This is a genomic window from Bacteroides acidifaciens, from assembly GCF_024623065.1.
Classification (GTDB): domain Bacteria; phylum Bacteroidota; class Bacteroidia; order Bacteroidales; family Bacteroidaceae; genus Bacteroides; species Bacteroides acidifaciens.
Genome location: NZ_JANJZR010000006.1, coordinates 1 through 115,343, shown reverse-complemented (window position 1 = coordinate 115,343; position 115,343 = coordinate 1). Strand labels below are relative to the sequence as shown.

The following is a 115,343-nucleotide window of genomic DNA, read 5'->3' as shown; positions in this document are numbered from 1 at the left end:
GCACTCCAACCCTGGTCGTAGTTTTCCAGCCAGTACATATACTTCGTATGTCCGCTGTCGGAATAATCAAAGGTAGAGAAGTCTATCAGAAATGAGTTCTGAAAATATTTCAAAGTGATTTCATCCGAATAGGCAAGTGACTGCTTCAACGGGGAATCTTCCATTTGCGGATTCATCTGGGTTCCGTTGACATACAAGTCGGTGAAGACTACCGGAGAGAAAGTCTCGCTGTCCTGTATCTTTTCGGGGTCGATGACAATCAGACCGTAGTTTGTCCCAAACAACAACTTTCCGTCTTCGCGCATACAGGCACTATTCTCGCTGTACACATTCCCCAAGGTATAGGAAGAGAAGAAATAATTCTCGAAAGAACGGTTAGCCGGATTAAACTTGGAGATACCGTACTCGGTAGCCACCCAGATATTTCCGTTCTTGTCTCCGAGAATAGATTGAATCACATCGTTGACCAGTCCTTCGGAAGTGCCGTAATGCTCATACTTCAAAGAATTGTAATTATCCTGCGGCTCACAGAGATTCAGTCCCGAACCGGATGTGCCAATCCACATACGTCCTTTCGTATCCCGGTAGATGCACTTGATTTCGTTACTGCAAAACTTACCGTTCGTGTAGCTGAACAGGTGATAATTATCAGAATCGGCAATCAATGAATCGGGATGAAAGATGCATATGCCCTCGCTGGTTCCTACCCAGACCATCCCGTTCTCGTCTTCCTCTATCACACGCACCATTCGCATTCCGAATGTCTGCTGGAAGAAATGACGGAATTTATATTTGCCGTCCGGCGTAGGTTCCGCCAGTTCAAGCCCGCCGCCGAATGTCCCTATCCACATACGTTCTTTGCGGTCGCGGTAAATCGCAAAGACATTATTGTCGGACAAAGCCGTGAGGTCGGAAGGATTATTACAATACCAGGTGTCCCCTACTTTCAGTCCGTTTCCACGGGTTCCCGTCCACATTCGTCCCTGCCCGTCTTCGGCAATGGCGTAAATATTGGAATGGAAATATTGATTGTTCATCTTCGAGCGGAGATTGGAATCGAAGGTGTAAAGCCCCCCTTTACGTGTACCGACACAGATATCACCGTTCGACATTTTAGTGAGCATACGGATGGTGTTCGAACGGTCGAACAAATCACGGGATTCGGGATAGATGCGGGAAGTTCCTTCATTCAAGACAGAAATGCGGGATAAGCCCGAATACTCGGAAGCTACCCAGATACCGCCGGCACGGTCTTCCATGACATAGAGCAGGAAGTCCGAACTGATATGGCTTTGGTCATTTATATTTGCCACAAAGTGCTCCAGTTTGTCTTCGGCGGTATTATAGGCGAAAAGACCGTTTCCGTAGGTCGAAATCCAGATAATTCCGCGGGAGTCATGGACGATGTGATAACGTTCGAAGTCGATGTAGCTTATCTTGTCCTGCGGAATCAACTGAAAGTCTTTGATTTCTCCCGTTTCGGCAAGTACATAGGTAAGGTGTCCCGTATGGTTGTATATCCAATAGTCGCCGTGATTGTCACGTATCAGTTCGCCTTTCTTGATGTCCATGCGGGAATCCGCCTGAATGTCACCGGTGTTGAAATCGTACGTATATACTCCGGTGGTAGTCAGAATGACCCATTTATCCTTTAGCAGGAAGTTGCCGGTGGGCGAAGTCTTTCCTGCTACAACAGCAAGAGAACCTTGTTTCTGCATCTTTTGGGTGGCAGACTGATAAAGGTAGATGTCCCCGTCGGAAGTCAGGAAATACATATCATCTTTGTAAGCCAGAGAAGAAGTGAAATGTATTAGACGGTCTTCTATCCGGTATTGTCCGTTGGTGACAGAGACTAGGCCGCATTGCGTTCCAATCCAAATGCGACCGCCGGCATCCTCATTAACAAATTTCACCCTGTTGTCCGGCAGATTACCACGTTCGGTTCTGAATACGGTAGAGGTCATTCCGCCATCCGGTTGATGGTTCATTTGACGGCAGCCGTTTCCCGAATGGTGCAGCCACACATCTCCGTTGGCGGCTACAAATACCTTCGAATAGTTCTGTCTCGACTCGCCACACCCGGTATAATCAATAAAACGGGCACGTTGCAAATCGTAACAGCTATATAATTCCGGTGTGGTGGAAATCCACAGGAAACCGTCTTTGTCTTCGGTCAGGTCATAAATCCGGTTGTCAGCCAAAGAAACCATGTCTCCGGCTTCCGGACGGAAGGTAAGGAAAGAGTTGCCATCATAACGGCTTAACCCGTTCAAGGTAGCCAGCCACAGGAAGCCTTTGCTATCCTGATAGATGTAGCGGACAGAGTTATTAGGAAGACCGTCACTGGTTCTCATTTGTGTGGAACGGAGTTCTATTGCACCATAAGCATTCAGCACAAAACAAACGAAAAAGAGGAAGACTGAAAAGTGTCTTTGCGTCATATAGATTCCAAGATTAATAATAAATGTTGGACAAAAATAATCAAGATAGTTGGAATAAGAAAGAAACACTCCATTAAAATAACATGAGGAGAATGCTTGTATTTCCTACCAAGCATTCCCCAGCACTATCAATTCAACCTAATTACCGGAAATATCAATCCATATGAAACACTTCCGGCAAAGGGATGGATATCGGCGAATTGTCCGGATTCACTTCCATGATGTCCGCCATATAATCCCACCATTTCTGCACAATCTCCGTATTGCCCAAATCCTGTGAACCGGCATCTCCTTCCGTCTTTTGGAAGGCGAAAAGGATATTCGTTTCCTTGTCCCAGTAAATGGAATAGTCCGACACGCCATTCTTTGAAAGCAACGCTTTCAGTTCGGGCCAGATGGCGGCATGTCTCTTTTCATATTCGGCTTCGCAGCCGGGTTTCAAATACATCTTAAATGCTTCTCGTTTCATGGTTTCAATCTATTTAAAGTTAATCACTTAGTGTCTTCCATATCGACGGCGAAGATAGGAGCCGTCGTCTTTTGTTTTACTTGATAATATTGAACGGCGCTGTCGTTCATCTGCGGATACTGGTTCTTCAGCAGGCGAATCATTTCCGCACCCGCCCAAAGCACCGGGCCGTATCCGTGCGCCGCATACACATTGACCGGACGGTAATAATAAAAAGCAGGGTCGAAAGCCATTCCCGTACCGACGCAAGTACCTTCCACCTGACCTTCCGCATTGATTTTCCCGGCCACGGCATGCCAGCCCAGATGAGCGACAGGACCATAAGCGATTGCATCAATCCAGCCTTTATTAATGGCGTGCGCCAGGCAGTAGACATAAATTGCGGTAGCGGAAGTTTCAAGATACGAATCGTTGCGGTCGAGTAATTGATGCCAAAGCCCTTCTCCACTCTGCAAGGCTGTCACGCCACGCACATGAGCACGGAAGTAGTCCATTACTTTCGCACGTTGGGGATAGTTTTCCGGCAATACGTCGAGCAGTTCGCAGGCTGTCAACATCGCCCAACCGTTGGCACGTGCCCAGCAGAAAGCAGGATGGTCGGTGCTGCTTTCCACCCAACCATGGCGATACAGTCCTTTTTCGGGAATAAACATACGGTCGGCAAATTGCAGGAATTGCCTTACTGCTTCTGCCAAATATTTCTCCTTTTGAGCCTTATCATAACAGCTCATCTGTGCTACTGCGGGGATTCCCATAAACATATCATCCAGCCAGAGCGTATTGTGCTGTGGGCGATTACGGGCAAAAGTTCCGTCCGCCAGACGGTATTCCTTGTTTATGATAAAGTCGAAATAGTTGTCAATCAAGCCGTCCACAGGAAGCGAGCCGTCTTTCAGGCGGACTTTTATCATAGCTGCGCATACCGCTCCCGCATCATCCAGTGCATGAGGAGTAAGGATTTGCAGCAGTTGGGGGTCGGTTGTCCCTTTCTCTTGGTACACTCGTTTGAAATGCGGCGCTACTTCCGCCAGAAAGCGGAAACGGTTCTGTACATAGTTCATATAACGCTGGTCATCGGTAGCTTCGGTTGCCGCTATCAAGGCGGAATAGGTCACTCCCCATTCATAGCTTGCCAGACGGAAAGCACCGCGTTCCAGTTGCGCCTCCTCTCCCATGGCGGTATAATCGGTTATCTGTTTTCCTGTGTTCTTGTCTACTACACGGGCGGGAGTCTCCTTGTCTATATAGGCAAACACACGGTCTACGTCTTTCTTCACCTGTTCTGGAGTCAAGTTACCGTAAGTACCTTGATAGGCGGGTTGCAGCAAATGCAAAGGTGTATTTGAGTCATTTACTACCGTTTTCTTTTTCTGCGCACTGACAGGCAAGGCTATCAGTAATGAAGCAATGGCTATGATACGAATATTCATATTTTATTTTTTAGGTATTTTACATCCTCTGAATACGGTGCCCTTTAATTCGGGACCGAAGTAGAATCCAGGTTGTGTGGGCTGGTTATAAGCGACGTTTTGTGTCGCAATGCTGATACGGTACACCGGGTCTTCCAAGAAAGTATGGAAACGGTAGTCAGTGGGAATAGTAGAAACGTAAAGTCTCAAAGCTGTGTTATCGGCTGTACGTAGCAGTACTTCTTCACGCCAGTCGCCGATGATGTCCCCTTGCAGGCAAGGAGTCGCTTTCGTTCCGTTATTGGAGAGGGCGCCCTCGAAAATGGCGATGCGTTCGCAGATTCCTTTCTCCCAGTTGTATTTGCTCACGATGTTCTTGTCCAGCAATTCACGCAATAAATCACCGTCCCACCAGACAGCCATATTGCAAGACAATCCTCTCACCCGTTCCTTTACAACTTCGCCTTTTACGCTTCTGATTCCGCCGGAAGCTAAAGACCACATTTCAACACCCGGATAAGTAGGATCAATATCGGCCGCCATGCAACGTCCGACATCGGTATTGCTCTTTATTTGAAACAAGACTTCTCCGGTTGCCGCATCCCTGTATGTACTTCCGTCCCGTTTGTTCTCGTGGCAGTCCCACACTTGCAGGCCTTTGCGGGAAGGGTCGAAATGAGTCAGGTGAATAGCGTCTCCATGTCCCATTTTGGTAGAATAAAGTCCTTTTCCGTTATGGTCGATAGCACATGAACCATAGATGATTTCATCGCATCCGTCACCGTCCACATCACCTACCCGCAAGTTATGATTCCCCTGTCCGGCATAGTCTTCGCATCCTGGATTATTGCTGTCGAATACCCAACGTTGTTTCAGGTCTTTCCCGTCCCAGTCGAAAGCAACCAATACAGTACGGGTATAATAGCCGCGACACATCACGACGCTTGGATGAATTCCGTCCAGATAGGCCACACAGGCAAGGAAACGGTCACTTCGGTTTGCACGGTCATCTCCCCAGTCCATCAGGTTACCACGTTCGGGGATATAGTCAATGGTGTGTAGTGCTTCTCCTGTAAGACCGGAGAATACGGTTAAATATTCTTTCCCCTTCAAAATACGTCCCTGATTGACAAGCCTGTTTCTTTTCTTATCAAAAGTGCCCGCTTCGCGATAATCCGCGTCGGGATTCCCTATCATTTTCCCTTTTCCGTCCATTGTTCCGTCTCCGGTTTTCATCACCACTTCCGCACGACCGTCGCCATCCAGGTCATAGACCATAAATTGAGTATAATGCGCTCCGGCACGTACATTCTTTCCCAAGTCGATACGCCACAGATGCTTTCCGTCCAGTTTATAGCAATCAAAGATTACAGGCCCCGTATAGCCGTCATGCGAATTATCGTGCGCATTGCTCGGATCCCATTTCAGAATAATCTCATATTCGCCGTCACCGTCCACATCACCGATACTTGCGTCATTCGGAGCATAAAAATAGCTTTGTCCCGACGGAGTTGTTCCGTCTTCCGGACGATTCAACGGGATATTCAGATAACCCGCCGGAGCATTTGCCGGCAGTTGGTAAGTGCTTTCGGTCTTTCCTTTGATGGCTTTGACAGTATAGAGGGCAGGCTCCGTCCCTGCATAAGTATCCTGAAAGAAAGTGGCGTCTTTCACCGGGTGCTTATTTATCTTTTCACCATTCCTATATATATCAAATGATTCATTCATCGGGTCGGAAGAGAGATAGCGCCAGGAAACGGCTACCGTAGAAGGATTCTCACGAATGGCAATCACGCCACGTCCCAAATGTTCACATTTCAACTTCGTAAAGTCATAGTTCGGCTGGGCTACTAAAGAAGCAGTCATCAGGAACAGACTAAAAAAGACAGTTATGTACTTCATAGTTTTATCATTTATCAAATTACCACACAAAAGTAAGGAACGCAGGGGATTGATAAAATAGAATATCGTACAGATATATGTAGAAATATACTTTTAAAGCAGATTTCAGGCACTTTGTGAACAAATTTAAAGTTATATGCACAAAAATCCATTGATAAAGAAAAGAACGTCCCTTACCTTTGCGATTGAAATTTATTATAAACAGTGAACTAATAAAACAGAATTATTACACCATGAAGAAATCACTACTCTCATTTTTTACAGTAACACTTCTTTTCTGTCTGATGCCCGTACATCCGGTCGCAGCACAAGAGTTGCCTGCACAAGAGGAAACGTTAAAGACTATTATAAAGGTAAACGACTACTTTATGAAAAAGTATGCCGATTATACCATTCCCAGTTTCTACGGTCGCGTACGTCCCAGCAATATCTGGACACGGGGCGTCTATTACGAAGGACTGATGTCCTTATACGGCATTTACCCGCGCGAAGATTATTACCGCTATGCCTATGACTGGGCGGACTTCCACAAATGGGGAATGCGCAACGGTAACACCACCCGTAACGCGGACGACCACTGCTGCGGACAAACTTATATCGACCTGTATAATATATGTCCGTCCGACCCGAACATGATTCGGAATATCAAGGCGAGCATCGACATGGTGGTGAACACTCCGCAAGTAAACGACTGGTGGTGGATTGACGCCGTACAAATGGCAATGCCTATCTTCGCCAAGTTCGGCAAAATGACCGGAGAGCAGAAATACTACGACAAGATGTGGGACATGTATCATTATACACGCAGCCAGCATGACGAGACGGGTATGTTCAACTCCAAAGACGGTCTGTGGTGGCGCGACCAGGATTTCAATCCGCCGTATAAGGAGCCGAATGGCGAAGATTGTTACTGGAGCCGAGGAAACGGCTGGGTATATGCCGCCTTGGTACGTGTGCTGGATGAAATCCCTGCTGACGAGAAACACCGTCAGGATTATATCAACGATTTTCTGACCATGAGCAAGGCATTGAAGAAATGCCAGCGTGAAGACGGTTTCTGGAATGTCAGCCTTCATGACCCTACGAACTTCGGCGGGAAAGAGACTTCCGGAACGGCACTGTTTGTCTACGGAATGGTTTGGGGAGTCCGCAACGGACTGCTCGACCGCAAGGAGTATCTTCCGGTTGCTTTAAAGGCATGGAATGCAATGGTAAAAGATGCTGTTCATCCGAACGGATTCCTGGGATATGTACAGGGCACGGGTAAGGAGCCTAAAGACGGGCAGCCTGTTACATACAAGAGTGTGCCCGACTTTGAAGATTACGGGGTAGGTTGTTTCCTGCTTGCCGGGACGGAGATTTACAAATTGAGATAAAGAGAGTTTTCAATAAGGTTAAGAATAATCATCCATTAAGTTCAAGTAGAGGTTAGTTTGTAGTTAGTCCCCTCACTGACAGGTGTCGAACAGGTCAGTGAGGGATTTCAAAGAAAACAGAAAATGAAAAACAAGTTGTTCCAATATGCATGCGGACTGATAGTCATCGCATGCAGCCTGCAAATGCAGGCACAGAATAAGGTCACTGCTCCCATGAAAGATGTCAACCAAGTGATTGACAATACGCTGGACAGCCTGAACAAAGCACGTACATCAAGACCGGAAGCGGGTTCGAGCCGCAAAGGCAATAACCCTGTATTGTTTTTGGTGGGAAACTCCACCATGCGCACCGGAACCTTAGGAAACGGCAATAACGGACAATGGGGCTGGGGCTATTATGCAGCTGATTATTTCGACTCTAACCGGATTACGGTAGAGAATCATGCGTTGGGCGGAACCAGTAGCCGTACTTTCTATAACCGTTTATGGCCAGATGTAATCAAAGGAGTCCGCCCGGGAGACTGGGTTATCATCGAATTGGGGCACAATGACAACGGCCCATACGACAGCGGACGTGCCCGTGCTTCCATTCCCGGAATTGGCAACGACACGCTGAACGTGACAATTAAAGAAACCGGAGTAAAAGAAACCGTATATACTTACGGCGAATATATGCGCCGTTTTATCCGCGACGTGAAAGCGAAAGGCGCCCATCCTATCCTGTTCTCGCTCACTCCACGCAATGCTTGGGAAGATAAAGACAGCACTATCGTCACACGTGTCAACAAAACTTTCGGATTGTGGGCAAAGCAGGTGGCAGAAGAACAGCATGTTCCTTTTATTGATTTGAATGATATCACTGCCCGCAAGTTCGAGAAGTTCGGCAAGGAGAAAGTGAAATATATGTTTTATATCGACCGTATCCACACTAGTGCTTTCGGTGCCAAAGTCAATGCCGAGTCTGCTGCGGATGGAATACGTGCATATGAAGGACTGGAATTGGCCAATTATCTGAAGCCTGTTGAACAGGACACTGTGACAGGTTCCAGCCGTAAGGAAGGACGCCCGGTATTGTTCACTATCGGCGACAGCACGGTCAGAAATGAGGATAAAGACAAGAACGGTATGTGGGGATGGGGAAGCGTGATAGCTGACGAGTTCAACCTGAATAAGATTTCCGTAGAAAATCGTGCAATGGCAGGACGTAGTGCACGTACATATTTGGATGAGGGCCGTTGGGATAAGGTATATAATGCCTTGCAACCGGGAGATTTCGTACTTATACAGTTCGGTCACAACGATGCAGGAGATATAAACAAAGGGAAAGCCCGTGCCGAACTACGTGGTTCGGGAGATGAAAGCAAGGTCTTTCTTATGGAAAAGACAGGAAAATACCAAGTTGTTTATACTTTCGGCTGGTATCTCCGTAAGTTTATCAGGGACGTTCAGGAAAAAGGGGCGACTCCCATTGTGTTGAGCCACACTCCACGCAACAAATGGAAAGACGGAAAGATAGAACGCAACACTGAATCTTTCGGCAAATGGACACGCGAAGCTGCCGAAGCCACCGGAGCTTACTTTATCGACCTGAACAAAATCAGTGCTGATAAACTTGAAAAGAAGGGTGTGAAGAAAGCTGCGACTTACTACAACCACGACCATACACATACTTCTCTGAAAGGAGCGCACATGAACGCGAAAAGTATTGCGGAAGGGCTGAAAAAGACAGATTGTCCGTTGAAGGAATATTTGAAGTAAGCAGCATAATATAAGGAAGGCTACGCTACTTATCACTCAATCTATTAATAGAAAAGTTGCTCTTACCCCTTTGCAAACTTCTATTGGGTTAATCCTAAAGTTTTGTTTGCCTAAGAATAAACTATAAACGCAAGTTCCGTTTTTATAAATGCAAGCTTTGTTTTTATAATCAAAGGCTTCATTTATAAAAACGGAACTTGCGTTTATAGTTTGCAATAAGTTAATTGCAAGTTTGATAGTAAGGGAAAGGAAGTTTACCTTTAATGCATAAAAACTTTTCTATTAATAGATTGGGGGACAGCTAGTACTACTTTGTACGAAAACAAATAGCCACCTTTCCATAATACAACCACAAATCATTGATTTATTCCACAGAATAGATTAACTTTGCCTATACAAATTAAAAGCCTGTCAATATGAGTCAAGTGAAAGGAATACCATACGGAATATCCGACTTCAACCGGATGCGGAACGAAAACTTCTATTTCGTCGATAAGACCATGTATTTGCCCCTTATCGAGGAAATGCCCAGTTATCTTTTCCTTATTCGTCCGAGACGTTTCGGAAAAAGCCTGTTCCTAAGCATGATGCGTACTTATTACGACATAGCACAGAAAGATAACTTCGACAAGTATTTCGGTGATTTATGGATAGGAAGTCATCCGACTAAAGGACGTAACAATTACCAAGTCCTTTTCTTCGACTTCTCAAAAGCAGGCTGTTCTCTGCCGGGAGCAGACTTAATGAGCAGCTTTAATGAATATTGCAGTATCATCATCAACCAGTTTGCCCATGCATATGCATCTTATTATGATGAAGATTTTAAGTCAACAGTAGAAAGTATTGAAAGCGCTAAAGCAAAATTATCGTATATCGAAGTAAAGGCCAAAGAAAAAGGCTATCCCCTCTATCTGATAATCGACGAATATGATAACTTCACCAATGTCATATTGAGCGAACACGGGCAAAAAATGTTCCATGACCTGACTCATGCCAGTGGCTTCTATCGTGAATACTTCAAGCAGTTCAAAGGTATGTTCGACCGGATTTTCCTAATGGGAGTCAGCCCTATCACATTGGATGATTTGTCTAGCGGGTATAATATTGACTGGAATATATCGACTGATTCCCGTTTTAATGCCATGATGGGATTTGATGAAACTGAAGTACGTGAAATGCTCCGTTATTACCAACAGAATGGAAAATTGGTCGGTGATATAGAAGAGATGATTACAGAAATGAAACCGTGGTATGACAATTATTGTTTCGCCAGAACGTCTTTGGACAACGACCGTGTGTTTAATTGCGATATGACTTTATACTATTTACGTAACCAAATTGATTTTCACCTTCCGCCCGAAAACATGGTAGACAAGAATATCCGTACGGATTACAGTAAACTGAAAATGCTGGCACGCATTGACCACGACAACACTCATGAGGGAAGCCGCATGAGCACTATCGAAGAAATAGCGGCAAAAGGTGAAATACTGGTAGACTTGCATACCTCATTCCCGTCAGAGAAGATAGCAGATATTGAGAACTTCCGAAGCCTACTCTATTATTATGGCTTACTCACCATGTGCGGAACCCGTGGCGACCGTCTGAAAATGTGCATACCTAACAATTGTGTACGCGAGCAGTACCTTGGATTCTTACGCGACTACTATCAACAGGCCCATACTCTGAATCTTTCACATCTGAAAGACCTGATAGATGATTTCGCCTTCGACGGTCATTGGAAACCATTCTTCGAAACCATCGCCTGCGCCTATCGGGAGAACTCTTCCATACGTGACGCAATAGAAGGGGAAAGAAATCTGCAAGGTTTCCTGAAAGCCTATCTTGCCATTGCTTCCTATTATCTCGTACAACCGGAACTGGAAATGAACTATGGTTATTGTGACTTCTTCCTGTTGCCGGATAAAATACGTTATTCCGATATAAAACACAGTTATATCCTGGAACTGAAATACGCTACACGTACGGCTACCGATGCCGAGCTTGAAAACCAGGTAGAAGAAGGAAGACAACAACTGTTACAATACAGTAAGGATAAAGTTGTGAAGAAACTAGCTACCGGAACGACACTTCACCTATTATTAATTCAGTTCCAAGGTTGGGATATGGTGAAATGTGAAGAAACAAACGCTTCCGCTATTCATCCTTCGGAATAACCTCCTGCATATAAATAGCATCCAAGCTCCAAAGAGCAGCATCATTCGTGCTGATGCTCGTACATTCATCTAATGGAGACGGTACTTCCGGCGGAAGTATGGTAGTGATGCGGAAAGGCGGTGCAGGTGTATGTTCCAACCGGGTAAACAAATCTTTCCAGGCTTCTTCAGCCATTTGGGTATTACGCAAGTGGTAAGCTGCGTAAGCCATCAGGCGGGAAACACGAAAACGGCTATGGCTAAGTTCCCATGCTTTCTTCTTGTAACGTGCAGCATGGTCAAGCCAGGCGTCTTTCCATTCGGGTATATCAATCATACGCATCATTTCATTGGCTATCTCAAATCCGCCCATGATCGTCATCAAATGGTTGGTTGTTTCCAATTTGGGGTCACATTCGGTTGTGATGATCCCTGTTGACGGATCAAATCCTAGAGCTTTGGGACCAGTAAAAAGGCGGTTAGGCAGGGCGGCAATGCTTTTCATTCCGGCTTTTATTTTATCACGATAAGCAGTGTTACCTGTGCGCTCCCATTCTGTCATCCAATTACCGGCATAAGCCAGCCAGTCGGGACCGATACGCAAACGGGCGGGAGCGGTACAAGGATATTCACTGCGAGGTTGGGCCAGGCGCATAGGGTCCAGTTCATAGAGTTTGTGGTCGGCATCCTTCACTTCAGTCATTAAATCACCGCAACGTTCGTCCGTAGTAAGGTAATAGTAGAAACGGTTCCAGGCGGCCTGGCTGATTCGCGCTTCTTTTGCTCCGCATCCCCAATGACTTACATTATGCCGACTGCCTAATCCGGCATTGGGGCCGATATGGTAGACATCCACTTCGCCTGTATGACGCGTCATAGCTTCTGCCATACGCCAGATATCCATACGCCCGGTACGCAGGAAATTATACCATAGCCACATATTAGAAGCCAGTTCCGTATTGTCCCAGGCAAATCCTCCGACATCGTAACGCCAGGTATGACGAACGGGGTCATAAGCGTGCATTACATCACCATAATTCCAGAAACCGTACCACTTGTTTTGTTCGATTGCTTTCTGATAGAAGTCAATATAAGCATCCAAGCGGTCTTCTACACGAGTACGGAATGGAGTAGTACGGTCAGGGAGACTCCATATCCCGAAAGCTTGGCGGGCATGAAGATAATTCGGGGTTGGCATTAACAGACTAGGGCTAGAAAATTGTTTGGCATAATCAGCAAAAGCCTTTTTCCCGGTATAACCACTTTGTGGGATCAGTGTAAACGTAGTGGTACGGGCAATACCGTATGGCGTGCTCATGCCTTCCTGCACATCTTCATAGCTGGCATTCAGGTCATGAGCTATACGATCATAATGCCGCAAATCCATAGGCTCGGACTCTGGGCTCCACAACCAGGCGGTAAGGGTAGCTACCGGGGTTCGTGCGTCTGAGATTTCAATAGAAGAGGGATAAGACTGCCAAAAGTCATGCATACAAAGTCCTAATCCTCCGGTAATATCTCCGACAAAAGTATATCCATCGCTACGTGTGCCGGAAAAGGTTCCTATCCAGGGATTATCGTTATTGGCACGTTTACGAATGGAGAAAGCATCGGCAGTGAGTTGAGACAGACGGTAATCATTCCATGAAGCCCAGTTATCGAGCAGAGAGCGGTTCTTTTCATCGAAAGATTCATAAGGCGGAATACGTTTGCCTTCCATTTGCTGCTCTTGCAGGGAGTATTCATCTGTTGGCTTCTGTTGTGCATCCTTCTTTTTATTACTGTTTTTCTTATTATCTGTCTTATTTAAATTATCTGCCTTATTTAAAGTGAGTATGCGACGCCCTACCAATGGTTGTACCGGCTCGCTCCACACTCCTCCATCTGCACACGAGAAAGCAATATGACGATTATACAAAGCTTCACGCATAGGAACGTCGAAACGGATACCCAAACTACGAATGAAATCTTTCTCCTGATCTCCGTCATAGACGAAACTATGTACCATTTTGATCTGTTCACTGCCACCATAAAAATAAAGACGTACCACAAAAGGAAGCCACTCACGGTTATTCTTCCTATTCCGATGTATCCCTTCCAACTTTACAAGTGCCCGTACAGCGCCCAGACGTTCTATGGTTACTGATTTTATTTCCCCTATGTAATGAGTAAAAGATATTTGAGATGTATTTTCTTGAATCGGCTCGCTTTGAGTATTACAAATCAGACGCGCTTTCTCTCCTACTTTAGTTCCTTTATATAACAGGCTATCAATCAGGGAATCTCCGCGTCGGGGAATAAATACGGAAATTAGCCCTGTTTCAATTTGAATATTTTCAGGCGTTTCAGTGATTGCAATAGAAGCATTAGGCTGTTTATTGATAGTTTTTGCTTTCCGGGGGGCTTTTTCTAATGTCAGTCTTTCTGTTCCGGCAGGAATAACTCCGGCAACTCCGCTCCATTTCACGGAACCATCCGGCCAGTAAGCCAATGGCCAAGTATCTACCGGAATCTCTTGATTTCTATCTGTTTTTAGTCGCAATGAAGTTTCAGGAAATAGGTAGCCTTCATCAAAAGGAACTCCGAAACTTACAGCTTTGTCTTGTTCAGGCGTATTGCCGATCCAATGTAAAGGAACAGTAGACGTTTGGGATGGCAAACATTCGTAGCGGAAGTTTGTAATACGGGTACGGGATAAGGTGGTGCGAAAGCCGAACCATCCTTCAGTCAGAGGTTCGGCATCGCGGAAGTCCACCAGTCTCTTGCCGTCTATGTAATAACTAACCCTATTATTTTCATTTGTTATCTTAATGTGATACCAGTGATTCGCTTTTAGCAAATGTTCGGTATCTGTATATTCTTTCAGTATGGCAGGGCGTACTTTGGGATCTGTGATTCCTGCTTCATTGCCGTCATAACGACGGAAGCGTGTAGTAGAGTTATAATTTCCACCATATCCCATGTAATAGAGTTGCAAAGAATAACAATTCAGAAAGATTCCGCTACGCCACTTCTCACGTTTCCATATATTATCAGGATGTTTTGGGTCCGAAGCCATCCAAAAGCAATTCAGGTCACTCAAACGGTCTCCTTCTTTTTCTACAACTACACATGCATCATATTCAATGGTTACCCGTCCGCTCATCTTTTCTTTCCTCCATAAGGTAAGACCTTTAGGAGACAGTATTTCAGCGGTATCACCCTGAAATGTCACTTTATAATCCGGTGATTCCGACTCTACCTTCCAATATTTATGAAACTGACGGGCGTTGAGGCCGGAAACTTTATTGTTTTGTGCGTTTGTTCCTAAAGTAATGAAGAGGAACAAAAGGATAAAGAGTTTTTTCATATATACATATATTTGCTATCTCACCTTACAAAAGTAGGGAGAGACGATCAATTAAGAAATAGAATATTATCCATATATATGGTGATTCGTTCAAATATGAAAAGAAAGAACAACCCGATACTGTAACCGGCTTGTTCTTTCTTTATAAACTTATACTAAAATAGAATAAGACTTTTCTTATTCTTTCGGTTCTTCCGTTTCGGATGACTTCAAGGTTTCGGCACCTACATAATAACCAAGGTTAGTTCCCTGATTATATCCCATGTTCTGCATAGCTTGCGACATATCGTATGTATGGTCTGTCATCAGATGCGGAAGACGATGAGTAGTAGGATGATTGGTAGAAAAGATATAAATGGATTTACCATCTTCCGACCCCATAATCACCTCTTCACGATAATCTCCCAAGAAGTCGCCATAATAACAAGGATTGTATTTGGTTCCATGATTTCCTTGATTACTGCCATAGCCGACACTAAAATTCACCAAACGCTGGCGGTTTAACAATGAGTTCTGTTTATAACTCAACACCAATGCACGGTCAAACATCTCGCGTGTTCCTTCTCCCGACCAATAAATAGCTACGTTATAACATACACCGCCACCTATACCTGTCGGATAATTCGTATTGACCACCTGCCCTGTGCTACAAGAATACATACCAGACTGAACGGACGACCAATACTCAAATCCCGGACTATCCGGATCGACATCTGCCACAATACAACGTCCGACATCACCATTCATTCCGGGTGCATGTCCATTTATCAACGATCCATCTTTGGCATCAATCACCTGGCATCCATATCCGTGTCCCATATTCGCATACGTTTCCTGTTCTTCAAACGAAGCCACAATCTGCAACCCCGGACGGTCTTGGATAAATTTACCAACATGCAGAATGTCACCGTGTCCATTGCCCGAACACCATAGTTCACCGCCATCATCATCAATAGCCGCCGAACCGTATAAGATTTCGTCCTTGCCATCCCCATCCAAATCCGCCACACGGAAAGCATGTGAACACATTGCCAACCATTCGGCTGAATGCTCGGCTGTATCAAACTTCCAACGTGTTTCCAATTGATTGCCTTTCAAATCGAGCGCCCATACCTGCCAATTCTTATAAATACCGCGACTGATAATCAAACTTGGATTACTCTTTCTTACACCGGTTGCCTCATCCGGGATGCCATCAAGATAGGCAACACCGATAAAGAAACGGTCCATACGGTTGCCATAATCATCTCCCCAATAATCTATCCAATATTTAGCACGGCTTCTTTTAGAGCCCTCACCTCCTCTGGGGATATTATCTATACGAGTAATTTCACGTCCATCCAATCCTCTACAGATAGATACATATTCAGGTCCTTCCAACACCAGCCCGCAAATAGTGGGTAAAGCAGCACCGGAATACCATCCCTTACCACCTTCCTCACGACAACGATAGTCGTTCACGAATCCATTTGCACCAAGAATCGTTTTGCCATCACCAAACTTCGTACCCTCCGACGAACGGAAAGCAATCTCACACCGGCCGTCTCCGTCAAAGTCGTACAAAATGTATGAAGTATAGTGAGAACCGGAACGGATATTAATGCCCATATCTATCTGCCATAAAAACGAACCATCCATTCTATAAGCTTCCAACAAAGTCGTCCCATTCTTCCATTCCCCTTGGTTCGCGCCGTCGTATGGCTCTCTCTTCACCACAATCTCCAACTCACCGTCACCATCCAAATCACCTACCTGAATGTCATCCGGTGAATAAGTCAAAGAAGCGTCAGGTACATTCACATTCAGTCGGATCTCACGATAGAACTTCCTTGCCATATCTGATGTAAAAGTGTACTCGCAAAGAGTCTCCGTTTGGTTGGCCAACGTAACACGATAGGTATTGGACTTATCCTTATCAATATTCTCATCAGACCATGAAGTTGCATTCGTTATAGGAGCCTCGTTCAATTTCACTTCAGCTCCGCCATCTTCCGACTTATAAATGTCAAAAGCCACATTTGCCGGATCTGTCTTTAATAACCGCCAACTAATCAACGCAGATGAAATGCCTGTTGTCGCATTAACGTCCTTTTCCCAAATGGGATCATAACTCACCCACATTGCCCGATTGCCTGTAACCACTTCAACCGGCGGCAAAGGCGGAAGTTCTTCCTCCACCACTGGTGGAACCACCGGCTCATCATCTGAACAAGCTCCTGCCATCAACAGACAAAAAGCCCATACCAACAGATTATATTTTTTCATATTTCCAATTCTTTAGTTTAATAATACATTCAAAAACTCCTCTTCCGTTCTTTTCGGACATCCGGGATTTACCATCCCGGATTTTGTTCCAAATTCGGATTCTTAGAACGTTCGCTCTGTGGAATAGGAAAGAAATACATCTTATCATCCCATATTCTATTCTTTGTCTTACGTTCATAAGTATAAGTACCATCACCATTTTTGGTGATTTTCATTTCAACAATGTTTTTGAAATGCTTGTCAGCCTCTTTCCAACGACGCACATCCCAGAAACGATGCCCCTCAAATGCTAATTCAACCATACGTTCATTCTGATATTTTTTCCAGAAAGCATCGTTAGTCATATTGGTTGGAAAGCCCGGCATTTCAGCACGAGTACGGACAATCTTAATGGCATCCACTGCCGAAGTCGTAAACTCGCTATCCGTCTTATCCGGACCGCCTAGATATTTATATACAGCTTCCGCATAATTCAAATAAAACTCTCCAAAACGGAATGTAATCCATGAATGATAGGTCTTTGAAGCTGTACCGGCACGCAAGTCTACTGCCGTCTGACAATACTTTTTCAAATAATAACCTGTCGGAGTACCGCCACTCAACGGTTCCGCATTTAACCCACCCTGATAGGTTTGCAGAGGAACAGTATTCCAGTTTGGCCACTTTTCATCTCCATTCTTGGCAATAGTCAGCCCAAACCTTTTATCGCGACCTTCGTAATAAGGTTTCGTAGGATCGTAATCCTCCATTTCATCCGGACGCAAACCGGTTGCCTGCATCTCATAAGCATCCACCAAAGTCTGCGTCGGACAGTTGCCACCTTTGCAATTTTCCAATCCTATCGGGAAATTGTATCCTTCGAACGAATTGGTGGTAGTAGTGGCACGACGACAGAAAATTAATTCACTAGTAGCATCATTATAGCTATCCTTACTCCAAAGCATGTCATAATCACTTACCAGCAACTTCGGTTTGGTCGCAAACCCGTCATTATCATCCAATAATTCTTTATTTGCTTTAGCTGCACGATACCAAAGTGCTTTATCATCGGAAGGATTGAATAAAGGACTTGCAGCATACAAAGCTGCACGAGCCTTCAACGCCAACACAGTCTTACGATTAGCACGCCCCGTTTCTGCCGGACTGCTAGGCAATGCCATATCTCCCAGTTTACTGTAATCAACCACAATCTTATCCTTGATATCGTCACATTCTGATATAATATAATCAAAGATTTCCTGAGCCGGTCTGCGTGACAACGTATTCGATTCTTCCGCTGTCATCACATGGTCGCTGAAAGGTACATCTCCATATTGCCGCACCAAATTAAAATAAAAATACGCACGAAGAAAACGCACCTCATACTGGTAATTGTTATATCGGAACATTTGCTGGGCATAATCACTATTCAAAGCAAGTTCGGGAAATGTGAGTCCGGTAAACTTCTCCAAATACAGATTGCAATTGGCTATTCCTTCATAACAAGATGTCCACATACTTCCTTTGGCATTCGACGGACTCCAAGAACCATTGTAGAAATCTTCTATCTGGTTTCCTGAATAAGCATATTCAGACTCATCCGTAGCAGAACCCAAAATAGCTCCGCTATAATTTCCAAAGTCCACATCCATGGCCAAATAGATATTTGTTATCAGCCCTCCCACATTACCGAAGTTGAGCTTCACAAAATCCTCATCATAATTATTGTACTCATGATATTCCATTTTATCTGAGCAGGAACCGAGTGTGATTGCACACATCATTCCGTAGATAATGTTTTTCAGTTTCATTCTTTCGCTTTGTTTTTATCATTAAAAACCAATCGTAACGCCGACCACCACACTCTTATTCAGCGGAGTCGCTGCACCATAACATTCGGGGTCCGCCACGTCAATATGGTCAGCACAGAACAAGTCTATCCCTCTCACATACAACTTGGCACTTCCCAACACTTTTGTCTTCTTCATCAGTTCTTTCGGGAACTTGTAATACACCTCCGCATTACGCAACTTCAAGAAAGAACGGTCTGCCAACCAAACCGTATTGGTCTGGTAATTATTGGCATTGCTCTGAGAGCTCAAACGGGGATATTTAGCATTCAAGTTCTCCGGCGTCCAACGATTCTCATAATAATGATTAGAAATCGTCGTATTGTTTATCAACGGCCAAAACATACTCTTGGTATTCAACACAGCAGAATAATTGCCCGTTCCCTGGAACATAACATCTACTCCAAGCCCCTTCCATTCGGCTCCCAAATGGAAAGAATAATAAATTTCCGGTGCCGCCGTACTATAACCTATCGCTGTCTTATCATTAGCATCTATGACACCATCGTTATTTACATCCTTATACTTTATATCTCCAGGGACAACTGTGTTAAACTTGTGTGGAAGACTGTTCTTTATGTCATCTTCGTCTTTGAAGAATCCTTCGGCTATCATACCGTACACTTGGTTCAGCCTATGACCGGTCTCTATCAGATTATCATACACACGCGGTTCTTCCAATTGCTCTTTAATTTCATTCTTGTTCCAAGCAAAATTACCACCCACGTTAAACAGCATATCTCCCCAACGTTTGGTGTAATTAAGCCCGATTTCCATACCGTAGCTATCCACAATTCCGGCATTCTCGAACGGAGCATCCATACCCAACACATCTGTATATTTTCCTTCGGAAGATACCCAAATGTCTTTCCGGCGCTGATAATAACCTTCTGCTGTCAAATCCAAACCACCGAACAGGGTAGCATCTATACCTGCATTGTATTTATAAGCTTTTTCGTGAGTGGAATTAATGGTTGCCAGACGACCGATAATCGTACTTCCAAATTCGGAGTCGTAACTACTGTTGAACTTATACTGCGTACCGGTAGTCGTATAAATCTGATCCCAATAATCATATACAGTATCCTTACCGTCTATTGGCAGATAATCGGCATTTATCACACCAAACGACGCCCGTAACTTCAGGAAATTCACCCAAGACATATCTTTCAGCCACTTCTCTTCCGAAAGCACCCAAGCGGCAGAGATTGTAGGAGAAAAAGCCCACTTATGTCCCGGTGCCAACAAGCTGGAGACCGATCCGACCAATGCCAAATCTACATAATACCGGTTGCAGAATCCAACATGATTAAACCATGACACATTCTGACGGTAGATCGTCGTATTCAGTCCATACGAATCACGATATTCGTAATCCCATTTCAGTTGTGAATAAACATCCCATTTCCTGAATGAACGGTTGTAATCAATGCTTCCGGCAAAGTTAAACTGACGTGCCCAGTTGTTAATGCCTGCCTCTTTTCCCATTTCACTATCCTCACCTCCGGAAATAGTTGTGTAAAACGGTCCATTATTAGTCCAATTAGTAGAATAACCGGCATAAGTGTATGTCTTACTATGATCTTCCAGAATATTGGAATAATTATCATAAGCCAAACGAAAATTGGCTCCCAGTCCCTTCAACAAGCCGGACAAATCCTGCGACAACGTAAGATCTGCAAACAAGCTACGGGAGTGTCCCTTTGAATAAGCTGTTCCCTGCGATTGCGCTACAGGATTCAAGGTACCTGCCCAAGTCGTACTGCCTCCCCAACTGCCATTTTCCGCACGAACAGGAAAAGCGGCAGCAGGAATCGAATAAATCATATCCCATAAGTTAGCTGTTGCTCCAGGCATTCTGGATTCGGACAAAGTACCGAGAAGATTCAGTTTCAACTTAGTAGTAGCCGTCAAGTCTATATCCAGATTCGTGCGTAAATTGGCACGCGAATACATATTCTGTGTAGAATAACCTTCATTCATGTTTGCCTCTTTCACAAAACCTTTATCCGTCAATAAATTCGCCATGGTATAATAACGGAATTTGGCACCTCCACCACGAAACTCAATCGTATACTTATTAGAGACTCCCCGGTCTTTGAATGTTTCATCCACCCAATTCACATTCGGATATAAATAAGGGTACAAATGTTGAAGACTTCCGGGTTCTCTGCGGAAAGCCGCAATTTCGGCATCTGCATAACGAGGACTTAATTTTTCATACCCACGCGCTTCATTTACCGCCAACGCATAAGTGGCGGCATCTGCAAACTCCGGACGGCGAGATTGTGTGTTTACGATATGGTCATACGTAAATGTAATTTCTCTCGTGTTATATTTACCACGTTTCGTAGTAACCAAGATAGCACCGTTTACTCCCTTATATCCATACAACGCCACGGCTGCGGCATCTTTCAGGACAGACACGGATTCCACTTCATCCGGACTAACCAAACTCATATCCCGTTCCAAACCGTCTACCAACACTAAAGGTGTACTGCTCGACAAACTCTGCAACCCCCGTACATAAAAGGTAGGATTTGCCGTCAAACCGGTACTGGTGGCATTTTGCAAGGTGGCAAGTCCCAAGCCGTAACCAAACAACGCATTGGATATATTCTGGGAAGAACGTTTGACAAGTTCTTCGTTATCAGCCGTAGCAACAGCTGCCGTAGATTCATGACGATTGAATGTCCGGTTAGCTCCCACATCCACAGTATGTGCCGCATACCCCATCACGATTGTCATCGGTCCATCCTTCTTTACAACAACTGTAGCAGAGCCATTGTCAACAGAAACAACATTCAGACGTTGTCCCTTTTCGACTGCAATCTCAAATTTTCCATCCTTATCGGTTTCAACCCGCATCTCTGCCGCGCCACCTTCCACATTGACAGACGCTCCATAGACCGGTTTTCCCGATTTATCAACAACAATACCTGTAATGTTGCTGTCTGTGTTCTGTGCTCCTACCGGAATGCCCAAGCAGACCAGCAAAGCCAATATCAGAATCTTATTTTTTCTCATATAAATCAATATTCAACTATTGTTCTAATCTGTTTCGTTGTCTCACATTACCAACCCGGATTCTGAATCAATCCGTACCCTTTGTTAATTTCGGTCTGTGGGAATGGAGAAAGATACCATTTAGGTTCAAATCCATGTGTCCACCAACGACGCATCGGCTTAGATAATTCAAATCTTTGATAGTCAAAACGGATCGGTTGCAACGCTCCTTTGTTCTTATCTCCTTCATTCCATTTCGTATTCCCCTCCATACGATTGCCTGCCTCATCCAAACGATATGCCAGCAAACCATGCAAAGGCTTTTCAAAACGGTCGGCACGTTTATAACGAACAAGATCAAAATAACGGCTGTCTTCCAGCCCCAGTTCCCGAACACGTTCGCACAACAATTCTTCCAGCAGAGCATCTTTGTCGGAAAGCAAATCTTTATCCGTCACACAATCTGCCAAATCCTTCTTCAATCCTACACGAGCACGTACAATATTAATTTGGTCAATAGCTCCGCGATGATCGTTCTTTGCTTGAAGCAAGGCTTCTGCATAAGTCAGATAAATATCGGACAAGCGGAGATAAACCCATTGTGTATACTGACGTTGATATTCAGTTCCCAGATAATATTTCATATTTTTATAACCCGTCGCATAATTACCCGATTGAAGTTTTGCATTCTCTCCTTCGTCATATCCGCCTACCCACAGTTCGTATGGCAATCCGGACATTGTTCCTGCACTCCAATCCAGCATTTTCGGCAACCCGTTCACCATACAATGCTCATACAAGCGAGGATCACGAGTCAACACAATATCGGACAACATTTGTTCACCTGCCTTAAATGTTCCCGTCAGGAACATTTCATCCAGTTTACCTTCTTCTACTGTCTTATCCCAGTCGAAAGGCGTACCGTCGGCCCATGAGAACATCTCTACATATTCCTGTGTAGGCGGGTACTCGGTACGACAAAGCGCTTTTGACGGATCTGCCCAAGAATGCCACATATAGGTAGAGGAGTTAAAAGCATCTGACATATTGGTACGGACAGAGTGTAATATTTCCCTGCTGCCTTGACGGACATATCCCATACGATATGCTTGTCGATACTGCTCCGGTGTCTCTACAGACGCTTTATTCAAATCGTATCCTCCTTTGCTATCCAATTCCTTGAAGAAATCTTCACAAGCTTTCAAGCAATTGTCCCATAACTCCGGACGATACTCGCCATACCACACCAAATGTTGTTGTTCGGCTTCCGAGCTTCCTCCTGCATATCCCTGGTCAGCGTTAAATAATGGAGAAGCTGCGAACTGCCAGATTTTACATTTCAAGGCCATAGCACCAGCTTTTGTCCAATGCCCTGCTTTACTGGTAAGGTCTGCGTCGCTATAAGCCCATTCCAAAGCATTGGAATTGATAGCCTCATCCAACATCTTAATCATGTATTTCACCGTTTCTTCTACAGTGGAACGAGGTATTTCATACCCCGCCTCCGTTCCGGAAAACGAAGCATATAATAATGGAAGACCACCATAATGACGGAACATATCAAAATAGCGTGCAGCTATCAAACATTTAGCTTCCGCTACCAATCTCGCTTTTTCAGTTTCATCCATCCCCGGCACCCGGTCTATATTCTCCATAAAAAGCCAGCACCAACGTACCACTTCCCACACCATTTCACGGGTATATGGAAATATGTTGCCACGTATGTCGTAATTAGCGTTGAGAGTTCCTCCATAATACTGCTTATACACCGTTGCGTCACTGAAATAAAGCGCCCAACAATCAGTCAACGCATCTTTTTTCCCTACATAAGGGCTGGAAGAATCCGGAATATTACCATTGCTATCCGTATTATAAGGTAGACCATAATACTGCCTACTATAACAGGTATTCAAAAACTGACGTGCATATTCGGCATTATTAAACACCGTATCAATCGTAACATTTCCTCCCGGAGCCTTCTCCAAAAAAGAATTTCCGAATTTGATTTCGTCCACACATGAGGTGGAAACCAGAGAAACTGCCGTTCCCACCATCAAACCGATGAACCATTTATTTTGTAATTTCATTATATCTTTCCTTTTGCTGTTTTTAGAATCCTAATTTCAAACTCAATGTATAAGTCTTGGACAATGGATAAGAAGGAGCATTGGTAGCTCTTGCTTCCGGATCTCCCCATAAATAAGGAGTAATTGTCCACAGATTATATCCAGCGAATGACAACTGACAGGTATTCAGCCCAAGTTTTTTCATCAACGGAAAATGGAAGTTATATGCTACTTGAAGCGTTTTCAGACGCAAATACTTCGCATCTTTCTCATAAAGTGTAGAAGTAGCATAGTTATTCGTCGAATTCTCAATCGTAGCTCTCGGATATTCGGAAGATTGCGAAGGATTTTCCGGTGTCCATGTATGATCTAGATGGTAGGCCAACAATCCTCCTTGCTCTCTATTTGAAGTCGAATAGAAGGGCTGACGGAACACATCTGAAATCATACGGCTCACATTCCATGCACCTGTCCATTGAGTACTTACCTCCAGATTCTTCCAACTAAATCCCAAGTTAAGACCTGCCATATATTCCGGATCATCCGTAAAACCATAGTCATAACTTGCATCGTTCGCATCAATCTTCCGGTCACCGTTCAAGTCAACATATACCGCATCTCCATTTTGAAGAATATTTTCGTGTGTCGGGAACGGGCGGTTGAATGTCTGTTCATACAATGCCGGAGTATTTTCATCATAGAAACGCCAGAAAACAAATTGGCTACGAGAACCGATGCGATGACCTTTTTGATATTGATACAGGTTGTTTTGCGGAGCTTCTTTCTTTTCCAGAATCTTATTTTGGTTGTAAGACAAGTTAATACCTGCCCAATAACGGAAATTCTCACCAATCTTATCGTTCCACTTGAAAGAAAGTTCCCATCCCCAACTGTCCACGCTTCCTAAATTAGCGAATGGAGCAATAAATCCAAGCATTCCCGGAGCAGTTCCATCTCGCAAAAGAATGTCATTACGACGTTCTTTATAGTACTCGAAAGTCGTTTTCAAGCGGTCGTCAAAGAAATTGGCATCAATACCATAATTCTGTTTTAATGCTTTCTCCCATGTCACAGAAGGATTGTTCTTCGCCACTTCACGTGCTCCCAAAGCAACCGTACCGTAATCTACACCAAACGCATATCCCCAAGCATTTGCAGAAGAATTTGTTGTCACACGGTTTGCCAAGTCACTCAATCCCACATTATATGGGTCAGGAATATACATGAATCGGGAACCTCCAATTTTATCATTACCCACCAATCCAATACTGGCACGAAGCTTTAAGAAACTCACCACCGACTTCAACGGACGGAAGAAATCCTCCTCACTCATCACCCAACCGATTGAACCTGCCGGGAAATAAGAGAAACGCAAATCGGGCGCAAAGTTCTCAGATCCGTTATAACCCACATTAAACTCAGCCATATAACGGCTCTTCCAATCATACGTGGCACGTCCTACCACTCCGACATATCCACGAGGAATATCAGGATACTCTTTGGGATAATATTCCTTCTGTTGATTATATAGCAACAGAGCTGTCACTGTATGATCTCCAAAAGTCCGGTTATAATTAAAGCTGGCTTCCATATACCAATCACGCTTCTTGCCTGTAGAATATGAATACTTCACATCCGTATTCTCGCCAAACTTACGATAGGCAATACTTCCATCTTCCATCAATACGGGAGTATACGTGGCTACAGACCCTCCCGAACCTATTTTATTGACAGTAAAAGAACTGTTGTAAGAACCTTTTGCTTTAAAAGAAAGCCCTTTAGTCAGAAAATCCAGTTTTTGGTTCAAAACAACATCCACATTCAGTGCATTATTATTAGACTGGTTAAATCCATTACCATAATATCCCATTCCCGTAGTTCCGGTAAAAGGCAGCTGCAATCCATCGGAGAAAATCTCACTGGTTGCATTTACCAATTTCCCATCTATGATTCCAGGACTGGAAAAAGGAGTGGCATAATACATATTCTTGATCAGACCGGAAGATCCCTGACTGGTACGCGGCTGATCCGAATTATTCACATTACCACTGATATTTAATGATAAAGTAGTGGTTTTAGTGACATCCATATCCAGATTCGTACGATAATTAAACCGACGATATTGATAACTTAAATTATATGGAAGATTAAACTCACTAAAAAGTCCTCCTTGTGTATACGCACCCGCAGAAATGAAATAACGAACCCTGTCCGTTCCTCCCGAAATATTCAGATTGTGCTGACTCTGAAGCGTCGCGCTTTTCATTATATAATCCGCCCATTGTATGTCAGGAAAACGAATCGGGTCGGAACCATCCTTGAACTTCTGAATCACAGCATCGCTGAACATAGGAGATTTTTTATCACCGGTCATCATCTGATTATGGAATCGGGCATAATCATAAGAGCTAGCCTGTTCCACCATCTTGGTAGGCATCAGCACGGAAGCAGAAGTTGTAAATGAAATTTTCGCCTTTCCTTCTTTTCCTCGCTTAGTCGTAATCAGAATGACCCCATTGGCTCCACGGATACCAAATACAGCGGTTGCCGAAGCATCTTTTAAGATGGAGATAGATTCAATCTCATTCGGGTCGATATCGTTCATACTTTCACGGTCCACACCATCCACCTGAATCAATGGCGAAGCGTTCTCCCAAGTAGCTTTACCGCGAATCAAAATTTCAGCGGCATCCGCTCCCGGCTCACCGGAATATTGCACGGTGGTCAAACCGGTCATCTGACCTCCTAATACATTGGAAACAGAACCTACCGACACACGGGTCAGTTCCTCTCCTTTCACACTGGCAATAGCACCGGTCATGGTCACTTTCTTCTGCGTACCATACGCTACGACTTCCACTTCTTCAAGCGCAGTCACGTCTTCCACCAGAATGACTTTGATATCATTCTTCGCCACCACAGTCTTATCAGTATAACCGATAAAAGATATTTTCAGTTTTGTCCCGGGGCGTACATTTATTCTGAACACACCGTCAATGTCGGTAATCGTACCGTTGGTTGTCCCTTCCGCAAGCACACTTGCCCCAATTATAGGCTCTCCCTGGCTGTCAACGACTGTTCCTTTTATGGAGTTTTGCTGCTGCACAGTCTCAACAGCTGCCGAAACAGGCTGCAATCCCCATGCAGGTGCAAAAGTTGCCATTGTGAAGAACAAAGCGACAGGCAAAGTGGTCCCTTTTATAAAGTTTATCTTATTCATATATGTATATGTTCATGATATAAATATAGTTAACGAAGTTCTATGCATCGTTTTTAGTTAGAATGCAAGCATCATACGGAAATAACCGGCACGCGACCCACGTTCGCAAATAATATGGTATCTTCCGCCTCCCATGCCATGTGTCCATTGGTTGGCAGCAGAGCGTTGTGTACTACTCCAATAATGTCCACTATTCGTTCCATTATCAACAGAAGTCATGGCATCGCCATTCACATTTTTGAGACATGCATTAATAGCGCTCATATTACTTGCTACCCGCTCCCAACACATGATAGAAGGCAAATACCAAGGAGTCACCCCTGAAGGAACAGCCACTGTCTCACGGTAAGCCATGATATGCCGATAAGCCCAGTCGCAAGTAGAAGGACTTCCTTTTCCTTCATAACACATGGTAAGCAACTGTGTATTATTATATCCCATCAATGCAGGGAAAACCAAATGAGCATCATTCTTATTCGCATCTTTTTCGGTATTAGAAATCACAAACTTACCTGCCCATTCTTCGTCATTAGTAAACCAGTCGGAATAAGTACCTGCTTTACCTGTATGGAACATATGCAGATCGGTTTCTTCCACCAATGAATTTTTTAGAGATAATACAACTCCATGCGTACAAGAAGGAAAATCACGACGCAAGGCATCAACTTCTGCGGTATAAAGATCGGAATGAGTTACACTCGGTTCAGGGTTTCCCACATAACATACAATACCAATCACATTGTCCGGCAAATTGCTCTCATCTGTATCCACAGAAACAATCTTACCATCCGCACAGAAATAGTCTCCTACCTGCAACGTATGATTAATCTTACTTTTATCTTCTATAGTATACATCTTTGCCGTGCCCGATTCAAGAGTACCTTTCGCTTCATATTCCATCTCGTTTACTCCGGTATAAGTACCTTTCACCAAGAATTCCTTGTTAGGATTGACCAAGAAACGGTATGTATCGGTTGTTGCCTGATAATAAGGAGTTGCAGCAGCATTATTCAAGGTGAACGAACCGGCTGCTATCGGCATCAAATAATCATCTATACCACCATTGGTAAAACTGTATGTCAACTTAGGCATTTTCACCACCGCAAGTGCCATTTCATGTTTCATGTCAAAAGCAATCTGACCTTTCAAACGGTCGCCTTTCACAGTACCTGTACTTGTCATCAGGTCATACTTCGTATAGTTTCCTTCTCCCTGATCCGCTCCAATCGTCCATTTTTTGATGTATTCTTCAAAAGGATTTGTCACTGCGGTCGGATCAAAAATCACATTCTTATTATATGGATAATATGCATAGAATTTCATTCTTTCAAATTCCGAACCTTTATACTCAATGTCATCCCCTCCATCAGACAATACCCAAACACCATCTTCCATGGTGAACTGTCGGTTTCTGATTGCTTCTACCACCACATCTCCTTTGACGGCAAACACACCGATAGCATCTCCGTTTGAGAATCTGGTAGCATAACCCGATTCAACGGCACGTGTTTCACCTTTATCCATATCTGCGAAACCTTTGTCAGACACACTGATTTGAAATCCTTGCAAAGCGTCCGGATTATCTCCACCCAGTTCTTCATTTTGAGAACAAGAGGCAATCATAGCGGCACCGGCAAGGAAAAGCATTGATATATAATTATTTACTTTCATAAATTTCCTATTTTTATTCTTAGCTGTTTTTGTCTATATATAAATATGGTATAACCGATTATTTTCCGACAGGCTTGGAAGTAATTGTTTCTTCCGTAATATTCCAATCAGGATTTGTTATCTCAGTTCCTGTATTAGCCATTCCCGGATCAGAAGTAATCGGATCGTTGTCCTGATTGGTCCATCCTAGGATTTGTGTTTCCTCCGTAATATTCAACACATACTTATTATCGGTATATTTGTTTGCCTTGATAATATAATTGTAAGAATATCCCGGTTTCAATTCGGTCAGGTTCGCAAACTCGGCTTCATAAAGATAACCGTTCATACGTGCTTGGATGGTAACCTTTCCTTGAACTTTCTGTGGCAACAATATAGCTTGTATCGTATAATTGTCTTCTGCTCCTATTTTATCCCACACAATATCATCTTTTAATGAAACAGGTTCTTCGCTTACCGTTGTTTCTCCTGTATTGGGATTGAAAGTTCCCGTGTTTTTCAATCCGATAAGATAGCACGTGATATCATTCAATTCCACTCCTTCGCCTGCTTGGAATTCCAATTTAATGCGACTCATGATATGATTGAATGCTAATTTCACATTTGGATTCTGTGAAGTAGCTTTAGACTTTGCGAACAGAAAGTCAATTTTCGCACGGTCTTTTGCCGTTGCTTGAAATTCGCTGGTTGTAGAGACAGCTACCGCAGGTTGCTCCTCTCCGGATTTTCCCATAAATGGCGCATACGCCACTACATCATATTCATCAGAACCCAGCACCCAAATATCCTCAGCCACACCACCTTTGGCTGCAAAGCGGCTATCCCCTTCGTATAAATAATTAATGTTCACCTGATTGGTTCCACAAGTAATACCTACCGAGTCTTTTAACTCCCAGTTTGTTTCTGTAGCTCTCGTTACAAGTTCATTAGCTTCGTGATTATTAATTACTGCACTAAAAGAAACTTTTGCTCCGGGTTCACCGGCAAATTTGATATCTGTTTCTTTAATATCGTTACTACACCCTGCCAAAAGCAACAGAGCAACAGCAGCCGTTACATAGTTTTTTCTCATACCATGTTTTTTAAAGTTAAACATATGATTGTTGATTAGTAAAATCATGACAAGATTGGATGGATAGCAAACATATTCTTTCCTCGTCAGCAAGTAAAGAATACAAGATTGGTTTGTTGTTTTTCATACGCATAGTAATATCTTGTTAAGTTAAACAAATGTTAGATTCTCTTTTTATTAAATGCTTTTTCACAATTATAGCTGTGAAAAAGTGTTGCAAACATAAAGACTAAATTAAAATATAACAATGCAGAATCGTACAAATGCATGGAAAATACCGTCTTTTGCACGATATTCCATGCTACAAGCCGGATTTTTAATCTACGGCTGATGGTTATGAGCCTTTATGTTTCTATTTTATTGTATGGGAAATAGTAATTTATAAACCTAAAAATGATATGGCGAATTTTTCAATTGTAATTGTTCCGACTAAAAAATTATCAAATGGTAGACATCGAATAAGGATCGCAGTAGCACATCATTCGCAGACTAGATATATATCTACTCAGTTTACTTTGGATTCTGCCAGTCAGATAAAGAATGGTAGAGTTGTCAGACATGAGAATGCTGCGAATATGAATGCTTGTTTACGAAAACTGATAAACGAGTATGAGGAAATCGTTACATCAATCAGTTATTTACCTGCAATCTCATGCACTGAACTGATACGTATTATTAACTACGAACAGAAGAGAAAAGGAATAACTTTTCAATCTGTCGCAAAGGAGTATATGGATTTCATGAAAGGAGAAGAACGAGAAAAATCTTATAAACTTTATAAGATAGCTTCAGAAAGATTCATTAAGTATATGAAAGGGGATTTTCCTTTAATTCAGTTAACTCCTCTCCATATACAAGAATTTGCAAATGTTCTTCACGGAGAGAATTTGGCAGATACTACCGTCAGAATATACCTGACCTTGATAAAGGTAATATTGAATTATGCTACAAAAATGAATTATGTAACTTACTCTATCCATCCTTTCATTCTTTTTAAGATGCCTACAAGCAATGTGCGGGAACTCGATTTATCAATAGATGAACTAAAAAGAATGCGAGATGTGCATCTTTTTAAACCTTCCTTGTTGATAGTAAGAGATATTTTTATGCTTACCTATTATTTAGGTGGTATTAACTTGAGAGACTTATTGGCATATAATTTTAAGGATAAAGACTATATGCGCTATATACGTCATAAAACACGTAATAGTAAAAAAGGAGAGAATGAAACCGTATTTACTCTGCAACCTGAAGCTAAAGTAATTATAGATAAGTATCTGACAAAAGATGGTTATCTGAAATTCGGGAAGTATTCATCTTATAAACAGATATACAGTTTGATTTTCCGTCATATAGGCAAACTCTCAATACTCTCGGGAATAAAGAAGAAAGTTACCTATTATTCCGCCCGAAAAACCTTTGCACAACACGGATATAATTTAGGAATCCAGATTGAAAAGATTGAGTATTGCATAGGGCACAGTATGAAAAACAATCGTCCTATATTCAACTATATTAAAATCATGCAGGAACATGCTGATAAAGTATTTAGGGAGATATTAGACCAGCTATTGTAAAAGGTTACCTCATTGTTGCCTGAAAATAACTTTTTCGATTTCATATTTTCCTTATATACAGTGATTTCACTTCAAATCATGAATCTAACATTTGTTTAACTTAACAATTAAAGTATGAAAAGCAACAAAAAAGGTAATCACCTGTATGCCTGTAAGGATACTATCCGACGGCTATTTTTCTTCACTTTGTTCTCCCTTTTAATAGTTGGAGCCTATGCCCAGAATAAAACGGTCACAGGTACAGTTATTGACTTTACAGGAGAACCAGTTATCGGTGCCAGTGTATTGGTCAATGGCACAACCAATGGTACTATAACAGATTTGAATGGTAAATTTACCCTCTCTAATGTACCAGCTAAAGGTATGATAACAGTTACTTATATAGGATATAAGAAACAAGAAATTTCTGTCGCAGGAAATACCAATTTCAAGATTACGCTTCAAGAAGATTCGGAAACGTTGGATGAAGTAGTAGTTGTGGGCTATGGCGTTCAGAAAAAAAGCGATGTGACCGGTGCTATGGCGCGGGTTGGAGAAAAAGAACTGAAAGCAATGCCTGTAAAGAATGCCTTGGAAGGAATGCAAGGAAAAACAGCAGGTGTGGACATCACTTCCAGTCAACGCCCCGGTGAAGTAGGAAATATCAATATTCGCGGGCAACGCTCTATCAATGCCGAACAAGGGCCGTTGTATGTTGTTGACGGCATGGTTATTCAAAACGGCGGTATTGAGAATATCAACCCTTCCGATATTGAAGCTATTGATATTCTGAAAGATGCTTCGGCTACGGCTATCTATGGTTCGCGTGGTGCCAACGGTGTCATCCTTGTCACTACTAAAAAAGGGAAACAAGGAAAAGTTACCTTAAACTATTCCGGTACTGTCACCTTTGAAACATTGCATGACGTAACAGAAATGATGTCTGCATCCGAATGGTTGGACTATGCCCGTATAGCTAAATACAATGCAGGCTCCTATGCATCCGCCACTCCGACATACGAAACTGACAAAGCAGCCTTCGGCAGTGTAGCCGCTTCTTGGAAAAATATCGACCAGGCATGGTCAAACGGTAATTACGACCCTTCAAAAGTAGGTTCTTACGACTGGGCTTCCCACGGCAAGCAAACCGGAATTACTCATGAACATACATTAAGCGCATCCGGCGGTTCGGATAAGTTCCAAGGGTATGCTTCATTCGGCTATATGGATCAGAAAGGTACACAACCCGGTCAGGCTTATGAACGTTATACCTTAAAAACTTCATTTGACTCAAACCCGGTAGAATGGTTCAAAATGGGAACTTCCATCAACGCGTCCTACTCTACCCAGGACTACGGTTATAGTTTCTCTAAATCCGTAACCGGTTCCGGTGATTTCTACAGCGCATTGAGAAGCATGCTTCCATGGACAATGCCTTATGATGAAAACAATGAATACATCCGCAATCCGAATGGTGATGTCAATATCATCAATCCTATTCGTGAACTGGATTATAACACCAATCAACGGCGTACCTTCCGTGCATCAGCCAGCATGTATTCACAAATTGACTTCGGCAAAATATGGAAACCGTTGGAAGGCTTGTCCTACCGTATCCAGTTCGGTCCTGAATTTCAGTTCTATACATTGGGAATTGCCAACGCAGCCGACGGTATCAATGGCGACGGGAACAACGGCGCACAATATAAAAACGAACAGAAACGTGCATGGACATTAGATAACCTGATCTATTACAACAAGACATTAGGCCAGCATAATCTAGGGTTGACATTGATGCAATCCGCATCGGCTTACCATTACGAAATGGGAGATATGAGAGCTACCAATGTTGCGTCGGCAGATGAGTTGTGGTATAATATGAGTTCTGCCGGTACACTGAAAGCTTTTGGTACCGGTCTGACAGAGACTCAAATGGCATCTTATATGATTCGTTTGAACTATGGTTATAAAGACAAGTACTTATTAACAGCATCTATGCGTTGGGACGGTGCTTCTCAGTTGGCCGAAGGACACAAATGGGCGAGCTTCCCTTCTGCTGCCCTTGCATGGAGAATGGACCAGGAAGATTTCTTGAAAGATGTCAGCTGGCTTAATCAGTTGAAACTCCGTTTAGGTGTCGGTGTCACAGGTAATGCAGCTATCCAAGCCTATGCTACTAAAGGAGCAATCACCGGCCTATATTACAACTGGGGACAAAATGATTCTTCATTAGGTTATGTGCCTTCGGATCCATCACAGAAAACACCGGCTAAAATGGCGAACTCTACTTTAGGCTGGGAAAGAACGACCCAATACAATGTCGGTGTTGATTATGGCTTCTTTAACAACCGTCTCACCGGTAGCATTGACGCATACAAGACCAAGACGAACGATTTGCTGTTGGAAATGACTATTCCTTCATTGACCGGTTACGTTTCCACTTATTCGAATGTAGGTAAGACATCCGGTTGGGGTATCGACCTGCAAATAAACGCAATTCCGGTACAACTGAAAGATTTCTCATGGAGTACAACCCTGACATGGTCTATGGATAGAAACCGGATTGACCAGTTATCTAACGGCAGAACGGAAGATGTAAACAACAAATGGTTTGTAGGAGAAGAAATCGGTGTTTATTATGACTGGGTATATGACGGTATCTGGAAAACGGAAGAAGCCGAAGAAGCTGCCAAATACGGACGTAAGCCGGGACAAATCAAAGTGGAAGATTTGAATAATGACGATACGATAGATGCTAATGACGATAAAAAGGTGGTAGGTTATGTACGTCCTCGCTGGACAGGCGGTTGGAGCAATACCTTCAATTACAAGAACTTTGAACTATCTTTCTTCATTCTGTCACGCTGGGGATTCACCGTACCTCAAGGTGCTGTCACACTTGACGGCCGCTATATGCAACGCAAGGTTGATTACTGGGTAGCAGGAACAAATGAAAATGCAAGATACTACTCACCGGGCTCTAACGGTGAAGGAGCAGACACTTACAACAGTGCCATGAATTACCAGGACGGTTCGTATATCAAAGTGCGTAACATTTCATTAGGTTACAACTTTACTCCGCAACAATTGGGCAAACTGGGTATCAATAACCTGAAATTATATGTTCAGGCAATGAATCCATTCAATATCTATAAGGCATGTGATTTTCTGGATACCGATTTAGTGAACTATGACAACAATACCAGAACGTTCGGTTCACCCACTACTTTAAAGAGTTTTGTCATTGGTGTCAATATCGGATTCTAATAAACAATTAAAAGTAAGAACATTATGAAAATAAATAAAGTATTATTCGCAGCTATACTAACCAGCGTTATGAGCGGTTCGTTCACTTCGTGCAGCGAATCATTCCTTGACGAAGAATTAAAGACCCAATATAGTACCGACCGTTTCAAGACACAGGAAGGCCTTGATGAATTAGTGACCGGAGCTTATCAAAAGTTGAAATTCAAATTCAATTATATCTGGGGAATCCAATGTTATAACATGGGAGTAGACGAATTTACCGATGCTAACAATGTGATACCGGCATGGAATCATTACAGCCAGGACTTGAATTCTTCAGAAACTGCTGCTAACCAACCGATATGGGACAACTATTACGGATTGGTTGAACCCGCCAATATACTTCTCCAGAACTTGCCGCAGTATTACAATACAAGTTCGCCTACCTATAACACCCGTTTGGGAGAAGCCTATTTCCTCAGAGCTTATGCCTATTTCGAACTGGTGAAACAATTCGGTGGCGTACCCTTGAAACTGGAACCTTCTACAAGTGCGGAAACTTACTTCACACGTAACTCGGAAGAGGAAATATACACTCAGGTAATATCCGACTTTGGAGAAGCATACCGATTGCTGCCGAAACAAGGAGAATCTGTCGGACGTATCAATAAATACGCAGCCGCCCATTTCCTGGCAAAAGCACATCTGTTCCGTGCTTCCGAATTGTATAGCAGTTGGAACGGGAATTATGTATCTTCCGATTTGGACGCAGTTATCCAGTATGGTTCAGAAGTGGTAGCCGCACATCCACTGTGCGATGACTATGTGGAATTATGGGATTACCAGCAGCCGAACGGTGCAAACGAAAAAGTCAGCGAAGTAATCCTGGCTGCCCAATTCTCCAATGACGAAGCAACATGGGGACGTTTTGGAAACCAAATGCATCTTTATTATCCGTCTGTATATCAAGACCTCAGTGGTTGTAAACGTGACATTTCCGGCGGACGTGAGTTCTCGTATGTCAGTGCTACAGAATATACCATGCAAGTGTTCGACCGTGTCAACGACTCCCGTTTCTGGAAATCATTCATCACTTGTTATGGAGCCAACGAAACCAAAAGTGCCCCGGAATGGACAGACGAAGATATGCCATACGCTCCGGCAGGTGTCAACAAAGGTGAAAAACGTTTCAAAGGCGGTGAGCTAGGTCTAAAATACATCGTCAACAATCCGGGTGACAACCGATATGAAGCATATCCTAACGCTCCGGCATATACAGTATTGAAAGACGGAAAGATGTGTAACACATATACTTATGTACGTTATTTCAAAGGACAATCCCATAGCTGGAACCTAAATGAAAATGAAAAGACCGGCAACTATTACAATATTATCCCGCACAAGCGTTCGGTCGCTTTGTCTAAATTCCGTGACGGTTACCGTGTTTCCATCGCTTCACAATTTGGTACTCGTGACGCTATCATTGCCCGTTCGGCAGATGATGTGTTAATGGTTGCCGAGGCTTATATCCGCAAAGGTGAAGCCAATTATGACAAAGCAATCGAATGGATTAATAAGTTACGCAACCGTGCCGGCTATGCTGACAATGAAGACCGCAGCAAGAACGTAGACGGTGGACAATCCTATAAGAACAATCCTTTCTGTTCAGGAAAAGGTGGCGGTCACTCTGACGAAGGTGCCATCTATTGGGACAAAAACACATACTATGAATCCAATAATATGGAAGGTGCAGAAACTACGGCTTCAACCAAATCTGCAATGAAACTGAATAGCGTGGCAGACGTTTATAATTCTACAGTTGACACTCCTATTTATAATGAATTAGGTTGTACGTCCAATGCCGAAAAGATGATGTGTTTCTTATTAAACGAACGTACCCGCGAACTTTGTGGTGAATTGCAACGTTGGGAAGACTTGGCCCGTACCAAAACATTGGATGCCCGCTGGCATAAATTCAACGACGGTGCTACCCGGGGGATTGGCGAATTCAATCCAAGCAAACATTATTATCGTCCAATTCCACAGGCGTTCTTAGACGGTATCACCAATTCAAATGGTTCTGCATTAAACAATGAGGAAAAGAAAGCAATGCAGAATCCCGGATATTAATCTTAAATAGATATTGTCGATATTGCCACTTATGCTTCTTGAATAAGACTTTATAATCAAGAAGTATAAGTGGCAATTCTTTTGTTGATTTCTAATAAAAACAATAGCACCCTACAAATAGAATCTTCGTAAGATAAGTTCCACCAGTTTCACCTTATAGCTGAAACATCGATGAATAAGGAGATAGCGGGTGAAAGCGTAGGGGAAAACAGGTGAAGGCTTCCATTATCGCTTTCACCTTTTGAATTTATTTATACCGATTGCTGGACATATAGAGCCATCGTGATGGACATATATAACCACCGTGATGAATATATAGATGCAATACGGTGAGTATATAGATGTACCATTTCAAGTATTAATAGATGAGAGCCAAGGTGTTAACACCTGACGACTAGGCTATTAACATCTGACAGTTCATCTATTAATACCTGACAATGGATTTGCTATCAGCCTATTTTCATTAGCTATAATGATATCCGGATTAGCTATAATGATATTGGTTTTAGCTCAAAGGATATTTTGAAAAGACAAGGTGAAACCGATAATGTTCTGTTTCACCTGATTTCACCCCTCGCTTTCACCCGCTATAGCCTTATTCATCGGCATTTCAAGAATCAGGTGGAAGCGATGAATGGCAATAATCTTATAGATTAGAATTAGATGCTATTCTATATTCATATTGAAAAGACCAATACGCCTGCCGTAGGAATTTCCGGGGTTCCTATCAATACTTTACTGCCTTTCGGCAAATCGAAAGTATAAGGCCGGTCTGAATAGTTCAGAACAATTCCAAAGCCATTGCGGTATTCCATTGTCACGCCATAAGGCAAATCCATTACCGGGATATTTAGCTGTGCATATAGTTTTTTCAATATATCTTTTTCCAACACACCGTTGTGGCTGTCCACTCCAACATAAGTAATCGTTCCTTTTCCCAATTTACGGAAAGTCACAGCGGGGCTTCCTTCGTAAAATTCATTGGTATATGTCGCCCATACTTGTGCATCGGTCGGGGGATTCAGGATTTCTCCCCATGTATTCCAGGCATACTCTTTTCCGTTCATAACAACAGTGCCGGGATCTTCGGGAAGAAGCAAGTCATAGAAATTCATTTCGTTTCCGGTCAGCGGGGTAATCATAGAGCCGAAAGGGGCTTCCGGCAGACGACCATAACGGTCTTTCTGTGCCGTTCGACAGGTCAGGACGAGATTTCCGCCATTCTTCACATAAGCAGTCCATTTGTCTACCAGTTCTTTATCAGCTAATTGATAGGCCGGGGCGATAACGACCGGGTAATCGGATAAGTTCTTGGCTTCTGAAATAAAATCGACGGGGGCTCCGAATGATTTTAAGGTACGGTAATACTTTTCAATATGCGCAAAAGTATCCCAAGTCCGGTTTTGTTTCTGTCGCTCAATGCTCCAAGAGTTTTCAGGATTGAAAAGAATAGCTGTACGACGTGCCAGGTAATCAGCAGGCTTCGCCTCACGGGGAGCATAATGCTTACGAAGTTCACGAATCTCTTTTATAAAAGTTTCATACTCTTTTCCACCGGGGGTAACAGTCACTCCGTCTGTTCCCACTATTCCATAATGATATTGTTCTGTCCCATAGAGCGGTTGACGATAGCGGTAGGTACAGATAAAATCACTTCCGCCGGCAAAGACACTCCACAACCACAAGCGGACAGCTCCCGGAAGGGGCTGGGGATTGATACTGCCCCAGTTCACTTGTCCCGGTTGCAGTTCCATTACACCATACGTTCCCTGTATCGGACGGAAAAAATCATTCGCCCAAGCAATACGCAATGGATTACCAACACGATAGCCCCGACGACCGATTCCCTCATTATCTCCATATACCATGTAACGGGTATAACTTTGGAAATCCAACGCAGGACTACCACCAATATGTCCTTCATCATAATTCGGTATATAATTGGTTGTTACCCATTGGTTCTTTGCATATTTCTTGATTAGCAGGCATTGCTCATTCAGAAAATCATTGGTTTGCGTTGCTGCAAACCGACGGTAATCCAAAATCTGATGATGGTTCATAAACATCTGTACACGCTTGGGAAGCGTTATTTCATCAAAAGAAGAATAAGCCTCACTCCAAAAAGCAGTTCCCCATGCATTATTTAAAAGTTGAATGTCATTATTATATTTGGAACGAAGAAAATCACGGAAAGCAAGTTCCGCTTTCGGATTATAGTCAAACTGTACGGCAGGTTCGTTATCAAGTTGCCATCCGATAACACGAGGATCGTTACCATAGTGCTGCGCCAGTTTTTCAATCATCTTATAAGATAACTCTCTGTAAAGAGGAGAAGCAAATGAAGCATGCTGACGGGCTCCGTGATCAAGCACCGTTCCATCTTCATTCTTCAACAGAATTTCAGGATATTTCCGGCTCATCCATACAGGAGGAGTGGCAGTAGACGTACACATTATCACTTTCAAATCATATTTGGCAGCTAACGCTACGGCTCTGTCGAGCCAGGTAAAATCATAGCGTCCTTCTTCCGGCTCCAGTTGCGCCCACGCAAATTCGGCAAAATGAGTAAATTCAAATCCCAAGTCATGCATTTTCTTGAAGTCACGTTCCCACTGGCTTTCATTCCAGTGTTCAGGATAATAGTAGACGCCTGTCCGTGTCAGATCTTTGTCATTAAACCAGGAATTCTCTTTCAATGCTTCCACTACGGAAGCGTCTACCGCAAATGCCGTTCCATGACGAATGCCTCGCGGGAAAGAGACTTGGTCGGACACATCTTCCCATGTTTCGCCATGATCTAAAGAGCGAACGGCACCATAACGATGATCACGGTATTTATCGAAGTAAACATAAAGCGTATCACCGACAAAAAGAGGAGCAGGTCCTTCCGCCCAATACTTTCCTGTAATAGGCGCCGATACTTTGGCCGGGAATCCTTTTTCTATCTTTTTTGTACGCGTAACGCGCAAATTCTTTTCCGGCGGATTGGAGTTCTCATTCTTGACTATCATTATTAGGTCTCCCACCTTCGGATCTTTCACAATAGCAGCGTCAATCACACTGAAATCAGGGTTGAAGAACATCTTTGTCTTTGAGAAAGTGCGGAAATCCTTTGTTGTCACATAATAAATACGATGGTTCAATCCCTTCTCGCTTTCGCTGGTAGGTATTTCCTTGTGACGACCGGGGATGGTAGTTGCCCAAAAGATATAGTAAGTTTGCGAAGGCTCGTCATAAAAGAGTTCAGGTGCCCAACAATTATGGGCAGTCGGCTCATGCATCATCACCGGAATAGCCTGTTGTTCACTCCAATGAATCAAATCACGGGAAGAAGCATAACCGATAATCCGGTCGGTCCAACTGGAAGTCCAGACCATGTGGAAAGTTCCGTCCGGAGCCTGGCAAATACTCGGGTCACGCATCAATTTATCTTTACCGACGGAAGGTGTCAGATAAGAGCGTCCGCCATTCAAAGGCATCCAGTTCAACCCGTCATAACTATAAGCTAAATGCAATCCATCTTTACTGCCATTGATGAAATAAGAAAAGAGATAAGCAGTCTCACCGGCAAAGATTGTCATTACCGAGCAAAGACTTAGAGCCATCCAAACAACTACTTTTTTCATGTTTCCTTTTAAGATTAAAAAGTTTACCCCGCAAAGATAAGGTATCTCCCAACCTCCTCAAAAATAAAGAGCATGGATAATATTTCAAATCCATGTAGTTTTGTACACCACCCGCCCCATAAGTACATTTTGATACAATATTCTATGTATCTGTACATCTTTCTATTTACTAAACCCTTAAAAAGCTCTACTTTAGCGGCAGATTTTATAATAGAGATGAAAAACATATCAATTCTATATATCATGAAACAACTTTTAGTAAGTATTGCCATCGTATTTGCCTCTATACTGACCGCAACGGGGCAAAACCATTCTTTCAGTTTATCCGGTAAATGGAATTTCCAGATAGACCGGGAAGATATCGGCACCAAGGAACAATGGTTTAAAAAAAGCCTTGATGATCAGATTAATCTCCCCGGCTCCATGCCCGAAAAGCTGAAAGGAGATGAAGTAACCGCCCGCACCCGGTGGACCGGAAGCTTGTACGACAGCTCTTACTATTTCAATCCATACATGGAGAAATATAGAATAGAAGGGCAAGTGAAACTTCCCTTTTTCCTGACTCCCGACAAACATTACGTAGGGGTAGCCTGGTATCAAAAGAAAGTTACAATACCTTCCAACTGGAGAGGAGAAAGAATCACTCTTTTCCTGGAACGCCCGCACATCGAAACGACCGTATGGGTCAATCAACAGAAGCTCGGTATGCAGAACAGTCTTTGTGTTCCTCATGTGTATGATCTGACTTCGGCTGTTACTCCCGGCAAAACCTGCCTGATTACTATTCGCATCGACAACCGCATCAAAGAAATCAATGTAGGTCCCGACTCTCACAGCATCACCGACCAGACCCAAGGTAACTGGAACGGAATTGTAGGACGAATTGAATTACAGGCCACTCCTAAAGTTCATTTTGAAGACATCCAGATATACCCTGATTTACGCAATCAGAAAGCACTGGTACGCATGAACATACAGTCTGCCTCTTCCACCAAAGGAGATATTACACTTTCTGCCGAAAGTTTCAATGCGGACACTCAACACAAAGTAGCTCCTGTTCAGCAAAGCTTCCGTATCCGTCCGGGAGACAATGCGATAGAGATGGAGCTTCCTATGGGAAAAAATTTCCTCACATGGGATGAGTTCAATCCAGCACTGTATAAACTGACAGCAAAACTGACCAACGGTAAACAGGCCGACATCAAACAGGTACAATTTGGAATGCGCGATTTCAAGATAGAAGGAAAATGGTTCTACGTCAATGGTCGCAAAACAATGCTTCGCGGCACAGTGGAAAACTGTGATTTCCCATTGACCGGTTATGCCCCGATGGATGTAGCTTCCTGGGAGCGGGTGTTCCGCATTTGCCGCAACTATGGTTTGAATCACATGCGTTTTCATTCTTTCTGCCCACCGGAAGCTGCTTTTATCGCAGCCGATCTGGTCGGTTTCTATCTGCAACCGGAAGGTCCGAGTTGGCCGAATCACGGACCAAGACTGGGTAACGGACAGCCAATCGACAAATATCTGATGGACGAAACAATTGCCCTGACTAAAGAATACGGAAATTATGCATCTTACTGTATGCTGGCTTGTGGTAACGAACCTTCCGGACGCTGGGTGGCATGGGTGAGCAAGTTTGTCGATTATTGGAAAGCGACAGATCCACGTCGTGTATATACGGGAGCTTCTGTTGGAAACAGCTGGCAATGGCAACCTCACAATGAATACCATGTGAAAGCCGGAGCACGCGGTTTGAGTTGGGCAGGTGCACGACCGGAAAGTAAATCGGATTATCGTGCGAGGATAGACACCGTGAAACAACCGTATGTATCACATGAAACAGGTCAATGGTGCGTATTCCCGAACTTTAACGAAATCCGCAAATATACCGGAGTCAACAAGGCGAAGAACTTTGAGATATTCAGGGATATTCTGAATGATAACCACATGGGAAGCCAAAGTTATGATTTTATGATGGCGTCGGGCAAACTGCAGGCACTTTGTTATAAGCATGAGATTGAAAAAACATTGCGCACTCCCGATTATGCAGGTTTCCAATTGCTGGCTCTCAACGATTATTCGGGTCAGGGAACGGCATTGGTCGGCGTACTGGATGTATTTTTTGAAGAGAAAGGATATATCAACGCAGAACAATTCAGACGTTTTTGCAGCCCGACTGTGCCCTTAGCCCGTATTCCGAAGTTTGTATATACCAATGATGAAACATTCCATGCCGACATCGAAGTTTCCCACTTTGGTGCAGCCCCTCTGCAAGGAGCAAAAACCAGCTATACCATCAAAGACAAGTTCGGAAAGGTGTATGCCAAAGGAGCTGTCGGCACACAAACGATTCCTATTGGAAACCTTTGTGCACTAGGTAGTGTGGATATGAGCCTGAAGGGGATCGATACTCCGCAGAAACTTAATCTGGAAGTACGTATCGAGGGCAGCGATGCCGTCAATGACTGGGATTTCTGGGTATATCCTGCACAAGTGGAACTGACACAGGGTGAGGTATATACCACGGATACACTGGATGCCAAAGCTTTATCGGTATTGCAGGAAGGCGGCAACGTTTTGATTACGGCAGCTGGAAAGATTCAATACGGCAAAGAAGTCAAACAATACTTTACTCCGGTATTCTGGAATACTTCCTGGTTCAAAATGCGCCCGCCGCACACAACCGGTATTTTCCTGAATGAATATCATCCTCTTTTCCGTGAATTTCCTACGGAATTTCATAGTAACCTGCAATGGTGGGAATTATTGAATAAAGCCCAGGTGATGCAATTTACCGACTTCCCGGCAGAATTCCAGCCAACCGTTCAAAGCATCGATACCTGGTTCATCAGCCGGAAAATCGGAATGTTGTTTGAAGCAAACGTATTGAACGGTAAACTGATGATGACCAGTATGGATATCACTTCTCAACCGGAGAAACGAATCGTTGCCCGACAAATGCACAAAGCAATCCTGGATTATATGAATTCGGATGCTTTCCGCCCGTCAGCAACTATTACCCCGGAAGTGATACAAGCATTGTTCACCAAAGTAGCAGGAGATGTGAAATCTTATACCAAAGATTCACCGGACGAGCTCAAACCGAAAATTAACTAAAAAGGAAATTATCAGGCACGGATTACATAAATTAATATACATTCATATTACTTATAATGAAAACCACTATCATAGGCTTACTACTCTTGACTGCAATGACCGTCAATGCCCAAGAAAAAGTCCGAACCTACCAACTGTCGGACGCCCCCCGATATAGCGAGGAGACGGGATACGGATACGATCTCACCGCCACGCCCGAGAAAGGGAGTAAATCACCTTTCTTCTTCTCTGTCCGTGTTCCGGACGGAAATTACAAAGTTACCGTACGCCTGGGAAATAAAAAACAGGCAGGAGTGACCATCGTAAGAGGTGAGTCACGCCGGCTGTTTGTTGAAAACCTGCCAACTAAAAAAGGACAATTCGTAGACGAAACATTTATCATCAATAAGCGTAACCCTCGTATCTCCGAAAAAGAATATGTACGAATCAAACCCCGTGAGAAAGCGAAACTGAACTGGGATGATAAACTGACATTGGAATTTAATGGAGATGCACCTGTATGTCAAAGTATCCGTATCGAACCTGCCGATCCGTCGGTTATCACAGTCTTTCTGTGCGGTAACAGTACAGTAGTCGACCAGGACAACGAGCCTTGGGCTAGCTGGGGACAAATGATTCCTCATTTCTTCGGAACAGATGTTTGCATTGCCAATTATGCGGAATCCGGTGAATCGGCCAATACTTTTATCGGAGCAGGACGTTTGAAAAAAGCATTGAACCAGATGAAGAAAGGCGATTATCTCTTCATGGAGTTCGGACATAACGATCAGAAGCAGAAAGGTCCTGGAAAAGGAGCTTACTACTCTTTTATGACCAGTCTGAAAACCTTCATCGACGAAGCACGGGCACGTGGAGCACACCCCGTACTGGTTACTCCCACCCAACGCCGGAGCTTTGACGCGACCGGACATATCCGCGACACACACGAAGATTATCCGGAAGCTATGCGTTGGCTGGCCGCCAAAGAGAATGTGCCGTTGATTGACCTCAACGAAATGACTCGGACATTATATGAAGCGTTAGGCACGGAAACATCCAAACGCGCCTTCGTACACTATCCGGCAGGGACTTATCCCGGACAGACCAAGGCTTTTGAAGACAATACCCACTTTAACCCTTATGGCGCTTACCAGATAGCCCAGTGTGTGATTGAAGGTATGAAGAAAGCCGCACCCGAGTTAGCCAAACACTTGAAAATAGATCCGGCATACGACCCGGCACACCCGGATGACGTGAATACATTCCATTGGAACGAATCACCTTTCACAGAAATAGAGAAACCGGACGGAAATTAAAGAATCCCAATATTGACCTATATGAAAAGTAAAAACATCCTTCCCCTACTCGTTGCGGGGTCGTTTTTTATAGCATGTACTCCAGCCAAACAAGCAGGAAGCAACAGCTTCGAATGGGGGCAAGTACCGCAACAACCGGATTTGTCATGGGCTGACAGTGTAGGAAGCCGGCAAATGCCCGGAAACAGTCTTATCTTATCCGCCAACTCTTTTGGCGCAGTAGCAGACAGCACAGTGCTCAGCACGGAGGCTATCCAGAAAGCAATCGACAGTTGCTCCGTCTCCGGTGGAGGCACGGTCATCCTGCAACCGGGATATTATCAGACAGGAGCATTGTTTGTAAAAAGCGGTGTCAACCTGCAACTGGATAAAGGAGTGACTCTACTGGCTAGTCCTCACATTCATCATTATCCCGAATTCCGCTCGCGAATTGCAGGTATTGAAATGACATGGCCGTCAGCAGTGATCAACATTGTCAACGAAAAGAACGCTGCCGTCAGTGGAGAGGGAACGCTGGATTGTCGGGGCAAAGTATTCTGGGATAAATACTGGGAAATGCGGAAAGAATATGAAAAGAAAGGGTTGCGTTGGATTGTGGATTACGACTGTAAACGTGTACGGGGTATTCTCGTGGAACGCAGTTCGGACGTTACTCTTAAAGGATTCACCCTGATGCGGACAGGCTTTTGGGGATGCCAGGTTCTTTATTCCAATAACTGCACCATAGACGGACTGGTCATCAATAATAACTTGGGAGGACACGGCCCCAGTACGGATGGTATCGACATCGACTCGTCCACTAATATTCTGATTGAAAACTGCGACGTCGATTGCAATGATGATAATATTTGTATCAAATCGGGACGCGACGCAGACGGATTGCGTGTCAATCTCCCTACGAAGAATATAGTAATACGCAACTGTATAGCCCGCAAAGGTGCAGGTCTCATCACCTGTGGCAGCGAAACCTCCGGCAGCATACGGAATATATTGGGATACAACCTTCAAGCAGTCGGCACCTCGGCTGTACTACGGTTAAAGAGTGCCATGAACCGTGGAGGAACGGTCGAAAATATCTATATGACCGATGTAAAAGCAGAAAAAGTCCGCCACGTACTGGCTGCGGATCTGAACTGGAATCCCAGTTATAGTTACAGTGTATTACCTAAAGAGTATGAAGGGAAAGATATTCCGGAACATTGGAGAGTTATGCTGACTCCGGTAACACCACCCGAAAAAGGTTATCCACACTTTCGCAATGTGTATGTATCGAAGATCAAAGCAGAAAATGTAGATGAATTTATCTCTGCTTCCGGCTGGAATGACTCGTTGCGTCTGGAAAATTTCTATCTTTATGCCATCGAAGCGCAGACCCATAAACCGGGGAAAATCTGCTATACAAAAAACTTCAATTTGTCTGAAATAACATTGGATATGAAAGACAAAAAAGCTATTGAACTAAATGAAAATGAACAAAGTAATATCCACTTCAACTATGCTGAAACAACTCCTGACCACCGTACTGCTGGGAATCTTGCTCATTAATGTACAGGCACAATCCCTGACTCCGCCTGCCGGTACTTTCCGGCTGGGAATATCGAAGGGAAATGAAAGCCACTGGCTGAAGCCTAAAGAAAAAGTAGAAGGGATCCATTTCCAATGGAAAGCCCTGCCCGATAGCCGCGGCTTTATTCTCGAAGTAGCAGTCACCTCCTTGCAGCAGGCAGACAACTTATTCTGGAGTTTCGGAGACTGTCAGCCGGACATGGATATAAACGTGTTCAGTGTAGAAGGGCAAGCCTTCACCTGCTATTATGGTGAAAGTATGAAACTCCGCACCTTGCAGGCAGTCACTCCCACTGAAGATATCCGTTTGAGTAACGGCCGCCAGGACAAGACTCCCCTCTTGCTTTACGAATCGGGGAAACGAACAGATCGTCCGGTCCTCGTAGGGCGCTGCCCGCTCGCGGCAAACAGTAAACTTTATTTCTGTTTCTACGAGCAAAATGCACAAGCAGATTATAATTATTTTATGTTGCCGGATCTTTTTGCAAAGATTGATGAATCTAAACATAGTAAAAATGGTAACTAGTAGTATCTCCATTTAGCTTAAATCCATACAAAGATGAAAAGAATATATCTACTACTCAGCCTACTCGCCGGTTGCCTGTATATGCAGGCAGCAATCTATAACGTTAAGGACTTTGGAGCCAAAGCGGATGGAAAAACCATCGATTCTCCTGCTATTAATCGTGCAATTGAAGCAGCTGCAAAAGCCGGAGGAGGTACGGTTTACTTACCAGCCGGAGAATATGCCTGTTATTCTATCCGGTTAAAAAGTAACATTCATTTGTATCTGGAGCAAGGTACATGTATTCTTGCCGCCTTTCCCGGAAAAGAAGAAGGATATGATAGTGCCGAACCAAATGAACATAACAAATATCAGGATTTCGGACACAGCCACTGGAAGAATTCTTTAATTTGGGGAATCGGGCTGGAGAACATAACGATCAGTGGGCCCGGACTTATCTACGGTAAAGGGCTGACCCGCGAAGAAAGCCGTCTGCCGGGTGTAGGCAACAAGGCTATCAGCCTGAGGGAGTGTAGAAATGTGACTCTGAAAGATTTATCCATGCTGCATTGCGGACATTTCGCCCTGCTTGCCACAGGAGTAGATCATCTGACTATCTTGAATCTGAAAGTAGATACCAACCGGGATGGATTCGATATTGATTGTTGCCGGAATGTACGTATCAGCCAATGCACGGTGAACTCACCCTGGGATGATGCCATTGTATTGAAAGCATCCTACGGTTTAGGACGTTTCCAGGATACGGAAAATGTGACGATCAGTGATTGTTATGTAAGCGGTTATGATAAAGGAAGTGTATTGGATGGCACCTGGCAACTGGATGAGCCGCAAGCCCCCGATCATGGTTACCGCACCGGACGCATCAAACTGGGAACAGAAAGCAGCGGAGGCTTCCGTAATATTGCGATTACCAATTGTATCTTTGAGCATTGCAGGGGGCTGGCATTGGAAACCGTAGACGGAGGACATCTGGAAGATATTGTTATCAGCAATATCACGATGAGGAATATCGTCAATGCTCCTATCTTTCTAAGACTGGGCGCACGTATGCGCAGTCCGGAAAGTACGCCTGTAGGCACCATGAAACGTATCCTTATCAGCGACATCAACGTTTGGGATGCCGACAGCCGTTATGCCTCCATCATCAGCGGAGTGCCGGGTGCATGTATTGAGGACGTCACTTTTCGAAATATCCACCTCTATTATAAAGGAGGATATAGCGAAGAGGATGGCAAACGTATTCCGCCCGAACAGGAGAAAGTATATCCCGAACCCTGGATGTTCGGCACTATTCCCGCTAAAGGATTTTACGTCCGCCATGCACGGAACATCACTTTCGACGGTATCCGCTTCCATTTTGAACAACCGGACGGACGACCGCTTTTTGTAACTGATGACGCAGAAAACATAGAATACTATAACACACCGAAAGAATAATGAATAAAAGACAATGGATAGTTCTTTGCCTGCTCGCCACAGGTGGAGTAATGCAAGCACAACAATGGCCGGACACTCCGATGGAAGCACGTCCCGGAGCCAGATGGTGGTGGCTGGGAAGTGCCGTAGACGAAAAGAACCTGACATATAATCTGGAAGAATACGCACGTGCCGGTATGGGAGCGGTAGAAATTACTCCTATCTATGGCGTACAAGGCAATGACGCGAATGAAATTCAGTTCCTTTCTCCCCGCTGGATGGAAATACTTAAACATACACAAGCGGAAGGAAAACGTACGAGTATGGAGATTGATATGAATACCGGAACCGGATGGCCTTTTGGCGGACCTGAAGTCAGTATCGAAGAGGCGGCTACCAAGGCTATCTTCCAGACATACGAAATAGAGGGCGGCAAAGAGATTGAACAAGATATCAACGTGACTGACCCTAAACAACAGCCATATTCCGTATTAAGCCGGGTGATGGCATACGATGAGAAAGGCAAATGTATCAACCTGACTGCTCACGTAAAAAAAGACAAGCTGCAATGGAAAGCACCTGCCGGCAAATGGAAAGTGATCGTTCTTTACATCGGAAAGACACGGCAGAAAGTGAAACGGGCAGCTCCGGGAGGAGAAGGATATGTGATGAACCACCTGTCAAAGAAAGCTGTCAAGAACTATCTTTCCCGCTTTGACCGTGCATTCAAGAGTAGCAAGACAAGCTATCCGCATACTTTCTTCAACGATTCATACGAAGTTTATCAAGCAGACTGGACGGATGATTTTCTGGAACAGTTCGCTCGCAGACGGGGATATAAGCTGGAAGAGCATTTCCCTGAATTTCTGGATGAAAGCCGTCCGGAAGTCAGCAAACGTATCGTGTCCGATTACCGGGAGACGATTTCCGACTTGTTATTGGAAAACTTCACCTGTCAATGGACAGACTGGGCACACAAAAACGGTAGTATCACCCGCAACCAAGCACATGGTTCGCCCGGCAATCTGATTGATATTTACGCAGCCGTAGATATTCCCGAATGTGAAGGCTTCGGACTGTCGCAGTTCCATATCGAAGGATTGCGTCAGGATTCGCTGACCAAGAAGAATGATTCGGACCTGTCTATGCTGAAATATGCCTCCTCGGCAGCTCATATTGCAGGAAAAACGTATACTTCTTCCGAAACATTTACATGGCTGACGGAACATTTCCGCACTTCCCTGTCGCAATGCAAACCGGATATGGACTTGATGTTCGTTTCCGGTGTCAATCATATGTTCTTCCACGGGACGCCTTACTCTCCGAAAGAAGCCGAATGGCCCGGATGGCTGTTCTATGCGTCTATCAATATGAGCCCGACGAACAGTATTTGGCGTGACGCTCCTTCGTTCTTCAATTATATCACCCGTTGTCAGAGTTTTCTGCAAATGGGACGGCCGGATAATGATTTCCTGATTTATCTTCCGGTCTATGACATGTGGAGCGAGCAACCGGGACGATTGTTACTGTTCACCATCCACCACATGGATAAACTCGCTCCCAAATTTATCAATGCTATCCATCGTATTAATAACAGCGGATATGACGGGGATTATATCTCTGACAACTTCATCCGCAGCACCCGTTTCAAGGACGGACAGTTGGTTACATCGGGCGGAACGGGTTATAAAGCATTAGTAGTACCTGCCGCGCACTTGATGCCGAGTGATGTGCTGGCACATCTTTATGAACTGGCCAAGCAAGGAGCTACCATTGTATTCCTCGAAAACTATCCGACGGATGTACCGGGATATGGTCAGTTGGAACAGAAACGGAAAAGTTATCAACAGACTTTGAAGAATCTGCCTGCCGTATCGTTTTCAGAAACAACCGTCACTCCGATTGGGAAAGGTAAAATTATCACCGGAACGGATTATGCACGTACATTGGCCTGTTGCCATATCCCTGCGGAAGAAATGAAAACAAAATTCGGGTTGCAGACCATTCGGAGAGTCAATGACACAGGACATCATTACTTCATCTCTTCACTGCAGAACAAAGGAGTAGATGGCTGGATTACTTTAGGTACAAATGCCAAAACAGCCGCTCTCTTTAACCCCATGACCGGAGAATGTGGAGAAGCGAAAGTGCGTCAGGTAGACGGGAAGACACAAGTCTATCTGCAATTAAAATCGGGCGAGTCTATCATCCTGCAAACATACCGACAACCTTTACAAGCATCCAAGCCGTGGAAGTATGTAAAAGAACAACCCTTTAGTCTTTGCCTGGACCATGGCTGGAAATTGCACTTTGCTGAAAGTAAACCGGAGATTCAGGGTACATTTGATATAGACCGTCCATGTTCATGGACAAACATAGATCATCCGGCAGCCCAAACAAATATGGGAACCGGCGTGTATTCTTTGGATATTGAGTTGCCGGCTCTGAAAGCTGACAACTGGATTCTTGACTTGGGAGACGTACGCGAAAGTGCCCGTGTCCGAATCAACGGACAGGAAGCAGGCTGTGTATGGGCAGTGCCTTATCAGCTTAAGGTAGGGCAATTCCTGAAACCTGGAAAAAACCACATCGAGATAGAAGTCACTAACCTCCCTGCGAATCGGATCGCAGAATTGGACAGACAGGGAGTGCAGTGGCGCAAATTCAAGGAAATCAATATTGTAGATTTAAAATATCGTCCGGCTGATTATGGACATTGGGCTCCTATGCCTTCCGGTTTGAATAGTGAAGTACGGTTGATTCCGGTAGATTTTATACAAGAGTAAGTATCTATCCCCTTATTTGATTTCTGCTACACATAGAAAGTAAAGTTTCATGAGGCTGTCTAAAACCGACTTTTCAGACAGCCTCATGTCTTATTTAGTACATTACGGTATGTAGTGCAATCTTCTGTATACTTTTTAGTCTGTCCGGGTTGTTGTATCTCCACCCATAGCTGTACGTGCGGCTTCCTCAGCCGCACAGCCTCGGCATATTTCTCCGTACTGCGACGCAGCGCTGTCCTCCCATTCTCCAGCCTGGTCATACCGAGCGTGGCGGACAGTTCCGGCTCGTGCTCGTGCAGGTACTTGCGGAAAGTTTCCGGGTTCAGCCCGAATTCGGCGGCAACCGCTGCCGTAGAGAGTCCGCCCTCTTTCAGCCTCTTGATGGCGGGGGCGTACTTTTGGGCCGTGAACCTGAGGTAGCGTTTCGTAGCGGACAAGGGGATGCCCCACACCTGTCCCATCTGCGTGCAGCCGCGCCTTTCCAAGATCAGCTCTCTGTGCCATGTGCGCAGGTGTGACCTCATAATGATGTCCGAAACGGTGTAAGGCTTCCGGCGCGCTTCCAGTGTTGCGATATAGTTGTCCAAATCACCCTGTATCTGTCTGAGCTCCCGGTTTAACTTACCGACTTCTCTTTTACTGCGTACAGCTTTTTAAAATTTGAGCGGCAAAAATAATATTAAAAGTGACGACAGTCTGTTTTATGTTGAAACTGAAAAATATTTCAGATATTTACATACCTATATAATAATAACTACCCTTGCCACAAATAAGAAACAAGAAGTAGGAAAGATTGGTTCTGTCCATTTGGCTTTATTATCACATGTCATCATAGTCTAATCATTAACGCTTAATGAACTGCAATAAAGCCACCGTTCATTTTCATTATAACTAGCTGGCAATCAAAGATTATACTACTATAATCAATAGATTCTCAATAAGACATCTCTATCGTTTCACTCTAGTGAACAAGCTTATGCACTCTAGTGCACAAGTCTATTCACTCAAGTGCAACGGTCTGTTCACTAGAGTGGAATAATACCGATAAAGGCAGGAAAAAACAATAATACCAGTTGCGAAAGATATGTTATCTACCGACTTAACATACAAACTACGGTTATATTGCCTTCTACATATTAGTTTCTTGAAACAAAGACAAGCATAATATGCAGCATGAGAAATGCGAAATAGAGTATGAGAAATACCTTCTTTAAAGGCATTTTATAGCTATAAACTATGAGAAATGCATGTAAACATTTTAATTCTCATAGTCTATACATCTAATTATCAGCCAAATGCGATTCTTTATGAGAATATGAGAAAGATTTTGCGAAATCGTTTCTAGTATTGCCTTACACTTCTTCACATACCGGCATATCCATCCCTTTATACACTACCACAATCTTGTGCAATTTCGTAGTGCCAACAGCTCGTTTCACAGTCTCCGTTTCTGCATAGCGGTTAGCTTGTTCGATAGCTTCCTGCCGCAATTCATCCACACGGCTTTCAGAGTCCTTGTATTTTGCATACTTCAATTCTATAATATAACTATGCGTCATGTCGGAATAGATATCCAACAAGGGACATAGGAATATATCAACATAGCCTGCTTGCGTATCTTGCTCGGAGATAGGACGGTAAAAGCGGTTCTGCGCTGTCATGGCAAGGGTGAAGCCATGGACGAAAAATTCACCTTTCTGTTTGTCACGTTGGGAAGCGTAACGTTTCAGGCAGTCGGCAATGTAGCCGAAATAGGCTTTCCATTCGCCATCGTAAGCAAGTCGACTGGCAAGTTCGTTCTTCTCATAACTGCTGAAACTTAGATCTGCGTCATTGTATGTATTCAGCAGATAGGTATAGAGTTGTTCCTGAACCACTTGGTTAGGGATGGTCAGCTTGGTCTTTCCTTTATGTATTCCGCTGATAGTGAGCATACCGAAATAATAGAGCAAACTCACAAAGTTGTCCGGATTAGTGATGCTGACAGCAGGGAAGCCTTTCTTCAGTTCTCCTGTGATATAGCCTTGACTTACTAAAGTCTGGACGACAGAAGCATCATGTGCAAACTCCTTGTCCTTACGGATAAGCATACGCAATTTTTCATAATCGATACGGATATTATCTTCTACCATATCCCGTGGCGCCCTACCACTCATAATATAGTTCTTAACAAAATAGAGCACCATATTAGAGTTATACATCGTGGTATCACCGTAACATTCCTGCGCAAAACAATAGTTGTCATACCACGGCTTCATTATTCCTATCAGTTCATCTACAGTATGCTTGAAAGGACTGTTTGTTGAATAGTAAGTCAGCATTTCGCGCACTTCCTCTTCAGTGAACCCCATCATTTCGTTAAATTCGGATGTAAGTGAATAATTAGTACCGATATTGAACCCACTAGTCAAATCATCCATTGTTACAGGGCTTACGCCCGTTATGAAACAGCGTTTGATGCTGGAATAGGTTCCTGCCTTAATCTTATTGAAGAAGGCGCGGAGGTAACCTTCACCATGTGTTTCATTGGTATAGCGGTGCAAACTTTCGGGGTCGGCAAGTATGGCGTTGGTGAAATGGTCGTACTCATCAATAAACAGATAAATATCTCGACCGGCACGCTCACACTCATGATAAAGAAAGTCGAGCTGATTGACTGCCCCATCCTTTTCGTCCAGCCTTTCTTTGATACCTTGCGGCAGAAGGTCGGCATAGACTTCGCAGAAATAATCAAAACAGATTTGGCAATGTGCATCCAGTCCTTCACGGTAGTTACTCAGTTCGCCGACAATGCCGGAGAAATTGAGATAAAGCACCAGATAACTATTACGGTCACGCGTGGGATACTTACCTATATATAAGTCTCCGAAGAGTTCATCGAATTTGTCTTTAGTACGCACATCATAATAATGTTGTAGCACATTCAGCGTCAGGCTTTTGCCGAAACGTCGGGGGCGGATGAAGAAAAAGAAACGGTCTGCCTGTTCTATCAGAGGTATGAAATGGGTTTTGTCGACATAATAATAGTCTTCACGACGAATTAATGCGAAGTTCATCATACCATAGGGAATGCGCTTTCTATCCGGAAATAAATATTTTTCCATTACTTTATGCTTTAAAGAAATGAGTACTCTGTAAATGACAGAAACAAAGATAATCTCTTTCTGCCATTCTCACAAACAAAAGCACTTCCTTTTTGGGATACTCTTTCACAAAGGGAAGGATTATTCCTCACATGATTTGTTTTTATTCACCAGACACCCTCATTGAAAATCATTACTCATTTCAGTGAGAATCATTCCAATGTAATAATCCCATTCCAAAGGGTTACTCTAAACTTATTACTGCCTGCTCCAACTGCTTCAACGCACATTCCAACGTAGCACGCGGACAAGCAATATTCAACCGCATGAAGCCTTCGCCTTCCTTGCCAAATGTTGCTCCATCGTTCAATGCCAAATGAGCATCTTCTATGAAAAGGCGGTTCAGTTCTTCCTGATTTAGTCCTAATTCACGGCAATCCAAAAAGATAAGGTAGGAAGCTTGCGGACGAATCATCTTGATAGTAGGAATATGTTCTTTCAGATAGTTTTCGGTGAAGTCTACATTTTCCTTGATATAAGCAAGTACTTGTTCAAGCCATTCAGTACCATGACTGTAAGCAGCCGCCACACTAAGATACGCAAACAGATGCCCTTCATTGAATTCACTGGCTTCCATATATGTCTGGAAACGGTGACGAAGTTCGTCATTTTCAATGATTGCATAAGAACTCGCCAATCCCGGCATATTGAATGCTTTGCTCGGAGACATAAAGACGAGCGAATTCATCCGTGCTTTTTCCGAAATCAAAGCAAAAGTAGGATGTTTATAAGGAGGTAAGGTCAAGTCGGCATGAATCTCGTCCGAGATGATTAATGTACCGCTTTCATAACAGATATCAGCTATTTGAGAAAGTTCCTCTTTCGTCCATACACGTCCACCCGGGTTATGGGGATTACTTAAAATAAGCAGTTTGCAGCCCTGAATATCTTGGCGGAAACGGTCAAAATCAATATAATATTGTCCGTCTTTCAGCACTAACGAACTGAATACGACTTCACGCTCATTCTTCTGTGTTACCAAAAAGAAAGGATGATAAACAGGAGGCATGACCATTACTTTATCACCTTTCTGCGTAAAGCAGTGGATAGCAAAAGCCAATCCACGGACAATGCCGGGAGTGAATGTCAGCATCTCCTCACTTACTGTCCACCCGTGGCGTGCCTGTAACCAGTTGATTATGGATTCCGACCATTCTCTGCAGGCAAAAGTATATCCGAGCACTTCATGCTCCAGGCGTTTTTTCAAAGCGTCTATCACAAAAGGAGCCGTACGGAAATCCATATCAGCTACCCACATCGGAATCAAGTCGTTGCGTCCCCAACGGCTTTCCACTCCGTCCCATTTTACGGAATCTGTACCGTTACGGTTTATTATTTCATCAAAATTATAGTTCATACTGCATGATGTTTTTATGTTATGTGAGACAAAAGTAGTACATTTGTACTCAATTCAAAAAGGAATTTATGACGAAAGCACTATTTTTTGATATAGACGGAACGCTGGTCAGTTTTGAAACTCACCGCATCCCGACTTCTACCATTGAGGCACTGGAAGCCGCCCACGCTAAAGGAATGAAGATATTTATCGCTACCGGACGCCCGAAAACCATTATCAACAATCTTTCCGAATTGCAGGACCGGAATCTTATCGATGGATATATAACGATGAACGGAGCCTATTGCTTTGTCGGTGAACAGGTGATTTACAAAAGTGCCATACCACAGGAAGAAGTGAAAGCAATGGCAGCTTTTTGCGAGAAGAAAGGTGTTCCCTGCATTTTCGTAGAAGAACATCATATTTCTGTCTGCCAACCTGATGATATGGTGAAAAAAATATTCTACGATTTTCTGCATGTGGATGTCATTCCTACTATATCTTTTGAAGAGGCAACAGGCAAGGAAATTATACAGATGACTCCTTTTATCACGGAGGAAGAAGAAAAAGAAATCTGCCCATCCATCCCTACCTGCGAAATCGGACGCTGGTATCCTGCCTTTGCAGATATTACGGCAAAAGGAGACACCAAGCAGAAAGGAATAGATGAAATCATCCGTTACTTCGATATTAAACTGGAAGAAACGATGTCATTCGGAGACGGAGGAAACGACATCAGTATGCTTCGCCACGCAGCCATCGGGGTTGCTATGGGACAGGCTAAGGAAGACGTGAAAACCGCTGCCGATTACGTTACGGCTCCCATTGACGAGGACGGAATCAGCAAAGCGATGAAACATTTCGGAATCATTTAATTAATGTGCCGATTTACCAATGCGCCCAAAACTATTATCCCGCGATTTCATGACACAACGTATTGGCAATTAGCACATCAACAAATTTGCATATTATTATATGATGAGCGTAGACACTAACAACGCTGAGTTTCAGGATGCACTGAATCTGATTCAATATACCCGCCAGTCGGTCTTTCTGACAGGAAAAGCCGGTACGGGAAAATCTACATTCCTGCGTTATGTCTGCGAGCATACCAAGAAAAAGCATGTCGTACTTGCTCCGACGGGTATTGCCGCCATCAATGCCGGGGGAAGCACCATGCACAGTTTCTTTAAACTACCTTTCTATCCGCTATTGCCGGATGATCCTAATTTAAGCCTCCAACGTAGCCGTATTCATGAGTTCTTCAAATACACCAAGCCACATCGTAAGTTGCTGGAACAGATAGAACTGGTCATTATCGACGAAATCTCTATGGTACGGGCGGATATTATTGATGCCATCGACCGTATTTTGCGCGTATATTCCCATAACTTGCGTGAACCTTTCGGTGGAAAACAGTTGTTATTGGTAGGCGATGTCTTCCAATTGGAACCTGTCGTGAAGAACGATGAGCGGGAAATATTGAACCGATTCTATCCCACTCCCTACTTTTTCTCTGCCAGAGTGTTCGGACAAATAGACCTCGTCTCTATCGAACTTCAAAAAGTATATCGACAGACAGACCCTGTATTCGTCAATGTCCTTGACCATATCCGCACCAATACAGTCGGAGCTGCAGACCTGCAACTACTTAACACCCGCTACGGAAGCCTGATTGAAGAATCGGAAGCGGATATGTACATCACGCTTGCTACCCGAAGGGATACGGTAGATTCAATCAATGAAAAGAAACTGACCGAACTTCCGGGAGAACCGATTACTTTTGAAGGGGTTATCGAAGGAGATTTTCCGGAAAGCAGTCTGCCTACTTCACAAGAGCTTGTACTAAAGCCCGGTGCACAGATTATCTTTATCAAGAATGATTTCGACCGTCGTTGGGTAAACGGTACGATTGGTGTCATTGCCGGAATTGACGAGGAAGAAGAAACCATCTACGTCATCACCGACGATGGAAAAGAATGTGACGTAAAACTGGAATCATGGCGAAATATCCGCTACCACTATAACGAAAAAACAAAAGAAATAGAAGAAGAAGTATTAGGCAGCTTCACCCAATACCCCATCCGGTTAGCATGGGCCATCACTGTTCATAAAAGTCAGGGACTGACTTTCAGCCGGGTAGTCATCGACTTCACCGGCGGTGTATTTGCTGGAGGACAAGCATACGTAGCACTTAGCCGTTGTACCTCACTGGACGGCATCCAGCTCAAGAAACCGATTAACAGGGCAGATGTTTTCGTCCGTCCAGAGATTGTAAACTTTGCCGGACGCTTCAACAACCGCCAAGCCATCGACAAGGCACTGAAACAGGCACAAGCCGATGTGCAATATGCCGCAGCCGCACGTGCCTTCGACAAAGGGGATATGGAAGAGTGTCTGGAACAGTTTTTCCGTGCCATCCATTCCCGCTACGATATTGAGAAACCTGTTCCCCGTCGTTTGATCCGCCGTAAACTCGGCATTATCAATACACTGAAAGAACAGAACAAAAAACTCAAGGAACAGATGAAAGAACAGCAGGAACGTCTGCGCCAATACGCACACGAGTATCTGTTAATGGGAAACGAGTGTATCACTCAGGCACACGACGCACGTGCCGCCCTTGCCAACTATGACAAGGCACTCAGCCTCGACCCGAACTACATAGATGCCTGGATACGAAAAGGTATCACGCTCTTCAACAGCAAAGAGTACTTTGACGCGGAGAACTGCTTCAATACGGCTGTAAATCTTCATCCGGCAAACTTCAAAGCTGTCTACAACCGGGGGAAACTCCGACTAAAAACAGAAAATACAGAAGGCGCCATCGCCGACCTGGATAAAGCGACAAGCCTGAAACCGGAGCATGCCGGCGCACATGAACTTTTTGGAGATGCTCTGTTAAAAGCCGGAAAAGAAGTGGAAGCTGCGTTACAATGGAGAATTGCAGAAGAGTTGAGAAAGAAAAAAGAGAAATAATAAAACTAAGTTCTTAATCCTTATTAACTAGGAATTTATCAACCTTTTATCCCTGTTTATCAAAAAAAATTATTAGTTTTGCCCTCCATAACTTGTCAGACTCTTAAAATAGAAGTAAATGAAAAAAGGTTTGAAAATCGCAGCTATCACCGTAGGAGTAATTATCATTCTGATGCTCCTTCTTCCTTTTGCCTTCCAGGGTAAGATAGCCGATATCGTAAAGACAGAAGGCAACAAGATGCTCAACGCTCAATTTGACTTTAAGAAACTCAACATTAGCCTGTTCCGTAACTTCCCGCAGGCTTCTGTCACTCTCGAAGATTTCTGGCTGAAAGGTACAGGAGAATTCGCTAACGATACCCTTGTACAAGCCGGAGAAGTTACTGCCGCCATTAATCTATTCTCGCTTTTCGGAGATAGCGGCTATGATATTTCCAAAATCTTCATTGAAGACACCAAGCTGCACGCCATTGTATTGCCGGACGGGCAAGTCAATTGGGATATTATGAAACCGGACATGTCCGTGACCGACGAAACACCTGTTGCTGAGGAAGAAGAATCTTCTCCTTTCAAAGTCAAGCTGCAACGCTTTGTTATCAAAAACATGAATCTGGTCTATGATGACCAACAAGGAAAAATGTATGCTGATATCCGCGACTTCAATGCTATCTGCGCAGGAGACTTAGGAAGCGAACGTACTACCCTGAAACTGGAAGCGGAAACCAAATCACTCACCTACAAGATGAACGGGATTCCTTTTCTGGCAAACACCAATATCTCCGCAAAGATGGATGTAGATGCCGACCTTGCCAACAACAAATATACATTGAAGGATAATACGATTCGTCTTAACGCCATCCAAGCCGGCATCGACGGCTGGGTAGCCTTGAAAGACCCGGCTATCGACATGGACTTGAAACTTAATACGAATGATATCGGTTTCAAGGAAATTCTTTCGTTGATTCCTGCTATTTACGCCACAGAATTCTCCAGCCTGAAAACAGACGGAACTGCAACGCTTACCGCAACGGCCAAAGGTATCCTGCAAGGAGACACCGTTCCGGCATTCAATATTGACATGCAAGTCAAGAATGCCATGTTCCGCTATCCGGCTTTACCGGCAGGAGTAGATCAAATCAACATCAGTACTAACGTTCAGAATCCGGGTGGAAATATTGACCTGACTACCGTTGATATTAATCCGTTCAGCTTCCGTCTGGCTAACAATCCATTCAGTCTGACCGCCAACGTGAAAACTCCAATCAGCGACCCAGACTTTAAAGCCGAAGCAAAAGGTATTCTTAACTTGGGCATGATTAAGCAGGTATATCCGCTTGAAGAGATGGAGTTGAACGGCACCATTGATGCCGATATGCAAATGTCGGGACGCCTCTCATCTATCGAAAAAGAAGAATACGAACGTATACAAGCTTCGGGTACTATCGGACTGACGGGCATGAAACTCAAAATGAAAGATATGCCGGATGTAGAGATTAAAAAGTCTCTCTTCACCTTCACTCCGAAATACCTCCAGTTGAGTGAAACAACCGTCAACGTCGGAAAGAACGATATTACTGCCGACAGCCGGTTTGAAAACTACATCGGTTATGTATTGAAAGGTAGCACATTGAAAGGAAACCTGAATATCCGTTCCAACTACTTTAATCTGAACGACTTCATCACCGCTTCTGCCGATGAAGCCTCCACATCAGAAGCTGCGTCCACCGACTCTGTAGCTACAGCCGCCACAAGTATTGTTGAAGTTCCCCGTAACATCGACTTCCAAATGGACGCTAACCTGAAACAGGTGTTATTCGACAAGATGTCTTTCAATAATATGAATGGCAAACTTGTTGTAAAAGATGGCAAAGTGGATATGAAAAACCTTTCCATGAACACCATGGGTGGTAATGTAGTGATGAACGGCTATTACTCTACCGCGAACGTGAAGAAACCGGAACTGAAAGCCGGATTCAAGCTCTCCAATATCGGTTTCGCACAAGCTTACAAAGAACTGGATATGGTGCAGAAAATGGCTCCTATCTTCGAAAACCTGAAAGGTAATTTCTCCGGAAGCATCAATGTCCTGACAGATTTGGATGCAACCATGAGCCCCGTACTGAATACGATGCAGGGTGACGGTAGCCTTTCCACCCGCGACCTTAGTTTAAGCGGAGTAAAAGCAATCGACCAGATAGCCGATGCTGTGAAGCAACCCAGTCTGAAAGACATGAAAGTGAAAGACATGACATTGGATTTCACCATCAAAGACGGCCGCGTAGAAACCAAACCGTTTGATATCAAGATGGGAGACTACAACCTGAATCTTTCCGGCAGCACAGGACTCGATCAAACCATCGACTATTCCGGTAAAGTGAAACTGCCCGCATCCGTAGGCAATATCTCTAAGTTAATGACGCTTGATTTGAAAATCGGAGGTTCGTTCACCTCTCCGAAAGTCAGCGTAGATACTAAAAGCATGGCCAACCAGGCTGTTGAAGCCGTAGCCGATGAGGCTATCAGCAAACTCGGTCAGAAACTGGGTCTGGATTCTGCCGCTACTGCCAACAAAGACTCTATCAAGCAGAAAGTCACAGAGAAAGCTGCGGAAAAGGCACTGGATTTCTTGAAAAAGAAACTCAAATAAAAAGAGAAGACAATAACCATTTAACCCACTCGTCCCTCCTCCTTCTCCTTTGCGAGAAGGAAGGGATGAAGCTTTTAATATGTTACTGAAACTATATGATAAAAACAATAACCCGCAGGATTTACAACGAATCATCGATATCCTGAATGATGGCGGACTTATCATCTATCCTACCGATACGATGTACGCCATCGGCTGTCATGGTCTGAAGGAACGTGCCATAGAACGGATCTGCCGGATTAAAGAGATAGACCCTCGAAAAAACAATCTGTCTATCATCTGTTATGACTTAAGCAGTATCAGCGAATACGCAAAAGTAGACAATAACGTATTCAAACTGATGAAGCATAACCTTCCGGGACCATTTACCTTTATTTTGAACGGAACCAACCGGTTACCGAAAATCTTCCGCAACCGGAAAGAGGTAGGTATCCGTATGCCGGACAACAACATCATCCGTGAAATCGCACGCCTGCTGGACGCTCCCATTATGACCACCACACTGCCCCACGAAGAGCACGAGGACTTGGAATACATGACTGACCCCGAACTTATAGATGAAAAGTTCGGCGATATAGTAGACTTGGTCATTGACGGGGGAATCGGGGGAATAGAACCCTCGACAGTAGTAAAATGCACAGAGAACGAACCGGAAATCGTCCGACAAGGAAAAGGCTGGCTGGAAGAGAATTAATTCCGCTGACAGCTATCTCTAACATACAAAATGGGCTGCAATCAATTCAACACTGATGCAGCCCATTCTCTTTTTATAGAATCAATTTTATGCTTACTTAATCAAAGATTCCGGATCTAAATGAGCAGACTCGATATCCTTAAAGTAGCGGTAAGTGCCCACTTTCAATTCAACAGTAGCGGCATCGTCACAAACGATAATACCCTTTTCATGCATTTGCAATGCACTGATTGTCCACATCTGTGTGATAGCACCTTCTACTGCATGATACAAAGCACGAGCTTTGTTATGACCGTTTACAATAATCATCACTTCCTTTGCAGCAAGCACAGTACCCACCCCCACTGTCAATGAAGTCTTGGGAACTTTGTTGATGTCATTGTCAAAGAAACGTGAGTTGGCAATGATAGTATCCATTGTCAATGTTTTCTGACGAGTGCGTGAAGTCAATGAAGATCCCGGTTCGTTGAATGCGATATGTCCGTCAGGGCCGATACCACCCATAAACAAGTCGATACCACCGTAAGACTTGATCTTTTCTTCATAACGTGCACATTCAGCATCCAAGTCAGGAGCATTGCCATTCAGGATATTTGTATTCTCCGGTTTGATGTCGATATGGCTGAAAAAGTTATTCCACATAAAAGAATAGTAGCTTTCCGGATGTTCTTTCGGCAATCCTACATATTCGTCCATGTTGAATGTTACCACATTCTGGAAGGAAACGATACCTTTCTTATTCAAGTCAATCAACGCTTTGTACATACCCAGAGGAGAAGAACCTGTAGGGCAACCCAATACAAATGGTTTCTCAGGAGTCGGATTGGCAGCCTTTATTTTTGCAGCAACATAATGTGCAGCCCACTGAGATACGGACTGGTAGTCCGGTTGAATAATTAATCTCATAAGTCGATTGTTTTATAGGTTAGTAATAAATATATTATCTCATTCACAGTTTTAACGGTCTTTCTTCAAGCGTTCCGCCATGGCACGTGCCAGATTTTCGCATTGGGTATAGGTAATGTCCTTCATCGCCTGCTTCATCTCTACCGGGTCGCCTATCAATTCAAATTTGCTCTTTTCTGCAAATTCAGCCATACGCTTCACAGCAGCACCTGCCCATGTGAAAGAACCAAAATAGCCTAAATAGCGACCTTTCACCTCACGCAACAGAATCTTTGAAAGCAACGCTTCCACTTCCGGGAAAATCTGGTTGCTGTAAGTAGGAGAACCGATGATTAATCCCTTATAACGGAAAATATCCGCTATGATATAAGAAGGATGGCTCTTCGTCACATTGTGCATAACGATGTTCTTGACCCCTTGTGCCGAAAGTTCTGCCGCAATAGTCTCAGCCATTTGTTCCGTATTTCCATACATGCTTCCGTATGCGATAACTACGCCCTCGTCCGCATCATAACGGCTCAAACGGTCATAAATACCTATCACTTTGGCTATATTCTCCGTCCATACCGGACCATGGGTAGAACAAATAGCAGAAATAGGAAGTCCGCCGAGTTTCTGCAACGCTTTTTGCACAGGACTTCCATATTTACCAACGATATTTGAATAGTAGCGAACCATTTCTCCCCAATACTTATCTACGTTCATACGGGTATCCAGGAAACCGCCATCCAGCGTACCGAAACATCCGAATCCGTCACCGGAGAAAAGAATACCGTCCGTTTCATCAAAAGTCATCATCGTTTCCGGCCAATGTACCATCGGAGTCATATAAAAACGCAGCTTATGATGCCCCAAAGTTAAGAAATCACCTTCCTTTACCAGATACTGTTCACCGGTTACACCGTAGAAACCTTCAATCATACCGAATGTCTGCTTATTACCCACGATAATAATTTCCGGATAATGTTGTTTAATCAGTCGGATAGCTCCCGAATGATCCGGTTCCATATGATTTATAATCAAATAATTAATGGGACGTTCTCCAATCACTTGCTTGATCTTACGTAAGTAGATTTCAAAATAACAAATATCTACCGTATCCACCAATGCCACCATTTCATCGTCAATCAGATAAGAGTTATATGAAACTCCATAGGGCAATGGCCACATCCCTTCAAATCTGTGCTTGTTACGGTCATTCACTCCCACATAGTGGACATTTCCTTTAATTCTTGTTTTATGTTCCATTCTTTAAGTTACATTAAAAAGTCCCTGCTCACCACCCGATATTCCCCAAACAGATATTCATCAGGTAGTAAATTTATCGTCTGCAAAAATAATCCTTTTTTCCGAATCCTTGTACTTCTTGCCTTGATAAGCATCTCTTTCTTTCATTCTTTTTTGTAAACGCGCTACAAATTCATAATTTTTCAGCCCCCAGTCAGGAGCTATTAATAAATCTTTAGGAGATTGGGAGACAAAGCGCTCCACTACTATATCGGGACGAAGATGCTCTACATAGTCAATCACTAAATCAATATATTCATCCACTTCTGCAAACAAATGAAAATCAACAGGATTATCAACATATTCATGAGCCATGCGCGTGCCGCAAATCAGTTGCAGCTGATGAATTTTCAGAGTATTCAACGGCAGTTCCGAAAGTATTTCCGCCTGTCCCACCATCGTGTCATGTGTTTCTCCCGGAAGTCCGAGGATGACATGTCCGCCCGTCAAAATACCACAGGCGGCAGTCCGCCCGACCGCTTCTGCTGTATCCGCATAAGTATGCCCTCTATTTATTCGTCGCAGAGTCTTGTCACAAGCACTTTCTATTCCATATTCCACCATGAGAAAAGTATGCCTGTTCAACTCTTCCAAATAGTGCAATAAGCCTTCCGGCATACAATCCGGACGCGTTCCTATCACCAAACCTACGACATCTTTCACCTCTAGCGCCTCTTCATACTTACGTTTCAGTCCTTCCAATTCCGCATACGTATTGGTATAAGCCTGAAAATAAGCCAGATATTTCATATCCGGATATTTACGTGCAAAAAAGCATTTGCCTTCTTCCAGTTGGGTAGAGATGGATTTCTCCGTCCGGCAATAATCTGGGTTGAAAGTCTGGTTGTTGCAATAAGTACAGCCACCCCACCCTTTCGTTCCGTCCCGGTTGGGACAGGTAAACCCTGCATTCAATGAAATCTTTTGTACTTTGTAAGGAAAATACTTACGTAAGAAAGTAGGGAAATCATTATATAGAAAATGAGTCGGTATATCCATTCTGTTCATTCATTATTTAATTCACAAACATAAGAAAAATCAACGAAGTTAAAAAAGATACCCCAAAATATCTTCAATATATTAAAATAATCATAAAGGGCATAAGATAATTTAATAAATATAATGATTTAAAAATCCATTTAGTTAGCTTTGTTTCGATTTTAGGCATTGACGGGAGGATACTTGTGAAAGTCTTGTGCAATTTATTCCCCAATTATAATTTCATCTCACCATACCCCATGCAACTCTCGTCAATAAAATTATTCCCTTTGTATTCTTAACAAGAATATAAAGGGGATTTTTAGTTTAAGCAAATGTCGTTTATTTAAGTCCCAATAAAGTCCGGAGATAATAACGCCCGATATGATCAGGTTTGAAGAAAAACAGAATACCTGCTATAATCAAGGCGAAAGGCCAAACCATTGCCTGTGAATTCTACGGCAACTATAAAAGTCCACCTATCAAAAAATAGACACCTATAAAAAAAGTACGATTCCACCGATGAAATGACACCGAATCATAGAACAGATACCTATTATAATAAGAAGTGAATGCCAAGATACGATAATATCGAGAACCTCATTAATAATCCATCCCATATTGCGGGCAAACAACAAAATCCGATCCAATCCGAAATCCCGGATTCGTATATTCACCGCGCTTCATAACACAAATATTACCTTCCAAAGCCAATTCCTACACCTTGCAGCCAACTAAAAACAAAAAATACTAGGTGAAAAACAAATATTGCACATGGTTACATTCATATTATCATACTTTTGTAGCGATGAATAAACTCTCTTAAGAGAGATTAAAGACAATAAACAACAACCATTAATTTATAAACATGCAAAGTATGTCTAACAAAGTGAAAAACATGCGCTCCTTATTGCTAATACTATTTTCGGCAATATCGCTCAGCGTATCTGCGCAAACGATTACCGTAACAGGTAACGTGAAAGACACCAACGGAGAACCTATTATCGGAGCCTCTGTTGTAGAAAAAGGTAATACGGCCAATGGTACGATTACAGACTTAGATGGTAACTTTTCTATCAAGGTCGACGGAAAAAAGACGCTTGTGATTTCATATATTGGTATGAAAACACAAGAAATTGCTATTCAAGGAAGAAAATCTGTTAATGTAACCATGCAAGATGACTCACAAGCATTGGATGAAGTAGTTGTTATCGGCTATGGCACAGTTAACAAAAGAGACCTGACAGGTTCTGTAGCATCAGTAAATTCTAAAGATTTAGCAGTGGTACCAGTGTCGAGTGCAACTGAAGCCCTGACCGGAAAACTTGCCGGTGTCAATATCACAACGACAGAAGGTTCTCCTGATGCAGACGTCAAGATTCGCGTACGTGGTGGCGGTTCTTTATCACAAGACAATTCCCCACTTTATATCGTGGACGGATTTCCCGTATCAAGCATTAGCGATATAGCTCCGTCTGAGATTCAAAGTATCGATGTTCTGAAGGATGCATCTTCTACTGCAATCTACGGTGCCCGCGGTGCCAACGGTGTTATTATTGTCACTACCAAAAGTGGTAAGGAAGGTAAGACACAAGTAGATTTTAACGCTTCCTTTGGTTTCAAAAAAGTAGCTAAAATGACTAAAGTTTTAAGCCCTTACGATTATGTGGCTTATCAACGTGAAATTGGTTCTACTGCTAATTATGGTAATTATGCAGATATGGATCTTTGGAAGTCTTTCCCGGGAGAAGATTTACAAGACGAGATATTCGGACGTACAGGTAACCAACAACAATATAATGTAAACGTAAGCGGAGGTAGCAAACAGATTAAATATAGTGTAAGTTATGCTCACAATGAAGAAAAAAGTATCATGCTTGGTTCCGGCTTCAACAAAGATAATGTAAATGCTAAAATCAATGCTGAGTTGAACCAATGGATGACGCTTGATTTCAATGCACGTTTCAGTTACTCTTCTATTGAAGGATTAAGCGGTGGAGCAGATACAAATGAAAGCAATGCCGCTAACTCAATTGTAGCAAATGCAATAACTTTCCGACCGGTCGACGCTTTAAGCAACGGCGATCTGGAGGATGAAGAGAATAACTCGGCAACAAGCGCAACACCGCTAGAGCGCTTATTGGCAACAGAAAAGAACCGCAAGACATTCAACCAAAATTATAATATCGGTCTAAATTGGAAACCCTTCAAAAACCTCACATTCCGTTCAGAATTCGGTTACGGATGGAGATATGATGATACAGAACAATATTGGGGTACAGATGCCGTATCCAACTCCAAGTATGGATATAACGGACGTCCGCAAGCCTTCTTATTGAGAGAGACTTCCAAAAACTGGAGAAATGCCAATACATTAACTTACGAAAACAAGAAACTCTTCGGTGGTCGTGACCGCATGAATGTTCTGATTGGACATGAAGTAAGCAGCAGCTGGAAAAATTCTATAGAAAATGTCTCTGTTTCTTTCCCCACATCAATGGGATTTGACGATATGAAAGCAAATATGGGTGCAGGTACTTCATTGCCTACACAATCAACCATCGGTGCAAAAGAAAACATGCTCTCTTTCTTCGGACGTGTCAATTACACCATGATGGACAAATACTTGCTGACGGTTACCATGCGTGCCGATGGTTCCAGCAAGTTCGCCAAAGGTAACCAATGGGGAATGTTCCCTTCTGCAGCTTTGGCTTGGCGTCTGTCTGACGAAGCATTCATGGAAAACGCTAAGGATTGGCTTTCCGCACTAAAAGTCCGTTTAAGTTTCGGTACTGCCGGTAATAACCGTATCAACTCAGGATTATTGGCTACTACTTTCTCTATGTCGGACAACTCTGCACGTGCTCCTTTCTTCGGTGAATCAATGGCTAACATGTTGCAACATACAACCACACTTTATAATCCTAATCTAAAGTGGGAAACAACTGTCACTCGTAACTTTGGTATCGACTATGGGTTCTGGAACAATCGTATCTCGGGCTCTTTAGACGTATATTGGAATACAACAAAAGATCTGCTGATGCAAGCTGAAGTACCATCAAGTACCGGCTATTCCTATCAATACCAAAACTTCGGCAAAACATCGAATAAAGGTATTGAATTTACAGCCAATGCCGTATTGGTGGATCAAAAGAAATTTGGATTGAACTTTAACTTTAACATCGCTTACAACCGTAGCCGTATCGATGAATTGAATACTGACAATCCGTGGCAAGATTACAAATGGGCAGGCAGCAATATTTCCAAATATGAAGTTTTCCGGGTAGAAGAAGGTGGACGCTTAGGTGAAATTTGGGGATATCGCGCCAATGGTTTCTATACAGTGTATGACCCGAAAACTAACCCAAACGGAGATTTAGTATGGAAAGGCGGAAACTGGGTATTACGCGACGGTCTGAAAGACAACAGTGCTTCAGTAACAGGCGGTTCTTATAAACCCGGTGGATTAAAGCTGAAATGTGACGAAGACGGACAACCTGTAAAAGAACGTTTGGGCAACACAATTGCTCCTGTTATGGGTGGATTCGGTTTTGACGGTCATATCGGCAACTTTGATTTCAATTTCTTCTTTAACTATTCGGTAGGAAATGTGATTCTCAACGGTACCAAGCTTTTGTCGTCTTTCCAGACAGGAAGCAAGAAAGGGTATAATCTGAATAATGATTTTGCTTTAGGCAATCGCTATTCTTGGATTGATCCTGCAACCGGATTAAATCTTTCAGCAGAAAGCACCGCCGTGAAAGAAGCATATGGTGACATGATGACTGCCGGATTACGTCTGAATGAGCTGAACCGGAACGCACAAATCTACAACCCGGCTTCAATGACACAGGCACAAATATACGATTATGCAGTAGAAGATGCTTCTTTCCTACGAATCAACAATATAACAATAGGTTATACATTACCCAAAACATGGGTGAAGAAAGCTTTCCTGCAAAATGTAAGAATATATCTGACAGGATACAACTTGTATTGTTGGACAAACTACAGCGGTTCTGATCCGGAAGTAGACACCATGAGCAAGAAAAATGCAATGAACCCTGGTATCGATTATGCAGCATATCCTAAGAGCCGTACATTTGTTGGTGGCATTAACGTAACTTTCTAACTAAATCAAATTAATGAATTTATGAAACATATATATAAATCTGTATTTTTGGCTACCGGACTGTTGTCTTTGACTGCATGTTCCGATTTCCTTGACCAGTCATCTCCCTCCGAGATGAACGACAAAGTGGTATTCAACAATGAATATTACACAGAACTTACGTTGAATAAAGTATATGGCGGACTGACGCAAGACAAAACCTACTCTCAGTTCATGCCTATCCAAGCCGGACTAAACACCGACTGCGAGTTAATAGACGGACTGGGGAGCGATGCTCAAAACACAACTCATCAACGTGGTGTGTTCAATTACAATGCTTCTCCCGGATTTGCAGATTTGGAAACCGTATGGAATAATATGTACGGAGTAATAGAAGATGCCAACTTAGTAATAAACGGAGTGGACAATAGTTCCCTTATTGAAGAGGGAAATGAATCAAGAGCTACCATGCTACGTTTCAGAGCAGAAGCCAAGACATTACGCGCAATGATTTACCTAGACTTGATCCGCTTGTTTGGAGACGTACCTTATAAAGTAGAAATCTCCAAATCCGACCTGAGTAATGCTTATTTAGGAAAAACAGATCGGGATGTTATTATGGAAAACTTGATTGCGGATCTGGAAGAATCTATTCCTGACCTGCCTTGGGCCGGCGAACAGACAACCGAACATGTCACACGCGGTTATGCACATGGTCTGTTAGCCAATATAGCATTAACACGTGCCGGCTGGTTTATCCGTGAGTCTGCTAAAGAGGGTTATATTACTGCTACAAAAAATTCGGATGACAACTATCCTACGCAACGTTGTGACGATGAAACCAGAAAGAAGATGTACGAATTGGCAGAGAAGCATTTATCTACTATTATCAATAGCGGAAAACATGCATTGACAAGTACTCCTGAGCAATATTGGCTGGACATGAATGTGGGAAATTTACAAACCAGTACACCGGAAAATTTATTTGAGATTCCAATGGGTATTAATAAAAGCGGGGAATTAGGATATACTGTAGGTTTCCGCGTAAATGGTCCTACTCCCGATTATGGTAAGAAAGGAAATTCTACCGGTACTCTGAAACTGACAGCTCCCTATTTTTATTCTTTTGACAGAGACGACACACGCCGTGACTTAACCTGTGCCACTTATCAGTTAGAGAACAAAAGTTCATACACAGAAGCAATGTTAGGAAATGCCCCTTTCGGTATCTACTGTGGAAAATGGGATTATCGTAAGATGGCAGGTAACCCAACTTGGTTGGAAGCGGTGCTGGCCGGTGATGAAAAAGCTAAAATCTGCTCTGGAATCAATGTAGTAAAGATGCGTTATGCATACGTACTATTAATGTATGCAGAAGTAGTCAACGAGTTACATAAAACCCAGACTGCATACGGAACAGATTTAGACGGAAAGAATTGTACGTTATCTGCTTATGACGCTCTACTGCAAGTACATCAAAGAGCCTTTACCGACCGGAACGCAGCAGCAACAAAACTAAATCAACTGATTGCTGATAAAGGTTTCTTTGAAGCTATCGTACAGGAGAATGCCTGGGAACTGGCAGGTGAAGGAGTCCGCAAATTCGACTTGATTCGTTGGAACCTGTTAAGTGACAAGATTGATGAATTTAAATCAACTTATGAAGCCCACATCGGAAATGATGATGGAACAGGAACCAAGTGGCCGCAAAAGATTTACTTCAATTATAAGAAAAACAGTGATAAGGCTTATAAAGAAATCGACCAGTCTTCGATTACCTGGTATGAAACACCGGCAGATACAAAAGCTTACGAAGCCAACAAAGACAGTTTTGGTAAAATAGACACCAAACAAAAAGATACTAATCTGCCCTCTATCAGTAGCGGGTTGAATACACCGGTAAAGAATCGTTATCTGTTGCCGCTTTATTCAAGAACCATATCTACATCAAACGGCACTTTGAAAAACTCCTATGGATATAACTAAAAAAAGGAAAGAACATATGAAAAACTTAAAATATATCATTAGCGCAGGAACCTGTTTACTCCTGACTATATTCCTCTCCACATCATGTACTGACGGCAATGATTGGGAGGTTATAGAAGCCAACCGACTGTTCGGCCCGACACAAGGCGATTTCAGCCTGACAGCCGATGACGAGATTGCCCAAATCGAAATAACATGGAAGGGCGTAAAAGACGCACAAGGATATGTATTAGAAATCAGTACCGAGCCATTGTCAAGTGACATTGCATTGGGGGAAGCTGCCGGAAGTCAAGTTTTCGGCAATGATGGAGAAAAAATATCAAGTCCGTTAACGGTTAAGGAGTTACTTCCGGAAACGAACTACTATGCCCGTATCAAAGCAATAGGTTCAAATAAGGAATCCTATTGGGTTTACGCAGAAAAATCCGTTAAAACCACAAAAGAGCAATTATTGGAAATACCGACTGAGGATGCAGGAGATATCACCAAGGAATCTATTCGTGTCTCTTGGATGGAAGGGTGTAACGTAACAGCATTACACATCAGCTCAAACAGTGCCTCTGCTCCATACGAAGAAACCTTTATTTTGGAAGAAGCTGACAAAGAGGCTTGTTCATTCCTTTTTGAAGGTTTGTCATCTCTTACAGAATATACCATCGAATTATTAAACAACGACATTATTCGTGGTACTATTAAAGTAACAACAGCACAAGGTGAAATGATTGAGGTCACAGTAGATGAACTCACTCATAATAGTACTTCATTCTCATGGGCAGAAGCCGCAGATGCATATACGCTTATTCCGGGTGAAAATCCAACGGCAGATGGAGCAGAAGCTTTCCCGGCAGGTTCGGCTACTACATTCACTGCTTCAAATTTGAAAGGTAGTACTACTTATACGTTCTCGGTTATTAAGAATGGGGCGATTATCGGTTATGTAACATTTGAAACAGAATATGAAGCTCCGGCAAATGCTGTAAACATTGATACATTTGAAGCTTTCGAAAGTACAATAGAAAACGGAAGTGGTGATATTGCTCTTAATCTCGTCTCCAACATAACATTGACTAAAGAAGTTATTATTCCCGAAACTGTTACATCATTAACCATTTTCAGTACTGGTACACCTGTAAAATATGCAAAAGCCGATAAAGGTGATTTAACAGTGGCAACAGGCGCATCGTTGAACAAGATAGAGTTTTATAATATAGATTGCGTGGATGAAACAGCAGCCGGATATTTACTAAATGTTAAGAATTCATTCCAATTGAACGATTTTACCGCCAACCGCTTAAAGCTTTCCGATTTCCGTGGTATCATCCGTACACAAACTAATGCGGCGGCTGCTAAATTCGGAACAATCACCTTTAACAATTGCGTTATCACCAATATCGGTAGTTATGGTATTTTGAATACCAAAGTAAGCGGAGTTGAACTGGAAAAAATCAGCATGGTTAACACAACAGTCAATCAAATATCTTCAGGCTCTATGTTTACATTACTACAAACGCCAGAGATCACTATTGAGCGTTGTACATTCTATAACTTAGCCAAAGGAAAAACTGTAATTGATACCAACAAAGTAAAAGCCGGTTCTATCACCATTACAAATACTCTTGTAGGTATGACTGAGGCTACTAAAGGATATGAGGGACCGACAGTTAAATTCAGTGATTCTTTCACGACCAATGATTGTATGTTCGGTTCTAAAAATACTTGGGGAACAGCTCTTGACATTTCATCGACAGAACTGTTTGTCGATCCTGCAAACGGTGACTTTACAGTGAAAGACACTAAATACAAAGCATACGGTGATCCCCGTTGGAATAAATAATAAACAAATTAATCTAAGAAAACATGAAAAATAATATATTTTCAATTTGCGGAAATCTGGCAATAGGTACTTTTTTAATGGTATCTTGTGCTGACATAGATCCTAAAATGACAAATGATACATTACCACTACTTCCTAATGAAGTAGAACAAGGTACTATTGTCCAGTTGGATTACGGTGAATTATTAGCTTTCCCTGGTGCAGAAGGACATGGAAAAAATACAGTAGGCGGACGTGACGGTTCGGTTTATCACGTAACCAAATTGACAGATGACGGAACGGAAGGCACATTCCGTTGGGCTGTTTCGCAGAAAGACAAAAGAACAATTGTCTTCGATGTAGCTGGCACTATCCATCTAAATAGCGAACTAAAAACAACAAACGATTATTTGACGATTGCCGGACAAACATCTCCGGGGGGTATTTGTATCGCAGGTTATCCATTTATAATAAACTCAAATAATGTTATTATACGCTTTATCCGTTTTCGCCCGGGAAATGTCGACATTGATTGTGATGGTTTAGGAGGCAGTGACAAAGAAAATGTCATTATCGACCACTGTTCTATCAGTTGGTGCACAGATGAATGTTTATCGGTATATGGTATGGTGAATTCTACTGTACAATGGTGTTTAGCCTCACAAGCTCTGCGGGTAGTTCCCAGCAAACAAGAAGGCGACAAAGTGAAAACACATGGATTCGGTGGAAACTGGGGTGGACATTTTGCTACTTACCATCATAATATGATTGCCCATTGCGAAAGCCGTGTTCCACGCCTTGGTCCACGTCCTACCACATTGAAATTAGATGAGAAAGTAGATATCCGCAACAACGTATTCTATAATTGGGCAGGTGAAGGATGCTACGGTGGCGAAGCACAAAATGTAAACATCGTAAATAACTACTACAAACCGGGACCCGCAACGGCAAAGGCATCCGACAAAGTAAAATACCGCATTGCCAAAGTAGGTATCTATGCAAAAGACTATGACAATGGAGCAGACTTTGAACCTTTCAAAGGAATATGGGGAACATTTTTTATTGACGGTAATTTTATGAACGGTAACGAGGAAGTTACAACTGACAATTGGACGAATGGCGTCTACGCCCAACAACAATCAGACAAAAGTAACGACTTTTCATGGGACAACAACAAGGATAAAATCAGAAAAGAAACTCCTGTTACCAAAGCTAACGGTGTGACTACCCATAGTGCAGAAGTAGCTTATACTAAAGTATTATCGTATGTAGGAGCCTGCAACTATCGTGATGCTGTTGACAAACTGATTGTAGATGATGTCAACAAGGGCGAGGCTACATATACATCAACTACAGACAGTAACCAAAATCCTACAGACAACAAACCGGGTTACATCAATGATCCACGCCAATTTTGGGGAGATGATCCTTACCCAGTATTGCCTGTCGATACCAAACGTAACATTACCGACACCGATGGCGATGGCATTCCTGATGAATGGGAACTCGTTCATGGTCTGGACCCTAATTATGCTTTAGACGGTAATATGCGCACTATAGATATACACGGCAAGTATTCCAACCTCGAAATGTACATGAATAGTTTGGTCAAGGATATTATGGACCAATGCACAGAAGGTGGTAATGTGGTTGAATAACATTAATACTACCCTATTAACATAGACAGGAAGAGGTTCTTCCGTCTGAAAAATATGAAAAGAGGATGTGTTTACAAATTCACCACATTCTCTTTTCATTTTACAGTACTCTCATTATAATCATACCATGAACAGAATATTATCAACAATTATTCTAAGTTTTCTTATTATAGCTTGTTCAAACACCGATCCCATAACGTCTCCTCTTCCGTCCGAACAGGAACCGGACAACAACCAATCTGAAACCCAACTTCCCGACCGGCAATACACCCCGGCTTTCCCAGGAGCCGAAGGAGCAGGCAAATACACAACCGGTGGTGCAGGTGGTACTGTATATACAGTTACCAAACTCACAGATGATGGCTCGGAAGGAACACTACGCTGGGCGATAGAAAAAAGCGGAACAAGAACAATTGTATTTGCTGTGGGAGGAGTCATACCGCTAAAAAAGAAATTATCTATTAAAAACGACAACATCACTATTGCCGGACAAACCGCACCCGGTACAGGGATCTGCCTAAAGAACTATACACTTAATGTTTCTGCAAACAATGTCATTATCCGTTTCATTCGTTCACGAATGGGGGCAGACATCCAACAAAAAGGAGATGACGCAATGAATGGATTCCAGGCAAGCTATCCTGGCAAGCAAAACATTATCATAGATCATTGTTCCATGAGTTGGAGTACCGATGAATGTGCATCATTTTATGGAAATACCAATTTCACTCTCCAATGGTGTATCGTCAGCGAAAGTCTTACCAACTCCATTCATGAGAAAGGAGCACACGGGTATGGTGGAATATGGGGAGGTAGCCCGGCTACTTTCCATCACAATCTGATAGCCCATCACAGCAACCGCACTCCACGACTTTGTGGAAGCCGCTATTCCAACCGTGAAGATATGGAAAAAGTAGATGTATGCAATAATGTCATCTACAATTGGACAAACGAAGGAGCCTATGGAGCACAAGGCGGCTCATACAATATTGTCAACAACTACTACAAACCTGGTCCTGTAAACGTAGCAGAAAAAGTACATTGCCGCATTTTCACAGCATATGTAGATGATGGAACAAATAATCAGAAAGCAGGAACCTATGGAAGATTTTACCTGAACGGAAATATATACGATTCTTCCCGGAATGATTTATCAGCCAGCCAATTAAAAGAAATTGAAAATGCCAACAATAACAATACTTCTCCTACAGCTTTCTATGTAAAAGACAACGCATATAAAGTTCCGGCTGAAAAGTTGCTGGTTTCTTCCCGTTTCAATATTTTAGTAGATTATTCTTTTGTCCAACCTGCTAACGAAGCTTATCAGGCTGTTTTAAAATACGCCGGTGCCTCTAACATTCCGGACAAGATAGACGCACGAATTGTAAAAGATGTGAAAGAAGGCAACTACACGTACAAAGGTTCCAATGGAGGAATGTATGGTCTGATAGACACTCCTGCCGACGCAGAAGGATGGAATGAATATGTAGAAACCCGTTCGTCACAACAAGATACTGACGGTGACGGAATTCCTGACGAATGGGAAAAGATGCACAATCTGAATCCTAATGACCCTTCAGACGGAGTCAAATATACTTTAAGCCCGGAATATACGAATCTTGAAGTATATATGAACAGCCTGGTCAATCACCTGTTCCCTAAAAAATAGAATAGATAATTATTACCTCCTACCTGCCTACCTTCTCTTTATACTCCGTCGGTGTCATCCCCACCTGCGCCTTGAAGCATTTGCTGAAATAACGCGGGTCATTAATACCGACCATATACGAAATCTGCGTCATATTAAATTCTCCGGTTTCAATCAGTTGAGTAGCACGCTTAATACGGATTTCCTTGATAAACTCGATAGGCGCCAGTCCGGTAAGCGTTTTCAGTTTCTTAAAGAATACCGAACGGCTGACAGCCAGCTCGCGTACCAAATCATCTACTACCAAGTCACCATTATCCATATTTCGCTCCATCAGCTCCACCAGTTTATCCATAAACTTACGGTCGTTGGGGGACATATCGGGAACAGCAGGTTGAGGCTGAGGTTGCGCTCCCTGCCCCGATTCAACCCCGTTTGCTTCCCCTGACACAACCTCTGCCGGTACAGGCGAATTTTCGGGGACAGCAGACATGTTGATATGCATCAGGCTATCGCGGTAGAAACTCTGCAGCTTCTTGCGCTGCATCAGCAGATTTTCCACACGGGCTTGCAGATACGTAGCGCTGAAAGGCTTCGTGATATAATCATCCGCACCATACTCCAGCCCTTCCAATTTACTTTCGATAGTAGTCTTGGCGGTAAGCAGGATAATAGGTATATGGCTAGTCGTCATATCCGCACGCAGTTCCCGGGTCATCTCGATACCGTCTTTTTCGGGCATCATCACATCACTGATAACAATATCCGGCAAATACTTCAATGCCTTGTTCCAGCCTTCCATACCATCGGCAGCTTCCACCACCCTGTACATCGGAGTAAATATACTACGCAGGAACTCACGCAATTCCTGATTATCCTCAACCAGCAACATCAGTTCTTTGGAATTATCTTCCACTGACGTTTCTTTCTCCGAAGGTGATTCCTCAACTCCCCTACCGTCTGCCGCCACCAAAGTTTCAGACTGGAGCGATGCATTGGCAATATCCACCACCTGCACCATCCTTACGGGAGTTTCCGCATCCTCAAGGATAAATTCGACTTCCTCATCATAATGCCCTTTCCCTTTCAGGAAATCAACCTTGAAACAACTTCCTTCTCCCAAATGGCTATCGACGGAAATAGTTGCCTTGTGCATCTCCACAAGCTCCTTCACCAGTGAAAGTCCGATTCCTGTGCTAGCCTGATTGAAAAGATTCTTATCCACCAGATTCTCAAAACGGACAAACAGCGATTTCTTCTTATTCTCGGCAATACCGATACCTTGGTCCTGCACACCGATAGAAACAGTATTCTCATCTTCTTGAATAAAAACTGTAATCATTTTCCCGTTTGGCGTGTATTTGAAAGCATTGGAAAGCAGGTTAAACACAATCTTTTCCAACTTATCCACATCCACCCAAAGGTAAAGGTGCTGCTTCTCCGTCTCAAACAGGAAATCAATCCGGTGCTCCTCGGCAACGGCTTCGAAGTTATCCATCACCTTGCGTACAAACGGTACGACATCCACACGCTGCACCTGCATCTTCATCTTCTTGTTCTGAATCTTACGGAAGTCCAGAATCTGGTTGACAAGACGAAGCATACGGTTGGTATTCCGTTCTACCACCACCAATTGCTCACGGGCATCCTCCGGCAACTTATCATTCTTCAACACTTGTTCCACAGGTCCCGCTATCAACGTAAGCGGTGTACGGAGCTCATGGGAAATATTGGTAAAGAAACGCAGCTTTATGTCCGAAATCTGCTGTTCGACGGACACTTCATGCTTCAGCCGGTAAATAGTGAACAGGATATAAACAGCCACAAGAATGATAATCAGTATAAATAATACATAAAGCACATATGCCACCGGAGTCTCCCAGAAAGAGGGAAGAACAACAATATCCAGCATGCGCTCGTTCTCCACCCACGCCCCGTCGCTATTGGTAGACCGGACGCGGAATACATAATTTCCCTTCGGTAGATTGGTATAAGTCACACTCCGCTGTTTATCCGCCAACGTCCACTGCTTCTCAAATCCATCGAGAATATAGGCATACTGTATATTCTGCGGATTCGTGTAATCAAGTGCCGCATACTGGACAGAGAAAATATTCTCGTCATGCGAAAGCACCAGTTTTTCCGTATCATCCAAATCTACTTTCAGTATAGATGCTTTTCCCGGAGTGACGTCCTCATTATTCACCATCAACTTGCCGAAAACAATCGGCGGCACATAACTGCTTTTCCGTATCGAGTCCGGATTGAACATAAATACCCCGTTACTGGTGCCGAACATCACATTCCCTTCGGAAGTCAATACAGAAGCCGCCTCACTGAAACGAACCCGGAAACTGATACTCCGTTCGTCATAATTTTCAAAACGCTCTTCGGAAGGGATGAATTTACAGATGCCGTTCTCTGTGCTAATCCAAAGGTTCTGCTTATGGTCTTCGCGAATGGAGAGCAACACATCCGAAGAAAGCCCGTCGAGCACCGAGTAAGACTTAAACTCTCCGTGACCGTCTTTGTCGATAGACAACAGTTTATTCAGTCCGCCGCCGAAAGTAGCCAGATAAAGTTCTTTCTTTTTAGTAGGGATAATCCAGTGCACATCGTTGTTGCTCAAGCTGTTCGTATCATTAGGTACACGCGAGAAATGATGAAACCGTATATCTTCCGGCTTCTTGAAATCCCCGTCGAACGCAATAGCCCCTGTTGTCGTGCCCACCCATATACGCCCGTTGTTATCGGAAGTGATAAAGCGGGTTCGATAGCACAAGTCAATGGGATACCCTTTCAGATTATTGCGGTGATTGATGAAGAGCGTCTCCCCTTCCTGATTTTGAGTAATGTAATTGATACCGCCGCCAAAGGTAGCCGCCCAGATGCGTCCGTGGCGGTCTTCGTACACACAATATACATTGTTGTCGCTCAGGCTATACATATCATCCTTATTGTGCTGGTAGCGTGTCAGCCGATACGACATGCCGGTCGGTGAAGTCTGACGTGCGGAAACCAGTCCGTTACCTTTCGTAGCAATCCACATTACGCCGTTTGAATCCTGCATAATAAAGTAAGCAGTCCCCTGCATCGGAGCACCGGAAAGAGCTATCGTTCCGCTCTCCGTCAAATAACCTTTATACTGACGGTTGGAATCATAAATACGCACGATTCCATCTTTCAGCCCTACCCACAGATTACCCAGTTTATCTTCACAGATAGCCCGTGTCTCATTGCTTATCGATTCATATTCGTGAGGAACCGGGGTCAGCATGGAGAAAGGGACATTGCGGAAAGTGACCTTTTCCAATCCCTTTGAATGGGTACAAAGCCACAGATTACCCTGTTTGTCCGAGAAAGCAATATGAATCTTATTAGAGAAACGCCAGTTATGGCTGCCCAAATCATCATAAAAAGGAACGAGGCAGTTCCGTTCGCGGTCGAAATAAGAGAAACCGCCGCCATACGGATGCACCCACAAATATCCGTTCACATCTTCGTGAATGTGAAAAGCAGGACGGGAACGGTCGGCATTGCTATATTCCACTTTCATCTGTTCCCGCTTCACCACTCCGGTGGCAAGGTTGAAATGAACCACCACACCTAGTTCTTCCTGTTCGAACCAAATCTCCGAAGCATGGTCCACATACATAGAAAGAATCGGTTTATCGGGCAAGTCTTTGCAAGTCACATGAGAGTAGTGCACACTCTCTCCGGTTTTCATGTCATAGGTGAAGAAGCCGTCTGTGTCTGTCGCCATGACTGCCTTTTCCTGTTCGGCATAGATAGCGGTAATATTGGCTTTGGTAGGAATCTCGAGCAAATGAAACTCACCGTTACTTTTCTGATAACGCCAGACTCTTCCTTTGTCCGAGGTAAAACAAATATCCTCGTCACGCTCCTGAACCGCATAAAAAGCCTGGTTCATCCCGCCGGTCTTTCCTTTGGTATCGACAAAATAAGAAACCGGTGTTTTCTCACCGGGCGGTATCATGCCCAGTCCGTTATCGGTCAGCAGCCAGTCATTGCCGGCCTTATCCTTATAGACCTCATATACGTGAGTGGCGGGAAACAATCCCGACTTCCGGGAGTATATATCAATATCCAGTTGATGCCCTTTCTCCGGATTGGTGCTGACACGGATAGCACCGTCACTCTCGGTCAATAACCAAACGGTACCATTCGACAATACTTTGATAGCTCCCACATAATAGGTACTCCCCTCTTCGCCGGCAGCCGGAACCTGTTCGAAAGTCTCGGTCTTCGGGTCGAAACGATGGACACGGTTATCATAGGTTAATAGCCAAATAAAACCATAACAATCTTCATACAGGCGGTCCACCCTGTTGTTTGTCAGGCTGATATAATTTCCCTGACGTGCCTTGTATGTTTTAAAGGTATAACCGTTAAAACGGTTGATACCGTCCCAAGTGGCAAACCAAAGATTATCTTTATGGTCCTGCAAGATGTTCATCACCGTATTTTGGGATAATCCATCTTCAGTAGAATAGTGGGTGAAGAAGCTGTTTGTCTGCGCCTGTACCGCTGTCCAGACAAGTAAACTCGAAATAGCTAGATATAAGATTTTTTTCATCATCGATTATGCCCTTAATTAATAGTGCTTTAGAAATAGATACAAGAAATTTTGTATTATATACTTATTCTTGTGCCAGAATCTCTACGGCTTTAATAAAAGCTTCCGCACGAGGTAAAAGATAATCTACCAACGCCGCATCACAGTAAGCGAAATCTTCATAGTCTCCACTATGACGTTTGTCAAACAAATTACTGTATGTACTACCATGCTCCAGACTCAGTAGATTAGTACGTACAAAATGATAAGACAGCATTGTTTTCACTCCGTTGTGAGTACCGGCATCAATACCTTTGGATATCAACAAGCCGGTAGCTGCATAAAAGCAGGCATAATAAAGACGATTAATAGCTGCATTAAAGAAGTCTCCCTTACGCATATAGTCGGCTTCTTTTAGTGTCAGATAGGCTCGTTCAAAACGATATTGCACCAAGGCTATTCGATGTTCGGGAGATAATTCCTGTTTCATAATATAATCCCCTCATTCATTACATTTAGAGAAAAAGGTGTCTGAAAGGGACGATTTTCCCATAACTTACGCAGCATAATCATAGGACTGATAATAACCCCGAATTTTACTTCCAATTCATAAAGCGGACGAATTATTTCCTGCTCACGTTCGGGAGTGAGTTGTGGTTCATCCACCAAAATAAGCAAATCAATGTCACTATCCGGACGTGCATCCCCGCGGGCTTCCGAACCATAAAGTATGGTTTGGGAGTTGGGGACTACCTGCCGAAGGGTGTTGCGTATCATATCTACAATCTCGTTTCTTCTCATCCGTCATATCTCCTTTCTTTGCAAAGAATGTTTTTATAGAAACAAAGATAATAAAAAACTTGCAACTAATTATAATGTATCAGATAATAGTTTGAGCTAATCAGTCAACGTCTTACATCCAACAACTTATTTCCCTCTTCTACCGGATTCCAATCATCACCTCCTGCCAGGACTGTTTTTATCTCATATCCCTTCAGGTTCTTCAACTGACGGGAGAAAGCAGCACGCGCTTTTGGATTGGCTCCCTCGCCACGGCTCTCATATTCGGCATAAAAGACAGTTTTCTCGTTTTCCTTCTTGCCCCAGTTGTTCCATCCAATGGGAAGAATATGTCTGCCCAGTTCGCAACGGATGAATACAGCTTGCGCATACGGACGCCAGGGACGGGACAAATACACTTTTGTGGCTTCCGGTTCCGCAGTCAGTTTGCAATCATAGAATACATAGCCATATTTTTTTCCTTTGTCGGTAGAGGGAGCGGTAACATAACCATCCCGTTTGCTGTGAATATGGCAGCGATTGAACACAGCCGTAGACCAGCCGAAAATAAAATCTACCGTTCCTTCGATGTAGCAGTCTTCGTAATATTGGCGGCTTTGTTTGCCGTAAGTGTAGAGGGTATCCTGGAAGCCTAAGAAGCGGCAATTCTTGAAAAATGCACGGTCGGCAGAGACAAAGCAGGCGACAGCTTGCCCTACGGGACCGGATGAGTTCTCGAATGTGATATTCTCCGCATAGAAGTCCGGAGCATAGATATAACAACCGGACGAACCGGAAGTTCCCATGTTTTCACCGAATACGTTTTTCTTATTGGCGAAATCGTCATTAGTCAATACTGCGCCCTCCTCTCCTATCAAGGAGATATTAATCTTACTTTCAGGGATAATTACCTTTTCTTTGTAAGTGCCTTTGCGAACGAGAATCGTGGTACGGGTATTTTTACGGAAGTCGGGGACGGCATTGATAGCTTCCTGCACGGTAAAGAAATCACCGCTACCGTCTTGGGCTACCACATAATCGTAATGACGGATATATTTTGCCAGCTCGGGAATTTCCCTACCGATGGCATCGACAGCCAGGCCTGCGATGGTTCGCGCTCCATAGACATTCAAGTGGGTATTATCTTCACGGCCTTTCGGAAAAGCGGAAATCTGATTGGGGGCGACAAACATAAAAAGCTTTTTCGATTCTACCGGTCCGAGTTCTTGCACCAGGTCGTGAGTGATTTTGTTCATATCAATAAATACGACTCCGAGCTCTTTCGCTACATTGCGTGGGGAATCCAAATAAGCTCCATGCGTATCGAACAAGACCGTCCCTTCTTTGGGTTGCTCTTTTTCCCCCGGTGTCCGGCGGATATCCTTAGTGATAGAGGCATCCTGCGGTTGGACGAAGTTACGGCGGACGATGGAATTGAACAATACGGGGATGCCGCCTTTCGCGCGGGTTTCGTTTACATAACGGCGGAGATTGTCATCGAATGTAGTTCCCGGCTCGGTGTGTCGGGTAGAATCCGCTTTTTCATCATTATGTCCGAACTGGATAAAGACATAATCACCGTTCTTCACTTTGGAGATGACTTTTGCCCAACGTCCTTCGGAGGTAAAACTCTTGGAACTGCGTCCGTTGGCTGCATGATTGTCTATCTTTATGTCCTCGGAGAAAAATCCGGGAAGTACCATTCCCCAGCCACGTTCGGGATTTCCGCCGTCCAACTTCTTGTTAGCCATAGTCGAATCCCCTATCATAAAGATAGTTACGACAGGCTTGTCCGCGCGAAATGCAGAGCAGAGAACAAAGGTAACTGCCAACAACAGTACTAATTTACTTCTATTTTCTTTCATTTTCTTTATGCTATACTCTATGCTACACTCTATAATAAAAAATCATTTTTCTCTTTCACCTATCACCGGCATCCATCAAACGCCCTATTCATCGGCATTTCAAGCGGTGATAGGTTATTTTTCAACCTATCACCCAATCTATCACCTATCACCGCTTCCCAACCTTCTTTAATTTCCAAAAGCTACCGGAAGCTACGTTTCTCTCGTATCCAAGTTTGCTTATCCTTATCGGAACAAAGTGTTCAATGACGTGAAACATTTTGTTTCCTGCTGAAGAAACTCTAGTTTCAAGTAATAGAAACTCCAGTTTCACGCTGAAGAAACTCTAGTTTCAAGTAATAGAAACTTCAGTTTCACGCTGAAGAAACTCTAGTTTCAAGTAATGGAAACTTCAGTTTCACGCTGAAGAAACTCTAGTTTCAAGACCGGAAACAGACATTTCGTATCGTAGCGCCTGTCAGAAGCGCTAATGTTTCTACTTATAGGGATACCAGTTACTGCTTTCTTTAAAGATATTCTCCGGAGTGTACCTCAATGCTTCCTTTTTGGTGAGTTGTTTTCCCCATGTCACACGTCCCGATGTACCTGCACCTTCGCCTGTATTTCCAAATTCCGCATAACGGGCTGTCTTTTCATTCTCCGGATTCTTCCAGTTATGCCATCCTTCGGGGCGGATATGGCCGCCAAACTCACAATTGATAAACACCGTAGCGGCGTACGGACGCCAAGGGCGACCTAGATATACCTTTTTCACTCCCGGAGCAGCGGTCAGTTTACAGTTTTTGAAGACATAGCCAAACTCTTCATTTTGAGGAGTCGAAGCGGCGGTGATATACGAATCACGTTTGCTATGCAGTTCGCAATATTCAAAAAGTGCCGTAGAAGGACCGAAAATAAAGTCGGTAGTACCTTCTATATAGCAGTTGGTGAATAAAAGACAGTCTCCTTCCGAACCTGTATAGACAGTATCCTGATTACCGAGAAAGCGGCAATTGACGAACATCAGCCGGTCGCCTTCGGTGTGAAGAGCCACCGCCTGCCCCAAAGGAGCCGCATTATTCTCAATCGTCAAGTCTCTGAAAGTGATGTCATTGCCTTCCACCTTGACGGTATAGGTGCGGAACGTTCCCATTTTGTTGATATTGGCATGGTCATCGTACGTGATAATCGTCTTTTCTGCATCTTCGCCTACCAACTGTACGTTCTTCACCCAAGAGGGAATCACCAGTTTTTCTTTGTACGTACCGTTCTTTATATAGATAGTCACCGTGTAGTCCATAAAAGCGCGGACAGCTTCCACTGCTTCCTGAATATTGCGGTAATCTCCTGTCCCGTCGCGTGTGACGACTAACGTGTCTTTGCGTTGCTGTTGTTGTGAATAGACCGATGTTGCACCAAACAGGAGCAACAACATCATTCCTTTAAAAAACACCCTTTTCATCGGTAGAAATTATTTTTGTAAGCGTTCGTATTCCAAACTCGCCATGATAAAAGGTCCTACAGCTTTGGGGTCGTTATTACGGATAGTTTCGTTGATATAATACTCATAATCACCGGAACGGTACACCTTTCCTCCCAGTCCGGCTACGGCACAGACTTTGGTGACGGTTACCAATCCGTTTCCATCTACTTCAATAAAGTTATCCAGAAAACCCTTGTATCCTTTTAATGCTACGCCAAGGTAAGACTTATCAATATACCCCAAACGGACTGCCTTGAATAAGGAATAAACAAACATGGCGGAACAGGATGATTCAAGATAATTCCCTTTCTCACCGCTCTTGTCAAGCACTTGATACCATCCCCCGGTCTTCGGATCTTGCAGTTGCTTCACTTGAACAGCAATGTTATCCAGAATGGCAAGCAGGGAATCTCTTCCGGCCTCATGCTTCGGGATAAACTCCAAAGCATCCACCAAAGCCATGGCATACCACCCCATAGCACGTCCCCAACTGTGCTTGGATTGTCCGGTCACCGGGTCAGCCCAGCGTTCAGTGCGGCTTACGTCGGCAGCGTGACGGTACAGACCGTTTTTGGGGTCGTATGTATGACGGGCACAAGTGACAAACTGATTGATAACATCCGCATAGTCCTGCGGAAGATTGTTGCGGAACGCATATTCCGCATAGAAAGGAGCCCCCATATAAAGGCCGTCCAGCCACATCTGATGGGGATAAATCTTCTTGTGCCAGAAACCGCCGTCCGCGTTGCGGGGCTGTCCCGCAAACTGGCTGTAAAGCAAATCGAGCGCTTTCTTATATTTAGGATTCTTCGTCTGCTCATAGATACGGAAAAGAATCTTTCCGGAGTTGATGCGGTCGAGACTGTAATCGGTTAATTTATAAGCGGTAATCGTTCCGTCATCGTGTACCATCGTGTCTGCGTACGCGATGGCATAATCGCGAATTTTCTTGTCGCCATACATATCGTAAACGTCAAGCATGGCTCCCAGTTCCAATCCGTGGCAATAATCCCACTTCAACTTCGGCTGGAAGTCGAGTTGCCAGGATTCGGGATAGCGAATCATCTCCGATTCAGTCATCCGCACAGACCAGGGCAGCTTGCTGTCTACCTGCCGGGAGGATGCCGGAAGGGCTATTGTGACCAGTAGAGCCAATATAAAAAAATTATAAAAAAGGATTCGTCTCATGGTTTGTTATTTTAAGGATTAAACATACGAGTCTTTCACGCTACGAAAGTAGTGTTTTTCCGCTAAAGCCAGTTGGATTTTTTAATCAAGTAGGTGCATTTTTTGTTTTTCGTGCACGGAAACGACTAATTTTGTGCACGTAAACGTCAAAAATGTCCATTTTTGATGCAATATCTCATAAATTAATAGTTTCGTTTTGGAAGAAAGCGGAAAAGGTCGTACTTTTGGCACGGTTTACAACTAATACCCTCTGGGGGAAACACAGTTATTTATCATTTAAAACAGAGAAAAAATAGAACAGAATGGAAGAAGTATTCAAGTACATTATCGGTCTTGGGGCGGCAGTGATGATGCCGGTCATTTTCACAATTTTAGGAGTATGTATCGGAATTAAATTTGCTAAAGCGCTGAAAAGCGGTTTATTAGTAGGTGTCGGTTTCGTCGGATTGTCGGTAGTGACAGCATTGCTTACCAGCAGCCTGGGCCCTGCACTAAGTAAAATGGTAGAAATCTACGGATTGGAACTGGGTATTTTCGACATGGGTTGGCCGTCTGCAGCAGCAGTAGCCTACAATACTTCGGTCGGTGCTTTCATTATCCCGGTTTGCCTGGGTGTCAACATCCTTATGTTGGTTACCAAGACAACACGTACTGTCAATATCGACCTTTGGAACTATTGGCACTTCGCATTTATCGGAGCCATCGTTTATTTTGCTTCCGACAATATCTACTGGGGATTCTTCGCTGCCATCATCTGCTACATCATTACGCTGGTAATGGCTGATATGACCGCTCCCGCTTTCCAGAAGTTCTATGATAAAATGGACGGCATCTCTATTCCTCAACCGTTCTGCCAAAGTTTTGTTCCGTTCGCTATTGTTATCAACAAACTGCTCGATATGATTCCGGGATTCGATAAACTGAATATCGACTCGGAAGGTATGAAGAAGAAATTCGGTCTGATGGGCGAGCCGTTGTTCCTGGGTATCGTGATTGGCTGTGCTATCGGGGCATTGGGCTGCGGAAGCTGGAAAGAAGTGGTAGACAGTATTCCGGGCATTCTCGGACTGGGTATCAAGATGGGTGCGGTAATGGAATTGATTCCCCGCATCACCAGTCTTTTCATCGAAGGTTTGAAACCTATCTCTGACGCTACCCGCGAACTTATCGCTAAAAAATATAAGAACAATACAGGTCTGAGCATCGGTATGAGCCCCGCACTGGTTATCGGTCACCCGACTACGCTGGTGGTTTCATTGCTTTTGATTCCTGTAACCATTTTCCTTGCAGTTATCCTCCCGGGCAACCGTTTCTTACCGCTGGCTTCCCTGGCAGGTATGTTCTATTTGTTCCCGATGATTCTGCCTATTACAAAAGGTAACGTAGTGAAGTCATTCATTATCGGCCTGGTAGCATTAATCGTCGGTCTGTATTTCGTGACCGAACTTGCCGGATTCTTCACCTTGGCCGCTAAAGACGTATATGACGCTACGGGCGACCAGACAGTGAATATTCCCGCAGGCTTTGAAGGCGGCGCACTCGACTTCGCTTCCAGCCTTTTCTGCTGGGGTATCTTCCACCTGACTTATAGTTTGAAGATTATCGGTCCTGCCATCCTCGTGGTTCTTGCACTCGGAATGGCAATCTACAACCGTATCCGCATGACTAGAAACGATGCGAAAAATGCATTGAACAGTAATAAGGAATAAGTTGAAAACCCGTAACTGACAATAACGTAGTATATAATATATAATCCAAATAAAAATTCGAAAGATGAAAAAATTAGCAATTGCAATGATGTTGGGCATCGCAGCTATATCAGCTTCTGCCCAGGTGAATTACAAGATGCAAGTGGCTTGCAGTCCGCAAGACGTGAAAACGTATGATACAAACCGCCTGCGTAGTAGCTTCCTGATGGAAAAAGTAATGGCTCCGAACGAAATCAACCTTACTTATTCTATGTACGACCGCCTTATCTTCGGTGGTGCTGTTCCTGCAACGAAAGAATTGGTACTGGAAACTATCGACCCGCTAAAAGCTAAATTCTTCCTGGAACGTCGCGAACTGGGTGTCATCAACATTGGTGGCGAAGGTATCGTAACTGTTGACGGAAAAGAATATACTTTGAAATTCAAAGATGCTCTGTACGTAGGTAGAGGCAAGCAGAAAGTGACTTTCAAAAGCAAAGATTCAAGTAATCCCGCCAAGTTCTATATCAACTCCGCTACTGCCCACAAGGAATACAAGACTCAGTTGATTACTATCGACGGACGCAAAGGTTCTCTGAAAGCTAACTCTTTCGCAGCAGGAAAGATGGAAGAAAGTAACGACCGCATTATCAACCAGTTGATTGTGAACAATGTACTTGAAGAAGGTCCTTGCCAACTGCAAATGGGATTGACCGAACTGAAACCGGGTAGCGTATGGAACACAATGCCGGCTCACACTCACAGCCGTCGTGTGGAAGCCTACTTCTATTTCAACGTGCCTGCCGACAACGCCATCTGTCATTTCATGGGCGAACCTCAGGAAGAACGCATCGTATGGATGCAGAACGAACAGGCTATCATGTCACCGGAATGGTCTATCCACGCTGCTGCCGGAACAAGCAACTACATGTTCATCTGGGGTATGGCTGGTGAAAACCTCGACTACGGAGACATGGACAAGTTCAAATATACAGAAATGCGCTAATCGTTGCGCGGCTCTGCATTACATATATAAAATCCGAAAAACTTCATCCTTTCCCCCGCGGGAGAAGGGATGAAGTTTTTCGGGGTTATATACACTTCAACCTCCCCCCAAAACGTTACAGACTAGACGTGTTATGAAACGATACATATACTCTTTGAAACAAATAGCATATAAATGTAACGAATAATACATGAATTCGACCAAATTTTACAAATGAAATCCAGTCGAAATACCGACCTTTGTCAACGAATCAAAATCTATTTAAATCCATTATCATGAATGCATTTCAAAAAACAGGCGAGAAAATGACAAACTACAGATGGACTATCTGTGCTATGCTATTCTTCGCTACTACAGTTAACTATCTCGACCGCCAGGTGCTTTCCCTTACCTGGGACGAGTTTATTAAGCCGGAATTTCATTGGAACGAAGTTCACTACGGTACGATTACTTCCGTTTTTTCTATTGTATATGCAATATGTATGTTGTTCGCCGGTCGCTTTATCGACTGGATGGGCACGAAGAAGGGATATCTTTGGGCAATCGGCGTATGGTCGGCAGGTGCTTGTATGCACGCACTTTGCGGAATCGTAACCGAACAGTATGTAGGTCTGCATAGCGCAGCCGAACTGATGGCGGCTACGGGCGACGTAGTGGTGGTAGTGGCTACCGTAAGTATGTACTGTTTCCTTGCCGCACGCTGTATCCTGGCTCTTGGCGAAGCGGGTAACTTCCCGGCTGCCATCAAAGTAACGGCAGAATACTTCCCTAAGAAAGACCGCGCTTACGCTACTTCCATCTTCAACGCCGGTGCTTCTATCGGTGCCTTGATTGCTCCGGTTTCTATCCCGCTGATTGCGAAAGCATGGGGATGGGAAATGGCATTTATCGTTATCGGTGCACTAGGTTTCGTCTGGATGGGTATGTGGGTATTCATGTACGATGCCCCATCAAAGAGTAAGCACGTCAACAAAGCCGAATTGGATTATATCGAGCAGGATAAATACGAAGAAGGCGCTGCCCCTGTAGCTGTTGAAGAGAAAGACGAAAAGAAGATGAGCTTCCTTCAATGTTTCACTTACAAGCAGACATGGGCTTTTGCTGCCGGTAAGTTCATGACGGACGGTGTGTGGTGGTTCTTCTTGTTCTGGACTCCGTCTTACCTGAATACCCAGTTTAACATCAAAACATCCGACGGATTAGGAATGGCCTTGATTTTCACCCTCTACGCAGTGACTATGCTGTCTATCTACGGCGGCAAACTTCCGACTATCTTTATCAACAAGACGGGTATGAATCCATATGCGGCACGTATGAAAGCAATGCTGATTTTCGCATTCTTTCCATTAGTAGTATTGCTGGCACAACCGTTGGGTACGTTCTCTCCGTGGTTCCCAGTTATCCTTATCGGTATCGGTGGCGCTGCCCACCAGTCCTGGTCGGCCAACATTTTCTCTACCGTAGGTGATATGTTCCCGAAATCGGCAATTGCAAGTATTACAGGTATCGGCGGTATGGCCGGTGGCGTAGGCTCTATGCTGATGCAGTTCGGCGCAGGTCTTCTGTTTGTTCACGCTGACGAAACGCACATGACATTTATGGGATTTGAAGGCAAACCTGCCGGCTATTTCATCATGTTCTGTATCTGTGCCGTAGCTTATCTGGTGGGCTGGATAATCATGAAAACGTTAGTACCCCAATATAAACCCATCGTATTGGAATAAATCTCACCATACATACTGTCAAAGGTCTGAAAAGAAAACTTCAATCATGAAAGTCTCTTTTCAGACCTTTTTCATTATCCTCTCTCCTCTTCTACATATCCCATTTAGCACAATTCGTTTTTATTTATTAAATATCAGCACAAACTCATCTCTATTCACTGCGATTGAATAACGAACAACTGCACACAAAAAAGCCTCTTCTCACGAAGAGGGCTTTTCAAGTTTACTTATTCCCCATTTTTCATACTCAAATACAAGTGATACAAACAAAGAATAGTAAACGTTAAGATGAAAAAAAGGGAAGTCTCACGACTTCCACAATTCTTCTAACCTTAAATCTAAATCTCTATGAAAAAAACGTGTTGCAAATATAGGCGTTTGTTCATTATAGAGGTGTTAATGAATTGCATAAAGAGAGAATAAAAATTAACGTCTGCAAAAATTAGCGAATTTACTCTTTACTCTCTATTAATTTTAATAAACTCCGGTAAAGCGGGTCGACATTCAAGAACTCGGGGACACCGGTCACAAACATCTGCTTTCGCGCACGGGTAAGAGCTACGTTCAGTTTGCGGTCTATCAACACACCGTCTTCCTCGGTTAAATTAGATACAAATTTCAACTGATAATAACTGTTGATGCAACAGGAATAAATAATCACGTCCCGTTCGCTGCCCTGAAAACGTTCGACTGTATCCACCAGTATCCGACTGAGAGCCGGGATGCCCAATGTTTCTATCTCTCTTTTGATAAGGGCTATCTGGCTCCGGTAAGGAGTTATAATTCCCAATGTACGAGACTCATCAAAGTCCGACCGGTTACTCTCGTAAACCTGAGCGGCAAGTCGGGCAACAATCCGGGCTTCCGAAGAGTTTATTTTGACAGATGTTCCTTTCTGCTCCGGAACGGAAGGATAGAAGGCTACGCGCGAAACAGATCCGGAATCTTCCAACTGATGAGGCAGGCCGACGGGAAGCAGACGTCCGCCATAGAAAGCACGATTGGCAAACAAAGCTACTTCAGGATGCATACGCCCCTGGCGGCAAAGCATATCGAACGAGCGGCTATCGCCCGAAGAGCAGCTCCGGTAAAGGCGCTCGAACAAGGAATCTTTCAGATTTGCCAGCCCGACAGACAGCAATGCTTCGTCATAAACTGCCGACTGCTCCGCGTTTTGAAGCACAACGGCAGGAAGTTGTTTATGGTCGCCAATCAGAATAAACTTATCAATGGCGTTACGGCTGGCTTTGTCGCGAGCACAAAGAATACCCAATAACTGAGGTTCAAGTATCTGCGTAGCCTCATCGACAATAGCCACATTGAAATGTTTCAAGCGGAAAAGTTCAGGTTTGCCGGAAACGGCAGCAACCGTTCCCACGATAATGCGGCAGTTTCGGATACGCTCGTAAACTTCCGAACGACGGTTACAGGAGGCCAGTTCGTTTTCTATCAGATGGTCACGATAGTGCTCGTCGCACGGCAATTCGCTCCCGACACGGATAAAGTCGACAACCGGACGGATAGCAATGAGCGATTTGCATATTTCATCGACGGCACGGTTGGTATATGAGAGCAGCAGTATTTGGGTATCTCCATCAATATGGAAGGTTTCCACCATCTTCTTCAAGGCACAGGAAGTCTTGCCCGTTCCCGGAGGGCCGATAAGGAGAAAATAATCCCGGGCTGCTTTGGCCTTCAATGCAACACGAACAAAGTCGTCTTTCGCTTGGGAGATTAAAGCGTCCAACGATTCGTCAAACTTGGGCGGACGTTGTGACAGTAGCAGGTCACGACGGTCTTGCGTAGCCGACAGATAAGCGTACAATCCCTGAAACATAGAACGGAAGGTGGTATCCATCGTATCGTGTTCGATGGCATAAAGGCTTTCGTCGGGAAGCACGGAAGGATTCTGTTGCGTAGAACGCAGACGGACACAGATTTCGTGGTCTGTCAGATATTCGATGTTGCCTTTGAATACCATTTTGTTGGTTACATTATCCGTATCACTGTTGCGTTCATACAGAATGACGGCATCGCCCTGGCGGAAGTTGGGAAGTACATCATACTCGTCGGCCCTGCTGCTTGCAGCTACCTCTTCCGCCTGAAGATCCAGAGAGGCAACAGAGTGCGGCGAAGGTTGCGAAAGCGAAGACGTGAGCGAACGGCTCAACAGCAGATGAGCTTTATGCTCGTCGGCCGCATGGTTCTCTTTGATGCGCAAATCGTAGATTATTTCGCCGGCTTCGCACTTTTCGGCCAATGTAGAAAGCCACAACGAAGCGGCTCCGGTACGTCCTTCGTAGTCCACATCGCCCGATTTGGAGGTATAAAGCTCTTTGGTCAGGAAATTATATACGGCATGGAAATATTTTTTCTCCAATGGCGAAAGCGCTTTCAGTTTCTTCTGAAAGCTGTCGATGGGCGGACGCAGATAAGTCTCCCAAAAACGTCCTTGCAGCCCCCGTTCGTTCAAGGTTGCAGCGTTGATTTCCTCCAGTTTACGTTCGGTGTATTCCAGGTTGTTGTGCAGTTGGATACCATATTCGTTGGCTACAATCCTATTGCGCAGGTCGATTACCCGGCGCACCATTGCCCACGAAGGACGCGACGGATAAAGAAGCGGATAACGGGTATAGAACAGATAGGCTTTCACTTTCCGGTGGTCCATTCCCATAGAGTATTGTAGAACGGCCTGGTAGAGAAGCATCTGTACTTTGTTGTTCTCTTTGGGTTCAACCTTGCCACGGATGGCGTACTCATCGGCTTTACCCGATTTCATTTCGATAAAGGAAGACATATCCCGTTGCATATAATCGAGGCGCCCCTGGAGTCCGAGTGCCTCGCAGATATAAGAAGGTTCGAGCACCGCGTCTGTCTTGTCGAGTTCATATCCGGCGGCGTGGAAGGTATCGTTCACCGTTTGACGGATATGCTCGAAGTGCAGTTTGCAATCGTCAAAGAATTGGCGTTCTTTCTCCCTGTCCTGCAAGTCGGGGCAGGCTGCCAACTCGATAGGATAGCGCCGGAAAGCTTTCTGCATACAAGTCCGGTAGTCTACTTCTTCATCCTGCGCGTGAATCCATTCATCGAGGAAAAGATTGGCTATATTTCCCAACAACAGGGGGCGTGCATTCTCAATCGGCTGGAGACGGGAAAGGTAATAATTTGCCGGATGATGCCCGTAGTCGCGGAAACACTCGGCAAGGGAACTGATGTCAATCAGGTAATCCGGTTCGAGAACGATAAACGAGGGGGTCAGTATTCCCGCGTCGTCAATGGCTACGTCTAATAAGTTCAGTTGGGTGTGACGCCAGAGCAGTTTGCATGTCTCCGCAAATTCTTCATTTATTTGAGGGATATTGTAACGGACAAGCCACGGGGTTTCCGAGACTTCGTCCAATGGAGTTACATACAAGTATTGCTCATTTGCATACTGAAAACATACGCGCATCCGCTGCACACGTTTACGGGCGGGAGGGGCTGACAGATAAGTAGCATCCGCTTTCGGAAGCAATCGGTACAGTTCTTCGGGTATGTCTTCTTCCGAAAGTTTACGGATTAAGAAAGCTAGTGTCTTGACATCCCGCAACAGGTTCTCCCTGGTCGGTTCGAGACGGCGGTTCAGAATATGGTTGGAAGTCAGGCGGAAAGTATGCAGCCGGTTTTGTTCTCCTGCCGAAAGGTCTACCTTTGCAGCGATAAAGCTGATTCGTGCGGAGAGGTCGGTCATCTGCAGACTTTCATTTTGCATTTGCGACCGGCAGACGCGTTCAAGCAAGTCACGCATCTGCTTGTATCCTACGGCAAGCCGGGTGTCTTCCACCCGGCAAACAGCCAAAAGTAACTCATAAGATTCTATCGCTTCACTCTTCTGATAAGGCAACTTCATCTTCAATTTCTTCTTCTGTTTTCTTTTTATCCTTTATCATCAGGATGCTCATTTCGTAGAGCAGATAAAGCGGAATGGCCACGACGCTCAGCGTGAACGGGTCGCCCGTCGGAGTGATAATGGCAGCAGCTATCACGATGATGACAACGGCATGGCGGCGGTATTTCCGCAAGAAGGACTTATCGACTACTCCCAACAATGAAAGCAACCACGTCACTAATGGCAACTCAAATGCCAGTCCCATGCAAAGAATCAGCATCATGAAATTATCAATATAGGAATTAAGCGACAGAATGTTCTCCACTTCCGAACTTAACTGATAGGTGGAAAGGAAACGGAGCGTCAACGGATAAACCATGAAATAACCCAGCAAGACACCGATAAAGAACATCACTGTTCCGATGGTTAATGCCTTGCGTACTCCTTCCCTTTCGTTGGGATAAAGAGCGGGACCAATAAAACGCCATACTTCAAAGAAAATATAAGGCATGGCGGTCACGACCGACATCCAGAAGGCTGTCGACATGTGTATAAAGAAGGGAGCCGCCAAATTTATGTTGACCAGCTTCACCTGAAATTCTTGTGTGAAAAAGTCATCGGTCAAATCGAATGTCTGTCCGATATGCCGTAATAAATCGTAGAATATGAAATCATTGTGGCATGGCGCCAGAATCACATGATCGAAAAGATAAGGCATAGCAATAAAATAACCTATTGCCAATACAAGCCAAACTCCAATCACCCGAAAAAGTACCTTGCGCAGTTCATCCAAATGATCCCAAAAGGTCATTTCTGCCATCGGTACTTATTTTACTTACTTGAGTCCGCCGGTTTATCCAGGTCTTCTTTTGCCTTATTTATTTCTTCTTTTGCATCATTCACTCCATCTTTGAAACTCTTCACTCCTTTGCCCAAGCCGCGCATCAGTTCGGGAATTTTCTTACCACCAAAGAGCAGGAGAATAACCAAAGCAATAATAATCCACTCGGAACCACTAGGCAAGAAACCTAATAATAATAAGTTTGTCATACGTTTATTTGATAAAGAGGTTTTTATTAGTTGGTGCAAATATACAGAAAAACGGCAAACTGTAAACGGTAAACAATGAATTATTTATGTTAGTTCACTTTCATTCATCATCTACCGTTTACCGTCTACCGTTTTGCTATTTACTGATTATCCATTTATCGGTTCTCAGCTTTTGTTCATCTCCCTCGGCTTTATTCCTGATAATATACCCGTTTCACCCGTGTCGATATACTGGTAAGAACTTCATAAGGAATCGTATCCAGCTTGTCGGAGAGAACCGTTATCGGCAGGTCGTCACCAAAAATAATCGCCTGGTCGCCTTCGCGGCAGTCGATGTCGGTAACGTCTATCATACAGACATCCATACAGATATTGCCTACATAAGCCGCTTTCTTCCCATTCACCAGGCAGTAGGCATTTCCACGTCCCAAATGGCGGTTCAGCCCGTCGGCATACCCGATAGGAATGGCGGCGATACGTGAAGGACGTGTCAGATGCCCCATACGGCTATACCCTACGGTATCTTCTTCGGACACATCACGAATCTGAAGTATCGTTGTCTTGAGGGTACTTACGTTATGTATAATCGAATTGTCTATCGGACTGACTCCGTAAAGCCCGATTCCCAGCCGTACCATATCAAACTGCGCACCGGGGAAACGTTCGATTCCCGCCGTATTGCAGATATGGCGCAAAATCTTATGCGGGAAAGCGGCTTGCAACTCCTGCGAGCCCTTTTCAAACAGTTCTATCTGCCGGCGTGTAAAGGCATCGAACTGGGGAGAATCACTTCCTACGAAATGAGAGAATACCGAACGGGGAATCACCGCGCTCTGGTTCTTCAGGCGGTGGATAAGCAAGGGTATATCTTCCACGGCAAAGCCGAGACGATGCATACCCGTATCCAGTTTGATGTGAATCGGAAAGTTGGTGATTCCTTCTTTTTTCGCGGCTTTGATAAGTGCGTCGAGCAGATGGAAATTATACACTTCCGGTTCCAGTTTATAGTCGAACATGGTTTTGAACGCCGTAAGTTCCGGGTCCATAATCATGATAGAGGAAGTGATGCCCGCTTTGCGGAGTTCGGAGCCTTCGTCGGCAACGGCTACCGCCAGATAATCGACATGATGTTCCTGCAAGGTCTTGGCAATTTCATATGAACCGGCTCCGTAGGCAGAAGCTTTCACCATACATATCATCTTCGTTTCGGGATGGCGGAGCATGGAACGATAATGGTTCAGGTTTTCGACCATGGCATGCAGATTTACTTCCAAGATAGTTTCGTGCACTTTCAGTTCCAGCGCTTCGGATACCTTGTCGAAGTTGAATATACGGGAACCTTTTATCAGAATAACCTCCGAATGAAGGGATTTAAGCACGTCTGATGCCAGAAGAGCTTCGGTATTGGGGAAGAAATAGCGTTCGATGCCGGCATCAAACCGGGCGGCACACGAAGAAATCTCCGGTCCTACGCCAATCAGTTTATTAATGCCCCGGCTTTGTACCAACTGGGCTACACGGCGGTAGAGCGTGGCTGTGCTTTGTCCGGTTTCCAGTATGTCCGAAAGGATAAGCGTCCGGTTCAGTCCTTTCTTTTCTGAGCGGCGGACAAGGAAGTCGAGGGCTATATCCAAGGATGCCAAATCCGAATTATAACTGTCATTTATCAAGACACAGTTATTCTTTCCTTCTTTTACTTCCAGACGCATGGCGATCGGTTCGAGACGTGCCATACGTTCTGTTATCTGGTCGGCAGGAGTCATCAGGTAGAGACAGGCTGCCAAGCAATTCAGCGCATTTTCGATGGAAGCATCATCAATAAAAGGGATACAGAAAGTATTATCCATATCCAGATAACGGTAAGAAATGACGGTGTGGTCTTCCTTTTTTGTCACGCGGCTGATGTGCAGCGGACGTTCGATATCGGTACGGCTCCAGGCAATCTCACGGGCTGTCAGCATTGATTTTGCAACGCAATTGCTGATTAATTCATTGTCACCGTTGTAGATTACGACATCACAATCTTTGAAAAGCGTCAGTTTCTCCATACATTTCTCCTGCAATGAGAAGAAATTCTCCTGATGGGCACCGCCTATGTTGGTCAAGATACCGATAGTAGGCTTTATCATCCGCTTCAAAGCTCCCATCTCTCCCATTTCGGAAATGCCGGCTTCGAAGATTCCTAACTCCGCCTCTTCATTCAGTTGCCATACAGAAAGAGGAACACCAATCTGTGAATTATAGCTGCGCGGAGAACGGACAATGCAACGGTCCGGACTGAGCAACTGGTGCAACCATTCTTTCACAATCGTCTTTCCATTACTACCGGTAATGCCGATAACCGGCATCTTGAATTTCTCACGATGCACTTCGGCAAGCTTCTGCAAAGCTTTCAAGGGATTGGGGACGACGAGGAAGTTGAGAGAACTCTCCACTCCCCACTCCCCACTCTCTATTTCTTTAAAGTCTTCTTCGGAGACAACAAAATTGCGCACTCCCCTGTCATATAAGTCAGGGATATAGCGGGCACCACTATTTCGTTTGGTAGCTAAAGCAAAAAAAAGAGTTTCTTCAGGAAAACTCAGGGAACGGCTGTCTGTTAACAGCCAATCAATAGTCGTTTCATATTCGCCCACACGGCGGGCACCGATACTTTTGGCTATGGATTCAATCGCATATGACATAGTTCTGTTTCTTTTTGAAAATCTAAGTACGGGTATTTTCCGATAAGTCGTTCTATTTTTAACACTATTTGTCCTAAAAAGCGTTGATACGCCTCTGAACCGGGGTGAAAGGGCTTATGAGCCAGATCGCGCCGGATATCTTCGATTTCTGCCATAATCTGCTTTGTGTCAGCGGAAAAGAAGGTTTCAGAGAAGCGTCCCCATAGGTAACGGACTGCCAATGGAGACGGATGCAGCATATCGTCCGCATAAAAGCGATAATCACGCAATTCGTCCAGTACTATTTCATAGGAAGGGAAATAGAAGACGTGTTGCGGGAAGAGTTGCTGTAAGCGGTCAATGGCGAGCAATAAAGTGGATTTGCTTAGTTGGTTGGCATGCATCCCGTCGCGGATATGACGGATAGGGCTTACCGTAAACAGAATCTTCAGATTCGGATTGCGGGCTGCCAGACTGATAATCAGCGAAGTGTATTCATCGACTATTTCGTCTGCAAGAAGAAGCCTGCGATTGAAGTTGTTCTCAGGCAGTTTGTGGCAATTGGCAACAACCTTTCCCGTTTCTTTTTGTTCATAGACATAAGCCGTACCGAAAGTCAGCATCAGCCAATCAAGTTGTTGCATAGTCTGAAAGGCTTGCTGCAGACGGTCATTGATATTCTGCAAGGTTTTCTCCGGAGTGGATGTGGAAAAGGAGCCGTGATGCATAGGGCTATGCCACAGTCCTCTATAAGCAAACAGTTCTTTCTCCGTGTATTCTTTTTTCATTTCAATCTCCCGCAGAGCGGATAAGATAGACAAAGGATTATAAAGAATACCGAAAGGATTCTGATTCAGCCGGAATTTGGCATCCACCAGCAAGGCTCCTATATTTTCGGCGAAACAAGAGCCTATCAGAAGGATATGGTCTGCATGGCTGACAGGCGGAAGCCCGGCGGGTAATTCCACAGATGTTTGAAAGTTCATACGATTTTCCATCACTTTATTACATTTCGTATGCAAAAGTAGACTTTCTTTTCGTACTTTTGCACTAAATTTTCTCGAATCATGAAGAATGAACCGATATATAACTTGCTAAACGCTATTAATTACCCCGAAGACCTACGGAAATTAAACGTAGACCAACTGCCGGAAGTATGCGATGAACTGCGGCAAGACATTATTAAAGAACTCTGCTGCAATCCGGGACATTTTGCTGCCAGTCTGGGGACAGTGGAACTGACGGTAGCTCTGCACTACATCTACAATACGCCCTATGACCGTATTGTATGGGATGTGGGACATCAGGCTTACGGCCATAAAATTCTGACAGGACGTCGCGAAGTTTTTTCCACCAACCGGAAGTTTGGCGGAATACGCCCTTTTCCATCACCGGAAGAGAGCGAATATGATACTTTTACATGCGGGCATGCTTCTAATTCAATCTCCGCTGCCCTTGGCATGGCTGTTGCCGCCGCTCAGAAAGGGGATTCCAAACGTCATGTGGTAGCCATCATCGGCGACGGCTCCATGAGTGGCGGCCTGGCTTTTGAAGGGTTGAACAATGCGTCTGTCACCCCAAACAATCTGCTTATTATACTGAATGACAATGATATGGCTATCGACCGCAGCGTCGGTGGCATGAAACAGTATCTTTTCAACCTGACGACTTCCAACCGTTACAACCAGTTGCGTTTCAGCATGTCACGTGTGTTGTTCAAACTCGGTATCCTGAATGAGGAACGCCGCAAAGCACTGATACGTTTCGGCAACAGTCTGAAGTCGATGGCTGCACAGCAACAGAATATTTTCGAAGGGATGAATATCCGTTATTTCGGTCCGATAGACGGGCACGATGTTAGGAATCTTGCCCGAGTACTGCATGATATTAAAGATTTGCAAGGACCTAAAATCCTGCATTTACACACTATAAAAGGAAAAGGGTTTGCCCCGGCAGAAGAACATGCTACCGAATGGCATGCTCCGGGCAAATTCGACCCCGTCACCGGCAAACGTTTCATTGCCAACACGGAAGGAATGCCGCCTCTCTTCCAGGATGTATTCGGAAATACACTGGTAGAGCTTGCCGAAGCCAACCCGAAGATTGTCGGTGTGACTCCTGCCATGCCCAGCGGCTGTTCGATGAATATCCTTATGGAGAAAATGCCGAAACGTGCATTTGATGTCGGCATCGCCGAAGGACATGCCGTTACTTTCTCCGGTGGTATGGCGAAAGACGGATTGCTGCCGTTCTGCAATATCTATTCTTCTTTTCTGCAACGGGCACATGATAATATCATCCATGACGTAGCGATACAGAATCTTCCTGTGGTATTGTGTCTCGACCGTGCCGGACTTGTCGGTGAAGACGGGCCTACACATCACGGAGCTTTTGACATGGCTTGCCTGCGCCCGATACCTAACTTGACTATTTCTTCGCCAATGGACGAACACGAGTTACGCCGATTAATGTACACGGCACAACTGCCGGACAAAGGTCCGTTCGTGATTCGTTATCCACGGGGACGCGGTGTGTTGGTGGACTGGAAATGTCCGCTGGAAGAAGTTCCGGTAGGAAAAGGAAGAAAGTTGAAAGACGGTGACGACCTTGCGGTTATAACTATCGGACCGATAGGAAATACTGCCGCTCGCGCCGTCGCCCAGGCAGAAGCCAAGTTTGGCAAATCCATCGCCCATTTTGATTTACGTTTCCTGAAACCGCTGGATGAGGAGTTACTGCATGAAATAGGTCGCAAATTCAAGCGTATCCTTACCGTTGAAGACGGTATTATCAAAGGCGGTATGGGCAGCGCTATCCTCGAATTTATGGCAGACAATGAATACAAACCGACAGTGAAGCGTATCGGTATCCCCAATATATTTGTGGAACATGGTTCAGTGGCCGAACTTTATCATATCTGCGACATGGACGAAGAAGGTATTCTGACTAAAATAAAAGAATTTATCAATTGACATGAAGATTATTATCGCCGGTGCCGGCAACGTAGGCACCCATTTGGCCAAACTGTTATCGCGCGAAAAGCAAGACATTATCCTGATGGACGATGACGAAGAGAAACTAAGTGCTCTCAGCGCCAATTTCGACTTACTGACAGTTGCCGCCTCTCCTTCTTCTATCTCCGGTCTGAAAGAGGTAGGTGTCAAAGAAGCCGACCTCTTCATTGCAGTTACTCCGGACGAAAGCCGAAACATGACTGCCTGTATGCTGGCTACCAATCTGGGAGCTAAAAAGACAGTGGCACGTATCGACAATTACGAATATCTTCTGCCAAAAAATAAAGAGTTCTTCCAAAAGTTGGGAGTGGATTCGTTAATCTACCCTGAGATGTTGGCTGCCAAAGAAATCGTATCTTCCATGCGCATGAGCTGGGTACGCCAATGGTGGGAATTCTGTGGCGGAGCACTCGTACTGATCGGTACGAAGATGCGCGAAAAAGCGGAGATACTGAATATTCCTCTCTATGAACTGGGGGCACCGGACATTCCTTATCACATAGTAGCCATCAAACGCGGAACGGAAACCATTATTCCACGCGGAGACGATGTGATAAAACTGCATGACATTGTTTATTTCACCACCACCCGCAAATATATTCCTTATATACGTAAGATAGCCGGCAAGGAAGATTATGCCGACGTGCGCAACGTGATGATTATGGGCGGAAGCCGCATCGCAGTCCGTACCGCCCAATACGTGCCGGATTATATGCAAGTGAAAATCGTAGACAATGACATTAACCGTTGCAACCGGTTGACAGAACTATTGGACGACAAAACAATGATTATCAACGGAGACGGTCGCGACATGGATCTGCTCATCGAAGAAGGATTGAAGAATACCGAAGCCTTCGTTGCCCTAACCGGAAATTCTGAAACCAACATACTGGCTTGTCTTGCCGCCAAACGCATGGGGGTGGAAAAGACCGTGGCAGAAGTCGAGAATATCGACTATATCGGCATGGCGGAAAGCCTTGACATCGGTACGGTTATCAACAAGAAGATGATTGCCGCCAGCCATATTTATCAAATGATGCTGGATGCCGACGTCTCCAATGTGAAATGTCTGACGTTTGCCAATGCGGATGTCGCAGAATTTACTGTACCCGCCGGAGCAAAAATAACAAAACATCTGATCAAAGACCTCGGGCTACCGAAAGGGACGACTATCGGCGGTATGATTCGCAACGGAGAAGGAATACTGGTTACCGGTGATACGCTGATTCAACCGGGCGACCATGTAGTAGTGTTCTGCTTGAGTATGATGATTAAGAAAATCGAGAAATTCTTTCATTAGGTAGTAAATAACACTTGACATTTGTTTATGATCAACTCGAAGATGATATACCGGATTCTGGGTTTTCTGCTGCTTATAGAAACTGCGATGTTACTATGCTGCGGTGTTGTTTCTTTATTCTACAAAGAGAATGACTTGCAGAGTTTCCTGATTTCATCGGCTATTGCTGCCGGTGTAGGTATTGTATTGCTTGCCATCGGCAAAGGTGCGGAAAAATCACTCAATCGACGTGACGGATATGTCATTGTCAGTGTAGCATGGGTCACGTTCTCTCTTTTCGGAATGTTACCTTATTATATAGGAGGATATATTCCAAGTATCACCAACGCATTCTTTGAAACCATGTCAGGTTTCAGCAGTACGGGAGCTACTATCTTAAATAACATCGAATCAATGCCGCACGGAATACTCTTCTGGCGCGCCATGACGCAATGGATTGGCGGTTTGGGTATTGTATTCTTTACCATTGCCGTCCTGCCTATTTTTGGTGTTGGTGGTATTCAGGTATTTGCGGCAGAAGCCAGCGGCCCTACTCATGACAAAGTACATCCCCGCATTGGCATTACAGCCAAATGGCTCTGGGGTATTTATGCAGGAATGACGGGAACTCTCATTATATTGTTAGTATTTGGCGGCATGAGCGTATTCGACAGTATATGCCATGCTTTCACAACGACCAGTACCGGTGGTTTTTCTACCAAGCAAGCCAGTATTGAATACTATCACTCTCCCTATATAGATTATGTAATCTCCATCTTCATGTTTTTGTCAGGAATCAACTTCACGCTGTTGCTGTTAATGTTCAACGGCAAGATAAAGAAGTTTATTCATGACGCGGAATTGAAGTTCTACTTTATATGCGTTTCCTTCTTCACCCTATTTATTGCAGCCTGGCTCTATCAGACATCTCCAATGGGTGCGGAAGAAGCATTCCGTAAATCACTTTTCCAAGTAATTTCATTGCAGACCTCCACGGGATTCGCCACAGCCGACTATATGCTTTGGCCTTCCATTCTTTGGGGATGCCTTCTTATTGTGATGATTATCGGAGCCTGTGCCGGTAGTACAACAGGTGGTATCAAGTGTATCCGTATGGTGATCTTATTTAAGGTAGTGAAAAATGAATTCAAACATATCCTGCATCCCAATGCCGTGCTTCCGGTACGTGTAAACAAGCAGGTTATCTCCCCTTCCATCCAGTCCACTGTATTGGCTTTCACCTTTTTGTATGCAGTGATTGCCCTTATCAGCATACTTATCATGATGGGACTTGGGGTAGGTTTCCTGGAATCAGTGGGAACAGTTATTTCAAGCATGGGTAATATGGGGCCGGGACTCGGTACCTGCGGTCCGGCTTTTTCATGGAGCGAACTACCGGTTCTTGCCAAATGGCTGCTTTCTTTCCTGATGCTTCTGGGACGTTTGGAATTATTTACAGTGCTATTGCTCTTTACTTCTGACTTTTGGAAAAAAAACTAGGCGAAGACTTGACACAAATCAAGTTGAGTGCTAAAAAAACCTTTTTTGCTACCCGGACTTTGCAAAAAGTATAAATATTAGTCCTATATTTGCAGCCGTTAAAAGGAAAAGATGAAACAAATCCTAAAATTCGGACTACTTTTGGTACTGACTTTGCTTATTCATTGCACAACAAATGGAGCAATGGAAAATATTTGCAAGGTTTCTTCCCCGGCTCACAGGCAGGAGAAGTGCTATGTATCCCAAGAGCATCCGACACACAATGCTTTGGAACGCCTTTATAACTTTTATTCTACCCAATCCTGCGATATGAGTCATACGGAAGTTGCACATGTTCCGGCAGATAAGAGTGTGTTATTGCTAATAGCCTATTTCTGCGAGCATCACAAACTTCAAAGTCCGCCTTACCTTATATCGCTCCACGCTCCCACCTGCTACTACGATCCTATCTCCTATTATATATATGGATTAAGAAAGATTGTGGTTTAGACGACAGTACAGTCGGCTTTTTTGCCCGTCACTTATATTACAGTTGGTTTCGTCCCCCGGAGGGTGGATAATCCAGTTGTTTATTTCTATAATATTCAATCTAAACAGCTATTGAATTATGAATTTTACATTTTTAGTTGTTGTTTTACTAACAGCGCTTGCTTTTGTCGGTGTAGTGATAGCTCTTTCACGTGCTATTTCACCCCGTTCGTACAATGTGCAAAAGTTTGAAGCTTACGAATGTGGTATACCGACACGTGGTAAATCATGGATGCAGTTCCGTGTAGGTTACTACTTGTTTGCTATCCTGTTCCTGATGTTCGACGTTGAAACAGCTTTCCTGTTTCCGTGGGCAGTGGTCATGCGCGACATGGGACCACAGGGACTTATCAGTATTCTCTTCTTCTTTATCATTCTAGTTCTGGGTCTTGCTTATGCCTGGAGGAAAGGAGCTTTGGAATGGAAATAACCAAAAAGCCAAAAATAAAATCAATTCCGTATGAGGAGTTCATTGACAATGAATCATTGGAAAAGTTGGTCAGGGAACTTAATGCCGGAGGGGCAAACGTCGCTCTCGGAGTTCTTGATGACTTTATCAACTGGGGACGCAGCAATTCGCTGTGGCCGCTTACTTTCGCTACCAGTTGTTGCGGTATCGAATTTATGGCACTGGGTGCTGCGCGTTATGATATGGCCCGCTTCGGGTTTGAAGTTGCCCGTGCCAGTCCGCGTCAGGCTGATATGATTATGGTATGCGGAACAATCACCAATAAAATGGCTCCGGTATTGAAGCGGCTTTACGACCAGATGCCCGACCCGAAATATGTGGTTGCCGTAGGCGGATGCGCTGTCAGCGGCGGTCCTTTCAGGAAGTCCTACCATGTGGTGAACGGAGTGGACAAGATTCTTCCGGTAGATGTATATATCCCCGGATGCCCGCCGCGTCCCGAAGCTTTCTATTATGGCATGATGCAGTTGCAACGCAAAGTGAAAATAGAAAAGTTCTTTGGTGGAGTAAACAGGAAAGAGAAGAAACCGGATTATATAAAAAATGAAGAATGACTCTACGTTCTTAATTTAATTTGATTTATGCAAGAAATACAATTTATAGCCCCTGCAGCATTACACGACGAGATGCTGCGCTTGCGAAATGAAAAGCAGATGGACTTTCTCGAAAGCCTCACCGGTATGGACTGGGGAGTGGCGGATGAGAAAGACGCTCCGGAGAAACTCCGTGGTTTAGGCGTAGTCTATCATCTGGAATCTACTGTCACGGGCGAACGGATAGCATTAAAAACTGCGACTACCAACCGCGATCTGCCGGAAATACCGTCTGTCAGCGACATATGGAAGATAGCTGACTTCTACGAACGCGAAGTTTTCGATTATTACGGCATCACCTTTATCGGTCATCCCGATATGCGTCGTCTGTATCTGCGTAACGACTGGATAGGTTATCCGATGCGCAAAGACAATAATCCGGAAAAAGATAATCCGCTCTGCATGACCAATGAGGAAACGTTCGACACGACTCAGGAAATAGAACTCAACCCAGACGGAACAATCAAAAACAAAGAAACAAAACTCTTCGGAGAAGAAGAATACGTAGTCAATATCGGTCCGCAACACCCTGCAACTCACGGTGTAATGCGTTTCCGTGTTTCTCTTGAAGGTGAAATCATCCGTAAGATTGACGCAAACTGTGGATATATCCACCGTGGTATCGAGAAGATGAATGAAAGTCTTACTTATCCTCAGACACTGGCTCTGACAGACCGTCTTGATTATTTGGGTGCACACCAGAACCGACATGCATTATGTATGTGTATTGAGAAGGCGATGGGTATCGAGGTTAGCCAGCGCGTGCAGTATATACGCACGATTATGGATGAATTACAACGTATCGACTCTCACTTATTGTTTTTCTCTGCTCTTACCATGGACTTGGGAGCACTTACGGCTTTCTTCTACGGATTCCGTGACCGTGAAAAGATTCTCGATATTTTTGAGGAGACTTGTGGCGGACGCTTGATTATGAACTACAATACGATTGGCGGTGTACAGGCTGACCTTCACCCGAACTTCGTCAAACGGGTGAAAGAATTTATTCCGTATATGAGAGGTATCATTCACGAATATCACGATATATTCACAGGCAATATCATTGCTCAAAGCCGTATGAAAGGTGTGGGTGTACTAAGTCGGGAGGATGCTATTTCTTTCGGTTGCACCGGTGGTACAGGTCGTGCTTCGGGCTGGGCCTGCGACGTGCGCAAGCGAATCCCTTACGGTGTATACGACAAAGTGGATTTCAAAGAAATCGTTTATACGGAAGGCGACTGCTTCGCCCGCTATCTGGTGCGTATGGACGAAATCATGGAAAGTCTGAACATCATTGAGCAATTAATAGACAATATTCCCGAAGGGCCGTATCAGGAGAAGATGAAACCAATCATCCGTGTTCCCGAAGGCAGCTACTATGCTGCTGTGGAAGGAAGCCGCGGTGAATTCGGTGTTTTCCTCGAAAGCCAGGGTGACAAAATGCCGTATCGCCTGCACTATCGTGCCACGGGGTTGCCACTTGTAGCTGCCATCGACACGATCTGTCGTGGAGCGAAGATTGCCGACCTGATTGCCATTGGCGGAACGCTGGACTATGTGGTTCCGGATATAGACCGGTAAGTTAACGATTAACGTTTAGTGATGAACAATTAACGAAAAAAAATGCATCGATATGTTAATTACTAATCATTAAACACCAAACACTAATTAAATATGTTCGACTTTAGTATAGTAACAAATTGGATACATGAGCTACTTCTCTTCATCATGCCTGAGGGAGTGGCTGTATTTATAGAATGTGTGGCTGTCGGTGTATGCATTGTTGCATTGTATGCCATCCTCGCTATCATATTGATTTATATGGAACGCAAGGTCTGCGGGTTCTTCCAGTGTCGTCTCGGTCCGAACCGGGTGGGCAAATGGGGCTCTATTCAAGTGATATGCGACGTGCTCAAAATGATGACCAAGGAGATTTTCATGCCGAAAGGTGCCGACCATTTCCTCTACAACCTGGCTCCGTTCATGGTGATTATCGCCTCGTTCCTTACTTTCTCTTGTATTCCTTTTAATAAGGGAGCGGAAATTCTTAATTTCAATGTAGGGGTATTCTTTCTGTTGGCAGCTTCCAGCATCGGAGTAGTTGGTATTTTGCTTGCCGGTTGGGGTAGTAACAATAAGTTCTCTCTAATTGGTGCCATGAGAAGTGGCGCGCAGATTATCAGTTATGAACTTTCTGTAGGTATGAGCATTATGACAATGGTCGTATTGATGGGAACCATGCAGTTTTCTGAAATCGTGGAAGGGCAAGCCGACGGTTGGTTTATTTTCAAGGGACATATCCCTGCCGTGATTGCTTTCATTATCTACCTGATTGCCGGAAACGCCGAATGTAACCGTGGTCCGTTCGACCTTCCCGAAGCGGAAAGTGAACTGACTGCCGGATACCACACCGAATATTCCGGTATGGGTTTCGGTTTCTTCTATTTGGCAGAATACTTGAACTTGTTTATCGTAGCCAGTGTTGCCGCCACCATCTTCCTGGGAGGATGGATGCCGTTGCACATCATCGGTCTGAACGAATTTAATGCCGTAATGGATTATATCCCCGGATTTATCTGGTTCTTCGGCAAAGCGTTCTTTGTGGTATTCCTGCTGATGTGGATTAAATGGACGTTCCCCCGTCTGCGTATCGACCAGATTCTGAATCTGGAATGGAAATACCTGGTTCCTATTTCTATGGTAAATCTATTATTAATGGCATGTTGCGTAGCCTTCGGCTTTCACTTCTAGCAGATTAGATTATGGAATATAAAGATAAAAAATATACGTACTTAGGTGGTCTGGTGCATGGCATCAGTACACTGACAACGGGTATGAAAACCAGCATCAAGGTTTACTTCCGCAAGAAAGTGACCGAGCAATATCCCGAAAACCGGAAGGAACTGAAGATGTTCGACCGATTCCGTGGAACACTGAACATGCCCCACAATGAGAATAATGAACATCGCTGTGTAGCCTGCGGATTATGTCAGATGGCGTGTCCGAACGACACAATCAAAGTGACCAGCGAAACGATTGAAACAGAAGACGGCAAGAAAAAGAAAATCCTGGCGACCTATGAATATGACCTGGGCACTTGTATGTTCTGCCAACTTTGTGTAAATGCTTGTCCGCACGATGCTATCACGTTCGATCAGAACTTCGAGCATGCAGTATTCGACCGTTCCAAGCTCGTCTTGAAACTGAATCATGACGGTAGTAAAGTAATAGAAAAGAAAAAAGAAGTTTAGATATGGGATCAACTCTTGAAACAGTAGTATTCTACTTTTTGGCAGCATTTATTATTGCTATGTCCATCATGACGGTGACTACCCAACGTATTGTCCGCTCGGCTACTTACCTGCTCTTCGTGCTCTTCGGCACGGCCGGCATCTACTTCTTGCTGGGCTATACTTTTTTGGGCTCCGTCCAGATTATGGTTTACGCCGGTGGTATCGTTGTACTTTATGTATTCTCCATCCTGCTGACCAGTGGAGAGGGCGACCGAGCCGAGAAACTAAAACGAAGCAGGTTCCTGGCAGGACTCTTTACAATGGTTGCCGGTCTGGCTATCATCTTGTTTATCACGCTGAAACATAACTTTATGCAGACAGCGAACCTTGCCCCGCAGGAGATAAACATCCACGCTATCGGACATGCCTTGCTGAGTAGTGACAAATACGGCTATGTATTACCTTTCGAAGCAGTCAGTATCTTATTGCTAGCTTGTATCATCGGTGGTATCATGATTGCCCGAAAGAGATAAGAACGAAAGTATTAACTATCAAACATTGAATTGAATATGATACACATGGAATATTATCTGGTAGTCTCTACCATCATGATGTTTGCAGGAATCTATGGATTCTTTACCCGCCGTAACACGCTGGCTATCCTGATTTCCGTAGAGTTAATGCTGAACGCCACGGACATCAACTTCGCCGTGTTCAATCGTTTTCTCTTCCCGGGAGGAATGGAAGGTTATTTCTTTGCACTGTTCTCCATCGCCATCTCAGCCGCGGAAACTGCAATAGCTATCGCCATCATGATCAATATCTACCGTAATCTCCGAAGCATCCAAGTCCGCAACCTCGACGACTTGAAATGGTAGTGGCAAGGTGCCATTTCCAGGTTTCTATTCGGATGAATAGACGGACAGATGAATTTGTGAGATATTATAGTATAAGTAATAATAAAACAAGTAATTAAATAAAACTGTATGGAACTAACAATTCTAATACTCCTTCTTCCTTTCTTCTCCTTTCTCATATTGGGAATCGGGGGAAAATGGATGTCGCATCGGACAGCGGGTACCATCGGTACTCTGGTGCTGGGAACGGTAGCAGTACTGTCTTATATGACTGCTTTCCAATATTTCTCCGCCCCACGGCTGGAAGACGGAACATTTGCCACATTGATACCTTACAATTTCACGTGGCTTCCTTTTACAGAGACATTACACTTCGACCTGGGCATCCTGCTCGATCCTATATCTGTGATGATGTTGATTGTCATCTCTACCGTGTCACTGATGGTGCATATCTACTCCTTCGGTTACATGAAAGGCGAGACTGGTTTTCAGCGTTACTACGCTTTCCTCTCCCTGTTTACCATGTCAATGCTGGGACTGGTAGTAGCGACAAACATCTTCCAAATGTATCTCTTTTGGGAATTGGTGGGTGTAAGTTCTTATTTATTAATCGGATTCTACTATACAAAACCTGCTGCAATCTCCGCTTCAAAGAAAGCATTTATTGTCACTCGTTTTGCCGACTTGGGCTTCTTGATCGGTATCCTGATTTACGGATATTATGGCGGAACGTTCGGTTTCACTCCGGATACAGTATCGTTGGTCAGCGGTGGCGCTGCCATGCTTCCGTTAGCCCTCGGATTGATGTTCGTGGGCGGTGCCGGTAAGAGTGCGATGTTCCCATTGCATATATGGTTGCCCGACGCAATGGAAGGTCCTACTCCGGTCAGTGCTTTGATTCACGCGGCTACCATGGTAGTTGCCGGTGTATATCTGGTGGCACGTATGTTCCCACTTTTCATTGCATACGCACCGAATACGCTGCACATGGTTGCCTGGGTAGGTGCAATCACTGCATTCTATGCAGCAAGTGTGGCTTGCGTGCAATCAGACATCAAACGCGTATTGGCTTTCTCTACCATTTCACAGATTGGTTTTATGATGGTAGCCTTAGGCGTTTGTACTTCGATGAATCCGCACGAAGGAGGTTTGGGCTACATGGCTTCCATGTTCCACCTTTTCACACATGCCATGTTTAAGGCATTGCTCTTCCTCGGTGCAGGTAGCATCATTCATGCTGTACATTCTAATGAAATGTCCGCTATGGGAGGTTTACGCAAATATATGCCGATCACTCACTGGACATTCCTGATTGCTTGTCTGGCTATTGCCGGTATTCCTCCATTCTCAGGCTTCTTCTCGAAAGATGAAATTCTGGCTGCTTGTTTCCAATACAGCCCTGTAATGGGATGGGTGATGACAGTCATCGCTGCAATGACAGCTTTCTATATGTTCCGCCTTTACTACGGTATTTTCTGGGGGAGCGAACCGCTCCGGACAGATTCCCATTCGGATACAAGTCACGACACACCACACGGAAACTTGGAAGCGGCACCTTGCCGCCCCCATGACAGTCCGTTGGCTATGACATTCCCTTTGATGTTCCTGGCAGCCGTTACTTGTGGGGCAGGATTTATTCCTTTCGGACACTTTATCAGTTCGAACGGTGAATCTTATTCCATCCATCTTGACCCGTCGGTAGCTATCACAAGCGTTGTTGTTGCAATTATTTCTATTGCCATCGCTACCTGGATGTATAAGAATGCCAAACAGCCTGTTGCCGATTCACTGGCAAAACAGTTCAAGGGATTGCACAAGGCTGCTTATAATCGTTTCTATATGGATGATATATACCAGTTCATTACGCATAAGATTATCTTCCGCTGCATCTCTACTCCTATCGCATGGTTTGACCGTCATGTAATAGATGGACTCTTTGACTTCCTGGCATGGGCAGCCAATACCACAAGCGACGAAATCCGCGGTTTGCAAAGCGGTCAGGTACAGCAATATGCATATGTGTTCCTTTGCGGTGCACTGGCACTTATCTTACTATTAATCTTATAAAGCACAGAACGATATGAATTTCTTATCAATATTCGTACTTATCCCCCTCCTGATGCTGGCCGGACTTTGGGCAGCACGAGGAATAAAAGCCATCCGTGGGGTTATGATTACTGGCGCATCGGCACTCCTGATAGCCGCTGTCGTACTGACATTCATGTATTTGGGAGAACGTAATGCCGGAAACACAGCAGAAATGCTTTTTCGTGCAGACACTCTTTGGTATGCACCGCTTCATATCTCATACTCGGTAGGCGTAGACGGAATCTCAGTAGCTATGCTGTTACTGTCCGCCATCATCGTATTCACCGGGACATTTGCTTCCTGGCGTCTGCAACCGCTGACAAAAGAATATTTCCTTTGGTTCACCCTGCTGTCGATGGGAGTATTCGGGTTCTTTATCTCCGTAGACTTGTTCACCATGTTTATGTTCTACGAAATAGCGCTGATACCTATGTACCTGTTAATCGGTGTATGGGGTTCGGGACGCAAAGAGTACGCCGCCATGAAACTGACACTGATGCTGATGGGCGGTTCCGCTTTCCTATTGATCGGTATTCTCGGAATCTACTTCGGTTCGGGAGCGACAACGATGAACCTGCTCGAAATCGCGCAATTGCACAACATACCTTTTGCACAGCAATGCATCTGGTTTCCGCTGACTTTCCTCGGCTTTGGCGTGCTAGGCGCCCTTTTCCCGTTCCATACCTGGAGCCCCGACGGTCACGCTTCCGCCCCGACAGCCGTATCCATGCTTCATGCCGGAGTCTTGATGAAACTGGGTGGTTACGGATGTTTCCGCATCGCCATTTATCTGATGCCGGAAGCTGCCAACGAACTTTCGTGGATATTCCTGATACTGACAGGTATCTCTGTGGTGTACGGAGCTTTCTCCGCTTGTGTACAGACCGACTTGAAATATATCAATGCTTACTCTTCAGTGTCCCACTGCGGACTGGTTCTCTTTGCTATCCTGATGCTGAACCAGACGGCTGCGACGGGAGCTATCCTTCAGATGCTTTCGCACGGATTGATGACAGCCTTGTTCTTCGCCCTTATCGGTATGATTTACGGACGTACACACACACGTGACGTTCGCGAGCTTGCCGGTCTGATGAAGATTATGCCGTTCCTCAGCGTATGTTACGTGATTGCCGGCCTTGCCAACCTCGGTCTGCCGGGGCTGAGTGGTTTCATTGCTGAGATGACTATCTTCGTAGGTTCTTTCCAGAACAACGATGTATTCCACCGCACGCTGACTATCATCGCCTGCTCTTCCATTGTGATTACAGCAGTCTATATCCTGCGCCTGGTAGGTAAGATTCTATACGGAACCTGCACCAACAAGCACCACCTTGAGTTGACCGACGCAACATGGGACGAACGTATAGCAGTCATCTGCCTCATCGTTTGTGTAGCCGGACTGGGTATGGCTCCTTTTTGGGTCAGCCACATGATTGGTGAAAGCGTATTACCGGTTGTCTCACAACTGATACCCTAAATAGTAAATTGTAAATCGTTAAATAGTAAATTAACAATATGGATTATTCACAATTTCTACATATGCGAGAAGAGCTGTCGCTCGTAGTTGTCCTGATACTACTGTTTTTGGCCGACCTCTTCATGAGTCCGGATGCACACAAGAACGATGGAAAGGCACGACTGAACACCATGTTACCCGTCATCCTGATGGCGGTTCATACAGCTATCAACCTTGTTCCCGAAACCGCCTGCGACATATTCGGCGGCATGTACCATTATGTACCCATGCACACGGTTGTCAAATCAATCCTGAATGTAGGTACGTTGATTGTCTTCCTGATGGCACACGAATGGATGAAACGTGAAGATACCTCATTCAAACAAGGAGAATTTTATGTACTGACACTTTCCACCCTGTTTGGTATGTATCTCATGATTTCCGCCGGACATTTTCTGATGTTCTTTATCGGACTGGAAACGGCATCTATCCCGATGGCCGCTCTGATTGCCTTTGACAAATACCGCCACAACTCTGCCGAAGCGGGAGCCAAATATATCCTTACCGCCCTCTTCTCCAGCGCATTGTTGCTGTTCGGCCTGTCTATGATTTACGGTTCTGCCGGAACATTGTACTTTGACGACCTTCCCGCTCATATCGACGGAAATCCGTTGCAAATTATGGCATTCGTGTTCTTCTTCACGGGTATGGCATTCAAGCTGTCACTCGTTCCGTTCCACCTGTGGACAGCGGACGTATATGAAGGTGCGCCGAGTACAGTCACCGCTTATCTGAGCGTCGTTTCAAAAGGTTCTGCAGCTTTCGTTCTGCTGACTATCCTTATCAAAGTATTCGCACCGATGATAAACGACTGGCAGGAAGTACTTTACTGGGTGATTATCGCCTCTATCACTATCGCCAATATATTCGCCATCCGCCAGCAGAACCTGAAACGTCTGATGGCATTCTCCAGTATCTCACAAGCCGGATATATCATGCTTGGCGTTATCGGCGGAACGGCACAGGGAATGACGGCATTAGTGTATTACGTGCTTGTATACGCTGCCGCCAACCTCGGTGTATTTGCCGTAATCACCATCGTAGCACTACGCAGCCAGAAGTTCACGCTTGAAGACTATGCAGGACTTTATAAGACGAATCCGAAAATAGCGTTCCTGATGACTTTATCCCTGTTCTCATTGGCAGGTATCCCACCGTTTGCCGGATTCTTCTCCAAGTTCTTTATCTTCATGGCAGCTTTCAATGCAGGATTCCACCTGTTAGTATTCATCGCATTAATCAATACAGTGATTTCATTATACTACTACCTGCTGATTGTGAAAGCAATGTATATCACCCCTTCCGACAATCCGATTCCTGCTTTCCGCAGCGACCGCAGCACAAAATGGGGACTGGCTCTTTGTACGCTGGGTATTATCGGACTGGGTATCGCAAGTATCGTCTATCAGTCTATCGACAAACTATCGTTCGGAATCTAAGCGGATACATCCGAAAGACAGACACCTCTTAATAAAGAATGGTCTTGATTCAATGCCGGCATGAACCGGCATTGAATCAAGACCATTCTTATATTTATATATCCTTTTGCCTTACGCAAACACTTCTTCCGTCACAATCACACCGGGAATTGTAAGTAATCATTCTATTTTCCGCCACGACAATTTTATCGGCTGTTTTTCAGCCGATAAAATAAAAATGCCCGCAAGAAAATATTTTTGTTTTAACATTCCGGTTTATAAAAACATGGTAGAAGAGTCTTCTTGTCGCAGTCCTTACCATGAAGAATACATTCGAATAGGTGCTTCAGGTAATCCTGAGGGTCTATGCCATTAAGCTTACAGCTTTCTATCAGAGAGAAGATGAATGCCGAGTTTTCTGCCGCATCCTCACTGCCTATGTTCATACAGTTCTTGAGCAACAGCTTTACCGGTTTCATCCTTTGTTCACAGAGGTTGTTCGATATTTCCGCTGCACCGTCCTTGAGGATATTTCT

69 protein-coding genes and 1 pseudogene (1 of these 70 running past the window's edge) are annotated in these 115,343 nt (G+C 44.1%); 38 read left to right on the top strand and 32 right to left on the bottom strand.

What is annotated here, in order from left to right; translation table 11 throughout:
• The 4 genes from NSB03_RS03090 to NSB03_RS03075 form a co-directional block, all read right to left on the bottom strand.
• Positions 1-2,441, bottom strand: the 5' portion of a protein-coding gene (locus NSB03_RS03090; protein ID WP_024988585.1) for a hybrid sensor histidine kinase/response regulator transcription factor. It extends 1,864 nt beyond the left edge of the window; the window shows 2,441 of its 4,305 coding nt (coding positions 1-2,441); the start codon lies at positions 2,439-2,441; its stop codon lies off the left edge, out of view.
• A gap of 154 nt (positions 2,442-2,595) precedes the next feature.
• The gene (gene rhaM / locus NSB03_RS03085; RefSeq protein WP_024988586.1) at positions 2,596-2,910 is read right to left on the bottom strand and encodes an L-rhamnose mutarotase; all 315 of its coding nucleotides are present in this window, start codon (positions 2,908-2,910) and stop codon (positions 2,596-2,598) included.
• A gap of 23 nt (positions 2,911-2,933) precedes the next feature.
• The gene (locus NSB03_RS03080) at positions 2,934-4,340 is read right to left on the bottom strand and encodes a glycoside hydrolase family 88/105 protein (protein WP_257466208.1); all 1,407 of its coding nucleotides are present in this window, start codon (positions 4,338-4,340) and stop codon (positions 2,934-2,936) included.
• Between the two features lie 3 nt (positions 4,341-4,343).
• Positions 4,344-6,221, bottom strand: a complete 1,878-nt coding sequence (locus NSB03_RS03075; RefSeq protein ID WP_257466207.1) for a rhamnogalacturonan lyase — start codon at positions 6,219-6,221, stop codon at positions 4,344-4,346.
• 233 nt (positions 6,222-6,454) lie between these two features.
• Between NSB03_RS03075 and NSB03_RS03070 the strand changes: the two genes are divergently transcribed.
• The 3 genes from NSB03_RS03070 (at position 6,455) to NSB03_RS03060 (ending at position 11,532) form a co-directional block, all read left to right on the top strand.
• A complete protein-coding gene (locus tag NSB03_RS03070) occupies positions 6,455-7,597 on the top strand; it encodes a glycoside hydrolase family 88/105 protein (protein ID WP_024988587.1) in 1,143 nt (380 codons plus the stop codon).
• A gap of 123 nt (positions 7,598-7,720) precedes the next feature.
• The gene (locus tag NSB03_RS03065) at positions 7,721-9,355 is read left to right on the top strand and encodes a rhamnogalacturonan acetylesterase (RefSeq protein ID WP_024988588.1); all 1,635 of its coding nucleotides are present in this window, start codon (positions 7,721-7,723) and stop codon (positions 9,353-9,355) included.
• A 416-nt stretch (positions 9,356-9,771) separates the two neighbouring features.
• The gene (locus NSB03_RS03060) at positions 9,772-11,532 is read left to right on the top strand and encodes a PD-(D/E)XK nuclease domain-containing ATP-binding protein (RefSeq protein ID WP_257466206.1); all 1,761 of its coding nucleotides are present in this window, start codon (positions 9,772-9,774) and stop codon (positions 11,530-11,532) included.
• Here NSB03_RS03060 and NSB03_RS03055 read toward each other — a convergent pair.
• From NSB03_RS03055 to NSB03_RS03020, 8 genes are all read right to left on the bottom strand, one after another.
• Positions 11,513-14,860: an exo-rhamnogalacturonan lyase family protein gene (locus NSB03_RS03055; protein WP_024986437.1), complete on the bottom strand. Its 3,348-nt coding sequence runs from the start codon at positions 14,858-14,860 to the stop codon at positions 11,513-11,515. The genes NSB03_RS03060 and NSB03_RS03055 overlap by 20 nt on opposite strands.
• Before the next feature lie 177 nt (positions 14,861-15,037).
• The gene (locus NSB03_RS03050) at positions 15,038-17,125 is read right to left on the bottom strand and encodes a rhamnogalacturonan lyase family protein (RefSeq protein ID WP_257466205.1); all 2,088 of its coding nucleotides are present in this window, start codon (positions 17,123-17,125) and stop codon (positions 15,038-15,040) included.
• 68 nt (positions 17,126-17,193) lie between these two features.
• Positions 17,194-18,915, bottom strand: a complete 1,722-nt coding sequence (locus tag NSB03_RS03045) for a RagB/SusD family nutrient uptake outer membrane protein (RefSeq protein WP_257466204.1) — start codon at positions 18,913-18,915, stop codon at positions 17,194-17,196.
• A 21-nt stretch (positions 18,916-18,936) separates the two neighbouring features.
• On the bottom strand, positions 18,937-21,981 hold the full coding sequence (locus NSB03_RS03040; RefSeq protein ID WP_024986436.1) for a SusC/RagA family TonB-linked outer membrane protein: 3,045 nt from the start codon (positions 21,979-21,981) through the stop codon (positions 18,937-18,939).
• A gap of 47 nt (positions 21,982-22,028) precedes the next feature.
• Positions 22,029-24,047, bottom strand: a complete 2,019-nt coding sequence (locus NSB03_RS03035) for a RagB/SusD family nutrient uptake outer membrane protein (protein ID WP_065537801.1) — start codon at positions 24,045-24,047, stop codon at positions 22,029-22,031.
• 22 nt (positions 24,048-24,069) lie between these two features.
• On the bottom strand, positions 24,070-27,246 hold the full coding sequence (locus NSB03_RS03030; RefSeq protein WP_024986435.1) for a SusC/RagA family TonB-linked outer membrane protein: 3,177 nt from the start codon (positions 27,244-27,246) through the stop codon (positions 24,070-24,072).
• A 57-nt stretch (positions 27,247-27,303) separates the two neighbouring features.
• Entirely contained in the window at positions 27,304-28,917 is a 1,614-nt protein-coding gene (locus tag NSB03_RS03025) for a fimbrillin family protein (RefSeq protein ID WP_024986434.1), read from the bottom strand.
• Positions 28,918-28,975: 58 nt separating this feature from the next.
• Entirely contained in the window at positions 28,976-29,989 is a 1,014-nt protein-coding gene (locus NSB03_RS03020; protein WP_157447982.1) for a fimbrillin family protein, read from the bottom strand.
• 398 nt (positions 29,990-30,387) lie between these two features.
• Between NSB03_RS03020 and NSB03_RS03015 the strand changes: the two genes are divergently transcribed.
• The 3 genes from NSB03_RS03015 (at position 30,388) to NSB03_RS03005 (ending at position 36,921) form a co-directional block, all read left to right on the top strand.
• Positions 30,388-31,566, top strand: coding sequence for a tyrosine-type recombinase/integrase (locus tag NSB03_RS03015; protein ID WP_024986433.1), 1,179 nt, complete (start codon positions 30,388-30,390; stop codon positions 31,564-31,566).
• Between the two features lie 114 nt (positions 31,567-31,680).
• On the top strand, positions 31,681-34,812 hold the full coding sequence (locus tag NSB03_RS03010) for a SusC/RagA family TonB-linked outer membrane protein (RefSeq protein WP_024986432.1): 3,132 nt from the start codon (positions 31,681-31,683) through the stop codon (positions 34,810-34,812).
• 24 nt (positions 34,813-34,836) lie between these two features.
• The gene (locus NSB03_RS03005; protein ID WP_024986431.1) at positions 34,837-36,921 is read left to right on the top strand and encodes a RagB/SusD family nutrient uptake outer membrane protein; all 2,085 of its coding nucleotides are present in this window, start codon (positions 34,837-34,839) and stop codon (positions 36,919-36,921) included.
• A 677-nt stretch (positions 36,922-37,598) separates the two neighbouring features.
• Here the strand turns inward: NSB03_RS03005 and NSB03_RS03000 are convergent.
• A complete protein-coding gene (locus NSB03_RS03000; protein WP_503596548.1) occupies positions 37,599-40,502 on the bottom strand; it encodes a beta-galactosidase in 2,904 nt (967 codons plus the stop codon).
• Positions 40,503-40,790: 288 nt separating this feature from the next.
• Between NSB03_RS03000 and NSB03_RS02995 the strand changes: the two genes are divergently transcribed.
• Genes NSB03_RS02995 through NSB03_RS02970 form a run of 6 tightly spaced genes read left to right on the top strand, consistent with a single transcriptional unit; the run spans position 40,791 to position 51,256 of the window.
• Entirely contained in the window at positions 40,791-43,667 is a 2,877-nt protein-coding gene (locus NSB03_RS02995; protein WP_024986429.1) for an exo-beta-1,4-galactosidase, read from the top strand.
• Positions 43,668-43,723: 56 nt separating this feature from the next.
• Positions 43,724-44,962: a rhamnogalacturonan acetylesterase gene (locus NSB03_RS02990; RefSeq protein WP_257466202.1), complete on the top strand. Its 1,239-nt coding sequence runs from the start codon at positions 43,724-43,726 to the stop codon at positions 44,960-44,962.
• Between the two features lie 21 nt (positions 44,963-44,983).
• The gene (locus tag NSB03_RS02985; RefSeq protein WP_024986428.1) at positions 44,984-46,507 is read left to right on the top strand and encodes a glycoside hydrolase family 28 protein; all 1,524 of its coding nucleotides are present in this window, start codon (positions 44,984-44,986) and stop codon (positions 46,505-46,507) included.
• A complete protein-coding gene (locus NSB03_RS02980) occupies positions 46,458-47,054 on the top strand; it encodes a DUF4450 domain-containing protein (protein ID WP_128824236.1) in 597 nt (198 codons plus the stop codon). Before NSB03_RS02985 ends, NSB03_RS02980 begins: the two co-directional genes overlap by 50 nt.
• Positions 47,055-47,087: 33 nt before the next feature.
• On the top strand, positions 47,088-48,491 hold the full coding sequence (locus NSB03_RS02975) for a rhamnogalacturonidase (RefSeq protein ID WP_257466201.1): 1,404 nt from the start codon (positions 47,088-47,090) through the stop codon (positions 48,489-48,491).
• Positions 48,491-51,256: an alpha-L-rhamnosidase gene (locus NSB03_RS02970; RefSeq protein ID WP_257466200.1), complete on the top strand. Its 2,766-nt coding sequence runs from the start codon at positions 48,491-48,493 to the stop codon at positions 51,254-51,256. The genes NSB03_RS02975 and NSB03_RS02970 overlap by 1 nt, the downstream gene beginning before the upstream one ends.
• 83 nt (positions 51,257-51,339) lie before the next feature.
• Here the strand turns inward: NSB03_RS02970 and NSB03_RS02965 are convergent, their stop codons facing one another.
• The 3 genes from NSB03_RS02965 to NSB03_RS02955 all read right to left on the bottom strand — a co-directional run bounded on the left by NSB03_RS02965 (position 51,340) and on the right by NSB03_RS02955 (position 55,756).
• Positions 51,340-51,843 carry a helix-turn-helix domain-containing protein gene (locus NSB03_RS02965; RefSeq protein ID WP_024986426.1) on the bottom strand — a complete coding sequence of 168 codons (504 nt, stop codon included), beginning with the start codon at positions 51,841-51,843 and terminating at the stop codon, positions 51,340-51,342.
• A gap of 765 nt (positions 51,844-52,608) precedes the next feature.
• Complete coding sequence (locus tag NSB03_RS02960) at positions 52,609-54,360, bottom strand: AAA family ATPase (protein WP_024986425.1); 1,752 nt, start codon at positions 54,358-54,360, stop codon at positions 52,609-52,611.
• Between the two features lie 223 nt (positions 54,361-54,583).
• Positions 54,584-55,756, bottom strand: a complete 1,173-nt coding sequence (locus NSB03_RS02955) for a MalY/PatB family protein (protein ID WP_024986424.1) — start codon at positions 55,754-55,756, stop codon at positions 54,584-54,586.
• 68 nt (positions 55,757-55,824) lie between these two features.
• Here NSB03_RS02955 and NSB03_RS02950 point away from each other — a divergent pair, with 68 nt between their 5' ends.
• The 4 genes from NSB03_RS02950 (at position 55,825) to NSB03_RS02935 (ending at position 62,055) form a co-directional block, all read left to right on the top strand.
• Positions 55,825-56,610, top strand: a complete 786-nt coding sequence (locus NSB03_RS02950) for a Cof-type HAD-IIB family hydrolase (RefSeq protein WP_024986423.1) — start codon at positions 55,825-55,827, stop codon at positions 56,608-56,610.
• 103 nt (positions 56,611-56,713) lie between these two features.
• Positions 56,714-58,714, top strand: coding sequence for an AAA family ATPase (locus tag NSB03_RS02945; RefSeq protein WP_217937979.1), 2,001 nt, complete (start codon positions 56,714-56,716; stop codon positions 58,712-58,714).
• A gap of 118 nt (positions 58,715-58,832) precedes the next feature.
• The gene (locus NSB03_RS02940; RefSeq protein ID WP_024986422.1) at positions 58,833-61,361 is read left to right on the top strand and encodes an AsmA family protein; all 2,529 of its coding nucleotides are present in this window, start codon (positions 58,833-58,835) and stop codon (positions 61,359-61,361) included.
• A gap of 79 nt (positions 61,362-61,440) precedes the next feature.
• The gene (locus NSB03_RS02935; RefSeq protein WP_024986421.1) at positions 61,441-62,055 is read left to right on the top strand and encodes an L-threonylcarbamoyladenylate synthase; all 615 of its coding nucleotides are present in this window, start codon (positions 61,441-61,443) and stop codon (positions 62,053-62,055) included.
• A 93-nt stretch (positions 62,056-62,148) separates the two neighbouring features.
• On the opposite strand, the gene nagB is transcribed toward NSB03_RS02935, so the two are convergent.
• From nagB to NSB03_RS02915, 4 genes and pseudogenes are all read right to left on the bottom strand, one after another.
• Positions 62,149-62,961: a glucosamine-6-phosphate deaminase gene (gene nagB, locus NSB03_RS02930; protein WP_024986420.1), complete on the bottom strand. Its 813-nt coding sequence runs from the start codon at positions 62,959-62,961 to the stop codon at positions 62,149-62,151.
• Positions 62,962-63,012: 51 nt separating this feature from the next.
• Positions 63,013-64,209, bottom strand: coding sequence for an FprA family A-type flavoprotein (locus NSB03_RS02925; RefSeq protein ID WP_257466199.1), 1,197 nt, complete (start codon positions 64,207-64,209; stop codon positions 63,013-63,015).
• A gap of 60 nt (positions 64,210-64,269) precedes the next feature.
• Positions 64,270-65,247, bottom strand: a complete 978-nt coding sequence (gene mnmL, locus NSB03_RS02920; RefSeq protein WP_024986419.1) for a tRNA modification radical SAM protein MnmL/YtqA — start codon at positions 65,245-65,247, stop codon at positions 64,270-64,272.
• Positions 65,248-65,619: 372 nt separating this feature from the next.
• Positions 65,620-65,882 (bottom strand): annotated as a pseudogene (locus tag NSB03_RS02915) (LiaF transmembrane domain-containing protein); the annotation flags it as partial.
• A 212-nt stretch (positions 65,883-66,094) separates the two neighbouring features.
• Between NSB03_RS02915 and NSB03_RS02910 the strand changes: the two are divergent.
• The 5 genes from NSB03_RS02910 to NSB03_RS02890 all read left to right on the top strand — a co-directional run bounded on the left by NSB03_RS02910 (position 66,095) and on the right by NSB03_RS02890 (position 76,463).
• The gene (locus tag NSB03_RS02910; protein WP_279086156.1) at positions 66,095-69,358 is read left to right on the top strand and encodes a SusC/RagA family TonB-linked outer membrane protein; all 3,264 of its coding nucleotides are present in this window, start codon (positions 66,095-66,097) and stop codon (positions 69,356-69,358) included.
• 21 nt (positions 69,359-69,379) lie between these two features.
• Complete coding sequence (locus NSB03_RS02905) at positions 69,380-71,323, top strand: RagB/SusD family nutrient uptake outer membrane protein (protein WP_257466198.1); 1,944 nt, start codon at positions 69,380-69,382, stop codon at positions 71,321-71,323.
• 16 nt (positions 71,324-71,339) lie between these two features.
• Positions 71,340-73,157: a DUF5123 domain-containing protein gene (locus tag NSB03_RS02900; protein WP_159102119.1), complete on the top strand. Its 1,818-nt coding sequence runs from the start codon at positions 71,340-71,342 to the stop codon at positions 73,155-73,157.
• Between the two features lie 23 nt (positions 73,158-73,180).
• Complete coding sequence (locus tag NSB03_RS02895) at positions 73,181-74,794, top strand: hypothetical protein (protein ID WP_024986417.1); 1,614 nt, start codon at positions 73,181-73,183, stop codon at positions 74,792-74,794.
• A 127-nt stretch (positions 74,795-74,921) separates the two neighbouring features.
• A complete protein-coding gene (locus NSB03_RS02890; protein WP_024986416.1) occupies positions 74,922-76,463 on the top strand; it encodes a hypothetical protein in 1,542 nt (513 codons plus the stop codon).
• 19 nt (positions 76,464-76,482) lie between these two features.
• On the opposite strand, the gene NSB03_RS02885 is transcribed toward NSB03_RS02890, so the two are convergent.
• The 6 genes from NSB03_RS02885 to NSB03_RS02860 form a co-directional block, all read right to left on the bottom strand.
• The gene (locus NSB03_RS02885; protein WP_024986415.1) at positions 76,483-81,042 is read right to left on the bottom strand and encodes a hybrid sensor histidine kinase/response regulator transcription factor; all 4,560 of its coding nucleotides are present in this window, start codon (positions 81,040-81,042) and stop codon (positions 76,483-76,485) included.
• Between the two features lie 61 nt (positions 81,043-81,103).
• Positions 81,104-81,508 (bottom strand): HEPN domain-containing protein, encoded by a 405-nt coding sequence (locus NSB03_RS02880; RefSeq protein ID WP_121765190.1) that lies wholly within the window; start codon positions 81,506-81,508, stop codon positions 81,104-81,106.
• Positions 81,505-81,819 (bottom strand): nucleotidyltransferase domain-containing protein, encoded by a 315-nt coding sequence (locus tag NSB03_RS02875; RefSeq protein ID WP_024986413.1) that lies wholly within the window; start codon positions 81,817-81,819, stop codon positions 81,505-81,507. Before NSB03_RS02875 ends, NSB03_RS02880 begins: the two co-directional genes overlap by 4 nt.
• Before the next feature lie 104 nt (positions 81,820-81,923).
• Positions 81,924-83,663 carry a pectinesterase family protein gene (locus NSB03_RS02870; protein WP_257466197.1) on the bottom strand — a complete coding sequence of 580 codons (1,740 nt, stop codon included), beginning with the start codon at positions 83,661-83,663 and terminating at the stop codon, positions 81,924-81,926.
• A gap of 475 nt (positions 83,664-84,138) precedes the next feature.
• Positions 84,139-85,104, bottom strand: coding sequence for a pectinesterase family protein (locus NSB03_RS02865; protein WP_024986411.1), 966 nt, complete (start codon positions 85,102-85,104; stop codon positions 84,139-84,141).
• Between the two features lie 9 nt (positions 85,105-85,113).
• Entirely contained in the window at positions 85,114-86,313 is a 1,200-nt protein-coding gene (locus NSB03_RS02860) for a glycoside hydrolase family 88/105 protein (protein ID WP_024986410.1), read from the bottom strand.
• A gap of 302 nt (positions 86,314-86,615) precedes the next feature.
• Here NSB03_RS02860 and NSB03_RS02855 point away from each other — a divergent pair, with 302 nt between their 5' ends.
• From NSB03_RS02855 to NSB03_RS02845, 3 genes are all read left to right on the top strand, one after another.
• On the top strand, positions 86,616-88,022 hold the full coding sequence (locus tag NSB03_RS02855; protein WP_121765186.1) for a PTS galactitol transporter subunit IIC: 1,407 nt from the start codon (positions 86,616-86,618) through the stop codon (positions 88,020-88,022).
• 64 nt (positions 88,023-88,086) lie between these two features.
• Positions 88,087-89,007: a 5-dehydro-4-deoxy-D-glucuronate isomerase gene (kduI, locus tag NSB03_RS02850; RefSeq protein WP_024986409.1), complete on the top strand. Its 921-nt coding sequence runs from the start codon at positions 88,087-88,089 to the stop codon at positions 89,005-89,007.
• A gap of 275 nt (positions 89,008-89,282) precedes the next feature.
• On the top strand, positions 89,283-90,731 hold the full coding sequence (locus NSB03_RS02845; RefSeq protein ID WP_024986408.1) for an MFS transporter: 1,449 nt from the start codon (positions 89,283-89,285) through the stop codon (positions 90,729-90,731).
• Positions 90,732-91,182: 451 nt separating this feature from the next.
• Here the strand turns inward: NSB03_RS02845 and NSB03_RS02840 are convergent, their stop codons facing one another.
• From NSB03_RS02840 to NSB03_RS02820, 5 genes are all read right to left on the bottom strand, one after another.
• Positions 91,183-94,620: a DEAD/DEAH box helicase gene (locus NSB03_RS02840; RefSeq protein WP_257466196.1), complete on the bottom strand. Its 3,438-nt coding sequence runs from the start codon at positions 94,618-94,620 to the stop codon at positions 91,183-91,185.
• On the bottom strand, positions 94,595-95,419 hold the full coding sequence (tatC, locus tag NSB03_RS02835) for a twin-arginine translocase subunit TatC (protein WP_024986407.1): 825 nt from the start codon (positions 95,417-95,419) through the stop codon (positions 94,595-94,597). Before tatC ends, NSB03_RS02840 begins: the two co-directional genes overlap by 26 nt.
• An 11-nt stretch (positions 95,420-95,430) precedes the next feature.
• Positions 95,431-95,649 carry a Sec-independent protein translocase subunit TatA/TatB gene (locus NSB03_RS02830; RefSeq protein ID WP_007751163.1) on the bottom strand — a complete coding sequence of 73 codons (219 nt, stop codon included), beginning with the start codon at positions 95,647-95,649 and terminating at the stop codon, positions 95,431-95,433.
• Between the two features lie 191 nt (positions 95,650-95,840).
• Positions 95,841-98,333 carry a bifunctional UDP-N-acetylmuramoyl-tripeptide:D-alanyl-D-alanine ligase/alanine racemase gene (locus NSB03_RS02825; protein WP_135034919.1) on the bottom strand — a complete coding sequence of 831 codons (2,493 nt, stop codon included), beginning with the start codon at positions 98,331-98,333 and terminating at the stop codon, positions 95,841-95,843.
• Positions 98,309-99,298, bottom strand: coding sequence for a GSCFA domain-containing protein (locus NSB03_RS02820; protein WP_257466195.1), 990 nt, complete (start codon positions 99,296-99,298; stop codon positions 98,309-98,311). Before NSB03_RS02820 ends, NSB03_RS02825 begins: the two co-directional genes overlap by 25 nt.
• An 81-nt stretch (positions 99,299-99,379) precedes the next feature.
• Between NSB03_RS02820 and dxs the strand changes: the two genes are divergently transcribed.
• From dxs to NSB03_RS02750, 14 genes are all read left to right on the top strand, one after another.
• Positions 99,380-101,284, top strand: a complete 1,905-nt coding sequence (gene dxs / locus NSB03_RS02815; protein WP_257466194.1) for a 1-deoxy-D-xylulose-5-phosphate synthase — start codon at positions 99,380-99,382, stop codon at positions 101,282-101,284.
• Position 101,285: 1 nt separating this feature from the next.
• Positions 101,286-102,626 carry a Trk system potassium transporter TrkA gene (gene trkA, locus NSB03_RS02810; protein ID WP_121765180.1) on the top strand — a complete coding sequence of 447 codons (1,341 nt, stop codon included), beginning with the start codon at positions 101,286-101,288 and terminating at the stop codon, positions 102,624-102,626.
• Positions 102,627-102,653: 27 nt separating this feature from the next.
• A complete protein-coding gene (locus NSB03_RS02805; RefSeq protein WP_024986406.1) occupies positions 102,654-104,105 on the top strand; it encodes a TrkH family potassium uptake protein in 1,452 nt (483 codons plus the stop codon).
• Between the two features lie 111 nt (positions 104,106-104,216).
• Positions 104,217-104,594, top strand: coding sequence for a hypothetical protein (locus NSB03_RS02800; protein ID WP_024986405.1), 378 nt, complete (start codon positions 104,217-104,219; stop codon positions 104,592-104,594).
• Positions 104,595-104,712: 118 nt separating this feature from the next.
• Positions 104,713-105,063 carry an NADH-quinone oxidoreductase subunit A gene (locus tag NSB03_RS02795; protein ID WP_024986404.1) on the top strand — a complete coding sequence of 117 codons (351 nt, stop codon included), beginning with the start codon at positions 104,713-104,715 and terminating at the stop codon, positions 105,061-105,063.
• Complete coding sequence (locus tag NSB03_RS02790) at positions 105,054-105,656, top strand: NADH-quinone oxidoreductase subunit B (protein ID WP_024986403.1); 603 nt, start codon at positions 105,054-105,056, stop codon at positions 105,654-105,656. Before NSB03_RS02795 ends, NSB03_RS02790 begins: the two co-directional genes overlap by 10 nt.
• Positions 105,657-105,683: 27 nt before the next feature.
• The gene (locus NSB03_RS02785; RefSeq protein WP_135034929.1) at positions 105,684-107,276 is read left to right on the top strand and encodes an NADH-quinone oxidoreductase subunit D; all 1,593 of its coding nucleotides are present in this window, start codon (positions 105,684-105,686) and stop codon (positions 107,274-107,276) included.
• A gap of 93 nt (positions 107,277-107,369) precedes the next feature.
• Positions 107,370-108,446: an NADH-quinone oxidoreductase subunit NuoH gene (nuoH, locus tag NSB03_RS02780; protein ID WP_121765177.1), complete on the top strand. Its 1,077-nt coding sequence runs from the start codon at positions 107,370-107,372 to the stop codon at positions 108,444-108,446.
• 11 nt (positions 108,447-108,457) lie between these two features.
• Positions 108,458-108,946 carry a 4Fe-4S binding protein gene (locus NSB03_RS02775; protein WP_024986402.1) on the top strand — a complete coding sequence of 163 codons (489 nt, stop codon included), beginning with the start codon at positions 108,458-108,460 and terminating at the stop codon, positions 108,944-108,946.
• Between the two features lie 2 nt (positions 108,947-108,948).
• Positions 108,949-109,461: an NADH-quinone oxidoreductase subunit J family protein gene (locus NSB03_RS02770; protein ID WP_024986401.1), complete on the top strand. Its 513-nt coding sequence runs from the start codon at positions 108,949-108,951 to the stop codon at positions 109,459-109,461.
• A gap of 36 nt (positions 109,462-109,497) precedes the next feature.
• Entirely contained in the window at positions 109,498-109,806 is a 309-nt protein-coding gene (gene nuoK, locus NSB03_RS02765; RefSeq protein WP_007764713.1) for an NADH-quinone oxidoreductase subunit NuoK, read from the top strand.
• Between the two features lie 108 nt (positions 109,807-109,914).
• Complete coding sequence (gene nuoL / locus NSB03_RS02760; RefSeq protein WP_024986400.1) at positions 109,915-111,852, top strand: NADH-quinone oxidoreductase subunit L; 1,938 nt, start codon at positions 109,915-109,917, stop codon at positions 111,850-111,852.
• Positions 111,853-111,865: 13 nt separating this feature from the next.
• Positions 111,866-113,350, top strand: a complete 1,485-nt coding sequence (locus tag NSB03_RS02755) for a complex I subunit 4 family protein (RefSeq protein WP_024986399.1) — start codon at positions 111,866-111,868, stop codon at positions 113,348-113,350.
• A 38-nt stretch (positions 113,351-113,388) separates the two neighbouring features.
• Positions 113,389-114,828 (top strand): NADH-quinone oxidoreductase subunit N, encoded by a 1,440-nt coding sequence (locus NSB03_RS02750; protein ID WP_024986398.1) that lies wholly within the window; start codon positions 113,389-113,391, stop codon positions 114,826-114,828.
• 242 nt (positions 114,829-115,070) lie between these two features.
• Here the strand turns inward: NSB03_RS02750 and NSB03_RS02745 are convergent.
• Positions 115,071-115,343, bottom strand: a 273-nt coding sequence (locus NSB03_RS02745; protein WP_218049255.1) for a transposase domain-containing protein, incomplete at its 5' end; no start/stop codon positions are given.

Coding starts and splice junctions, on each gene's coding strand:
- NSB03_RS02870 (WP_257466197.1), bottom strand. CDS start 83,663: ATGAAAGAAAATAGAAGTAAATTAGTACTGTTGTTGGCAGTTACCTTT.
- NSB03_RS03025 (WP_024986434.1), bottom strand. CDS start 28,917: ATGAAAGTAAATAATTATATATCAATGCTTTTCCTTGCCGGTGCCGCT.
- NSB03_RS03035 (WP_065537801.1), bottom strand. CDS start 24,047: ATGAAATTACAAAATAAATGGTTCATCGGTTTGATGGTGGGAACGGCA.
- NSB03_RS02990 (WP_257466202.1), top strand. CDS start 43,724: ATGAAAACCACTATCATAGGCTTACTACTCTTGACTGCAATGACCGTC.
- NSB03_RS02875 (WP_024986413.1), bottom strand. CDS start 81,819: ATGAGAAGAAACGAGATTGTAGATATGATACGCAACACCCTTCGGCAG.
- NSB03_RS03005 (WP_024986431.1), top strand. CDS start 34,837: ATGAAAATAAATAAAGTATTATTCGCAGCTATACTAACCAGCGTTATG.
- nuoH (WP_121765177.1), top strand. CDS start 107,370: ATGTTCGACTTTAGTATAGTAACAAATTGGATACATGAGCTACTTCTC.
- nuoK (WP_007764713.1), top strand. CDS start 109,498: ATGATACACATGGAATATTATCTGGTAGTCTCTACCATCATGATGTTT.
- NSB03_RS02855 (WP_121765186.1), top strand. CDS start 86,616: ATGGAAGAAGTATTCAAGTACATTATCGGTCTTGGGGCGGCAGTGATG.
- NSB03_RS02830 (WP_007751163.1), bottom strand. CDS start 95,649: ATGACAAACTTATTATTATTAGGTTTCTTGCCTAGTGGTTCCGAGTGG.
- tatC (WP_024986407.1), bottom strand. CDS start 95,419: ATGGCAGAAATGACCTTTTGGGATCATTTGGATGAACTGCGCAAGGTA.
- NSB03_RS03050 (WP_257466205.1), bottom strand. CDS start 17,125: ATGAAAAAATATAATCTGTTGGTATGGGCTTTTTGTCTGTTGATGGCA.
- NSB03_RS03030 (WP_024986435.1), bottom strand. CDS start 27,246: ATGAATAAGATAAACTTTATAAAAGGGACCACTTTGCCTGTCGCTTTG.
- NSB03_RS03055 (WP_024986437.1), bottom strand. CDS start 14,860: ATGAAAAAACTCTTTATCCTTTTGTTCCTCTTCATTACTTTAGGAACA.
- rhaM (WP_024988586.1), bottom strand. CDS start 2,910: ATGAAACGAGAAGCATTTAAGATGTATTTGAAACCCGGCTGCGAAGCC.
- NSB03_RS02895 (WP_024986417.1), top strand. CDS start 73,181: ATGAAAAATAATATATTTTCAATTTGCGGAAATCTGGCAATAGGTACT.
- NSB03_RS02795 (WP_024986404.1), top strand. CDS start 104,713: ATGAATTTTACATTTTTAGTTGTTGTTTTACTAACAGCGCTTGCTTTT.
- NSB03_RS02750 (WP_024986398.1), top strand. CDS start 113,389: ATGGATTATTCACAATTTCTACATATGCGAGAAGAGCTGTCGCTCGTA.
- NSB03_RS02775 (WP_024986402.1), top strand. CDS start 108,458: ATGGAATATAAAGATAAAAAATATACGTACTTAGGTGGTCTGGTGCAT.
- dxs (WP_257466194.1), top strand. CDS start 99,380: ATGAAGAATGAACCGATATATAACTTGCTAAACGCTATTAATTACCCC.
- NSB03_RS02805 (WP_024986406.1), top strand. CDS start 102,654: ATGATCAACTCGAAGATGATATACCGGATTCTGGGTTTTCTGCTGCTT.
- NSB03_RS03010 (WP_024986432.1), top strand. CDS start 31,681: ATGAAAAGCAACAAAAAAGGTAATCACCTGTATGCCTGTAAGGATACT.
- NSB03_RS02800 (WP_024986405.1), top strand. CDS start 104,217: ATGAAACAAATCCTAAAATTCGGACTACTTTTGGTACTGACTTTGCTT.
- NSB03_RS02935 (WP_024986421.1), top strand. CDS start 61,441: ATGTTACTGAAACTATATGATAAAAACAATAACCCGCAGGATTTACAA.
- NSB03_RS02975 (WP_257466201.1), top strand. CDS start 47,088: ATGAAAAGAATATATCTACTACTCAGCCTACTCGCCGGTTGCCTGTAT.
- mnmL (WP_024986419.1), bottom strand. CDS start 65,247: ATGGATATACCGACTCATTTTCTATATAATGATTTCCCTACTTTCTTA.
- NSB03_RS03015 (WP_024986433.1), top strand. CDS start 30,388: ATGGCGAATTTTTCAATTGTAATTGTTCCGACTAAAAAATTATCAAAT.
- NSB03_RS02770 (WP_024986401.1), top strand. CDS start 108,949: ATGGGATCAACTCTTGAAACAGTAGTATTCTACTTTTTGGCAGCATTT.
- NSB03_RS02755 (WP_024986399.1), top strand. CDS start 111,866: ATGAATTTCTTATCAATATTCGTACTTATCCCCCTCCTGATGCTGGCC.
- NSB03_RS03080 (WP_257466208.1), bottom strand. CDS start 4,340: ATGAATATTCGTATCATAGCCATTGCTTCATTACTGATAGCCTTGCCT.
- NSB03_RS02880 (WP_121765190.1), bottom strand. CDS start 81,508: ATGAAACAGGAATTATCTCCCGAACATCGAATAGCCTTGGTGCAATAT.
- NSB03_RS02995 (WP_024986429.1), top strand. CDS start 40,791: ATGAAACAACTTTTAGTAAGTATTGCCATCGTATTTGCCTCTATACTG.
- nuoL (WP_024986400.1), top strand. CDS start 109,915: ATGGAACTAACAATTCTAATACTCCTTCTTCCTTTCTTCTCCTTTCTC.
- NSB03_RS02845 (WP_024986408.1), top strand. CDS start 89,283: ATGAATGCATTTCAAAAAACAGGCGAGAAAATGACAAACTACAGATGG.
- NSB03_RS03045 (WP_257466204.1), bottom strand. CDS start 18,915: ATGAAACTGAAAAACATTATCTACGGAATGATGTGTGCAATCACACTC.
- NSB03_RS02950 (WP_024986423.1), top strand. CDS start 55,825: ATGACGAAAGCACTATTTTTTGATATAGACGGAACGCTGGTCAGTTTT.
- NSB03_RS03060 (WP_257466206.1), top strand. CDS start 9,772: ATGAGTCAAGTGAAAGGAATACCATACGGAATATCCGACTTCAACCGG.
- NSB03_RS02785 (WP_135034929.1), top strand. CDS start 105,684: ATGCAAGAAATACAATTTATAGCCCCTGCAGCATTACACGACGAGATG.
- NSB03_RS02840 (WP_257466196.1), bottom strand. CDS start 94,620: ATGAAGTTGCCTTATCAGAAGAGTGAAGCGATAGAATCTTATGAGTTA.
- NSB03_RS02945 (WP_217937979.1), top strand. CDS start 56,714: ATGAGCGTAGACACTAACAACGCTGAGTTTCAGGATGCACTGAATCTG.
- trkA (WP_121765180.1), top strand. CDS start 101,286: ATGAAGATTATTATCGCCGGTGCCGGCAACGTAGGCACCCATTTGGCC.
- NSB03_RS02905 (WP_257466198.1), top strand. CDS start 69,380: ATGAAACATATATATAAATCTGTATTTTTGGCTACCGGACTGTTGTCT.
- NSB03_RS02790 (WP_024986403.1), top strand. CDS start 105,054: ATGGAAATAACCAAAAAGCCAAAAATAAAATCAATTCCGTATGAGGAG.
- NSB03_RS02940 (WP_024986422.1), top strand. CDS start 58,833: ATGAAAAAAGGTTTGAAAATCGCAGCTATCACCGTAGGAGTAATTATC.
- NSB03_RS03020 (WP_157447982.1), bottom strand. CDS start 29,989: ATGAGAAAAAACTATGTAACGGCTGCTGTTGCTCTGTTGCTTTTGGCA.
- NSB03_RS03040 (WP_024986436.1), bottom strand. CDS start 21,981: ATGAGAAAAAATAAGATTCTGATATTGGCTTTGCTGGTCTGCTTGGGC.
- NSB03_RS03075 (WP_257466207.1), bottom strand. CDS start 6,221: ATGAAGTACATAACTGTCTTTTTTAGTCTGTTCCTGATGACTGCTTCT.
- NSB03_RS02955 (WP_024986424.1), bottom strand. CDS start 55,756: ATGAACTATAATTTTGATGAAATAATAAACCGTAACGGTACAGATTCC.
- NSB03_RS02860 (WP_024986410.1), bottom strand. CDS start 86,313: ATGAGACGAATCCTTTTTTATAATTTTTTTATATTGGCTCTACTGGTC.
- NSB03_RS02825 (WP_135034919.1), bottom strand. CDS start 98,333: ATGTCATATGCGATTGAATCCATAGCCAAAAGTATCGGTGCCCGCCGT.
- NSB03_RS03000 (WP_503596548.1), bottom strand. CDS start 40,502: ATGACAATCTTTGCCGGTGAGACTGCTTATCTCTTTTCTTATTTCATC.
- NSB03_RS02985 (WP_024986428.1), top strand. CDS start 44,984: ATGAAAAGTAAAAACATCCTTCCCCTACTCGTTGCGGGGTCGTTTTTT.
- NSB03_RS02960 (WP_024986425.1), bottom strand. CDS start 54,360: ATGGAAAAATATTTATTTCCGGATAGAAAGCGCATTCCCTATGGTATG.
- NSB03_RS02910 (WP_279086156.1), top strand. CDS start 66,095: ATGCAAAGTATGTCTAACAAAGTGAAAAACATGCGCTCCTTATTGCTA.
- NSB03_RS02970 (WP_257466200.1), top strand. CDS start 48,491: ATGAATAAAAGACAATGGATAGTTCTTTGCCTGCTCGCCACAGGTGGA.
- NSB03_RS03070 (WP_024988587.1), top strand. CDS start 6,455: ATGAAGAAATCACTACTCTCATTTTTTACAGTAACACTTCTTTTCTGT.
- kduI (WP_024986409.1), top strand. CDS start 88,087: ATGAAAAAATTAGCAATTGCAATGATGTTGGGCATCGCAGCTATATCA.
- nagB (WP_024986420.1), bottom strand. CDS start 62,961: ATGAGATTAATTATTCAACCGGACTACCAGTCCGTATCTCAGTGGGCT.
- NSB03_RS02885 (WP_024986415.1), bottom strand. CDS start 81,042: ATGATGAAAAAAATCTTATATCTAGCTATTTCGAGTTTACTTGTCTGG.
- NSB03_RS02925 (WP_257466199.1), bottom strand. CDS start 64,209: ATGGAACATAAAACAAGAATTAAAGGAAATGTCCACTATGTGGGAGTG.
- NSB03_RS02980 (WP_128824236.1), top strand. CDS start 46,458: ATGCTGAAACAACTCCTGACCACCGTACTGCTGGGAATCTTGCTCATT.
- NSB03_RS02900 (WP_159102119.1), top strand. CDS start 71,340: ATGAAAAACTTAAAATATATCATTAGCGCAGGAACCTGTTTACTCCTG.
- NSB03_RS02890 (WP_024986416.1), top strand. CDS start 74,922: ATGAACAGAATATTATCAACAATTATTCTAAGTTTTCTTATTATAGCT.
- NSB03_RS02865 (WP_024986411.1), bottom strand. CDS start 85,104: ATGAAAAGGGTGTTTTTTAAAGGAATGATGTTGTTGCTCCTGTTTGGT.
- NSB03_RS02820 (WP_257466195.1), bottom strand. CDS start 99,298: ATGAACTTTCAAACATCTGTGGAATTACCCGCCGGGCTTCCGCCTGTC.
- NSB03_RS03065 (WP_024988588.1), top strand. CDS start 7,721: ATGAAAAACAAGTTGTTCCAATATGCATGCGGACTGATAGTCATCGCA.